This window comes from Paenibacillus sp. FSL H3-0329 (assembly GCF_037963285.1).
Lineage (GTDB): Bacteria > Bacillota > Bacilli > Paenibacillales > Paenibacillaceae > Paenibacillus_AQ > Paenibacillus_AQ odorifer.
This window is the reverse complement of the sequence record NZ_CP150150.1, coordinates 57,672-173,014: the sequence shown is the minus strand read 5'-3', so window position 1 is coordinate 173,014 and position 115,343 is coordinate 57,672. Positions and strand designations below refer to the sequence as shown.

Genomic DNA, 115,343 nt, shown 5'->3' with positions numbered 1-115,343 from the left:
CATGTAAGGATATCATAACGATTACCTAGTCACCAATGCCTGTTTCGAGAAATTAAAGTAATGATCAGCGTTATTGTAACAGATGTTCTCAATCATACTGCCCAGTAACTCCATATCACCCGGGGCTTCTCCAGCCTCTACCCAAGAGCCTACCAGATCACACAGGATTCTTCTAAAGTACTCATGTCTGGTATACGATAAAAAGCTTCTGGAGTCTGTTAGCATCCCAACAAATTGGCTAAGTACGCCTAGATTAGCAAGTGTCTTCATCTGTTCCAGCATGCCGTCTTTATTATCGTTGTACCACCATGCGGTTCCGAATTGAATCTTCCCTGGAATACCGCCGCCCTGGAAGCTGCCCATTAAACTGGCAATAACATGATTATCATTAGGGTTCAGTGAGTACAAAATGGTCTTAGGCAATGCATTCTCACGATCCAGCGCATCGAGCAGACCCGCCAAAGGCTTAGCAATCACGCCGTCATTGATGGAATCATAACCCGTGTCAGGTCCGAGACGTCCGAACATTACGCTGTTGTTATTCCGTAGCGCATGAATATGGAATTGCATCGCCCAACCCAGCTCGTTATACAATTTGCCGAGGAATACTAGCGTGAATCCTTTATATTTCTTTTCTTCACTCTCACTTACAGTGCCTTCATGAAGTGCTTTAGCAAATATAGCTGTAGCTTCCTCCAAGGTAGTAGGCTCAAACATTACCGCATCCAAAGCATGGTCAGATACACGGCCGCTTCTGGCATGGAAGAATCTAACTCTGCTCTCCAATGCTGCAAGAAACTGTCCGTAATTCTCAACAGTCATTCCCGAAACTTCGCTTAGCTGGGCTACCCACGGCTGGAAGGTAGGACGGTTGATTTCAAGCGCTTTATCTGGCCGGAATCCCGGCACAACGCTAGCATTGAACCCACTCACATTACTGATTTTCTCATGATATTCCAGATTATCTACAGGATCATCGGTAGTACAAACCGTAGTCACCTTCGATTTAATGATCAAATCTCTTGCTCCGAATCCTTCACTTTGTAGCTGTCTATTCACTTCATCCCAAATTTTTGGTGCGTTAGCTTCATTCAGCAACTCATATACACCGAAGAAACGTTGCAGCTCCAGATGCGTCCAATGGTATAGCGGATTCCCGATAATCATCGGAACCGTTCTAGCCCAGGCCATAAATTTATCATAATCACTGGCATCGCCAGTAATGAATTTCTCTTCTATACCGTTAGCGCGCATCACTCTCCATTTATAATGGTCGCCATACAGCCAAGCTTCGGTAATATTGTTGAACGTTTTGTTCTCATAAATTTCTTTTGGACTGAGGTGGCAATGATAATCGATAATGGGCATGTCTTTTGCATGATTATGAAACAGCTTAATTGCGGTCTCGCTCGACAATAGAAAGTTCTCATCCATGAATTTTTTACTCATGAGGTTTGCTGCTCTCCTTTAAGTTCGAATGGGAGTTACACAAAGTTTAACGTGAACATTAATTCAATCAGTTGATTTCCTAATAAATATTTTAAACTTTATATTATTGCTTGTAATAGGTATTAATATAAATTGTTCACGTTAACATTATATCTTCATTTTAAACGTATTTTTAAAATGCGCAAGTCTTTTTATAAGGACATTGTTACAGTTATTTTAACTTCCGAGCGGTAATAAATAAACAACATATTTAATTTCCGGACACGGCCCCACCATTATAAAAAAAGCAGGCAACCTTTTAGAAAAAGGATAACCTGCTTATATGTCATCGGACTACGATTTCTCGCAAAATTAACTATCCAGTGTTTCGCTCCAGTCATGCACCATCGTGCCCTCTAGGTACTTCTCGGCATCCATTGCTGCCATACAGCCAGATCCGGCCGCAGAAATTGCCTGACGATAACGGGTATCCTGCACGTCGCCACAAGCGAATACGCCCGGGATGTTCGTTTCTGTCGTTCCAGGGTTGACCACAATGTAGCCGTTGGTATCGGTCGTAATTTGTCCCCCTAAAAATCCGGTGTTCGGCGTGTGCCCGATCGCGACAAACACTCCGTCCGCTTCGATGAGTTCATCAATTCCCGTCTCATTGTTGCGAACCGTCAGCCCTTTAACGCCAGACTCGTCGGTTGTAACCTCAAGCGGTGTACGGTTAAGAGCCCACGATACCTTACTGTTATCCCGTGCGCGAGCCTGCATAATCTTCGAAGCTCTAAGCTCATCACGACGGTGAACCAATGTTACATTGGAAGCGAATCGGGTTAAAAAGCTGGCTTCCTCCATCGCTGAATCTCCACCACCGACGACAATAATCTTTTTGCCACGGAAGAAGAATCCGTCACAAGTAGCACAAGTGCTGACCCCACGGCCCACATTCTCCTGCTCCCCGGGGATTCCTAAATATCTGGCAGATGCGCCGGTTGAGATGATCACTGACTCCGCCTCTAATACTCCCAATCCATCTACAGTCACTTTAAATGGATGCTGTGAAAAATCAACTGAATCCACCCAGCCATTCTTAAATTCAGCCCCAAAACGTTCAGCCTGCTTGCGCATGTTGTCCATTAAATCCGGGCCTAGAATTCCTTCAGGAAAGCCTGGGAAGTTCTCGACTTCTGTTGTCGTTGTCAGTTGTCCACCTGGTTGCATACCTTCAATCACAAGTGGGTTTAGGTTGGCACGTGCCAAATAAATTGCAGCAGTAAGCCCGGCTGGGCCTGTTCCGATTACAATCGTTTTGTACATAACAGTGGCCTCCTCACAATAGGGTTTATTTAGAAGAAACGGGCCCTTTTTTGGCAAGCATAGACGCCTTCGGTGTCCCTAGAAGGACATTAACGTTTACGCAAGACATATAAAAAGGGCTCCGTTTCTACGAAATACTACATGATCGTTTTAGATATTCTCGGTAAATGGCGGAAGACTGTCGCTCACACTTCCCTCGAAACTACATTCCTCATCTATGCGCCGAGCATAACGACTGACCATAGATACAGAAACATTGTAACGCTGAGCTACTTCACGGTAGGTGACCGGCAGGTTATGCGTTTTAGCAATTAGATATTCTAAGGCAGCACACCAGCCATTCGCATGACGGATAAACGGAATATCCGGATAAAGGCTGCTCAGAAATTGCTTCCAAAGTAATTCAGCATTTTTTTTATGGATTGCATCATATCTTCGATCCATCATACTAAGGGTCTGATCGATAACTTTCTGCCAATCCTCTCTCCATTCCGGCAGTCCCTTCAGACGCGGGGAAGAGGTTTCTTTGACTTCCTGAAGCACATTCTCTTCAGGAACACTTCCAATCAGCCGCTGCAGACTAAGAAGTGCCGCTTCTTGCAGCTTTTCTTCCTGCAAGGGCTGCTGCTTCAGAAGTCCTTGCAGAATTTCGGACATCTCTTCATCTTCAATCCACCGCAGAGCTTCTGTAACCTGAAGCTTCGTATTGGCATCCCCGTAGCGGAGCGCCCAGAAGAAGGAAGAGCGAAGCAGCGGATTGTTCCGTACCTCTTCGGTAAAGCTGCCCTTGTTGTCCTTCCACAGCTTCAGCTGCTCCTGAAAAGGAAGCTGATAGTTGTAGCTGACCAGCGACAGCGTTTTGCCTTCCCCCTGCGCCTGCTGCAGCTGAGCTAGAAAAAATCTCGGCACAGCCGATTCCGGATCGAGCTTAGCCGCCTTCTGCCAGCAGCGCTGGGCTTCTGTATACAGGCCACTATTGCTGGCAGCAGCCGCACAATAATGATAGAGACTGGCGTCGCCACCGACCTCTTCATCCTTCAACAGACGTCTAAAATGGCCATAGGCGGTTCTATGGCGTCCCAGAATCCCCATGGTGGTGGCCATTTTGAACAGATGCTCCTGATGAAACGGAATAGTGGTCTCCAGAAGGCGTAACAATCCATCCAGTTGCCCGCGGTCGCCTTCATACTGAAGGAAGATCGCTAAGTTACAGAGTGCATGCAGATTCCCGGAGTCCTGCTCCAGCACCCGCATAATACATTCCTTAGCTTTGGTAAAACGACCCATGTAAAAATACGCTAGGGCTAGGTTGTTATGTGCCGCCAGGAAGTCAGGCGTATTGCTCACAATCTCTTCAAGCAAAGTGACGGCTTGTGTAAACTTGCCCTCCTCCAACAGTGCTCGGGCTCGCTCATGCTCTATTACACCTTCCCGGCTTCTAATCCGGATAAGTGGAGCAGGACGGTCCAGCTCATATTGCAGCAGCTCCATCAATTCTTCCGATTCGGCCAGAAATTCACCGTTCACATCTTCTTCGAGATAAGTGACGAGTGAGCGTTCTGCCTCCTCATAGCTTTCCATATTGGCGAAGTTGTTAGCCATATAGAAATAACATTCCGTCATTGCCGGATCAATATTCTCCAGTACATGGGTTAAAATGTCATTGGACGCTTCATAATTACCCATTTCTGATAATACGCCAGCCACGTTGCAATGATTGACCGGATTCTCCGGCTCGTACTCTACAGCTTTGCGAAAATTCTTTAATGCCTTATCATATTGAAAGCGATCCAAGGACCGAACGGCTCTTTCAAAGAAAAAATTGGCATTCAGAGTTACAGGAATCACATTATCATTCCCCAGTTCATACTCTGAAGTTCTCTCAATCATGGAAGCAAGGCACCTCCCTTATAAGAAGCTTCCTTATACTAACGAAAAATAGGAGGGCGGCGCCCTATGGGGTATGCCGGAGCTCCATCCTTAATCGCTATTCCGTTCCCTTATTGGGCGCGGGTATCTCCACACAGTATACCACATGTGACAGCGAGAATCTCAAGTTGAGAAAGACTCTACCACTCTGCTTACAACATCTTTTTTGACAAAAAATAAAAAAGACGGGGAATTAAATTCCCGCGTCTCTAAATAGCTTATCGATTGAACCACCCTCAAGGATGATGTGCGTAGCCTGGGCAAGCATCGGTGCAACAGATAATACCGTAAACCGACTTGAATGGTCATCAGGCAGTGCAATAGAATCTGTCGTAACCACTTCCTGAATAGAAGGATGGTCAAGCCGCTGTAGCGCGGGCCCTGAGAATAATCCGTGCGTCGCGCAGACAATACTGTCCTTCGCACCTCTCTCCTTCAGACCTTCCACCACATTCACAATGGTCGTCCCAGTATCGATCAGATCCTCAATAATGATTGGTGTCCGTCCCTCGACATCACCAATCACATGAGTGATTACCGATTCATTATGGGCTGGACGCTTCTTGATCATAATGGCAAAAGGTGAATCCAGCTTATTCGCCAGCTTCTCAGCCATAGACGCACGCCCTGCATCCGGGGAAACAATGACCAGATCAGACATTGCCTTGGCTTTCAAATGGCTGCTGATCAAATCGAGTGCAGTCAGATGATCGACCGGAATGTTGAAAAAGCCTTGAATCGCCGCTGCGTGCAAATCGATGGTGATTACGCGGGTTGCTCCAGCGGTCGTCAGCACATCAGCCACCATCTTAGCCGAAATCGGCTCACGAGGTGCGGACTTCCGCTCCTGCCGAGCATATCCATAATACGGCACAATAATGTTCACTGTACGAGCTGAAGCCCGTTTGGCAGCATCTATCATCACCAGCAGCTCCACGAACATCTCATTAATGGGATGCGAAAGGGATTGCACCAAAAATACGTCGCAGTTCCGGATGCTTTCTTCGTAATGCACGTAAATCTCGCCGCTCATGAAGCGGGTCAGCTTTATCTGCCCCAATTCAACACCAAGTCGCTCCGCAATATCAGCCGCTAACTTTGGATTCGACGAACCGGAAAAAATACGTAATTGTTGATGATGCATAATACCCTCCTGCGGATTATAAATTATTATAGTTTGAACTGAACAGTGGTACGGCGGCGTCCCTCAAATACAGCCAGCTCACGAAAACCAGTGTGCCAAAGCATGCTACGCGCCTCTTGCAGCCCGTCCCCCAGCTTGGCAGGATCATGTGCATCGGAGCCTAATGTCAGCGGTATGCCGAGCCTTAGGGCCTCCTGTAGCAGATGCTCTGCCGGGAACATCTCAGCGCAAGGCTTCGTAAGTCCGGAAGCATTCAGCTCCATGGCGATTCCACTATCCGCTATAACCTTTAAGGTCTCTAGCTCCAGCGCCTTCACCTCAGCCTTGCCCTCCGGTGTTTGTGGACCATAACCGAACCGTTTAATAACATCCATATGTCCTATAATATCATATAATCCCGATAACGCCGACTTCTTTACCGCATCGTAATAAAGACGATACACCTCTAGCGCATCTCTGCCTTCCCAACCATGAACCTGGCGGTGATCCGTAATATCCCACTCCCCAAGAAAATGCACAGAACCTATAAGATAATCCCATGGATACGGCGACAAAATCTCGCGGATTTGCTCTTCGTATCCTTCGATATAATCGGCTTCCAGCCCCACCCGCAGGTCTATGACTCCACGGTAACGCTCCTTTAGGGTCAGACATTCCTCCACATAACGAGGCAGCTCAGCCATTGGCATAGCCATTTCAGGATAATAGCTGGCGGGATCTACGTGGATGAGCGGCAAGTGGTCGGACAACCCCAGCTGCTGAAGTCCAAGCTCTATCCCGCGCTGCACATACTCCTCAAGCTTACCCACGGCATGGCCACAGCGTTCATGATGCGTGTGGTAATCAATATGCATCACTCAGTCCCCCTTAGTACTGATCCCGGCGTGGGCGTTCGTGACGGGTACTCAACTCTTCCATAATCTCATCCAGTGGAAGCTTACGTTCTTGCAGCAATACCAACAGATGATAGATCAGATCACTGACCTCAAGACGCAGCTCGGCGTTATCTTTATTTTTGGCGGCAATAATGGTCTCGGAAGCTTCCTCGCCTACCTTTTTGAGGATCTTATCCACGCCTTTATCAAACAAATAAGTGGTATACGCGCCTTCCGGGCGTTCCACTTCCCGCTCAGCAATCACACGCTCCAGCTCACCAAGAACAGCAAAACGCTCACCATCTGTCAAACTAGACACTGGTTTCGAAGCATCTGTTGTTGGGTTATTCAAAGGAATCTCACGGAAAAAGCATGACGTAGCTCCAGTATGGCAAGCTGGTCCTTCAGGCACAACCTTCACGAGTAGTGTGTCGCTATCACAATCATAGGATATGGAGGTAATAGCTTGTGTGTTGCCTGAGGTTCCGCCTTTATGCCAAAGTTCGCTGCGTGAGCGGCTCCAAAACCAAGTCTGACCACTCTCCAGTGATAGCTGTAACGATTCGGAGTTCATATAAGCAACCATCAGTACCTCTAAACTGCTAGCATCCTGAACAACCGTAGGCACCAGACCGGCTTCATTCCAGCGAATGCCTGCCAGAGCTTCTTTTTGGCTTATTGTTGTATTCTTTTGTGTTTCGCTCATCGGATTTCTACCCCTTTTTGCTTCAAATCTGCCTTTAAATCATTAATTGCAATCTCTTTATAGTGAAAAATGGTCGCCGCAAGTCCCGCATCGGCTTTCCCTTCCGTAAATACATCGTAAAAATGCTCCTTCTTCCCAGCGCCGCCAGAAGCAATCACAGGAATACTGAGCAAATCGCATACTGCCGAGGTTAGCTTCAGATCGAAGCCGTCTTTTGTGCCATCTGCATCCATACTAGTGAGCAAAATCTCGCCTGCGCCCAGCTTTTCAGCTTCTTTAGCCCAAGCCAGAGCACGGATGCCGGTGGGCTTACGCCCGCCATGAGTGTACACTTCCCATTCACCAAAAGCCTCATTATATTTAGCATCTATCGCTACTACAATACACTGGGAGCCAAATCGGCGAGCACCCTCCAAAATTAACTGAGGATTAGTGATGGCTGCCGTATTAATGCCGATTTTGTCTGCGCCTGCACGAAGAATCCTTTTCATATCATCAGTTGTAGAGATCCCTCCACCCACTGTAAAAGGAATGGCAATCTCACCGGCGGTCTGCCGCACAACCTCGATCATCGTTGCTCTACCTTCTACGGAAGCCGATATATCTAGAAACACAAGCTCGTCTGCGCCCTCGCGGTCATACAGTGCCGCTAGCTCTACCGGATCTCCAGCATCACGCAGATTCACAAAGTTAACGCCTTTGACTACCCGTCCATCCTTAACGTCAAGACAAGGGATGATACGTTTTGCTAACATTATGAAATCCCCCTTTCTTTAAAAAGCGTTTCAAACGCCTAAAGTGTGTCGGTCCCCCTAAAGCTCTCTTAGCCCAGGGGGAGCCCAAGGGCCGCTGCCCTTTGGAAACCTTGATTGTTGGCATGGCGGATCATAGCCCACCCGGCTGAATCATAGCCCACACTACTGAACATGTGCTATGATCGCTAACCCCTTCGGGGCCGCTTCCTAGATCCATAACACCTTCATGTTCCGCGGTTTTGGCCCTTATGTGGTCGGAAGGGCTCGCGCCACCTGCAAGCCCACGAGTATTTAGTCGCACAACGTGCAGTTATTTTATCAGCCTTTTTGCAAGCCACTCTTTTAACTGCATTTCGTACAACTAAATCTGAGGATGAGCTTATAAATCAACTCATCTCTGAGTTATAGCTGCACGAAATACAACTAAATTAGCTAATCAGCTCTAAATGTGAAAAATAGCTGTATAAAGTACACTTAAATCATCATCCGAGGAAAAATACCCTTCCCGCCGCCTAATTACGCCTATTGTAGCAGATTGTGCAGCGGGTTTTAGCCGATAACCAGCTTAGTTCAACATTCTATTGCACTCAGTGCAATAGAATCGAACTCATACCCTCTAGTTGAGCAGTGTGTTGCATTTCGTGCAATAGTTTCCTGTAGAATCCACGAAAAGGAGATTTTTAACCAGTTTTGATTGTACAAAGTGAAACACATTAGCTAGTTGGGTTTGTTGCTTTATTGGTCAGCTGGTTTGTTTTAGCTCTTTTGTTGCTTTGTTGTTTAGCCCTTTTGCTGGTTTACTAGTTTGTTCGTTTAACTTTTGCTAGTTTGCTTCTCTGGGCGTTCATTTAATTATTATTAGTTACTCATTTACTGTTACGTCTATTTCTTTTATCCACTGCTCATTGGATTGCTCAACTGTTGTCTTTTTGTTCATTCGCTCGTTTATCGATCAGTTTTTGTGATTTAGTGATTTGTGTTCACTACGTTACTGTTAAGTCTATTTCTTTAACCCACTGTTGGTTCTGTCTGTTTCATTGATCCACTATTCCATGGCTAGCTCATGTCGTCTTTTTGTTCATCCGCTCATCAATTAGCGCGTTCGCCCAACGCTACTTCTGCCCAAGCGCTCGCAAAGCTTCAGAAAGATCAATATTGCCCGTGTATAACGCCTTGCCAACAATAGCTCCACCTACACCACTGCCGCTGTGCACGTTCAGACGCAACAGATCATCAAGACTGGTGACTCCGCCGGAGGCGATCACTGTTTTACCGCTGGCTTGCGCCATGGACAGGATACCGTCCACGTTCGGCCCCTGCATCATCCCGTCACGGGAGATGTCGGTGTAAATGAACGTCTCGGCTCCTTTTGCCGCCAATTCTTTGGCAAGAGCTTCAGCACGAACTTCGGAAGTGTTCAGCCAGCCGTGTGTAGCAACATAACCGTTGCGCGCATCAATGCCAATCGCTACTTTATCGCCGTATTTTGCCAATACCTCTTCGGTAAAAGCATGATCGTTAATCGCAGCAGTACCGATAATGACGCGGCTAACGCCAAGTCCGAGCAATTTCTCTACGTCCGCAAGATTGCGAAGACCGCCGCCCACCTGCACAGGAACGTTAGCATTAGCAGCAATAGCACCGATGATCGCATCGTTCACAGGATGACCTGCTTTCGCACCATCTAAGTCCACCAAATGAATGAACTTTCCACCTTGCTCTTCCCATGATTTTGCCACCTTTAGTGGACTATCATTGTATATCGTTTCCTGATTGTAATCCCCCTGCTGCAGCCTGACGCACTTTCCATCCCGGATATCAATCGCCGGATATACAATAAAAGAAGACATTTGGCGCTCCCCACTTTCGTTACATTATATTTATAGCGTGGCTTACGCCCGCTCTCTCTTAATCTTCAAGTATAAACGCCTTCGTCGTCCTTATAAGGACGGTAAGCGTTTAAGCGAGAAATATAAGGATAAAGTGTATTGTGAAACTTATACTTTCTTATATTTCAAAAAATTACCCAACAGCTTGATTCCCAGCTCTCCGCTTTTTTCCGGATGGAACTGCATACCGAACACATTATCTTGCCCGACAATAGCCGTGACTGGGTAACCGTAATCTGTGACAGCCAGCAGATCACTCTCTTTTGCTACAAGCGCGTGATAAGAGTGGACAAAATACACATGCCCCTCCTCAAGGCCAACAAAAAGCGGATTCTCCGGCTGTCTAAAGCTGAGCTTGTTCCACCCCATATGCGGCACCTTATAGCCATCTCTAGGAGTGAACCGCACCACTGAACCCGAGAGAATATCTAGCCCCTCATGGCTGCCATGCTCTTCACCGGTGCTAAACAACAGCTGCATGCCAAGACAGATCCCAAGCAGAGGCTGCTCTCCAGCGGCTACCTGTTTGACGACAAGATCCAAACCATTCTCCCGCAAATGCCCCATCGCATCGCCAAATGCACCGACACCTGGCAGAATGACACTATCAGCAGCGAGAATTTGCTCGGCATCACCCGTCACTACACACTCATAACCGAGACGTTCTACCGCCTTGCTCACACTGTGCAGGTTGCCCATGCCATAATCGACGATTGCAACAGTCATCCTACAGCACTCCCTTCGTAGAAGGCACACCCTTCACACGTGGATCAATCAAAGTTGCCTCATCCAGCGCCCGTCCAAGCGCTTTGAATACAGCCTCAATCATGTGATGAGTGTTAGAACCGTAGTGTACGATAACATGCAACGTAATCCGTGCTTCGAGCGCGAACTTCCACAGGAACTCCTGAACAAGCTCCGTCGAAAAGCTGCCTACCTGCTGTGAAGGATAGGTTGCACGATATTCAAAGTGCGGGCGATTGCTGATATCGATCACAACCTGCGCCAAAGCCTCATCCATCGGTACAAAAACACTCGCATAACGTTTGATTCCTTTTTTATCACCCAGTGCTTCGTGCAGCGCCTGCCCTAGGCAGATCCCAATGTCTTCAACCGTGTGGTGGTCATCAATCTCGATGTCTCCACGCGCCTGTACAGACAGGTCAAATTGTCCGTGCTTCGTGAACAGATCCAACATATGATTCAGAAAAGGAACATCCGTCTCCAGCTCTGAAACTCCACTTCCATCTACATTAAGAGACAACTTTATATCCGTCTCGTTTGTTTTGCGGCTTAATCCAGCTTGGCGCAAGGCCTGTTCGTTATTGTTCTCCATATCCGTCTCCACCTTTTCCTTCGTTCTTGAGTCGAATCTCAATGGCTCGTGCGTGGCCTTCTAACCCTTCGCGGCGTGCCAGCTCTATAATGGTCTTCCCATCACGCAAGAGTGCTTCCTTACTGTAATAGATCAGACTTGATTTTTTAATAAAATCATCCACATCCACTGGTGACGAGAAACGTGCGGTCCCATTGGTTGGGATAATATGATTTGGCCCGGCAAAATAATCACCCACGGGCTCAGAGCTATACGCTCCCAGGAAGATGGCTCCAGCATTCTCAATGCTGCCTACGAGGCCCATAGGATCTTCGACAACAATCTCCAGATGTTCTGGTGCCAGTCTATTCACTACGGAGATCCCTTCCTCCATAGATTCCACAACAATGATCGCGCCGTAATTCTCTACGGAAGAACGGGCGATCGCCTGACGCGGCAGTTCTTGCAGCTGACGCTCCACTTCGGCCGCCACGCTATCCGCCAGGCTCTGCGATGGCGTGACCAGAATCGCCGAGGCCATCTCGTCATGCTCGGCCTGCGAGAGCAGATCCGCTGCGACATAGGCCGGCTCAGCGGTCTCATCTGCCAGCACGACAATTTCGCTGGGACCCGCGATACTGTCGATATCCACGGCGCCATATACCTCGCGTTTAGCCAGCGCAACGTATATGTTGCCGGGCCCACATATTTTATCTACCGGCGCTATGCTCTCCGTACCAAAAGCCAAAGCAGCTACCGCCTGTGCTCCGCCCACACGGTAGATTTCATTCACACCTGCTTCTGCGGCAGCAACCAGGATATAAGGGTCAATCCCTTCTTTGCCGCCGGTGGATGGCGGAGTCACCATGACGATCTCCGGCACACCCGCGATCTGTGCTGGGATCACGTTCATCAGCACCGAGGAGGGATAAGCTGCTTTGCCACCAGGTACATATACCCCTACCCGCTTCAGCGGACGAATAATCTGCCCCAAGATCGTGCCATCCGGCTGCAAGTCCATCCATGAATTCCGTTTCTGTCTGGCATGGAACGCCCGGATATTGGCTGCAGCCGCTTGAATAGCGGATACGAAAGATTGCTCTACTCGGCCATATGCTGCCTGAAGCTCTTCCGGGGTTACCCGCAGCTGATTCGGCGTAAGTACGACCCGGTCAAATTGCTCCGTATAGCGAAGAAGCGCCGTGTCTCCTTCTTTTTTAATGGCGGCCACAATTTCCTTTACCGCCTGATTTTGCTCTGGCGTACCATACTCCACTTCCCGCTCTAGCTTAAAGTCCTTGCTCGACACAACCTTCATCGCTGGTTCCTCCCTTTACCCCTAACATCTGTTGCCGCCTACCGCAAATTAGGTTGCCCTATAACTGCCTGTAGTCGGTCACACAGTTGCTGTATCTCTTCATTTTTCATCCGATAGCTCACACGATTCGCCACCAGGCGGCTTGTAATTTCGAATATACTCTTCATTTCGATTAATCCGTTGTCCCGCAGCGTTTGCCCGGTCTCTACCATATCCACGATACGATCGGCCAGACCAATCAGTGGTGCAAGCTCGATGGATCCATTCAGCTTCACGACCTCGACCTGTTGGCCCTGCTCCCTAAAATACCTTGAAGCTACATTCGGATATTTCGTCGCTACACGCTGCTGAATCCCCGGCTGCCAGTTCGGCAATCCGATGATAGACATCCGGCAGCGGGCAATGCCAAGATCAAGCAGCTCGTATACATCACGATCTTCCTCCAGCAAAACATCCTTGCCCACGATCCCAATATCCGCCACGCCATATTCTACATATGTAGGTACATCTACTGGTTTCGCCAATATAAACTCCATCCCTGCCTCAGGCAGCGGAATAACAAGCTTGCGTGATGCCTCACCGTCCGGTGGAATCGGAAGACCTGCCTGGCGGAACAGCTCAGCAGCCTTTTCGTAAATCCGGCCTTTTGGCATAGCCACCTTCAATATCTGTGCCATTGTTAAGTTGCCTCCTTTTCCATCTCCATGCAAAATTTATGTTAATCGCTTTTTGTACTAGCGATATCCTCAGCCATGCTCACTTACAAAAGATACGAATGTATAGATTTCACCGTACCGTACACCCTCTGCTTCAACCGTGTCCGTATCCAAACGCTTCACCGTTTCAAGCTCTTCTGGACCTGCAGCAAGTCTAGTAACGACTGCATGACCCTCTGACCGCAGGCGTGTTGCCTCTTCCAAGCCTTCTTTTCTGCGAATCGCATCATATTGGATCAAAATAGGCAGCTCTTCCTCTTCGACCACTCCAGTTACACCATCCAGGATGCGATTCGTTTTTAAGGAAAATCCTGTGGATGGGATCGGACGCCCAAACTGTTGCAGCAGATTGTCGTATCTACCACCGCTGCATACCGGAAATCCTAATTCCGCTGCATAACCTTCAAAAGTCATGCCTGTATAATAGGAAAAGTCCCCGATCATCGTCAGATCAATCAGTACATGCTGTGATACGCCGTAAGAGACCAGCACCTCCCACACCTTGCACAAATGATCAATCGAATGACGCGCGAGCGGATGATTGCTCAGCTCTAGCGCCTGTCCACAAATCTCCTTGCCTCCGCGCAGACGCAGCAGACCATCCAGTTCGTTCTTCTGCGCTTCTGTAAGATCCAGCCGCCGTAAAGTCTCCCGGAAAGAAACATAGTCACGGCCCAGCAAATGACTTTTCAGCTCCTCTTGAGCCTCAGGCAGTTCAGGAAGTGCCTCTTGAAATAACCCATTCAGAAAGCCTACATGCCCCATAGCGATCTTAAAAGACTTCACACCCGCGGCTTGCAGCGAAGAAATAGCAAGCGCCACTACCTCCGCATCGGCCTCTGGTGAATCATCACCTACCAGCTCTACACCTGTCTGGAAGAACTCCGCTTCCCGCCCCGCTTCTTCCTCAATAGCACGGAATACATTCGCGTGATATGACAGACGCAATGGCAGTGGCTCATCCTTCAATAGAGAGGCAACAACACGGGCAACCGGGGCAGTCATTTCTGATCGAAGCACCAAAGCCTGACCACGATTGTTAAGTAATTTATAGAGCTTCTGGTCGGACGTAGAGCTAGCCACGCCAACTGTATCGTAATATTCCAACGTTGGAGTCATCATTTGCTGATATCCCCAGCGACTCATGCAATGCAGTACATCGTTCTCAATTTTGCGTAATTTCGTTACGGCCCGGGGCAGATAGTCCCGAACGCCAGACGGCTTCTCAAATCCCTTTGGTTTGGACATCTTCATTGTTCACCTCGTCAGTTATCATTAGATACTGTTTATGTTTACTTTACTATGGTAAAGTGGTAGCAAATTAAAGTATTTTCAATATCGTATCATGTTCACTGCTTTTTCGTCAATCAAACCCTTAGTCGAGCGTTTGGCATTTTCTTTATTTTTGCCTCCCCGCTTATCGAATACTATAATGAGCTAATACGATTGTACTTCATAATTTTGTAATTGGTGTTCTAAAAATATACTTTCAACTAGAAAGAAGGGCTAACGCTTGACTAAATCCTATATGATTGGCGTTGATATTGGTACTACAAGTACAAAGGCAGTTCTCTTCGAGGAGAATGGAGCCATAGTTGCACAAGCGAATATGGGTTATCCCTTGCATCAACCCTCCCCTTCTATAGCGGAGCAGGACCCAGAACAAATCCTACGTGCAGTCTTTCATACCATCTCTAATGTCATGCGGCAAAGCGCCGTAACTCCAGATAAGATCCTATTCGTCTCTTTCAGTTCAGCCATGCACAGTGTCATTGCAATTGATCAGCTAGGTAAACCACTTACTGCCTGCATCACTTGGGCTGACAACCGTAGTGCCGGGTCTGCACTTCGCCTGAAGAACGAGTTTAACGGACATGAGTTGTATTTGCGCACAGGAACGCCTATTCATCCTATGTCACCGATTACCAAGCTAATGTGGCTTCGGGATGAGCAGCCTGAGTTGTTCCAACAAGCCTATAAATTCATTTCTATAAAAGAATACATATTCGCTCGGCTGTTCGGCGAATACATCATCGATCATTCCATTGCCTCTTCTACAGGCATGCTCAACCTTGAACTTTTGGAGTGGGATAAAGAGGCCCTGGAGATAGCCCATATTTCACCAGATCAACTCTCACGGCTTGTTCCTACCACAGAGATCATGCAAGGCCTGCTTCCCGGTCTAGCAGAGGAGCTGTTACTGCTCCCGACGACACCTTTTGTCGTAGGAGCCAGTGATGGCGTCTTGTCCAACCTTGGCGTAGGCGCGATTAAACCCGGTGTAGTGGCTGCTACGATTGGAACAAGCGGAGCGATTCGCACCGTAGTGGAACACCCGCTTACCGACCCTAAAGGACGGACCTTCTGTTATAACTTAACCCCAAAACATTGGGTGATCGGAGGACCCGTTAATAACGGCGGTATGTTGTTCCGCTGGGTACGGGATGAGTTCGCTGCTTCTGAAGTCGAAACCGCCAAACGTCTTGGCATTGACCCTTACGAGGTTCTAACTCGCATCGCGGAACAAGTTCCGGCAGGTAGCGGTGGTCTTCTGTTCCATCCTTACTTAACTGGTGAACGGGCACCGCTGTGGAATCCTGATGCTCGTGGCTCCTTCTTCGGCCTTTCTATGAATCACCATAAGGAGCATATGATTCGCTCGGTACTAGAAGGCGTAATTTTCAATATGTATATGGTTCTGCTGGCTATGGAAGAGCAAATCGGGCGTCCTAGCAAAATTCTGGCTACAGGCGGCTTCGCCCGCTCCTCAGTCTGGCGGCAGATGATGTCTGATATTTTTGATCAAGAAGTCATCATTCCGGAGAGTATCGAAAGCTCCTGCCTCGGAGCAGTAGTGCTTGGTCTTTACGCTACGGGCCGTGTGGACTCCTTCGAGGTTGTATTCGACATGATCGGTTCAACTTACCAGCATGATCCGATTGATGAACATACCAAAGTGTACAAGCAGCTGCTGCCGATTTATATTTCCGTCTACCGTAGTCTGGAAAGCCAGTATCAAGCTATTGCGGAGTTTCAGCGGGAACAAGCTGGAGAATAGACACAAAATAAAAAGCGCCGGTCAACCCGCATATACGGAAGACCGGTGCTTTTATATTACCTAGCAGTAGACTATGCGCTTTTGGAACCTGTTTTTGCTTTCTTTTGTGCGCCTGATCCGAAAATAATCCAAGAAGCAGGCACATACCGGAAGACGAGAGCCACTGCCAGCCATGAAACCAGCAGCGCAACAAGCCATCCTCCAACAATCGCTGCGATGTACGCAAGAGAACCCCCGTGAAACGGTAATTTTCTATAGAAATACAGCAGCATAGGGTGTAATAGATAAATCCCGAAGGAGCATGCTCCCACCGATACCAAAAGTCTTGTCAGTAAGCTTCGACCCGCTCCATAGAGCAAGAAGGAGATTTGCAACAGCACCACACAAGAGAGCAGCGCATGTAGATTAGAGAAACCCTCATACCATAAGCTGTTGATGACAGTTTTTTTCGTGTAGTTGTTAAACCATAGCTCAACATGAACAACCCCTGCTACAATCCATAACAACCACAACGTAATCCAAACCGGACCTTTACCGGCGCGCCAGCCTTCACGTGAAGGCACTAGCCATTTTTTCAAAGAAGAATAATACACCGCAATCCCAGCACCCAGCAGGAAATACGAGAAATAAGTGATCGCCAGACTCCCCTTGGATAACTGCCAATACCCATGATTGGTCATGTATTTATTCAGCAGCACAAAACCCCACTGTAGTAATAACCCGATCAGCGGCGCCCAAGCCGCCAGATGACGAACCTTTTGCAAGCACCACAAAATAAGCGGAAATAACACGTAAAACTGAATAATGATAATAATATAATACAGATGCGTATATGCCGTTCCTGTCCATAAATACTTCCATAGCTTAGAAGCCATCTCCCCCGGAGGTAAGCCCCAAGTATTCCCGGCATTCATTTTTAACGCAAAATACAGCAGTGAAAATACTACATAAGGCACAATAATATAAAGCAGCCTTCTAGAGTAGAACTTTCCTAGCGTTTTGCCACCCAGCGGACGGTCAATATAGTTATAGAAGAGCACGAACCCACTCAAAAATATGAATGAAGGTACGGCGAACTGGCTGAATTTATTAATAAATAAGAACGGATGAAACATGTTTGTGCCTAGTGTCTCCGCCAACGTTCGTGAAGTAGCATGAATAGCCAGCACTGCAAAAATAGCAATCGCCCGAAAAATATCCAGCTGCGGAATTCTTTCTTTTTGTCTCATAATCTTTCCTCCTGTTAAGCTCCGCATCGAAGTGATGCCTTTTTAATCAAGTATTATGAAGGCTACCTTCCCACGTTTAAGCGTGTGCGTGTATGAGACCTTCTTTTAACGTTATTTCTCCTGCTGCACGAATCCCTTTGCCCGTTCCTCAGGGATATAACCTGACTTTTCCTGCGGACTGGACTCCAAAGAGCGAGGCACGCTTCCAAAAATAATCCATGATCCCGGAACTCGCCGGAAAGCAAACTGCACAATAAGCCAGCTCCCTCCCAGTGCGACCACAAGCCCTCCGTAGATGAACAAAACATATGTTAGCGACTCTAGGGGAATATGATATCTGAACCTGCGATATACCGCCAGCAATAGCGGATGAATCAAATATATCGCAAAGGAGAGTTCACCCAAACGAGTAAAAAAAGCAACAATCCCGCGAGGAGCCTTACGATAGATCAGAAATGTAGCATACAACAGAACCAATGCTGATAACATCGTATGGACATTCCATAATAGCTCGTACCACAACGAATCCGTCCACACCCCAATATGGCGGGCCACATACCATAGCTGCACATGGATAAAGGCAGCAATTAACCACCCGCTCACTAATAGGGCAGTCCATCCTTTTTGCTTGGCAGTTAGCTGCCTCCATGGCTTCATCAGCCACGTCTTCACCTTCTCAAAATGAATTGCGATATAAGCACCCATCATATAATAAGCCAGATAAGAGATCGCCAAGCTCCCTTTTTCAACAATGTGCAGTTCGTATTTATTCCAGAAAATAAACCCCCACTGAAGTGCCAATCCGAGTGGAATCGCCCATTTTATTAAAAAGCGGGAACTCTGGAGTAGCTTAAGCAGTACTGGAAAAAGCAAATAAAACTGAATGCTGATAAATACAAAATACAAATGCGCATATGCGGAACCTGAGAATAACGCTCTAATAAAGCTGTACAGGTTGCCACCGAGGTTCTGGGTCAATCGTCCGTTCACATATAAGGTTAGTGCGTAATAGCCCATAGAGGCTAGCAGATAAGGCAATAAAATATACTTTAATCGACGACGGTAGAAATTAATAATCAAGTTGCGTGTCACAGGGCGCCCATAATAATTATAAAACAATACAAAGCTGCTCAGAAAAATAAATGAGGGCGTACCGAATTTAAAGAAAATGTTGATCCAGTTCAGCCAGTAATAATAAGGTGAATGCAGTGCCTGCTCTCCAGCGGCAAAGGATGAGGAATGCACATGCAATACGCCTAAGATCGCTAATGCTCTGAAGATATCCAGCTGGGGCAGCCTTTCCTGTCTCGCAGTGTTCATATTATATTCCTCTTCTCTACTATGATGGTTGTTCATAGAGACGCTAAGCGGAATGTGGAAACTGAAAATACCAGGAAGCCTGCACCTGCTGATTTTACATTCTGATATTTGAAGCTGAATGCCTAGCGTGGGATTCGCCTTATCACTAACGCTAATTATATCGAATGTATCTGTTCTAAAAACTTAAGAAGAACTTAAAGTTTCCTTAATAATCTTCTCTAAGACGCAAGAAACCCTGCAGAACCTGCGCTAAAAAAACGCAATATGTAACTGCAGGGTTAAAAAAGCATCGTTTACACTTGTTCCGCATGTTCTTCCGTTGAAGAGGGGCGCAGCTCTCGCAGTGGATTGCCTCCGACAAAAGAGCCAGCTGCCACATTTTTGTGCACCACGGAGCCAGCAGCTATAACTGCCCAATCTCCAATGGTTACACCGGGAAGAATCGTTGTATTCGCGCCGATCAATACATTTTCACCGATCACCACTTCGCCCAGGCGATATTCCTTGATCAGATACTCATGCGCCAGAATCGTCGTGTTATAACCAATAATAGAATTCTCACCTACCGTTATTTTCTCCGGAAAAAACACATCCACCATTGCCATAAGACCAAAAGCCGTGTGTTTACCAACCTTCATCCCCAGCATCCGTCGATAGATCCAATTCTTTAACGGTAGAATCGGACAATAGCGGGCAATCTGAATAAAAATAAAGTTGCGGACACCCTTCCAAGGGCTGACCGTACGGTAAATATACCAAAGTGAGTTATGACCTTCTACTGGATAACGGGTTACGTTTCTCACGATTCATTCGTTCCTCGCTCCATAATTTCTATAATATCCTTCATGTTATGGATGATAAAGTCCGGATCATACCTGCGGAGCGTATCCTCGCCCTTCAAAGACCAAGATACTCCAACAGCGTATACACCGGCAGCTTTGGCTGATTGAATATCAACCGCACTGTCACCTATCATTAAGGTTTTACGAGGATCAACGCCAAGGTTTTTGACCGCTGTCAGAACGGGCTCCTGATGTGGCTTTGGTTCAGTAACATCGTTCACAGTCACAATCGTATCCATGTACTTAAGCAAATCGAACCTTTCCAGAGTCTTGATCGTTGTTGGACGGATCTTAGTAGTTACAATCCCAAGTTTGATCCCACGACGCGAGAGCTCCTCAATGGTCTCCTTTACAAGCGGGAAGGACCGCACTAACTCATCATGATGCTCATTATTATAAGAACGATAGGACTTTTCTAACGTACCATTTACATCCTCTAGTCCAGAGAATACTCTCATCTGTTGCTGAAGGGTTGTTCCCATATGCGGAATTATCTCTTCTCTGGTCAGTGGAGCCAGACCATTGTCCTTCAGCGCGTACATAAATGAACTAATGATTAGCTCATTCGTATCGACAATCGTTCCATCCAGATCAAAAAGAACGCATTCTATCATAAGTTTTACTGCTCCTTCTTATCTCCATCCGCTGGCTGTCCTTGCTCAGGTTGTGTTCCTTGACGAGTTTTCTGCGGTGTATTTACTGCGCTTTCTGGCACTACAGTATCTGCTTGGATCGGTTTAGTACATACGATAGGGTCAGAATAATGTGCTTTAGGCTCTCCGGTTACTCTGCGAATAACGATCAGCAATATAGCTGCCACAATAATCAGTAGAGAAAGCAGCTGAGAAATACGAATATTACCATAGGCAGGATCCAGATATCCTTGTTCAAAACCTAACCATTCCATCGGACTCCATAAGCCATTTATAAACGAAGCCAGTCCTGCACTTCCGTTAAAAGCTAAACTGTCAGTACGCACAGCCTCGATGAAGAACCGACCGATGGAATACCATATAAAGTAAGACATGAAGATTTCTCCAGCACGTACAAACTTCTGACGACGGAGAACCATCAATAACGCAATCCCTAGTAAGCTCCAAAGAGATTCATACAGGAAAGTCGGATGATGAAAAGCATCCCCTATGTACATTTGATTAACGATGAAGTCAGGTAAATGCAGTTTATCCCGTAAAAAAGATTCCTCAACTACGCTGCCGTATGCCTCTTGGTTGACAAAGTTTCCCCAGCGGCCAATCATTTGACCCGCCAGTAGTCCAGGTGCGCAAATATCAACAATACGCCAGAAAGGGTAACCCTTATAACGGAAATAAATAATTCCGCAAATAATCGCTCCTATTAATGCGCCGTAAATGGCGATGCCGCCATTCCAGATCTTAAAGACGTCTATCAGATTTTGCTTATAATCGTCCCATTTAAAAGCTACAAAATAAATCCGTGCCCCTATAATTGCCGAGGGTACACCCAGTAGCAGCATATCCATAAAGAATTCTTGCGGGATTCCGAACCGTTTGCCCTCGCGGATCGCAAGAAATAATCCCGCGAGTGCACCGACCCCTAGTATTAACCCGTACCAGTGTACAGGCAGTGATCCAATTGAGAATACAATAGGATCTATTGCTAATGGGAACATTGTCTCACACTCCTAATCGAGATCGTCCATATCCTCAGATATGGTCGCAGTTAACTTATTCGTAAACTGCAGGGCTGCATTAAAGCCCATTTGCTTCAGGCGATAGTTCATCGCAGCAACCTCAATAATAACGGCAAGATTACGTCCTGGACGTACAGGAATGGTTACAAGTGGAACATCGGTATCAATAATCCGCGTCGTTTCCTCATCAAGTCCAAGCCGGTCATACTGCTTGTCTTGCTGCCAAGCCTCTAATCTAACGACAAGTGTAATCCGTTTATGATTACGGATAGCACCCGCACCAAAAAGTGTCATTACGTTAATGATACCTACTCCGCGAATTTCCAACAAGTGACGGATCAACTCAGGGGCTGTACCATGCAGCTGGTTATCTGAAGTCTGGCGGATTTCCACGGCATCATCAGCGATCAGTCTATGTCCACGTTTTACAAGTTCAAGGGCTGTCTCACTCTTACCAATACCACTACTACCAGTAATCAGCATACCTACACCATATACATCACAGAGTACACCATGAATCGTTGCTGTAGGGGCTAATCTCCCTTCTAAGAAGCTCGTCAAACGGCTGGAGAAAATAGTCGTAGCCATCGAGCTACGAAGCACAGGAAGTCCCTTTTCATTACTTATATCAATTAACTCCTGTGGTACATCCAAACTACGGGTAATTACGATACAAGGGGTATTGTCATTACAGATTCCACGAAGCCTACTTTTACGTTCAGCTTCAGGCAGCATGGAGAAGAATGCGAGTTCTGTCTTACCTAATAGTTGAACACGTTCTTCCGGATAATATTCGAAATAACCAGCAATCTCTAGTCCAGGGCGATTCAGGTCATCGACCGTAATAGGTCGCTTTAGACCTTCCTGGCCGGAAATAACCTCTAATTGAAAATGTTGTACCAATTCAGATACTTTTACTTTCTTAGCCATGTAAATTCGTCCTTTCGTCACCTGCGGTATATGTCCGCTTACTGCGTCCGGTTGACAGCGATCTCATTACAATTCCGGAGGTAATTCTCCTGCTATCTTAATTGATAACGCTTGTGAATGCAATCTTAACGCCTATCCATTACGACCCTAATTAAATAATAAAGCCACCCTTTCGGGTGGCTTTATCAAGAGAGAAAAGATCCTGCGATCTTATCCCAACAGAATGTTAACTTCGGATTCTTTATCGAAGAAGTGAACTTTGTTCATATCGATAGCCAATTTTGGCTTGCTGCCTTCGCGAGTAGTGGAACGTCCATCTACACGAGCGATTACAGTAGATTTACCAAGGCCGCTCAAGTAAAGGAGCATTTCGTGACCAAGGTTTTCAGTTACATCAACCAATGAAGTAAAGATTGTGTTCGGGGAAGCTTCCAAGAATACTGGCTCTTCATGGATATCTTCTGGACGAACGCCCATAATTACTTCTTTGCCAATGTAGCCTTTGCTGCGGATGATTTGAGCTTTTCCGCCTGGTACTTCAACATCAAGGTTCTCAGCACGGAAACGGACAGAACCGTTTGCTTCGGACAAAGTACCATTGATAAAGTTCATTGTAGGGGATCCGATAAATCCAGCTACGAACAGGTTAGTTGGTTCATTGTACAACTCTTCAGGGGAAGCAGCTTGTTGAATGATACCATCATACATAACTACGATACGGTCACCCATTGTCATAGCTTCTGTTTGGTCATGCGTTACGTAGATACAAGTGGTTTCAAGGCGTTTAACCAGTTTAGTGATTTCAGCGCGCATTTGACCACGAAGTTTAGCATCCAAGTTGGAAAGAGGCTCATCCATCAAGAAGACTTGTGGATCACGTACGATAGCGCGTCCCAAAGCTACACGTTGGCGTTGACCACCGGAAAGTGCTTTTGGTTTACGATCTAGCAAATGCTCGATATCGAGAATTCTAGCAGCTTCACGTACTTTCTTGTCGATTTCATCTTTCTTCACTTTACGAAGTTTCAAACCGAAAGCCATGTTTTGGTATACGCTCATATGCGGATACAGGGCGTAGGATTGGAATACCATCGCGATATCGCGGTCTTTAGGTGCAACGTCGTTGACTACACGATCGCCAATGTACATTTTACCTTCGGAGATTTCTTCCAGACCAGCGATCATACGCAAAGTTGTGGATTTACCGCAACCGGATGGTCCAACCAATACTAGAAATTCCTTATCTTTAATATCAAGATTGATATCCATTACTGTTGCTTTATCTGAACCCGGGTATTTTTTGAAAATATGCTCTAAACGTACGCCTGCCATTGTATTTCCCCCTCGAGTTAATTATTGATTAATTGAAAAATTCTTTTTTCCTTGTACATTTATATTACCCTAGACGGGACACGGTGGCTATTTGTAACGTTCACAAAAAACCTATTTCCTTTTCGTCACTTTATACAAAAGCATAGTAAGCTTCACAATAGCAGCGTCCCCAAAGCTACGCACATCCGCGCCAGTCTCCTGTTTGATCTTGTCCAGACGGTATAAAAGCGTGTTGCGATGAATATATAGCTTCTTGGCTGTTTCACTTACATTACAATCCATCTCAAAAAACGTCTCCAGGGTCATCAGCATCTCTTTATCCGATAATACGGAAGAATAGTCGCCAATCTGTCCAAGTAACTGTTTACGCCGTGCGTCAGGAATGCTGTTAACCAATCGTTCCAAATGCAGCTCCCAAGGTAAATGAATATACTCACCCACTTGGAAAATACGACCGAGTACAATAGTCTCCCTCAGCAAGGCCACGGATCCCGTCAATCCCTTAACAGGAACTATAGCCGGAGCTACAGCCAAATGGAATACACCTACCCATTCGCTGGCTATCAGTTCGTGTAAGCCCATGCTGGTCTGAGCCAGAATTTCATCTACACTCTCTTCTTCCTCATCCTTATCATCTCCGCCCGTGAGTAGTTCCTTCCGGGCCAATATTAACCATTCTTTTTCTTGAAGAGGTATAAGCAGAATTTCATTCTCAAAATAGCTGCGCAGCAGCTTCATTAAGGAACGATAAGTGATCTGCGGGCTATGTGCATTCTCACTGCTAAGTAGGAATGGAACCATATCTCCGAATAAACGTCCCTTTAGAGCCATCTCATCGGGTATCTCAGAGTCATTTTTCTCTTGCTCCAGTTCGGTGTTCAACCAGGTTCCCAGCTGCCGAGCCTCCGCTTCCCCTTCTTCTCTAACCCCAGTAGCTTTTAGTGCAATTGCAAAGTTTCGAACCGCATAATTCACTAATTGAATTTCCAAAGAGTTAAGTCCATCCAATTCCACCCAGACAGCGGTTACACGTCCATCAGTCTCATATAATGGTGCCCAAAGATGACCCTCATGGATTACCGGCTGTTCCTGTGCTTCCAATCCCATGCTAAAAAGAGAAGCTGAATGTTGCCTCCCTAACTGCTTGATTCCGGTTTTCTTTCCGGTGAGCTGCTCTAACTTTTTCCGCAATGTTTCGCTATCCATAGTCACCATACTCCACCACTTTTGCTCTTTTCGCCTATTTTAGCATATTCTCTAATATTATGTTAATCACTACAGCAGCGCGCTACTATAATACGACATAAAAACACAAAAAAAGCCACCACCCTAAGGTGATGACTTTCTGTTTGGGATGAGCCATGAAGGACTCGAACCTTCGACACCCTGATTAAAAGTCAGGTGCTCTACCAACTGAGCTAATGGCTCATAAATGGTGGGGGATGATGGATTCGAACCACCGAACACGTACGTGAGCAGATTTACAGTCTGATGCGTTTGGCCACTTCGCTAATCCCCCAAAAAAGGTGGCTCGGGACGGAATCGAACCGCCGACACGAGGATTTTCAGTCCTCTGCTCTACCGACTGAGCTACCGAGCCATAAGATTACATGACAATTAAGCGGAAAAGTCTTACACTTCCCACTCATTTTGTGGAAAAAATGGCGGAACCGACGGGATTCGAACCCGCGGTCTCCTGCGTGACAGGCAGGCATGTTAGGCCAACTACACCACGGTTCCGCATTAATTAAAAATGGTGCCGGCGAGAGGACTTGAACCCCCAACCTACTGATTACAAGTCAGTTGCTCTACCAGTTGAGCTACACCGGCACGGTGTAAAAGCAATTCTAAAAAGATGAAAATGGTGGAGGCTGAGGGGATCGAACCCCCGACCCTCTGCTTGTAAGGCAGATGCTCTCCCAGCTGAGCTAAGCCTCCAGGTATTATGGTAGCGGCGAAGGGGATCGAACCCCCGACCTCACGGGTATGAACCGTACGCTCTAGCCAGCTGAGCTACACCGCCACAATAATTAGTATTGCTATGGATTGAAAATGGCGGAGAGAGTGGGATTCGAACCCACGCACCGCTTACGCAGTCTAACCCCTTAGCAGAGGGTCCCCTTATAGCCACTTGGGTATCTCTCCAAACGATATCAGTACCACAGCAATCCAAACAGGAATTTGACTCCCTGAAAACTGAATCCGAAACAAATCTGCATTCTAAGTATAGGATAAGCCCTCGACCGATTAGTATTGGTCAGCTCCATGCATTGCTGCACTTCCACCTCCAACCTATCTACCTCGTCGTCTTCAAGGGGTCTTACTAATTGGGAAATCTCATCTTGAGGGGGGCTTCACGCTTAGATGCTTTCAGCGCTTATCCCGTCCGTACGTAGCTACCCAGCCATGCTCCTGGCGGAACAACTGGTGCACCAGCGGTACGTCCATCCCGGTCCTCTCGTACTAAGGACAGCTCCTCTCAAATTTCCTGCGCCCACGACAGATAGGGACCGAACTGTCTCACGACGTTCTGAACCCAGCTCGCGTACCGCTTTAATGGGCGAACAGCCCAACCCTTGGGACCTACTTCAGCCCCAGGATGCGATGAGCCGACATCGAGGTGCCAAACCTCCCCGTCGATGTGGACTCTTGGGGGAGATAAGCCTGTTATCCCCAGGGTAGCTTTTATCCGTTGAGCGATGGCCCTTCCATGCGGTACCACCGGATCACTAAGTCCGACTTTCGTCCCTGCTCGACTTGTAGGTCTCGCAGTCAAGCTCCCTTATGCCTTTGCACTCTGCGAATGATTTCCAACCATTCTGAGGGAACCTTGGAACGCCTCCGTTACTCTTTAGGAGGCGACCGCCCCAGTCAAACTGCCCGCCTGACACGGTCCCCGTACCCGATAAGGGTACTAGGTTAGAACCTAGATACGATCAGGGTGGTATCCCAACGGCGCCTCCACCGAAGCTTGCGCTCCGATTTCTACGGCTCCCACCTATCCTGTACAGATCGTACCCAAATTCAATATCAAGCTGCAGTAAAGCTCCATGGGGTCTTTCCGTCTTGTCGCGGGTAACCTGCATCTTCACAGGTATTAAAATTTCACCGGATCTCTCGTTGAGACAGCGCCCAAGTCGTTACGCCATTCGTGCGGGTCAGAATTTACCTGACAAGGAATTTCGCTACCTTAGGACCGTTATAGTTACGGCCGCCGTTTACTGGGGCTTCGGTTCATAGCTTCGGGTTACCCCTAACCACTCCCCTTAACCTTCCAGCACCGGGCAGGCGTCAGCCCGTATACTTCGCCTTGCGGCTTCGCACAGACCTGTGTTTTTGCTAAACAGTCGCTTGGGCCTTTTCACTGCGGCCCCCTCGTGCTATTCACACTACCGGGGCACCCCTTCTCCCGAAGTTACGGGGTCATTTTGCCGAGTTCCTTAACGAGAGTTCTTCCGCGCGCCTTAGAATTCTCTTCTCGCCTACCTGTGTCGGTTTGCGGTACGGGCACCTTCTCCTGGCTAGAGGCTTTTCTTGGCAGTGTGAGATCATGACCTTCGCTACTATAATTTTCGCTCCCCATCACAGCCCAGCCTTATCGATGTGCGGATTTGCCTACACATCAGCCTCACTGCTTAGACGGACATCCATCAGTCCGCGTCACTACCCTCCTGCGTCACCCCATCGCTCATAGCGGATTACGGTGGTACAGTAATTTCAAACTGTTGTCCTTCGACTACGCCTTTCGGCCTCGCCTTAGGTCCCGACTTACCCTGAGCGGACGAGCCTTCCTCAGGAAACCTTGGGCTTTCGGCGGATCAGATTCTCACTGATCTTTTCGTTACTCATACCGGCATTCTCACTTGTGTAGTGTCCAGCGCTCTTTTCAGTACACCTTCAACCCCTACACAACGCTCCCCTACCCCAGATACATACGTATCTAGCCATAGCTTCGGTGGTGTGTTTAGCCCCGTTACATTTTCGGCGCAGAGTCACTCGACCAGTGAGCTATTACGCACTCTTTCAATGGTGGCTGCTTCTAAGCCAACATCCTGGTTGTCTGTGCAACTCCACATCCTTTCCCACTTAACACACACTTGGGGACCTTAGCTGATGGTCTGGGCTGTTTCCCTTTTGACAATGGATCTTAGCACTCACTGTCTGACTCCCGGCAATAAGTATATGGCATTCGGAGTTTGACTGAGCTTGGTAATCCTTGCGGACCCCGCACCCAATCAGTGCTCTACCTCCACTACTCTTATACCGAGGCTAGCCCTAAAGCTATTTCGGGGAGAACCAGCTATCTCCGAGTTCGATTGGAATTTCTCCGCTACCCCCACCTCATCCCCGCACTTTTCAACGTACGTGGGTTCGGGCCTCCAGTGCGTGTTACCGCACCTTCACCCTGGACAGGGGTAGATCACACGGTTTCGGGTCTACGTCCACATACTCATTCGCCCTATTCAGACTCGCTTTCGCTGCGGCTCCACCTTCTCGGCTTAACCTTGCATGTTAAACGTAACTCGCCGGTTCATTCTACAAAAGGCACGCCATCACCCATAGATCGGGCTCTGACTTTTTGTAAGCACACGGTTTCAGGTTCTATTTCACTCCCCTTCCGGGGTGCTTTTCACCTTTCCCTCACGGTACTGTTTCACTATCGGTCGCCAGGTAGTATTTAGCCTTAGCAGATGGTCCTGCTGGATTCATACGGGGTTTCACGTGCCCCGCACTACTCGGGATCCGTCTCGGAGAGAACACAGTTTAGGTTACAGGGCTTTTACCTCTATCGCGGGCCTTTCCAGACCTCTTCACCTACCATATTCCTTTGTAACTCCATGTGAGACGTCCCACAACCCCAAGAGGCAAGCCCCTTGGTTTAGGCTGTTCCGCGTTCGCTCGCCGCTACTGACGGAATCACTATTGTTTTCTCTTCCTCAGGGTACTTAGATGTTTCAGTTCCCCTGGTCTGCCTCTACACACCCTATGTATTCAGGTATGAGTAACTGCGAATTACCACAGCTGGGTTTCCCCATTCGGACACCCCCGGATCAAAGCTTGCTTACAGCTCCCCGAGGCAGTTTCGTTGTTCGCCACGTCCTTCGTCGGCTCCTGGCGCCTAGGCATCCTCCGTGTGCTCTTATTAGCTTAACCTTGATTTTTCCGCAGGAAAATATCATACGATGACATTCTCTTTTGGAATCATCTCACTAATAACATTTACTTGTTTGCACAAGTTGCTAAAAGATGTTCTAAAACGCAAATTCGTTTCGGTATCCAGTTTTCAAGGATCAAGTTAAAAAAGTTATTCATTTAAAAATTTATGGTGGAGCCAAGCGGGATCGAACCGCTGACCTCCTGCTTGCAAGGCAGGCGCTCTCCCAGCTGAGCTATGGCCCCATAAAATTACTCTATAATGTTATATGGTGGGCCTTGGTGGACTCGAACCACCGACCTCACCCTTATCAGAGGTGCGCTCTAACCAACTGAGCTAAAAGCCCATATAACATATATAACATTGTGAATCAACCAATGAATTGGTTGTCCGCTTGGCAACGTCCTACTCTCCCAGGACCCTTCGGTCCAAGTACCATCGGCGCTGGAGGGCTTAACGGTCGTGTTCGGGATGGGTACGTGTGGAACCCCTCCGCTATCGCCACCAAACGCATGCGAAAGAGACTTGCTCTTTCAAAACTGAACACGAGTGAGTGTTCGAACCCGAAGGTTCTATTATGGAAGCTTAGCTTCCGATTTGAATGTCCTCATTGCAGAGAACGATTCTCCATAGAAAGGAGGTGATCCAGCCGCACCTTCCGATACGGCTACCTTGTTACGACTTCACCCCAATCATCTACCCCACCTTCGGCGGCTGGCTCCCTTGCGGGTTACCCCACCGACTTCGGGTGTTGTAAACTCTCGTGGTGTGACGGGCGGTGTGTACAAGACCCGGGAACGTATTCACCGCGGCATGCTGATCCGCGATTACTAGCAATTCCGACTTCATGCAGGCGAGTTGCAGCCTGCAATCCGAACTGAGACCGGCTTTGATGGGATTGGCTCCACCTCGCGGCTTCGCTTCCCGTTGTACCGGCCATTGTAGTACGTGTGTAGCCCAGGTCATAAGGGGCATGATGATTTGACGTCATCCCCACCTTCCTCCGGTTTGTCACCGGCAGTCACTCTAGAGTGCCCAGCATTACCTGCTGGCAACTAAAGTTAAGGGTTGCGCTCGTTGCGGGACTTAACCCAACATCTCACGACACGAGCTGACGACAACCATGCACCACCTGTCTCCTCTGTCCCGAAGGCCGCTGCTATCTCTAGCAGATTCAGAGGGATGTCAAGACCTGGTAAGGTTCTTCGCGTTGCTTCGAATTAAACCACATACTCCACTGCTTGTGCGGGTCCCCGTCAATTCCTTTGAGTTTCAGTCTTGCGACCGTACTCCCCAGGCGGAGTGCTTACTGTGTTAACTTCGGCACCAAGGGTATCGAAACCCCTAACACCTAGCACTCATCGTTTACGGCGTGGACTACCAGGGTATCTAATCCTGTTTGCTCCCCACGCTTTCGCGCCTCAGCGTCAGTTACAGCCCAGAAAGTCGCCTTCGCCACTGGTGTTCCTCCACATATCTACGCATTTCACCGCTACACGTGGAATTCCACTTTCCTCTTCTGTACTCAAGCCACCCAGTTTCCAGTGCGACCTCAGGTTGAGCCCAAGGTTTAAACACCAGACTTAAATAGCCGCCTGCGCGCGCTTTACGCCCAATAATTCCGGACAACGCTTGCCCCCTACGTATTACCGCGGCTGCTGGCACGTAGTTAGCCGGGGCTTTCTTCTCAGGTACCGTCACTCCGGTAGCAGTTACTCTACCGGACGTTCTTCCCTGGCAACAGAGCTTTACGATCCGAAAACCTTCATCACTCACGCGGCGTTGCTCCGTCAGGCTTTCGCCCATTGCGGAAGATTCCCTACTGCTGCCTCCCGTAGGAGTCTGGGCCGTGTCTCAGTCCCAGTGTGGCCGTTCACCCTCTCAGGTCGGCTACGCATCGTCGCCTTGGTGGGCCGTTACCCCACCAACTAGCTAATGCGCCGCAGGCCCATCCCTCAGTGACAGATTGCTCCGTCTTTCATTCTTCTCTCAGGAGAAAAAAGAAATTATCCGGTATTAGCTACCGTTTCCGGTAGTTATCCCAGTCTGAAGGGCAGGTTGCCTACGTGTTACTCACCCGTCCGCCGCTAAGTTACTTTGAAAGCAAGCTTTCAAAGTAACTCCGCTCGACTTGCATGTATTAGGCACGCCGCCAGCGTTCGTCCTGAGCCAGGATCAAACTCTCCAATTAGTATTGAAAAGAGCGATATGCTCATTTTGAAACATCTGACGAGAAAATTAATTCTCTAATTTTGGATATCACTTACGTGATTTCCCACTCACTCGTTGTTCAGTTTTCAAAGATCAATGTCTCATCTTTCGTCGTCGTTGCTTGTCAGCAGCGACCTTTATAATATATCACAGCGCCTTTGTTTTCGTCAAGCATTTTTTTAATTTATTTTTTTGCTTGACCGTTTCAGCAAGTTGTTAATCAACAGCTTGTCCAAACGGGCGAGACTTAATGTATCATATTTTTCAAAGCCACGTCAAGCATTAAAATAAAATTATTCTTAATCCGAGCAACATAACCACGCCAGGAAGCCCAAGAACCGTTACTGCGCCTATAGTTGCAGGGTTCAAAGGGATATACACCTGCGTGAGCAAACCTGAGAAGTTCACTACATATATCCCGAGTGCAGCCAATACCAAATGAACCCCAAATAAACTTAGCCACCCAAAACCCAGCTTTTTTCTAAATACAACTAAACCTAATAAGATAACAGATAATATCAATACGCCCATAGCTATCATTCTAAGCATGTAGATCCCCCTTATACATTTATTTATAAGCCCTTATATTTGACTACTGTTCAACCCCAAGCTTTTTGCATGTTTGAGATGTATCTGATATTTACGTTCTGCAGCCTCCAGAATATATATCGCGTAATCTATCTGATCCTGTCCCAATGCCTCGTCGAACATCAGATACGCCCTCTCCCATTCTGAATGCGCCTTACGGACCTCTAAGAGGGTTTCCCATCCCTCACTTTCCTTTTTGCCTTGTTCCTTATCCACTCCCCGCCACAGCTCTCTCCACCATCCCATTTCAATTCCTCCTCAGAATAATTTTGATGCAAAATACACATCTCGTTATTCTCATTCATATCGGGATAGGGACAAACTTAGAACAAAAAAAAGGAAACCCGAGGGCTTCCTTTTTGAAAAATACCACTATAGAGCTGCTAGAATAGCTCGCGACGGCCTTCCAACGCTTTGGACAAGGTAACTTCATCAGCGTATTCAAGATCGCCACCTACAGGCAAGCCATGAGCTATCCTGGTGATTTTAATCTCAAACGGCCGAACAAGACGAGAAATGTACATCGCCGTTGCTTCTCCCTCGATGTTGGGGTTGGTCGCCATAATAAGCTCGCTTACTCTTTCATCACTCAGACGGGTCAATAATTCTTTCAAGCGAATATCATCAGGGCCGATACCTTCCATAGGTGAAATTGCACCCTGAAGAACATGGTAATATCCATTAAACTCCTTGGTTCGTTCTATAGCCACCAAATCCTTAGAGTCTTGTATCACACATATCACTGAAGGATCTCTAGTTTTGTCCTGACATATCTTACATGGGTCCGTATCCGTAATATTACAGCAGACCGAGCAATAGTGAAGATTGCGTTTGACGCTTACTAGCGCTTTTGCAAAATCAATGACTTCATCCTCTTTCATGTTAAGCACATGAAAAGCTAACCGGGCGGCTGTCTTCGGTCCAATCCCGGGCAAACGCGTAAAAGCATCGATCAGCTTAGCTAGCGGTTCGGGATAATACAAATTAATAATTCTCCTTTAGACTGAAGTGGAGTGGGCTATTAGAACAAGCCTGGGATCTTCATTCCACCAGTGAATTTACCCATGTCATTGTTAGCAAGCTCTTCAGCTTGAGTCAATGCATCATTTACAGCAGTGATTACAAGATCTTGCAGCATTTCAACATCTTCCGGATCAACGGCTTCCGGTTTAATTTGAATAGACAGCAATTTTTTGTGGCCGTTTACTTGAACAGTAACTACGCCGCCACCTGATGAACCCTCAATAACCTTGCCTCCGAGTTCCTCTTGAGCTTTGAGCATTTGCTCCTGCATTTTCTTAACTTGCTTCATCATTTGGTTCATATTATTCATACTTCGTCTCTCCTTTGGAATGCGCAATTAGCGCTAGTATGTTTATATTACTCTTTTATGACAACAAGGTCTTCTCCAAAAAGCTGGATAGCCTCATCAATCCAAGGTTCAGGTTTAGCTTCTGCAGTATCGTGTTCATGCTCCAGCTGCAGTTCTTCTTTGCCAGTCTGTCCCACAGACTTCTGGGCAGCTTCATTCCAGTCACGAAGCATCATGGTTACAAGTCTATAAGGTTTGCCTAGACGCGCTGCAAGCACACTCTCAATAACCTGTCTGTTTGCCGGCTTCTCAGTAGTATCGCGGTGAATCGTGTTCTTGAATGCAACAAGCACCGCATCCTCCATAATCGATACTGGCTCACCGTCTACAAACCATGCATGAACCGTTACCTTTTCCTCTTTTACTCCCTGCAGGACAAGGCTCCACTGTTTATAGATTGCTGCAAAATCGGGACTATCTTTACCAGCAATAAACTTATCTACGTTAGGAGGCATTTTTGAGGCTGAAGAAACCCGCGGTGTTGGAACCGCATGCGATTTCGGTGCAGGAGCACCATCACGCCCTCCTCCGGAAATACCACCGGATTGCATAGCCTGTTCCAGCTTCTTCTCCAGTGCTGCGATCTGTCTTTTGAGAAGATCCAGTTCACCAGAGTCAACACTCGAATTATTCGCGCCTACTCCGGCATTTGTTTCACCTAACGGAGCAAATGCGGCGCTCTGACTTACCTCTTGCTGCAAGCTGCAAAGCTTCATCAGCGCCACTTCAAACAGTGTCTGAGGATGTGTTGCGTATTTCATTTCACCTAGGTATTTATTGATTGTATCTACAATCTGAAATAGACGCTCCCGAGAAAATGCGGTGGCCATATCTTTAAATTCAGCAGGATTCAGCACCCGCTCTGTTAATTGATCGGCCTCGGGCACCATCTTAATCATCAATAAATCTCGGAAATAATACATGAGATTCTCTAAGCATTTATCTGCACTTTTACCTTCATGCATAAGCTGCTCAACGAGCTCCAGAAGAAGACCCATATCACCTTCCAATATGGCAGTGGCAAGACGTGCAAATTGCTCGGAGGGAATTCCTCCTGTCATTCCTAACACTTGTTCGTACGTAACATTACCATCTGTAAAGGATGAAATCTGATCCAGCAAGCTCAATGCATCACGCATACCACCATCAGATAGACGGGCAATATACTGCAATGCGTTGTTATCCGCTGTAATCCCTTCCTTCTCACAAATAGCAGTCAGATGGGCGGTCTGTTCTTCTAACGCCACTCTACGGAAGTCAAAACGCTGACAACGGGAAATTATTGTCGCTGGCAATTTGTGAGGTTCCGTTGTCGCAAGAATAAACATCGCATGTGACGGAGGTTCCTCCAACGTCTTTAATAGAGCATTAAAAGCTTCTGTAGTCAGCATATGCACTTCATCAATGATATACACTTTACGGCGTACCTCGGTAGGTGCATACTTCACCTTTTCACGCAGATCACGGATCTCCTCTACGCCCCGGTTTGATGCCGCATCTATTTCCTGCACATCCATTACATTACCCGCAGCGATTCGCAGGCAGGATGGACATTCGTTACAAGGTTCCGGACCTGGCCCACGTTCACAGTTAACCGCTTTAGCTAAGACTTTAGCAGCACTTGTCTTACCAGTTCCCCGCGGACCGCTGAACAGATAGGCATGCGAAACCCGCTGTTCACGAATTGCGTTCTGCAGCGTTTGGATAATGTGCTGTTGTCCAACCATGTCTTGAAACGACTGCGGCCGCCAAGCACGGTACAGCGCGATATGTTCCACTATGCATTACCCTCTCTTAAGCTGCCGCTTTCCCGGCATTTGTCGCAAATTTATTATACTATATTCATCGGCTATTGACCAAAAACAAAAAGCATCTTTGCTTGTGGCAAAGATGCTATGATAAACAGAATTATAAACCGTGCACCTGTTATTGATGGCTACGATCCAAGCGGCAACCCTACATGACTGCTCGAGTTAGGCCACCCTCCGGCACAAGAGTAATCTTACTTATGGCTGCTTCCTTCCGGACCTGACCAGGTTCATAAGCACTCATTGCGGAGGACCCAACTGTCAACACAGCCCGTAGGAACCAAGGCCTCACATCGATAGCACCTCTAACAGGAATTCAACCTCGCTACAGCGGATTGCGAGTTACAGGGCACCGCTACCTCCCCGTCTAGCACGGCGAAGATAAGTATAGCTCACGCTCGGACAAAAATCAACTCCAAGACATAAAATGAGCCCCTCAGCTATACAGCTGGGGGCTCAATCTAACCGTTAAGCCGCAAAGCGACTGTTCAAATTAGATACCATATTTCTTCTTAAATTTATCTACGCGACCGCCGGCATCCAGGAACTTCTGCTTGCCAGTGAAGAACGGATGGCAGTTGGAGCAAATTTCGACACGAAGCTCTTGTTTAACAGAGCCAGCTTCGAAAGTGTTGCCACATGCGCAGGTTACCTTAGTTACATTATACTTTGGTTGAATTGCTTCTTGCATTTTGAATTTCACCTCTCATGCCCTAAGCCTCATGCGGACCCAGAGTTATATGATTACACTGTGGTATTTTAGCACGAAATATCGAATTGGGCAATATGTTTCATTTTTACATTTTAGCCGCTTAAATATTGATTCCCCGCCGCTTAGCCCGCGCCATATCTGCTGGTGGCACATGTGTATAAGAGCCTATAACTACATCCGGCAGTTCATCGCGGAAAATATCAAGCATCGTCTTCATCCCAAGGATTTCACCCTGGGCAGGAGGAATCAACTCTAAATAGCTCTCCGGGTCAATGTTTAGATTACGCATCTGAATAAGCCTCAGATCAGTACGTCTTACAAACTCCAGCATCGCTTCAATCTCTTCTTCGCGATCAGTCACTCCAGGGAAGATTAGATAATTGATCGATGTGTAAACCCCCTGCGAAGCAGCGTATTTCAAAGATTTCTCTACATTGGCCAATGTATAACCGCGTGGTTTGTAATAAGCATTATAATGGTCATCAAGGGCACTGATTGTGCTGACACGCATCAAATCGAGCCCAGCATCAACGATTCCTCGCATATGATCGCTTAATCCCGCATTGGTGTTGATATTGATATAGCCCATATCAGTAATCGAGCGCACTTCACGAATAGCTTCTATAATAAGTTTTGCCTGCGTGGAAGGTTCCCCTTCACAGCCTTGTCCAAAGCTGATAATCGATTCAGGCGTCTTTAAATGCTCCAACATAACTTGTGAAATTTCGTTGACCGTAGGCCGGAAATTCATCCGAGTCTGCGGAGATACAAAGCCGCTATCATCAGGTTGCTCAGAAATACAGCCAAAACATCCAGCATTACATGAATAAGAGACGGGTACACCGCCCTCCCAACGCCCTAAAAAGGTATTGGAGGAAGTCAGGCATTCATAGCCAAGCGCACAGTTAGAAAGATGCTCATAGAGACGGTTATCAGGATATTTGGCTGTCATCTCACCAACGCTGACTTCAAGATCTTCTTTGTCACAATTAAGTGGATTCCATTTCTCTGGATTATCGGTAGGGTCTGCCGCAACATAGAACCCGCCATCCTTCCACACTACAGCCGAATACCCAAACAGAGGAAGCTTATAAGACTTATCTGTCTTCACATAACCAGGAAGACATAGACGAGTATAGCCTTGCGGCAGCAGCGCTCCGACAGCCTGCGAGCCTTCCGGCAAAGACATCATTTCACCCGTCTCAGGATTCATACCCACAGCACGTGTACTAGGCAAGCCCACGAGCGTAGCACCTTCTGGTAATGGAATTAATTCTTCCTCCAGCATTTCAACAATCATATCCCCGCTACGAGCTAGCCCGTACAGTTCGGGATGATCATATACGTTTCCTTGCCCGTCGGCATATACCAAATACATGTTAGTCTCCTCTTATTATCAATTCTCAAGTTGTAGGTACTGAAGGTGTCTTCGCCCGCGTGGTACGACGAGCAGCTGTACCACTGTTGGAGGTGCCCCCGTTACTTGCAGTCCCGTTTGGTGTTGTTTTTGCCCCGGCAACGTCAAAGGATGCCAAGAACTCAGCATTAGTCTTCGTATCACGCAGCTTTTTGATGAATCCCTCCACAAAATCGTAGGATTCGTTCATATTTTTGCGAATCGCCCAAATCGTATCCAGTTCTTCTTTGCTCAAGAGCACTTCTTCGCGACGTGTACCTGAACGACGAATATCGATAGCTGGGAATATCCGGCGTTCCGCCAATTTGCGGTCCAAATGAAGCTCCATATTACCGGTACCCTTAAATTCTTCATATATAATATCATCCATACGCGAGCCAGTATCTATTAATGCTGTTGCCAAAATAGTTAATGAGCCGCCTTCTTCCACATTCCGTGCAGAACCAAAAAACCGCTTCGGCCGGTGAAAAGCCGCCGGGTCAATCCCCCCGCTTAGTGTACGTCCAGATGGTGGAACCACCAGATTATAAGCACGCGCCAGACGCGTAATGCTATCCAAAAGAATAACTACATCCTTCTTGTGCTCAACTAAACGAAGTGCCCTTTGCAACACAAGCTCAGCCACTTTAATATGATTCTCTGGAAGCTCATCAAACGTCGATGCAACCACTTCGCCTTTTACAGAACGCTGCATATCGGTTACTTCTTCAGGACGTTCATCAATCAGCAATACAAAGAGCTCAATCTCAGGATTATTAGTGGAAATACTATTGGCAATTTCTTTTAAGAGGAGCGTTTTTCCTGCTTTTGGAGGTGCTACAATCAAACCCCGCTGCCCCAAACCTACAGGAGCGAGCAAATCCATTATTCGGGTAGACAAATGAGTAGGGGATGTTTCAAGCGGTAGCTTGTCTTGCGGATAAAGTGGTGTTAATGCTGGAAAATGAAGACGCTCCGCTGCACTAGCAGGGTTCTCGCCATTAACGGCATTGACTTGAAGCAGGCCAAAATATCGTTCATTTTCTTTTGGTGTCCGACATTTACCAGACACAAGATCTCCGCTTCTGAGATCAAACTTACGAATTTGTGAAGCTGAGATGTAAATATCTTCAGCGCTGGGCAAATAGTTAATCGGCCTAAGAAATCCATAGCCCTCAGGCAAAATTTCTAGTACGCCTTCCATAAACATGAGACCGCTCTGCTCTGCCTGTGCCCGAAGGATCGCAAAGATCAGTTCCCGTTTCTTCAGCTGTCCGTAATAAGGAATCTGGTATTTCTTGGCCAGCTTATATAACTCGGTCAGCTTCATTTCTTCCAGATCGGAAATTTGAAGATCCATGTAATAACCACCTATTCAATTTTTAAATGAGTTCTTCCTAGTCTATCTACTAGGCAAAAATATGATTCTATTAAAATGCTCATTAGGTTAGTATTACCCCAAATGGAAGGAAATATGCGGTTTGGCCGCAAATTAATACTCCTTCCAAGCGGGATATCCTAATATTATTCATTCTCACGCCAAACATGAGCACCAAGTTGCCGAAGGTTGCTCACTAAATTATCATAACCACGATCAATATACTCTACGCCGGTCACTTCAGTAATACCATCCTCTACTGTTAACCCGGCAATGACAAGGGCTGCACCCGCACGCAGATCAGCTGCCTTTACTTTTGCAGCATTAAGTTTACTGCCCTCAATAATTGCAGATCGGCCCTCAACACGAATCTTTGCGCCCATTCTTACCAACTCTGGCACATGCTTGAAGCGGTTGCTGTAAACGAAATCGCTAAGCACACTAACCCCTTCTGCCTGTGTCAGCATACTTGTCATAGGAGATTGTAAATCTGTAGGAAATCCAGGATAGGTCAGTGCTTTAACATCTGCATGTTCATAATTAGCTCTACCTATAACTCGGATACTTTCATCAAGCTCTTCAATATCCACGCCCATCTCTAAAAGCTTGGCTGTTAAGGCTTCCAAGTGCTTAGGAATAACATTATCTATCAACACATTACCACGCGTAGCCGCAGCGGCAATCATATAAGTTCCTGCTTGAATCCGATCGGGAATAATGGAATGACGGCAACCGTGCATTTCCGAGACCCCTTCGATCCGGATGGTTTCTGTACCAGCGCCTTTAATAACAGCGCCCATAGAGTTCAATAGGGTAGCTACATCTATAATCTCAGGCTCTTTAGCCGCATTTTCAATAATTGTAGAGCCTTTGGCTCGTGAAGCCGCCAGCATGATGTTTATAGTGGCACCTACGCTTGATACGTCCAGATAAATCTTCGCACCGCGTAGCTCTTTTGCATATAAATGGATAGAACCATGTTCGTTGGTAACTGTTGCTCCTAAAGCCTCGAAACCCTTGATATGTTGATCAATTGGACGAGGTTCAAAATTACAGCCACCAGGAAGACCTATTGTCGCTTCTTTGAATCTTCCAAGCAGAGCTCCCATCATATAATACGAAGCTCTAAGTTTCTTAACCGGCCCATTGGGCATTGGAATAGATACAATACGTGAAGGGTCAATTCTCATCTGATTGCCTGACCAGGATACATTAGCGCCAAGCTCTTGCAAGATTTCGGAGTAAACGGCTACATCACTAAGGGACGGTAAATTATCCAGAACAACTTCAGATTCGGCCAAAATTGCCGCAGGAATAAGCGCAATGGCACTATTCTTTGCTCCACTGATGGTTACAACGCCCTCTAGCGGACGTCCACCGCCAATCATTAATTTTTCCATAGATTTATCAATTTCCCCCTACGTGTATTGCAGCTGGGTGGGCAATACGTGCTGTGGACTTTTAGTGATGAAAATGGAAAGACACCGGCTAAGCGGTGTGCTTTCCTCATCAAACTATTCAACTGGACAGAGTAATAGCCCTATCCTTTAACAAATTGCTTGTCCACCTGAGGCGGAAGCTACAATGATTAGGCTTTGTTGTTGGATCCAAATTCGCGAATTTTACCAATAACGGTTTCTTTGATTGCATCGCGACCTGGTGCGATGAATGTACGTGGATCGTAAGCATCAGGTTTAGCAGCTAGAACTTCGCGAACCACTTTTGCGAACACGATTTGGTTCTCAGTGTTCACGTTGATTTTGGAAGTACCCAGGGAGATGGCTTTCTTGATGTCATGTTCAGGAATACCTGTACCACCATGAAGAACCATTGGGATGTTAGTAGCGTCACGGATTTCTTCCATTTCTTTGAATCCGAGGTTAGGCTCGCCATGGTAAGGTCCATGAACGGAACCAAGTGCAGGAGCCAGGGTGTCGATACCTGTTTCTTTCACAATACGTACGCACTCATCAAGCTTAGCATACATGATGCCGCCGATAACGTCGTCTTCTTGTCCACCAACAGTACCTACTTCAGCTTCTACAGAAACGCCTTTAGCGTGAGCATATTCAACGACTTTTTTAGTCATATCGATGTTCTCATCGATTGGGTGATGGGAACCGTCGATCATTACGGATGTAAATCCAGCATCAATTGCTGCTTTACATTTATCAAAGCTAGATCCATGGTCAAGGTGGATAGCTACAGGAACAGTGATATTCATGTCAATAATTAGACCTTCAACCATTTTAACAACAGTAGTGAAGCCGCCCATGTGGCGTGCTGCGCCTTCAGATACACCAAGGATTACTGGTGATTTTTCTTGTTCAGCGGCACCAAGAATAGCTTGAGTCCACTCCAAGTTGTTAATGTTGTACTGACCTACTGCATATTTTCCTTCAAGTGCTTTGTTCAACATGTCTGTCATAGATACTAATGGCATGGTTTCATCCTCCTAAGAATGTTGGTTGGCTATGTTTTTAAACCGACATCACATACAGGCTTATTATAGCACATCCTGTGTCAAATACTAAATAGGGTAAACAAAAAAATGTCCCGGTGGGACGATTTTTATCCAGCCCATATAGCAATTAGACTCATCCTCTTCGGAGTCACCACGCGAAATAGGACCGATACAGAAATCACCGTTCTAACTGCATTGATCCACAGACTTGTTATGAAGATGCATGTTTACCGCTACGCGCATTTCGTCTATGTCGAACGGCTTTGTAAAATGCATTAACGCCCCTAGCTTGGTCGCCTCCTTAATCATGTCCAGTTCACCATATGCCGTCATCATAATGACCTTAATGGACGGATTGATCTCCTTTAGATGCTTCAGGATCTCGAGTCCATCCATTCCCGGTATTTTCATATCGAGTAAGACCAAATCGGGTGACTCGCTGCGAACAATGTCTAATGCCAATTTTCCGTTAGCCGCTTGAAATGTTGTATATCCCTCACTATTGAACACTTCCATAAGAAGAATCCGGATCCCGTTCTGATCATCGACAATTAATACTTTCTTCTTTTCCATACGATACCCTCCCAGAAATTAAGGCAGATTGACTATACCGCGCTCTCCACAGCGACCGGCCCCTTTAGAAACTACTCCATACGAAACCTATTATTCGTGCTTTACTGTCCAAATCCTGCTAATTGGATAAAATGGGTAAATAAAGAGTCTAAAATGAAATAAATGTCAGTTACAATATTTCTATTAAAGGGTAATACAAAAAGAGAGCCTTCGGATGAAGGCTCTCTTAGACTATTTAAGAACCGATGGGTTCTTTCTGTCTGTGTATAAATTATTGCTGCTCGGAATGCGTCAAAGAGGCTTTGACAAATTCACGGAATAGCGGTTGCGGACGGTTCGGACGTGAAGTGAATTCCGGGTGGAATTGAACCGAGAGGAACCACGGATGCTCTGGAAGCTCTACGATCTCAACTAGACGGCCATCCGGAGAAGTTCCGGAGATAACCAGTCCCGCTTTTTCAATTTCATCACGGTAAGTATTGTTGAACTCATACCGGTGACGATGACGCTCATATACCAGTTCATCATCATAGCAAGACATTGCCAGAGAGTCCGGAATAATCTTACAAGGATACAACCCAAGACGCATAGTGCCACCCATATCTTCAATATCTTTTTGCTCAGGAAGCAAATCAATCAATGGATATTGTGTATTTGGATCGATTTCGGAGCTGTTTGCACCTTGTAGTCCAAGAACAGAACGGCCATATTCAATTACAGAAACCTGCATTCCAAGGCAAATACCAAAGAAAGGTATCAATTGCTCACGGGCATAACGAATAGCGGAGATTTTACCTTCGATTCCCCGATCACCGAAACCACCAGGAACAAGAATACCGCCAATGCCACGCAGCATTTCGTCCACGTTCTCATCCGTAATTTCCTCTGCGTTCACCCAGCGGATCTTAACCTCTGCATTCGCAGCAAAACCTGCGTGTGAAAGTGATTCAACAACGCTCAAATAAGCATCATGCAGTGCTACGTACTTACCTACAATTGCTATTTCTACTGTCTTCTCTAATTTCTGAATCCGGCTAAGCATACTTTCCCATTCGCGCATATCTGGCGCAGGTGTTGTAAGCTTCAAATGATTAACAACAATCTCGTCCAATCCTTCATCACGAAGGTTCAATGGAACTTCATATAACGTCGAAGCATCGCGGCATTCCACAACAGCATTAGCATCAATATCGCAAAAGAGTGCGATTTTGGCTTTCATATCTGCGGAAAGCTCATATTCCGTACGGCACACGATGACATTCGGTTGAATACCGATACTGCGCAGCTCTTTAACGCTATGCTGTGTCGGCTTCGTCTTCACTTCTCCAGCAGCCTTGATATAAGGAATCAAGGTTACGTGGATATACATCACATTTTCCCGGCCAATATCACTCTTGATTTGACGAATCGCTTCCAGGAACGGAAGACTTTCAATATCCCCTACAGTACCGCCGATCTCTGTGATAACAACATCAGAGTTAGTCTCGCGGCCCGCGCGGAACACGCGTTCTTTGATCTCATTCGTAATATGCGGGATAACTTGTACAGTTCCACCCAAGTACTCTCCACGACGTTCCTTGCTGATTACGGATGAATAGATCTTACCTGTCGTCACATTGCTGTTCTTCGACAGATTGATATCAATAAACCGTTCATAGTGCCCAAGGTCAAGGTCAGTCTCTGCACCGTCATCCGTTACGAAGACTTCTCCGTGCTGGTAAGGGCTCATTGTTCCAGGGTCTACGTTAAGATACGGATCAAATTTCTGAATCGTTACCTTTAGACCTCTGTTCTTGAGCAGCCTGCCCAGCGAAGCGGCGGTAATGCCTTTACCCAGGGAAGACACAACGCCACCCGTTACAAAAATATACTTTGTCACTGTAAAACCCTCCTAAATAAAGTCCAAACATAAAAGCGGCACATGGTGTTTATCGTAACCCGTTTTACTATCATCAAAACAGGGGAAATCAAAAGTTTAATTCACCGGGGAAAACATAAAACGTCATCCCGCAAATTCCATTAATCTACAGCTACTTTGCATCTAAAAAAACAAAAAAGTGACACCCGTAGAACCGGGGCACTTTTTATTTTAGAAAACACGTTTATTAACTTACATGATAAGCCCATGCAATAGTTTACTCTGACGATCCCCCACTGTCAAGGGAGGAATTATGCCACAGACAAGACTCTTCTGATTATTGATCTTACTTGTCATCCTCGGAATCTTCATCGTCGCTATCTTCTGCATCGTCTTCGTCCGTATCGTCTTCGTCTATGTCATCTTCATCGATCACGACATCTTCGTCGACTTCTTCTTCGCTGTCGTCGTCAGAATAGAGGTCGTCGCGATCTTCATCGATAGCGTCGAAATCCTCTTCTTCAGCTGTGTAGTTTTCTTCTTCATCAGCAAAATCGTCATCTTCCAAATCATCGTCTTCATCGTTGATGATGCGCACTCGTTTAGTGTTACCAACCGGATCATCGGAGCGCTCTAGAGGATACCAGCGTTTCAGTCCCCAAAGGTTGGTTCCGACACAGGCAAAACGCCCGTCAATGTTAATCTCGGTATATAACTGGGCAATAGTATCTTGGCTTTCTTGATCGGTCATACCGCGTAACTTGGCTACCTCGACCATCAGATCACGGTAATAATACGGTGTATTGGCTGCTTTAAGCACCAGAAAGGCAAGATCCACCATTGGCATTTCTTTAACTTTCTCAGGGTCTAGCTTTAAATTGAGTGGCGTACTCACTAAAGGACACTTCCTCTCACGCATTGTTCACATTACGGTTTATTTCAATAATATCCATTAACAAAACTAAGTAAAACCTATTTAACAACAAAATGCAAGTCAAATGCAAGAACCTCCCAACAGAAAAAGCCTCCTGCTTATTATCCATACAGGAAACCTGTCTTCATCAAGAAGAGTTGATATGTAATTGTAGCAAGGGTCGCCGCACCCAAAGTTTTCAGAAATGGGATTTAAAAAGGCGGAGGAAGACCTCCGCGCATGACTGTATCCACGCCAAGGATCGGCTCCTTACGGGATGTTACAAAGAGAGTTTTAATCTCTTCTGTTTATTTTATGTAAAGCGCCGTCTTTTGACACGCTGGGCAGCCCATTTCCTTAAAAAAGGGCAAGTTCCCATTCGGACCCCTCCCTCCGCTCATACAATATGGCAGCAGGGCACCGAGGGGGGACAGCGAAACCTATGGACTATTACAAATTTTGGAACATGCTTCTTGAAGAAATATCGGTTGCCCCAAAAAATGGTGAGCGGCGTATTCTTACCTTCAACGATCCCCGCCAGTATGCCGGAGCTTTCTCCCAATGGAAGGCTCTAAAAGCAAAGCAGCCCGAGCTGCGTCAAGTACAGGTATCTCCGCTGATTCGGGCCTTCTTCGTGCCCGCTGCCGCCGGAAAGCTGATGAGCCGATTTGCAGACCTTCTAAACGTCGAAGACGATCTGCAGATTCAAATTCATTCCATAGCTAATGAAAAAAGCGGAATCGCCGCGCTCCCTTGGGGGGTGAAAGCGATTCATGCTCCTCAGGCATGGTCTAAATCAACCGGAGTTCACGTCAAAATCGGCGTCATTGACACCGGCGCGGATTACCGTCATCCCGATCTGAAGCATTCATTAGCCTCTGGAGTCAACCTACTACACCGCGGGATGCTGCCGCTGGATGATAACGGGCACGGAACTCATATCGCCGGAACCTTAGCGGCAGCAGGGGGAAATCGCGGAATGATGGGAGTGGCGCCGCGAGCGCTGCTATATCCAGTCAAGGCCTTTGATCATAGTGGATCAGCCTATGTGTCCGATATTGTGCTAGGTATTGATTGGTGTGTGCAGAACCGAATCGACGTCATTAATATGAGCTTTGGAATGAAGACTAGAAGCAAGGCGCTCCACAATGTGGTTATAAAAGCATATCGGGCCGGAATCGCCGTCATTGCCTCCTCTGGGAATGACGGCAAACGTGGCGGGGACTATCCCGCACGTTATCCCGAGACGATAGCCGTGGGCGCCATCGATAAAAGACACCGGGTTGCCGGCTTCAGCAATCGCGGTTCATATATCGATGTATACGCGCCCGGCGAAGGCGTGCCCTCCTGCTGGCTGAAGGAGGGCTACAAAGAAATGAGCGGCACCTCCATGGCGACCTCGCATGTCACGGGAGCCGCCGCATTGCTGCTCGCACTGCGACCGGGCCTCACGCCAAGGGAGCTGAAGCTGCTCTTGCGCCGCACCGCGTCCCCGGTGCGGCTACGCAAGGGGCAACGCCGCGCATCCCTAGGCGGCGGCTCTGCCGATGCCCTGCGACTGCTGAGAGCAGGAGTAAGGGCGAAGCGTTCGGTCTCCGCGAACGTGTAGACCCCGCCCGGGCACCGGGTGGGTCACTCTGACGTGAGCGCAGCTGATGCCGGTGCGAAGAACGGCAGCAAAGAAAAATCCGCCCCCCGGAAACCGGAAGGCGGATTTTTTGTCGTTTGCTGTTGATTTACATGCGATCCGGTGCAGAAACTCCGACAAGACGCAGTACATTGGCAATAGTAGTACGTGTTGCACCAAGCAGTGCAAGACGCGCCACGGTTTGAGCAGCATCCTCAGTAATTACACGTTCAGCTTTGTAATAACTGTGGAACATCGCAGCCAGCTCATATACATAACGGATGAGGCGATGTGGAGCATAACCTTCAGCCGCAACAGCGATTTCTGCCGGGAGCTCGCCAATTTTTCGCAGCAGGTCATATTCATGCACTGCTGTCAGCTTGGAGAAGTCAATTTCAGCGTAATCAGGGATAGAAATCCCTTGCTCCTCTGCCTGACGGAAAATACTGCAAATACGGGCATGCGCATATTGAACATAGAATACAGGATTTTCATTAGAAGTAGAGATCGCCAAATCCATATCGAAATCAAGATGAGAATCCATGCTGCGCATGGTGAAGAAATAACGAATCGCATCGATTCCTACTTCCTCCATCAAATCTTCCATCGTAACCGCTTTGCCGGTACGTTTGGACATTTTGACCTTTTCACCATTCTGGAACAGGCTGACCATCTGAGCAATCAGAACCACTAGCTTCTCAGGATCATTGCCAAGGGCTGACATTGCCGCCTTCATCCGCGGAATATAACCATGGTGATCAGCGCCCCAAATGTTAATCATTTTATCGTAACCGCGGCCATACTTATCGCTGTGATAAGCAATATCCGGGGTAAGGTAGGTATATGTGCCATCATTTTTGATCAAGACTCGGTCTTTATCATCGCCGTATTTTGTCGTTTGCAGCCAGGTTGCCCCATCTTGCTCGTACACTTCTCCACGATCACGGAGCTCGTCCAGCGAGCGCAGTACTTCTCCGTTCTCATACAGCGAGGTTTCACTGAACCAGATATCGAAGTTTACACGGAAAAGACCTAGATCACGTTTGATTTTATCCAACTCTTTATTAAGTCCATAGGTCCGGAAAAAAGCAGCGCGCTCACTAGGGCTCATCTCGAGCAAGGTATCGCCCTTTTCTGCCACAAGCTCCTTCGCAAAACCCTTAATATCCTCACCATGGTAACCATCTTCCGGCATTTCTGCCTCTTGACCCAGCTCCTGCAGGTATCTGGTTTCAATGGATTTACAAAGATTAGCCACTTGGTTACCGGCATCATTAATATAATATTCCCGGGTCACCTCATAACCTGCATAATCAAGCACATTACACAGCGCATCACCGACAGCAGCACCACGGGCATGCCCTAAATGTAGGCTACCTGTTGGATTGGCACTGACGAACTCCATTTCAACCTTCTGACCTTGACCCAGATTAATACGGCCATAGTCATCCCCCTGCTCAGCAACAAGGCTGATGATTGGGTACAAGTAGTTCTTAGACAGGGTAAAGTTAATAAAGCCTGGTCCTGCAATTTCCGCTTTCTCAATAGAAGCTCTGCTCGTATCCAAATGCTCAATAATAGCTTCAGCAATCTGGCGTGGATTACGTTTAGCAATTTTGGTCAGCTGCATAGCAGCGTTCGTAGCCAAATCACCGTGCGCCTTATCTCTTGGTACTTCTAGTACAATATCCGGAACCTCTTCCGGTGCAACCAGCCCAGCATTCACAATCGCATCGGCGATGGCTTCTTTTACCCGTTCATTTACAAGCTCTAACGGATTCTTACTATGTGTCATAATTTCGGTTCCTCCTGTATATGCAAACTAATAGCGAACTTTCCTGTCAATTCCTCGTAAACGTACAAATCATATTCCCAGGCAACCGTTAAAGAGCGCCCTTCGCGCACAACTTCCAGCTTGTTCGTTTCCGTAGAAAGATTGAACTGCGTATATGGCGAGCGGTAGAATCCTGGCAGACGCCGTCCAGCTTCAAAGCTCTGCTCTGACTGAATCCCGCCATGGCGGATTAGCTTCAGTTGATTACCTGCAATCTTTATCGTTGTACGAACAGAAACTTCCTCCCCGCGAGGACCCTGCTCTAATTCTTCATATTGAATATATAGATGCGGTCCTTTGGATGTTACTTCTCCATTCGCTTCCATAACATTTCGCTGACCATCTTGAAGGCTCACGAGCGTAATAGAGACATCATATTTGTCAGACTGTATTTCAGGCATCACACGTTCCTCCATTCTGCAAGCCTCTGCATTCTGCATAAGAAAAACGTCTAATGGCAAAGCTTAAACATTTTTATATTAATCAAAGGCCTATTTCGCTTTCCCATTGTACACTATAATCCAGTTCAAAGAAGCATTTCAATACAGAATCAAGCATATCTTCATAAGCACATAAAATATTACCATATTGATGATTAAAAGCACACTTTGAACGTCCATTCTCTATGTATATCATTTACTTCGATAATATTTGCACTTACCAAGCACCTATCGGACATAAATGACCCTATACGCAGTATGATTCCATATTTGGTGCGATAACGGACTTCATAGTCGCTATTAGCCTAAAAAACAACCCATGTGAACCTCTTTCTAGAGAATAGTGTTACTGGAGTCCGAAACTCTATCCCAAAGGCCGAAAATTTGCAAATAACGTCATCTGGGTCCGTAACCCTCCGAGGATGAGGGATCTGATTAGGGCACTGATAAGGGTACTATTGAAGCAAGCAAAGATACCAACGACAAAAATACAGAGCAGCGATTCTCCAAGTATCCGGAGAATCGCTGCTCTGCTGTCTATTTGCGATTTTCACAATACATCGGAACTTATATTCTTGCACTGTAAAGAATTATTGGGTCATCACTTTCAAAGAAAACCTGCGTTCCCATGAAGCTCCGCCGTCTTTGGTCACATACAAGGAAGAGTAATCAAGCTCACGGATGGCGAGCCAGCCCTCTTTATTACTAGTGAAGGAGATTACCCCCTCATAACCAGCGAGCGCCGGAAGATTAGTCCATTGCTTACCGCCGTTATAAGAGCGTCCAACCGCCACTTTCTCTGCTGCTGGGGAAAACCCCACTAAAAAGGAGGTGCTGTTTCCCACAAGCTGCAGGTTCCCAGGTTTGCCAGCAGCTGGCCCTTTATTGAATTCAGCCTTGCCACTTCCTGGCGCAGGTCCGCCGCCCGCAGTTTCCTGAGCGATCACACGATTCCAACTTTTCCCCCTGTTCGCACTTTCATACAGCGAGTAGGAGGTCTGACTCATCCCCGTACCGCCATAGAGCACTACAGCGACCTGATCTCCCTTAGCGGAGATTTGTCCAAACTCGGGCTCGGCAAAAGCCGCCTTAAGTGAAAGGCTCCAAGTTGCCCCTCCATCTGTGGTCTTCATTACCCGATACCCGCTTCCCGGCACGATTACAACCGCCCAGCCGGTATTCCGGTCACTAAAATAAGCACCTCTTGTATTGGGTGGGGTGGAAATCTTACTCCAGCTCAGCCCCCCGTCTTTGGTGTGATACGTTGCGGCTCTCTCATAAGCAAAACCTTTCTTACTATCGATAAAATTTATTCTTTCAAAGCTGACGGCTTTGTTCGAAAGTCTCTTCCACTCCGAGCCACCGTTAGAGGTACCGATTAAATATTGAGCCTGCCCCTCCTCTACAGAAGCAAGAGCAAAGCCATGTACATTATCGGGAAAATCGAATTGTTTGAAGCTCCATTGGCCTTGATAGATCTCTTGAAAATGGCAGCCTCCGTCAGAGGTACCAATCATAAATCCATTACCTGCTGCCCGTCCGGTATTCCCTTTCAAAAACTGAACATCAGAAAAGCTAAGCGGTGTGGATATATCACCTGAGTGCTTGTTTTGCAGGGCCTGTAGCAAGCCGTGATCTCCTGTGCCGCAAGTCGCTGGTGCTGGTGCAGCCGCAGCATGTACAGAACTTACTGGTGCACTCCAGCCTGATACCATAATAAGCGTCGCCGAGAGGGCGGTTATTGTCGTCTTATGAATCTTTTTCGTCCATTTCATGATGACACCTCCTAATATGTATATACCCTTACTTACAATCCCTACTCTGTTATACCTCCAGAGATGATGGCCTATCTACCTTAAACAATCACAAAATAGAAACAATTTGTTACCCTCCATATCCCTAATGAATATCCTTCCAGATCCTTCCCCATAATATGAGAGAAAGGAGTCTGGTGCCATGACACGCGAATCAACGAATCCACCGAAACGAAAAAGCCGCTTCCGGCGTTTATTTCGGCTGCTGGCAGCCTTGATCATATTATTTGTATTAACCACCGGAGCTCTGCTCGGTTATCTATATCAAAAAGATCTTCCACCGATTAGCGATGATGTGCGCTCCAAGCTGTTTGACTCCCGGGGCAATATTCTTGCCACCTTTACCTCAGACGGCCGCAGCCGCGAACCCGTCAAATTAAGTCAAATTTCTCCCCTGCTCATTGAAGCTACACTAGCAGTCGAGGATCGTAAATTTTATGAACATTCCGGATTTGATCTGAAGGGGATGGCGCGAGCTGTTCTAGTCAATCTGGAAGAGGGAAACCGGTCGCAGGGTGCTAGTACGCTAACTCAGCAGCTCGCACGTAACCTCTACCTATCCCATGAAAAAACATGGACGCGCAAGGCTAAAGAAGCTGTCTATACGATGCAGCTGGAGATGAAATACAGCAAAGATGAAATCCTGAACATGTATTTAAATAATATCTACTATGGCCACGGTGCTTACGGCATTGAAGCAGCCTCACGGATGTATTTTGGTAAATCTGCAGCGGATTTAGACCTGGCAGAGAGTACCATGCTGGCTGGAATTCCAAAGGGACCTACCTATTATTCACCTTACAACCACATGGACAATGCTAAAAAGCGCCAGAGAATCATCCTGACCGTCATGGCCAATTTAGGCAATATCACTCAGGAAGAAGCGGGACAAGCCGTCCAGGAGAACTTAAACTTCAAGCCGCAAGGACAAAAGGATACGCTTGTAGCTGCGCCTTATTTCCGGGATTATATCCGCAATTTGGCCATAGAGTCTCTCCACATCAGTAATGATGAGCTGGAGCAAGGCGGATTAAATGTCTATACCACCCTTGACCCTGACATGCAGCATGCCGCAGAAAATGCCGTTGACAAAGAGATGGATCAAACTAGTGATCTGGAGACTGCACTTGTATCCATCGATCCTCGCACCGGTTACATCAAAGCAATGGTCGGCGGAAAAAATTATCGTACCAACCAGTACAATCATGCTTTGGCCACCACACGCCAGCCGGGTTCTTCCTTTAAGCCGATTATGTATTTGGCCGCACTCTCATCCAAAGAGATGACAGGACTTTCGGTCTTTAATAGTCAGCCAACGATGTTTCATTATGATAACAACCGCAAAACGTATCAGCCCCGAAACTTTGGGGATAAGTATCTGGGTGAAATTAATATGCGGCAAGCTATCGCAGCATCCGACAATATCTATGCTGTTAATACAATTATGAAGATCGGCGCGGATAAAGTAAGCGAAATGGCTGCGAAGATGGGCATTGACAGTCCACTTCAAAGCGTACCTTCACTGGCACTGGGCACTTCACCGATCAGTCCGCTTGAAATGGCTGCAGCTTTCGCTGTAATTGGAAACAGCGGTCAGAAAATGCCGACCACAGCCATTCTAAAAATAACCGATTCAAATGGCATGGTCCTGTATGAAGCACCTCAACCCAAAGGAGTAACCGTCGTAGAACCTGCAGCTGCCTATGTACTGACTCGTTTAATGGAAGGGGTATTCGAGACTGGGGGGACGGGCAATCGGGTGGCTTCCATAATCAAACGTCCGGTAGCCGGCAAGACCGGCACTACGGATACAGATGGCTGGATGGTAGGATTCACCCCGGAGCTATCAACGGCAGTCTGGGTTGGATACGACAAGGGGCGCGACATCGCAACTACCGACGGACGGCGTGCAGCTCCCATTTTCGCCCAATTTACTGAAAAGGCGCTGGAAAATGTTCCCCCAAAAATTTTTCCCATTCCAGATGGAGTGGTCAGCGTATACGTCAATCCGCAATCCGGTAAACTTGCTACAGCAGCATGTCCCGACAAAGAACTGGAAACCTTTATTAGTGGAACTGAGCCCACCGAATACTGCGAATTGCATGGAACTGGCGCCGCTCCTGCTGTCGATGACACACAAAGCAAGGTAAATCCTGCTGAAGAGAATCGTTCCCTATGGAAGAACATTAAACGCTGGTGGTTGAATTAGCCTCTTCATTTATATTGAAGGGGTTTTTCTTTTTTTTATAATTTATATATTGTAGTAACAACAGGATTTCTAAATTCAAATATCACTTATCGCATAAGGGATGTAACCGTTTTATTTATTATGCTTACCCCATTCTCTTAACTCACAATTACTGCTATAATAGTTATTAGAAACCAAAATATAATGATGTAAATGAGGGACATGGGATGAAGGATACAGGCATGATCCGGAGTTTAGACAGTCTTGGGAGAATTGTGGTTCCCGCAGAAATCCGTATGACGCGTAATATCGACATTGGTGATCCTATCGAATTTTTTGTTTTAGACGAAAAAATCATCGTCCTTAGGAAGTACACCTCGACAGAGTGTACATTTTGCAGAAGCCACGACCATGTCACCTACTATAAAGAGCAGTTTATTTGTAGCAGCTGTCTAAAAGAAATTGTCGATCCTGAACGCATGTCTCAATTGCCAGAGTCACGTGAGGATTTTGTTGTTGAGGCACCAGAGCACAACACCAGCATCCGAAAGTCGAAGACAGAGGAAATGTGCCAACGTCTGGAACAAGCTATTGAAGATCATCCCTATGCCAACCAAAAAGAACTTGCAGAAATCCTCGGGATTAGCCAAGCCAGAGTGAGTCAGCTCAAACGCAAGCTTAGCAGCACAAGCAAATCATAAATTAAAAAAGCTTCGACGCTCCTATTTCCGGAGGTCGAAGCTTTTTCTATATCGGATAACCCTTCTGGAGGCTCCTATACTATTCAGTCAGTGCAGCTTTAAGCTCATCTGAGGATGCATTCCACCATGTTTCATTATGAGAGATCAAAAGGGATTTGAGGGCCGATTTCTCAACGGCTCCAAGCCCTGCCACATCGATCTTGCGTTTGAGAGCTGCATCCAGCTTATTGACATGCTCAGCAAGAATTTTCCATCCGCGGCGCGCTTCTGTATCAATCCACATTTCACAGGCTGTGATTCCACCATAAAATTGAGCTTCCAATGTACGGTCTACCGCTACCCATACCACCCAAACCTGTCTTCCATTCGGTACGTCTTCACGATTCATGGAAAATTTAATTCCTTTTTCCACCTTACTCTTGGCATGCATGGCACCGATATCAATAACCGCCACATCACCATCAATAATGACAGGTGAAACGTTGTTGAGATCTATAGAGCCTGCTCCAAAGCCTTTATGTTTACTTTTAGCGTTCACAATATTTAAGGCAATCTGTTTCTTGCCCTCCGGTTGTATGTTGTCCACGAGTGCACACCCTTCCTCTTACGAATAATTTAATTTTAGCTAATAATGCGGCGATTGCAAACATATACATCCCGTAGATGCTTGTCACGGGAGGAATCACACTATGAAGTCACTGTCATTAAAGTACATCATCTTTGCGACCCTGGCCATCCTCGCGCTGCTGGGAGGAGGAATATGGGCCTTTTCAGGGGATAGCTCTACGGCTTCTGTTACTAGCTTCGCTTCAAAAGAGGCCAAGTCCTCCAGCGGCACAGCGCCTGCAGCCGTACCACAGCAGGTATTGCCTGAGAGCGCGCCCGTCCCGGCAGAGGAGGCTTTAAGCCAGCGGGTAGTCGAGTATCACATTGATGTCCAGCTTGTTCCTGACACAGAAACCTTAAAAGCTTCTGAGACAGTAACCTGGACACACCCCGGAGTAAAGCCAGTAAGTGATTTATATTTTCACATGTATCCAAATGCATTTGCCTCATCAGATACCACCTTTATGAAGGAATCCGGGGGGACGCTCAGAGGCGACAGCATGCCTGAGAACGGCTTCGGAAATATGACGCTGACCGATCTGCGCACGACAGAAGGAACTTCGCTAATGCAAAGAGTGCAATATGTCCAACCTGATGACGGCAATATCAACGATAAGACGCTCCTAAAGGTACATCTTCCTCAGCCTGTTAATGGTGGGGAAAGCGTAACACTTAAGCTTCAGTATGAAGTCCAGCTGCCCAAAATCTTTGCTCGCATGGGTGCTTCAGGTAACTTCGTTATGGCTGGGCAATGGTTCCCTAAGCTTAGTGTATACGAGCCGAGGGGCACACGCGGAGTTAAGGAAGAAGGCTGGGACCTGCATCAGTATCACGGAACCTCTGAGTTTTACAGTGATTTTGGCATCTTTAATGTAACGATTGCCGTCCCTTCCAACTATACGGTGGCTGCGACCGGATTTCCTGTAAAAAATGCCAAGCTCAAACAAGATCAGAAAATATATCAGTTCTACGCCGATGATGTCCACGATTTCGCTTGGGCCGCTTCCCCTGATTTTACAGTAGCTGAGGAAGCCTTCTCTACGCCGGAGGTGCCTGGAGTACGAATTAAGGTGTATCTCGACCCACTACACAAAGATTTAAAAGAGCGTTACCTTCAGGCTGCCAAGGCTGCCCTGACCTACTTCAGCAAATGGTATGGTCCTTATCCCTACTCTACGCTGTCTATTGTCGTCCCACCTAAGGAGGGCAACGGTGCTGGAGGAATGGAATACCCTACCCTTATTACAGCCTTTGGGGCCGCGGATTCTTCTCCAGATACCTCACTTGAAAGAACCGTCATTCATGAAATCGGCCATCAATACTTCTACGGTATGGTAGCCAGTAATGAATTCGAGGAGGCCTGGCTGGATGAAAGCTTCACTTCCTATGCCGAAGACAGACTTATGGAGCAAGAATACGGTATCAAGTCTAATTTGCCTTTACAGGCCAGCCTGGTAACTATACCTGAGCCGTTAAATCTGGAAACGTGGAAATATGCAGGGGCGGATTCCTATAGCCGAAATGTTTATATCCGCGGCAAGCTTGTACTTAAAGATATCGAACGCCAGGTAGGTACCAAAGCAATGAACAACATCATGTCCTCCTACGCTCGTAAGTTCCGTTTCGAGCATCCTGCTACGTCAGATTTTCAGAAAGTCGTTGAGAAGGTAACCAAAAAATCATGGCAGACCTATTTCGATGATTACATTTATGGTGATGGAGCGCCTGACTTCTCAGTAGATACGATTACTTTTAAAAAAAATAACAGCGGCGATGCTCCAAGCTACGAATCATTAGTGAAGATTTCAAACAAAGGGAGCCATTACGTTGATGTTCCCGTGAAATTCACATTCGCCGACAGCTCTTCGGTGCAGCGGGTCTGGAACGGTGAAGGAGCAGAGACTACGTTGCAATTGTTAAGCGATAAGCCTCTTCTCTCTGCTGAGATTGACCCTGAACATTCCATCTTATTGGAGAGCAAACATCTAAACAACTTTAGGCTGGCGGAAATAGAGCCCAAGACGCTCTCTCGCTGGACATTAAGTGTAACTAAACTAATTGAAACCGTGCTCGGAACTCTTGTCTGGTGAGGTGAATGATTGTGAGAACATCGATAACCCGCGGCTGGCAAAGCATGAAGGAGCAATTTTATATTTTAATTCTGCTCTTCATCTACCGACTGCTCTGGGGCTACTTTATGTATGGTTTCATCCGATCTGCTATTATTCCAATTCTACTGCGCTATCCGGATAAAGACGCCGGAGGCAGCGGTATGGGCAGACTGTTGTATTATATCGAGGGACAGTTCAGCTTGAATACGGACCCTGCGATACGCACTTGGTTATGGATGCTTCTGGCGCTTGTTGTCTTGCGACTTCTGCTTTCCCCTTTCATAAGGGCAGGATTGCTGCATGAGCTCCACCAGGAGCGAAAGGGCGAGCGTGGACTGTTCTTTTTCCCTGGCATGAAGATCTATGGACTACCTGTCTTAGTCTTTAGCCTAATCGAATGGGTGCTGACCCTGCTGCCGCTGTACTGGCTTGCTCCAAAAATGTACGGGCTGTTCTTATCCTCTTTGTTTAACTACGCTTTGTTACTTCATTTAGTACCATACGTATTGGCATGGCTTATATATATTTTTATCGTGCGCCTGTTTCTTCTATATATGCAGTTTGGTTACACCGGCGGTACAGGAATGTTCTCCTCCCTGTTCATCTGCTTGCGGTCACTGATTCCTGCTATAGGTGTTTCCATTGTACTTGGTGCGGGAGGCCTGCTCTTACTGCTAGTGTGCGGACTGACGGGTCTGTTCTGTCCCGGCCTACCGGCACTTATAATACGGCAAATCTCACCACTACCTTCTACGCTCTTAAAAATGTGGGGAATCTCTGCACAATATCATCTATGGCGTAGCAAAGCATTTCCACAATAAATCAACCTTATTTGACATAATAAAAAGGTCCCAATTCCTGTATTTGAACTGTGACCCGTAAGATGGAAACTTTGAAAAAAGTGACCCTCTTACGGGTCATTTTGTGTTTTAATCGAAATATCGAAATAACGGAGGAAGCCTTCATGAATAACAAAACAAGAGGAAGCTCAAGGATATTCAACGAAAATGAGATCAAACAACTAGAGAACAATCCAAATGTAGAGAACGTGACGGAAAAGAGTATTACCTATTCACCAACGTTTAAGTTGGCTGCGGTTAAGGCCTATAAGGAAGGCCAAGCCCCAATGGAGATCTTCCTTAGCGCAGGATTTAACCTAGATATTATCGGTCGCAAGAAGCCTAAGCATTGCCTAACCCGTTGGCGTAATACATATAATGCTCTGGGAGAGGCTGGACTACTAGAGGAACAACGAGGAAAAGGATCCCCGGGCAGACGACCGACAGGGGAACTTTCTACCGAGGAAAAGTTAAAACGTGCAGAAGCACGAATCAAGCTTCTGGAGATGGAGAACGACTTCTTAAAAAAGCTGGAGGCGCTCGAAAAGCAGAAGATGCAGAGGAAACGTTGACCCCCTCCGAGCGCTACGAAATTATTAACCAAACGATACGTAAGCACGGTCTGCAGCGAATGACGCGTTATTTGTGTAAGCTAGCTTGTGTGAGCTTAAGCGGATATTACCGTTGGCAAGTCGCTGAGGAAGCAAGACAGTTGCGAGAGAAGGCAGACGAACGAGACGCTTTCCTTATCAAGAAACACTATGACGCTTTGAATGGTAAAGCTGGAGCATTGGTCGTGAAGATGTGGCTGGAACGGGAGAATGGTATCATCATGAATCATAAAAAGATTCGAAGATTAATGCGAAAATATAAGCTTGTTGCTACGATCCGGCAAGCAAATCCCTATCGCAAGATGGCAAAAGCCACACAAGAGCACCAAACATGTCCCAACCTACTCAAGCGCCAGTTTGACCAAGGAGAGCCTGAGAAAGTGCTGCTGACGGATATTACCTATATGCATTATGGTAATGGACAATGTGCTTATTTATCCGTGGTGAAAGACGGGGCTACGAGACAAATTTTAGCTCACTACCTCTCTTCTTCATTGGCTATGCCAATTGTAGAACGAACACTGGAGAAACTACTTGAACGACTGGATGGCAATATTCATCCAGAAGCCCTTTTGCATTCGGATCAAGGAATGCACTATACTCACCCTAGATTCCGCCTTCTCGTACGCGAAGCTGGGTTTACACAGTCCATGTCACGGAAAGGGAACTGCTGGGATAACGCCGCCATGGAGAGCTTTTTTGGCCATCTGAAGGATGATTTGGAGTACAAGACATGTATGACTCTCTTGGAATTACGAACAAAGGTTGATGACTATATCGCCTACTATAACTCCGAGCGATATCAATGGACATTAAAAAAGATGACTCCCGATGAATTCAGGAGTCACCTATTAATTGCTTCTTAAAGGTCTTCTTTTTTCAACTTTCCACAAATACGGTCACAGTTCAATTCAGGAGCTGGGACTTTTTCTCATTACGGATAACTTAAGAGTATTTGCAAAATCGTAAAAGCTCTGTTACAATAAGTCCTGTGCTATTAGTAACAATTTTGTAATCAATTGAAACGATTCCTACATAACTAAATGTATTTATCGTAAGTGTAACTGTCGAAACGTCATTCTCTGGTGCTTAACACGCCTAATTCCTTTGCACCGGGAAGTGGGGGAACCATATTTTGGGTGAATTGATCTCGCTTTACAGGGATCATAGGGAATCTTCTACCGAACCCTTAAGCTAACCTCGCAGGCCTTGGAAGGAGTGCATCTTTTGAAAAGACATAATTTAAGAAAAAAATGCGTCGCTGCGGCGCTAGGACTTGTAATGGCATTATCTATTGGTGGAGGAAGCGCCTTTGCCGACTCTAAAATGGACTCTGTAATCTCAAAGACTATTGGAGTTGCCTATAAAACCGGAGGTACAAGCACTGCCGGATTTGATTGCTCTGGATTTACAAAGTATGTATTCAAGAATGTGGGTCTTACTTTACCTCGTACATCAAAAGCTCAATATAGCGTTGGAACTGCTGTATCCAAAAGCAATCTGCGTTCTGGTGATCTAGTGTTCTTTAACACACTTGGCAATGGAGTATCCCATGTCGGCATTTATGTTGGAAACGGAAAATTCGCACAATCGTCCTCTTCGCGTGGAGTGACCATCACTTCACTCAGTCAGGCCTACTGGGCCAATCGTTATGTTGGCGCTAAAAGAGTAATGAGTACTTCAGCTTATCAAGCTGTAGCCTTCGATTGAAACCTTCCTCACAACTATAACCTCACAATTACAACTATATGAACCTGAATCTGATTATGCCCGTAATCAAATTCGGGTTTTTCTTTATTCCATAATATATTTTTACACTATTAGAGCCCAATTGAAACACGTTTATTTGATAAAAATTGCAATTATATTAAAAATTAGGTCATTATTAACGCTTACATATGCCTTTCTACCGTAAAAATGCCAATTTTTCTGCATTAATATGTTAAAAACGATTGCCAAGCGGCTTTCTGTTTGTTACAATTAGCGCAGTGAGATTTTAGTAACATTTTTGTAATCATTAAGTTGTTATTTACAAAGGTTTTGTCATGTATTGATTACAAGCTAATCCTAATCAACAGTATGAGCCGAGTTTCCTAACTATTAGGAAAACGGGGGAACCAACTTTGGGTGAATTGACCTCCATTATATAGAGGGGTCATAGGGGACCTTCAACCGAACCCTTAAGCTAACCTCGTAGGCATTTGGAAGGGGTATACACTTTTGAAGAAGAAGTTAGCAGCAGCAGTACTAAGCTTTTCCATCATCCTCACCATCGGAGCAGGAAGCGCTTTCGCAGATTCCAAAATGGATAAAGTGATTGACAAGGCCATCGGTACTAAATACGTATCCGGCGGTATATCCACTAACGGATTTGATTGCTCCGGATTTACAATGTATGTGTTTGATAAGATTGGCATTAACCTTCCACACCAATCAGGTTCCCAATATCAAATGGGCACAGCAATCTCCCGTGATGATATAAGAGCCGGAGACCTTGTATTCTTCAATACAAGTGGCAAAGGTGTCTCCCATGTCGGCATTTATGTCGGTGAAGGTAAGTTCGCACACGCTTCTACCTCACGCGGTGTTACGATTAGCTCTCTGAGTGATAGCTACTACGTGAAACGCTACGTTGGTGCCAAGCGCATTATGAGCACAGACGCTTACCAATCGGTTGCTGCTGAATCGGAAGACAATGATGATGTGCAATAAATAACGTACATAGGCTCTTTTCCAAGGTACTCTTGGAGGAGAGCTTGTTTTTTTGTCTTATTACTTATTTACCCCTCTCATAATTTGTAAAACATTCCCCTCATATAAAGTTTCTGAGTCGAACCTCCCCCATTTTGTATATAATTAGTAATATAGCAATGTCCTCGTGAAAGGAGATCGTTGACCTTATGATAAACCCCTCGGTAACTTTTCATGTTGTTCCTATGGAGGCAATTCACGGAGAAGCTATTTGTAAGTGGAGCTATACGCCCCCATATAATATTTATGGCTGGATGCCGTGGGAGCAGATGCAGGCTCTTGGCATCGAGTTTGGTGATCCGCAGCTCCGGGAGGAACAATATATCTCCATATTAAATGAAAATAAGGTTTTGTGCGGATTCGCACAGTTGTTCCCGATGGAAGGAGTCGTCCGTTTAGGAGTTGGGATGCGCCCCGATCTATGCGGCCATGGTTTAGGCAAACTATTCGTAGATGCCATCGTCCAGACAGCCTTGAGTCGTTATCCTGATCGTGAGATAGATCTGGAAGTCCTGACCTGGAACCAACGCGCCATTCGAACTTATCAAAAATGTGGATTTACGATTACAGATACGTATGAACGCCGCACACCTACAGGAGACAAACCTTTTTATTGCATGGTCTATGACAAATGATATTAAATACCAGATATTTCATAAGAATGATTGTATTCTCGTTCATTTTTTTGTCACAAACCCTATGATAACGCTTCACCATAAGCTATAATGTAGGGAGCAGCTTACATAGAAGGGACGAATTGGGATGCAGAAATGGATCATGAGCGGTTTGTTTTTTGCCGCCTGTGCCTTTGCGGTAGTACTCATGTTTACACTTCCGGGTAAAGAAGAGGTAGCAGAAGAAAATAAGCCCACGATGCCGGTAGTTCAACTGGACGCCGCAAAGGCAGAAGCAACCGTGAAAGCCAGCTGTATCACCTGTCACGGCGATCAGCTTCAAGGTGGAGTTGGACCAAGTCTTCAGAATGAAGGCGGTCAGCATGACGCTGAGGAAATCTACAGCATCGTCACCAAAGGACGTGGCCAAATGCCTTCCTTTAAGGAGAAGCTAGCTCCTGAAGAGATCGCCAACGTCGCACTCTGGCTCTCAGAGAAAAAGTAACCAGCCAAGCAACCAAAAACGCCCGTGTATGAGATAGGTGACTATCTGTGCACGGGCGTTTATTTTATGATTTTGGCTAAACTAATGATTTTTTTCAAAGGCTTCATTAAATTCATGCGCCTCTCGAAGATCTAGAGCTGTAATCCCATCTTCTTCATTAGATTTCAGGCGCAGGGTAACTGTTTTATAATCAATCGTAATATGTGGATGGTGATCGAAGGCTTCTGAAATCGTGGCTACTTCATCAACGAACGCAATGCCCTTCATATATTGGCTGAACATATATTTTCGCACCATAACATTATCTTCCAGTTTCCAGCCCTCCAGCTTGGTGATCTCCTCACGCAGTTCCTCTTCCGTAAATAACAATTCGTTTCCTCCCTTACAAAAAATTGCAGTAAAGTGCGTAGTTCCCTTTACTTGTCTTAGGCGTTAAACAAAACATCCCTTAGCTTCTGAGGTCCAAGGGATGTGCCAGGATAAAGGCGATATTTTCGATTAAATGTATTCACAAATCCCAGCGATTATAACTCGGCTTTATCAATTTTAACACGGGCTACTAACTACGGGCAAATTACGTCCAGACGTCTCCTCTGCCTAAATCAAAACTACTGAAGCCAAATCCTCTTCGCCAACTAGAATATTAATGCGGTGCGTGTCCTTATCGTAAATAATTACGCCGCTCCCCACTTCAATCATAGGTTCATTACCCAGCGCGAAGAAAAGATCCTCAGCCAATGCTTCCCATACCTCCAGCTTTGATTCTTGGGGTAGTTCCTGCCACTCGTCCGGATCCATCTCAAAAAATAAATATCCATCGGAAATTCGTCCGACGGCTTCGGTCAAATCGGTTAGAATTTCACCGTAATCTCTACCATGCTTTACACCCACGTATATCACTCCGTTTTCTTCACAGATGAATAATTACTTACCTTATCCATTATAGCCGAAAAAATGACTTCACAAAAAACCGAATGATGTCGATAAATAAGAATATACGTTAATTCGGTTTCGCACAGAGTGCCCTGCCGCTGTTTCAAGGATGATATACGCGGCATTGTCGGAACACATCTTAAATCTCACGGACGAGGTGCAAAATGGAAATTTCAACAATAATTGGTTTAATTTTTGGTTTGGTTGCTGTAATCTGGGGCATGATCCTCAAGCACGCTCCACTTCATGCTTTGGCCACACCCGCTGCTTACGTTATTATCTTGGTGGGTACGGCAGCTTCTATTTTCATGGCCTTTCCTTTCAACGAGGTCAAAAAGATTCCAAGTCTGTTCAAAATGATTTTTATCAAAAAGAAATTAATCAGTAAACCCGAATTAATCACTATGTTCATGGAATGGGCTTCTATCACACGGCGTGAAGGTCTGTTGGCTCTAGAATCAAAGGTCGATGAAATAGAAGATAACTTCCTCAGAAACGGCATGCGGATGATTATTGATGGAAATGATCAGGATTTTGTCCGCGATGTCCTCATGGAGGATATCCACGCCACAGAGGATAGACATAAAGCAGGAGCCCTCATTTTCTCACAGGCAGGTATGTATGCTCCTACCCTCGGGGTGCTCGGGGCGGTTATCGGTCTCATCGCCGCTCTGGCTGATATGAGTGATATGAACAAACTGGCTGCGGCAATCGGGGCTGCCTTCATCGCCACATTGCTTGGTATCTTTACAGGTTACGTATTATGGCATCCTATTGCTAATAAGCTGAAACGTCTCTCCAAACAAGAAATCGAAGTTCGAATGATGATGGTCGAAGGTCTTTTGTCCATACAGTCCGGTGTATCTACTATTGCCATCAATCAGAAGCTTGCTGTATTCCTAACACCTTCGCAACGCGTTAAGTTAAATGAGAAGGACGGTGGATCAGGTGAGCAAAAAGACTAGACACGAAGAGCATGAAGAACATGCCGATGAATCGTGGCTGTTACCTTACTCCGACCTCATGACTCTTCTGGTGGCTCTGTTCATCGTTATGTATTCTATGAGTGCAACGGATGCCAAGAAATTTGAAGAGATGAGTCAGGCCTTCAGTTCCGCTCTTAATGGCGGTACAGGTATTCTTGAAGAGCGGGCAGCAATGCCTAGTAAGACTCAAGAAGATCTAGGGAAAAATGATAAGATGGGTAGCTCTACTTCCAAGAAAGCTGAAGAAGCAGAAATGGCAAAGCTACGACAAAAGGAACAAGAGGATTTAGAGAAGCTTAAGAAACAATTCGATCAATATATTAAGAGCAACGGTCTAACGGATCTGCTCAGTACGAAGCTTAATCAATCTCAGCTAATGATTACGATCAGTGATAACGCATTGTTCGCTTCTGGCCAAGCCATTGTTAAGGATGATTCGCGGCAATTAGCTAAATCCATCTCAACGATGCTGCAGCAATTCCCGGATTATGATGTAGTAGTGCAAGGGCACACCGACGATATTCCGATTTCTAATAGCAACTATTCATCCAACTGGGATCTGAGTGCGGATCGGGCACTTCAGTTCATGAAGATTTTGCTGCAGAACACAAATCTAAATCCACGCAAATTTAGTGCGATTGGATACGGCGAGTATCATCCTATTTCCGATAATGACACAGCTACCGGTCGAAGCAAGAATCGCCGGGTAGAGGTTTCCATTATTCGAAAATATCAAGAAACCAAAGAGTTTACAGGGATTGTTCCCTCTGCTGAATAAGTGATTTCGTAAGGTAATAAAAAGAGCTGTCCAAAGGTCTTAGACCCCGGACAGCTCTTTTTTTGTTGCAGTACTACATTCTATATGGAACTGTATTATTGTAATGACACTCCTACAGTAACTCGTAGTTCAGCGTAGCTCCAAGCTCTTTCTTCTCATCAGCAGACAGTTCCCGCCATTCTCCCGTTTGCAATGCCCCCAGGCGAATATTCATAATCCGAATGCGTTGCAGCTTTCGAACCTCATAGCCAAAAGCGCTACACATACGACGAATCTGGCGATTTTTGCCCTCTGTCAAAATAATACGGAAGACACGCTCCGTAATACGCGTGACCTCACAGGGCAGCGTCTTCTCACCTAATATTTTCACACCGCTGGACATGCCGGTAATAAACGAAGGCGTAATGGGTCTGTCCACGGTAACCACATATTCTTTTTCATGCCGGCCTTCCGCCCGCAAAATTTTATTAACGATGTCGCCATCATTGGTAAGCAGGATTAATCCTTCCGAATCCTTATCGAGACGACCAATCGGGAATATACGCTCATGATGACCTACAAAATCGACAATATTCCCCTTGATATGCTGTTCTGTGGTTGATGTAATCCCTACCGGCTTGTTTAGAGCAATGTAGACCGTCTGGCTTGAGGTTTCAAGCGCTATACCATCTATTCGCACATCATCGCCCGGAACAGCCTGACTGCCCAGCACAGCAGGCTCTCCGTTGATCGTAACTCTGCCGGCATCCACAAGCTTGTCTGCTTCTCGGCGTGAACAGTACCCTGTCTCACTGATGAATTTATTAATTCTCACGTTGTTCTTCACTCCGTTCATCCTTAATGTTAAGCCAAGGTGTACCCCCTCCAGCTGCAGGCAGCTTAATCATAACGGTTGTCCCCCGGCCAACTTCACTTTGTATTTCCAAATGACCCTTATGAGCCTGAATAATACGCTGGCTAATCATTAACCCAAGACCAGTCCCCGATTCCTTATTCGTGAAGAACGGTTCACCCAGCTTAGGCAGCACGTCCTCTGGAATCCCTTCACCCTGATCTTTGATTACTATAAAGACGCAATCCACAGAGTTCCACAGTTCCATTGAAATGACGCCACCCTCAGGCATAGCCTCAATTGCATTTTTAACAATATTAATGAATACCTGCTTCAGCTGGTTCTCTTCACAATGTACAGTAGCAGGTTGTTCAGAGAATTTCGTACTAAATTGAATATCATGTAGATGAGCGAGACTATCCAATAGAGAAACTACATCACCTAATATGTAGCGAAGATCTTTTTCCTGAAAATGAACGGCTTGCGGCTTAGCCAGGATTAAGAATTCACTGACGATAAGATTAATCCGCTCCAGCTCGGATAACATCAGCTCTACATGAAGCGGAACCAAGAGCTCCTTCTCCTGTTGAAGCTGTAGAAATCCTTTTAATGTGGTAAGAGGGTTACGAATCTCATGAGCTACTCCTGCGGCCAATTGGCCGACTGTAGTTAGTTTCTCAGAGCGTCTAAGCAGCTCCTCCATTCGATTGCGTTCCGTCATATCACGAGAAACGTGAATAAAGGAATGGGGATAACCCTCTTCATCTCGAATTATCGAGGTACTAACGCTAACCTCAACTAATGATCCGTCCCGTTTAAGTCTCACTGTCTCAATCGGCGGCAGAACTGCACCATTTCTTAACGCGTCCAGCCGCTCTTCCTCTTGCTTAAGCGCTGTCGCGGGTACAAGATATGGCATATTGCCGATCACTTCTGTTGCACTCCATCCATACAGCTCCTCAAAGGCCCTGTTAGTGCTAGTGATTCGTCCCTCCATATCCAACGTATGAATCGCATCAGACGTCCCGTTAATTACGGATTCCAAATGCTCCTTAACCGCCCGGTTCTCTTCCAGCGTCTGCTTAAGACGATTGGTGCGTTGCATAAGATGAGAAGTCATAGCGTTAATCCGCAAGGCTAATTGACCTAACTCATCACGAGAGGTTACCTTTAATGGAGGTTCGAACTTACCTCGCGCTACATCATTGACTTTGGCAAGTATAGCCTGAATTGGACGAGTAACAAAACCTGAAAGTATGTAACTACATAGCAAAAATAATGCCAGCAACAACAGAGACGTAGTCAAATAATTGGCTAATTGTTCATGAACTACGGATGAAATCACAGAATAATCCAAAACTACACCGATTACGTAGGGCTCCATTTTAGGATTCTGAATAGGGATGAAGCTTTTAAGCACTCTTTTCCCATGTACCCTCGTCTCCAGTGTAACTGGCTTCTGCTTCTGCTGAGCTAATAGAATGGCCGCTTTATCTTGCTCCACATTACCATAAGTATAGGTACCGAACTTAATTGGGCGGTTGCCAAGTTTCTTTTTAAATGCATCGCTTCCATCGCCCGCCATACTCGCTAAACCAAATGTTGTTGGATTAAATCCTGTAAGCTCTAAAATCCCTGGATTAACTTCTTTGGTTCGCTCTACAATTTGATCGGGATTGGTGATTTTGACATATTCACTAGCCGCAGTATTGAGAATAACAGGATTAATGATGTAATTGCTTGCTTCATCATGATAATAACCCCACTTCTCAATGAAATCGGGATTGTAGGTTGAATATTCAAATGGGCCTGACCAAAAATGATCCAATGCCTGACCTTGTCCCACAGTGACTTCCTGATTATCAAATAACTCCAAAAGGGCAAGGTACCAGTACCCCCAACCTTGAGTGGACATTCCAATATCAATAGGATTTGATGCCTTTGTCACCACGATATCATTATCAGTCTTTACCAGAATTGAAATATTAGACACGCCCAACTTGGAAGTTAGGGCCTTAAGTTGAGCATTGGTTATATTCTTATAATCCGGACCCAATTCCTTAGAGGCAAAGATGGCAGCCATTCTTAAGTTATGCGCAATTTGATATTCTACATAGTTAGAGCTATAGTTACTTTGTTCTACAGAAACAGCCATTTGCATAGCGGTGATCTGCATATTATTTACGTTTTCATTTCTTAGATTATTCTGAGCGGCATAAAGGTTAAATGTCAGGTTTAATGCTAAAATTAGCAGTACCGCTCCAAAAATAATAGCAGATAGTTTTGTCTTTATGGACAAACTGTTATTCACCTCTTATCCACTGGTAAATCCTTGCGGAGCCTATAATAAACATCATACCTTTTGCCCCCTCATTTGAAAAGGACATTTAAAACAAGCCTATTAATTCACGAAATATTGAAATTCAAAAGGTGTTTCTCTACAATATATAAGAAACCATCCACATCTTATGCACATATAAACAAATTATTAAAGTCCGATGTGTACAAAAATGTGTATAAGTAGGCTGTTATCCACAGAGTTATACACATTTTGTTAAGAACGAATATTTGTTCGTTGTACAATGGTTACAGAAGAAGGGAAGATGATCTTGAATATTAAAGCCAATGAATCGCCAGAAGATATACAAGCGGTTCATGAATATTGGATGAGGCAGGCGATCGCAGAAGCACGTAAAGCTGAGGCATTAGGTGAGGTTCCTATTGGCGCTGTCATTGTTCGACATGGTGAAATTATAGGACGTGGATACAATTTACGAGAAACGACAATGGATTCGACAGCCCATGCAGAGATGGTAGCCATTCGTGAGGCCAGCAATGTCATGAATTCTTGGCGTCTGCTGGATTGCCAGCTGTACGTCACCCTAGAACCTTGTCCGATGTGTGCAGGAGCAATAGTGCAGTCCAGAGTGCCTCTCACGGTATATGGAACGCCTGACCCTAAAGCTGGATGTGCCGGGACCCTCATGAACTTGCTTGAAGAACCGCGATTTAATCATAGAACTGAGGTAATACAGGGTGTTTTACAAGAAGAATGTGCAGATCTACTCACCTCCTTCTTTCGCCGTTTACGTAAAAAGCCAATAAAACAAAAGGAGGACTCCTAAATGACCCTTACTCTATATCATACCTCTCAAGGCATCTATATTTCTCCACTTGAGCTTAAGGATGCACAGAGCCTGCTGGAGCTTCGTTTAAATAACCGGGTAACCCATGAACCGTTTGAGCCAAAACGTGATGAGCACTTCTTTACCCTGGAGAGTCAACAACAGATCATCAATCAGCGTATTGAGGACGGCCTACAGGACAGAGCTTATATGTTCGGCATTTATCTGCTGGATGGACAGCTAATCGGTCAGATCACATTGTCCAACGTCTCACGAGGTATAGCACAATATGCTGATTTAGGATATTTAATGGATCATCGGATGCAAGGACAAGGTTATATGACAGCAGCAGTCGGATTAGTCCTTGGCTATGCGTTCCGGGCCTTAGGTCTACATAGAGTTCAAGCAGCTATTTTATTGCATAATGAAGCTTCCCGAAGAGTCCTGGAGAAGAGTGGGTTCAAACCTGAAGGGATCGCCCGTCAGTATCTTAAAATAAATGGACAGTGGCAGGATCACCAAACCTACGCAATCTTAACCGAAGATGTGCTGACTGAGGAACGGAAATAAGATTCTGCATTGTCGCAGGAATGAGTGCTACTTTTTTTCCTAAAAAAAGACCCGCATGGGCGTATAATATACGCATCATGCGGGTCTTAATCTTGTAACTGGGATTAGTAAGTTCCCATACCACCGAATTCTTCTCCAAGTTGATCCATTGTAATTACATCATCACCTTGAGGGATACCAATCTTGAATACCGGCTTCTCGTTGATCTTACTGTATTGGCCCGTTCCATTTACTGAGAAGGCTACTTTTGTGCCATCTTCCGGATCATTTACTTTAACATCCATCAATAAATCCTGATACACAGCGTATCCATCTTTATTGATCGCAGTATTATAGTGGAACTGGTTGATGGTAAGGTACTTATCAAGATCAGCTAAGCCCTTATCCAATTCAGTTCTAGCTTCACCTGATGTCAGTTCTTCTTTAGCCTTAGCTAGATCTGCATCTTTAATCTGCAGCATATCCTTGTATTCTTCCTTGCTTACGATATCAATGATTTTAGGCAGGGCATTATTCACCAAGATAGTGATTGCTTCTTTAACATTATCGTTAGTCACTTGGAACTGAACGACTTGTTTAGCTTCCACGCCTTCTGGTAAATTAGCATCTTTGGGATCAATCTCGTTAAAATATTTTTCTTCGTCATATTCAGCTAGGACAGCGTCCACCACTTCATTAGACAGCTTCTGCATTTTCTGAGTATCCATCGTACTTGGGTTAAATTCTGCACCCTCCTGCTCTGCCAACGCCTTCAGATCAACCTCTACAAACTTATTGAGGATCGTCTCAGGAATCGGTACGAAAGGAATAGATGGAATCTTAACATACAACTTCTCGGCAGTCATTACCATAGGAACATTAAAGCTCATGCTCATATCGCCCTTCAGATTCAGAACCATAGTTAGTTCTGTCTGCATTGGCTCTGCTTGATATACCCCATCAACGGTAATATCAGCATTCTTAAGCATACTAAGTACCTGTGTAGTCATTGCAGCAGATTCAGCGTCAGAAGTCTCGATCGTAAGATCGTTGATCGTGAATTTACTCTTCATCTCATAAGATGACATTGTAGTCGCTTTAGTAGCGGCTGATTTTAAGGCCTCTTTTGGCGCCTCCTGTTTACTTGCACATCCCGGCAGAATTACTGCTGCTGTAAGCAGCAATGCAGCGGCCGACAAACCCCACTTTTTGTTCATTATTGTTCTCCTCTCCCATTGTAAAAGAAATCTCTCCCCCTCCTATGATAAACCATTTGTAAAAATCAAGAAACACTTCTTTAAAATTCTTAACGTTTTTATTTGTTAACCTTGTGGATTATGGTGGTCAACATGGTTCGCTTGTTTCACCTTTTTAGAACCTGAAAGCGGTTCTGGACCTGAAGGTGTATGGTCTTTTCTCCGCTCACCACTTGTTGGCTCTGCCCCAGGAACAGGGATACTTTTTGGTTTCGACATTTTCATTCCTCCTAAGGATTGGTCAAGTTCTGAAGAGCCTGAGCACATTCATGAATTTGCCGTGAGTATTGCTGTGCCAGCTGCTGTACGGCATCACTACGCTCATCAATATGGAGACCGCTCTGTTCCACATCCAGCAGATCCACTGCCACTTCTCTGCTATCTACATACTTGCAGCGAAAATCCAATGAATAGCCTTGATGACCTGCCGCATTAAAATGAATCAGCAAGCTATTCGGATCCCCATTATCCGCCAGCACACTGAAACTATCCCCATCATCCATCAACGCCGGCAAACGCTCCTGCCAGGCTGAGACAAGCTTATGCTGATCAACTTCTAATGATCTATCCATGATTATGATCATCCTCCTTCTCTAATACATTGCGGAGAAATGAAGCTTTTTATTCTCAATAGAACTAGGTCTACCAAACAAAACAAAAAAACCGTCCCCCAGAGGGAACGGTTTCTATCTAATTATTCTTTAAGTTCATAAAGGAATGGCGGAGAGGATGGGATTCGAACCCATGTGGGCTTGCACCCTAACGGTTTTCAAGACCGCCCCGTTATGACCGCTTCGGTACCTCTCCAAATGCATTTAAATTTCACATGCATTAGGATTGTACCATACAATGCAAAGAAAAAGCAACTATATCTTTAAATAGTTTTTGGTTGTATCGATTTTACATTGCGCATATAAGGTTGTAGGCATTCTGGAATCAGAACACTGCCATCCTCTTGCTGATAATTCTCAAGAATTGCAGCAACTGTACGTCCAACCGCCAAAGCAGAGCCGTTCAGCGTATGAACAAATTCAGGCTTCGATTTTGGATCCTTACGGAAACGAATATTTGCCCGGCGTGCTTGGAAGTCTTCTGTATTTGAGCAAGAGGAGATCTCACGGTACATCCCACTCTCAGGCAACCACACTTCCAAATCGTACGTCTTAGCCGATGTAAAGCCCATATCAGCCGTACATAACCCAAGTACACGATAAGGCAGTCCTAACAGCTGCAGCACACTTTCAGCGTCTGCTGTCATTTTTTCTAATTCCTCATAAGAGGATTCAGGGGTGGTGAGCTTCACCAACTCTACCTTGTTGAATTGATGCTGGCGAATCAAACCGCGAGTATCACGGCCCGCCGAGCCCGCCTCAGAACGGAAACAAGAGCTGTAAGCTACATGGTATTTAGGCAGGTCAGCTGCCGTCAAAATCTCTTCGCGATAGTAGTTCGTTACCGGTACTTCAGCTGTAGGAATCAAATAGTATTCGGTATCCCGCAGCTTGAACAGATCCTCTTCGAATTTAGGCAGTTGTCCTGTACCATACAAGCTATCTTTGTTCACAATGTAAGGCGGCAGCATTTCCTCATAGTTATGCTCACCACTGTGAAGATCCATCATAAAGTTAATCAGCGCCCGTTCTAGACGTGCTCCGAGTCCTTTATAGAAAACAAACCGGGATCCTGTAACCTTTGCTGCAGCTTCGAAATCAATAATATCAAGCTGCTGCGCAAGCTCCCAATGTGATTTCGGAGTGAATCCGAACTCTTTGGGCTCCGACCAGCGGCGTAATTCAACGTTATCATCCTCAGACTTCCCTACTGGAACTGAATCATGAGGAATATTAGGGATATTCATAGTAAGATCAGCAATCTGAGCTTCCAGTTCACGTACTTCATCATCAAGCTCTTTAATTCGGTCAGATACTGTACGCATTTCTGTAATTAGATCATCTGCTGGCTCGCCGTTCTTTTTCTTTTTCGCTACTTCACCCGAAACTGTATTACGACGGTTCTTAAGACCTTCGGTTTCTTGCAGTAATTCACGTCGACGCAAATCAAGTTGTGGAAAATCAGCAATTAAGTCCAGCGATTTGCCCCGTTTTTCTAAAGCCTCTTCCACTCTTGCGTAATCACTACGTAGTATTTTTACATCTAACACAATGTTTCCCTCCTGAAAACAGCCTAAACTCTTTCAAAATGCTGATTACAGCTTTGAAAGAGTCAGGATGTTCTTTATATGCAATTTTGTTGTTGGACTTCCCTATTCGCCTCTACCATATCGGCAAAATATTGGTGCAGTCTGAAATCATCGGTCAGTTCTGGATGAAAAGAAGACACCAGCAAGTTCCCTTCGCGCGCGGTTACAATCTCATCATTATAGACTGTAAGCACATCAACTCCCGGTCCTACCTCGTTGATAAGCGGTGCACGTATAAATACAGCACGAACCGGCTCATCAATGCCTTTAACCTCCAGATCACATTCAAAGCTTTCCCGTTGGCGGCCGAATGCATTCCGGGCTACGGTAATATCCATCAGCTCCAAATGCCCGGGTTCACCACCGGCAATTTTTTTGGCCAGCACGATCATACCCGCACATGTGCCAAAAATAGGCTTGCCCTGATCAGAAAAATCACGGATGGCTTCTATGAAACCATATTTCCGCATTAGCTTTCCAATCGTTGTACTTTCTCCGCCGGGGATAATCAGGCCTTCAACTTCTTCTAGCTGCTCCACACGCTTGATAGGCACGCCTTCTGCACCGGTCTTCTCTATACTAACAATATGCTCCGTAACAGCGCCTTGAAGCGCCAATACTCCTATCTTCATCCTACAACCTTCTCTCTATTAACAACCACGCTCCGACATACGTTCAGCCGGGGTGAGAGTTGCAATATCAATCCCCTTCATTGGTGCACCAAGGTTCTTGGATACTTCAGCAATCAGTTTGTAATCAGTATAGTGTGTAGTGGCTTCAACAATCGCACGCGCAAATTTCTCAGGATTGTCCGATTTAAAAATACCCGAACCTACGAATACACCATCAGCACCCAAATGCATCATAAGAGCAGCATCGGCAGGAGTAGCTACACCCCCAGCGGCAAAGTTAACAACCGGCAGTTTGCCAAGCTCATGCACTTCGAGCAACAGCTCATAGGAAACTCCCAGGTTCTTTGCTTCATTATATAGCTCGTCCTTGGACAAATTCGTTACTTTACGGATTTGACTGTTGATAAAGCGCATGTGACGCACGGCCTCAACAATGTTGCCTGTTCCTGGTTCACCTTTTGTACGGATCATGGAGGCTCCTTCGTTAATACGTCTCAATGCTTCTCCCAGATCCTTCGCTCCACATACAAAAGGAACGGTGAACTCATGTTTATCAATATGGAATACTTCATCAGCAGGAGTAAGAACTTCACTCTCATCCAAGTAATCAACACCCAAAGATTCTAGAACTTTCGCTTCTACATAATGGCCGATACGAGCCTTAGCCATAACAGGGATACTTACCACTTTGAGAACCTCTTCTACAATTGTAGGATCGGCCATCCGTGCTACACCGCCAGCTGCACGAATGTCAGAAGGTACGCGTTCCAGAGCCATAACAGCAACTGCACCAGCAGCCTCAGCAATTTTTGCTTGCTCTGCATTCATGACGTCCATAATGACGCCGCCTTTTTGCATTTCTGCCATGCCTCTTTTAACTCGCGATGTACCTGTTTCCATGTCCTAACCCCCCGAATGATCTATCTTAATCTAACTTGTAATTTTACCCCAATGAAGGGAAATCTACAACCCATTTACTCGGATTTACTGCTGATTTCGACACCGAACTGCATTAGAACAAGTTCTTGATCCCTGAAAATAAATCACCGAAGAAATCGCCAATCGCTCTAAGGAACAACTTGAACCAGCCAGCTTTCTCAGCTTCCTCTACAGTGATCAGATTAACTGTTTTCTCCTGTGCTGCTTGCATGCCTTCAGCCTTGTAGGAATAGGTAACTTTACCTACTTTAGAGGATTGGGCTATAGGAGCAACCAAAGTTGCAGGGTCATTTGTTACAACAGTTGTAGTAACTTCAGGAGAAACAGTTCCCTTAGGAACAATGAAAGAAACTCCTTCATCAGTAACTATAGAAACATCTTTATTCTTGCCTTTCAGTACCGGAACTGTTTCCGTGCCAGCAATAACAGCCTTCGGAGCTACAACCTGTTTGATTTCAAAGTTGTTAAACCCGTAGTCGAGCACTTTTTTAGTTTCTGTGAATCGATGTGCCTCTGAATTAGCACCCATAACAACACTGATTAGACGCATTCCATCACGCACAGCAGTACCTGTAAAGCAGTTACCTGCATTTGTGGTATGGCCAGTCTTCAGTCCATCTAGACCTGGATAAGCATATGCCTTAAAGTTGGGGATACTTTTGTTAGCTTCCAGCATCCAGTTGTAGTTAATGATCGGCGCTGTATCCCGATCACGGAATTTATAAGACTGAATCGTTGTAAATTCAGTGAAGTCCGGGTGGTCAGTAACTATAAATTTAGCAAGAGTAGCTGCATCTCTAGCTGACATTACAGTCTCTTTATCAAGATCAGGACGGAATTTCTTCGGCATGTCTGCCCGATCAAGTCCAGTTGAGTTAATAAAATAGGTATTTTTCATGCCCATCTTCTGTGCAGTCTGATTCATTAGTTCTACGAATTGTTCTTCTGAACCCGATACCAATTCTGCCAAAGCAACCGTGGCATCATTCGCCGATCCTACAGCCATCGCTATGTATAGCTCTTTAACCGTATGTTCATCTCCAGCTGCCAGAAAAATTCGTGATCCGACCTGTTTGGAAGCATTCTCTTGAATGATAACTTTTTGATCCCAAGAGATGTCTCCTTTTTTCACGGCATCAGATACAAGATATTCAGTCATCATCTTGGTCATACTCGCAGGTGGGAGTGGTGTATCTGGATTTAGAGCCATAAGTACTTGGCCTGTAGTTGGTTCTATTAGAATAGCAGAACTCAATTCCAAGTTAAGAGATTCCACAGAAGGGATCTTAACTGCGTTGGTCTTGGGTGTAGTTGCAGTAGTAGTTGCGGCACCTTCGGTTGTAACCGGAGTTTTGCCCGCTTCAGCCAATGCTGGAATTACAGGGTTCATTAACATATTTAAAAGCAGACCTACAGTCGCTGTCTTAATTACAATTTGCTTACCATTAAATTTTCGTTTGTGCTTCAATGATTACGACTCTCCTTTAAATCTCATATCAATAGCTTGTTCTATTCTAACACAGGGGTACCCGCAAAAAAAGACAGACAGGACGAAATAGTCCTGTCTGTCCAAAAAATAATACGGTTAGTCCATTATACGGAATAATTTGGTGCTTCTTTTGTAATTTGCACATCATGTGGGTGGCTTTCACGAAGTCCAGCACTTGTGATGCGAATGAAAGAAGTATCGTTACGCAGTTCTTCCAATGACTTCGTACCGCAATAGCCCATACCTGAGCGCAATCCGCCGATCAATTGATGAACAGTGTCAGAAAGAGGCCCTTTAAAAGCAATACGTCCCTCAATTCCTTCAGGAACGAGCTTTTTATCATCATCTTGGAAATAACGGTCTTTACTGCCTTGTTTCATGGCACTCATACTGCCCATACCACGATATACTTTAAATTTACGGCCTTGATAAAGCTCAGATTCCCCTGGGCTTTCTTCTGTACCCGCAAACATACTTCCCATCATTACAGCATGAGCACCAGCTGCGATAGCCTTTGTGATCTCCCCAGAATACTTAATACCGCCATCAGCGATAATAGGAATTCCATACTCACGAGCAACTGTCGCACAATCATAAATGGCTGTAACCTGAGGTACGCCGATACCAGCAATAACGCGTGTTGTGCAGATCGATCCTGGTCCAATACCTACTTTAACTACAGATGCACCAGCTTCAATAAGTTCACGGGTTGCTTCGCCTGTAGCTACGTTACCAGCAACAATCGTAAGATCAGGATACAACTCACGAATTTGGCGAACCGCTTCAATAATATTAATGTGGTGACCATGTGCAGAATCGACGACGATCAGATCCACACCAGCTTTTACTAATGCTGCAGTACGTTCGAACGTGTCTTTAGAGATACCAACAGCTGCTCCAACAAGTAGTCGGCCATGTGCATCTTTGGCTCCGTTAGGGAATTGAATAGCTTTCTCAATATCCTTAATGGTGATGAGGCCTTTAAGAATATTATTCTCATCTACAAGGGGAAGCTTCTCGATCTTATGACGTTGCAGGATACCTTCTGCTTCCTGAAGGGTTGTACCCACAGCAGCTGTTACAAGATTCTCATGTGTCATAACTTCTTTAATTTGAATATTGAAATCATGAATAAAGCGTAAGTCTCTATTAGTTAGAATACCGACAAGTTTATTGTCACTGTCTACAATCGGCACTCCGGAAATGCGATATTTACCCATTAAAAGCTCTGCATCCGATACCATGTGTTCTGCTGTAAGTGAGAATGGATTCGTAATAACTCCGCTCTCGGAACGCTTCACACGATCTACTTCTTCCGCTTGCTGCTCCACAGGCATATTCTTGTGTATAATCCCGATGCCACCCTCACGAGCAATTGCAATGGCCATGGCTGCTTCTGTGACTGTGTCCATCCCTGCACTCATAAGTGGAATATTCAACTTCACATTCTTACTTAGAACTGTGGTCAAATCCACTTCTTTAGGCAGTACCTCAGATTTACGCGGAACCAGCAGCACATCATCAAAAGTTAGACCTTCTTTACCAAACTTATCTTTCCACACCTGGGTCATTCCTCCTCGGTTGTTTTAAATTATACCCGCCTACAAACTTTATGAAAGAAGAACCTTTGACTCCAGTCCATTCACGACAGACAATTCTGTACATCTGGGGGCTGAACAAGTGTAGATCTTCAATTAAGGTTTGAGATGCTTATCCAAAAATATATTATTGCCATCTTAGCAAAGGGCATTTGGACTGTCAAGAACATTACATCATCAGAGTAGGTATTCAAAAAACGGCCCCCGAGTAAGCGAATTATTGGACGTTAGTCCGTGCTCAGTGGACATATAGTGTATAAAAAATCCACAATGCATTTCTGCTCATCTTATTACCCACGCTTATCTCCATCATAGTATTTCAAAATATAGCCTAATGAATTCTCTATTTACATAACAAAAAGACCACTGTCGATTACTCAACAGTGGTCTTGTGTGCTTGGCAACGTCCTACTCTCCCAGGACCCTTCGGTCCAAGTACCATCGGCGCTGGAGGGCTTAACGGTCGTGTTCGGGATGGGTACGCGTGGAACCCCTCCGCTATCGCCACCAAACATGCGTCTGTGAAACAGACGCTGCCGCGTGAAATTCGGTTCATCACCAGAAGTGACAATAAATTTCTAAGCGTATTTCAGGCTTGATGCCTGAAAACTGAATCCGAAACGAATCTGCATTCTACGTATAGGATAAGCCCTCGACCGATTAGTATTGGTCAGCTCCATGCATTGCTGCACTTCCACCTCCAACCTATCTACCTCGTCGTCTTCAAGGGGTCTTACTAATTGGGAAATCTCATCTTGAGGGGGGCTTCACGCTTAGATGCTTTCAGCGCTTATCCCGTCCGTACGTAGCTACCCAGCCATGCTCCTGGCGGAACAACTGGTGCACCAGCGGTACGTCCATCCCGGTCCTCTCGTACTAAGGACAGCTCCTCTCAAATTTCCTGCGCCCACGACAGATAGGGACCGAACTGTCTCACGACGTTCTGAACCCAGCTCGCGTACCGCTTTAATGGGCGAACAGCCCAACCCTTGGGACCTACTTCAGCCCCAGGATGCGATGAGCCGACATCGAGGTGCCAAACCTCCCCGTCGATGTGGACTCTTGGGGGAGATAAGCCTGTTATCCCCAGGGTAGCTTTTATCCGTTGAGCGATGGCCCTTCCATGCGGTACCACCGGATCACTAAGTCCGACTTTCGTCCCTGCTCGACTTGTAGGTCTCGCAGTCAAGCTCCCTTATGCCTTTGCACTCTGCGAATGATTTCCAACCATTCTGAGGGAACCTTGGAACGCCTCCGTTACTCTTTAGGAGGCGACCGCCCCAGTCAAACTGCCCGCCTGACACGGTCCCCGTACCCGATAAGGGTACTAGGTTAGAACCTAGATACGATCAGGGTGGTATCCCAACGGCGCCTCCACCGAAGCTTGCGCTCCGATTTCTACGGCTCCCACCTATCCTGTACAGATCGTACCCAAATTCAATATCAAGCTGCAGTAAAGCTCCATGGGGTCTTTCCGTCTTGTCGCGGGTAACCTGCATCTTCACAGGTATTAAAATTTCACCGGATCTCTCGTTGAGACAGCGCCCAAGTCGTTACGCCATTCGTGCGGGTCAGAATTTACCTGACAAGGAATTTCGCTACCTTAGGACCGTTATAGTTACGGCCGCCGTTTACTGGGGCTTCGGTTCATAGCTTCGGGTTACCCCTAACCACTCCCCTTAACCTTCCAGCACCGGGCAGGCGTCAGCCCGTATACTTCGCCTTGCGGCTTCGCACAGACCTGTGTTTTTGCTAAACAGTCGCTTGGGCCTTTTCACTGCGGCCCCCTCGTGCTATTCACACTACCGGGGCACCCCTTCTCCCGAAGTTACGGGGTCATTTTGCCGAGTTCCTTAACGAGAGTTCTTCCGCGCGCCTTAGAATTCTCTTCTCGCCTACCTGTGTCGGTTTGCGGTACGGGCACCTTCTCCTGGCTAGAGGCTTTTCTTGGCAGTGTGAGATCATGACCTTCGCTACTATAATTTTCGCTCCCCATCACAGCCCAGCCTTAATGATGTGCGGATTTGCCTACACATCAGCCTCACTGCTTAGACGGACATCCATCAGTCCGCGTCACTACCCTCCTGCGTCACCCCATCGCTCATAGCGGATTACGGTGGTACAGTAATTTCAAACTGTTGTCCTTCGACTACGCCTTTCGGCCTCGCCTTAGGTCCCGACTTACCCTGAGCGGACGAGCCTTCCTCAGGAAACCTTGGGCTTTCGGCGGATCAGATTCTCACTGATCTTTTCGTTACTCATACCGGCATTCTCACTTGTGTAGTGTCCAGCGCTCTTTTCAGTACACCTTCAACCCCTACACAACGCTCCCCTACCCCAGATACATACGTATCTAGCCATAGCTTCGGTGGTGTGTTTAGCCCCGTTACATTTTCGGCGCAGAGTCACTCGACCAGTGAGCTATTACGCACTCTTTCAATGGTGGCTGCTTCTAAGCCAACATCCTGGTTGTCTGTGCAACTCCACATCCTTTCCCACTTAACACACACTTGGGGACCTTAGCTGATGGTCTGGGCTGTTTCCCTTTTGACAATGGATCTTAGCACTCACTGTCTGACTCCCGGCAATAAGTATATGGCATTCGGAGTTTGACTGAGCTTGGTAATCCTTGCGGACCCCGCACCCAATCAGTGCTCTACCTCCACTACTCTTATACCGAGGCTAGCCCTAAAGCTATTTCGGGGAGAACCAGCTATCTCCGAGTTCGATTGGAATTTCTCCGCTACCCCCACCTCATCCCCGCACTTTTCAACGTACGTGGGTTCGGGCCTCCAGTGCGTGTTACCGCACCTTCACCCTGGACAGGGGTAGATCACACGGTTTCGGGTCTACGTCCACATACTCATTCGCCCTATTCAGACTCGCTTTCGCTGCGGCTCCACCTTCTCGGCTTAACCTTGCATGTTAAACGTAACTCGCCGGTTCATTCTACAAAAGGCACGCCATCACCCATAGATCGGGCTCTGACTTTTTGTAAGCACACGGTTTCAGGTTCTATTTCACTCCCCTTCCGGGGTGCTTTTCACCTTTCCCTCACGGTACTGTTTCACTATCGGTCGCCAGGTAGTATTTAGCCTTAGCAGATGGTCCTGCTGGATTCATACGGGGTTTCACGTGCCCCGCACTACTCGGGATCCGTCTCGGAGAGAACACAGTTTAGGTTACAGGGCTTTTACCTCTATCGCGGGCCTTTCCAGACCTCTTCACCTACCATATTCCTTTGTAACTCCATGTGAGACGTCCCACAACCCCAAGAGGCAAGCCCCTTGGTTTAGGCTGTTCCGCGTTCGCTCGCCGCTACTGACGGAATCACTATTGTTTTCTCTTCCTCAGGGTACTTAGATGTTTCAGTTCCCCTGGTCTGCCTCTACACACCCTATGTATTCAGGTATGAGTAACTGCGAATTACCACAGCTGGGTTTCCCCATTCGGACACCCCCGGATCAAAGCTTGCTTACAGCTCCCCGAGGCAGTTTCGTTGTTCGCCACGTCCTTCGTCGGCTCCTGGCGCCTAGGCATCCTCCGTGTGCTCTTATTAGCTTAACCTTGATTTTTCCGCAGGAAAATATCATACGATGACATTCTCTTTTGGAATCATCTCACTAATAACATTTACTTGTTTACACAAGTTGCTAAAAGATGTTCTAAAACGCAAATTCGTTTCGGTATCCAGTTTTCAAGGATCAAGTCTTACTGAGAGCTTAAACTCTCAAAACTGAGCAACGAGTGAGTAACAGGCCTAAACCTGAGTTTTGGAAGCTAAGCTTCCGATTTGAATGTTCTCATTGCAGAGAACGATTCTCCATAGAAAGGAGGTGATCCAGCCGCACCTTCCGATACGGCTACCTTGTTACGACTTCACCCCAATCATCTACCCCACCTTCGGCGGCTGGCTCCCTTGCGGGTTACCCCACCGACTTCGGGTGTTGTAAACTCTCGTGGTGTGACGGGCGGTGTGTACAAGACCCGGGAACGTATTCACCGCGGCATGCTGATCCGCGATTACTAGCAATTCCGACTTCATGCAGGCGAGTTGCAGCCTGCAATCCGAACTGAGACCGGCTTTGATGGGATTGGCTCCACCTCGCGGCTTCGCTTCCCGTTGTACCGGCCATTGTAGTACGTGTGTAGCCCAGGTCATAAGGGGCATGATGATTTGACGTCATCCCCACCTTCCTCCGGTTTGTCACCGGCAGTCACTCTAGAGTGCCCAGCATTACCTGCTGGCAACTAAAGTTAAGGGTTGCGCTCGTTGCGGGACTTAACCCAACATCTCACGACACGAGCTGACGACAACCATGCACCACCTGTCTCCTCTGTCCCGAAGGCCGCTGCTATCTCTAGCAGATTCAGAGGGATGTCAAGACCTGGTAAGGTTCTTCGCGTTGCTTCGAATTAAACCACATACTCCACTGCTTGTGCGGGTCCCCGTCAATTCCTTTGAGTTTCAGTCTTGCGACCGTACTCCCCAGGCGGAGTGCTTACTGTGTTAACTTCGGCACCAAGGGTATCGAAACCCCTAACACCTAGCACTCATCGTTTACGGCGTGGACTACCAGGGTATCTAATCCTGTTTGCTCCCCACGCTTTCGCGCCTCAGCGTCAGTTACAGCCCAGAAAGTCGCCTTCGCCACTGGTGTTCCTCCACATATCTACGCATTTCACCGCTACACGTGGAATTCCACTTTCCTCTTCTGTACTCAAGCCACCCAGTTTCCAGTGCGACCTCAGGTTGAGCCCAAGGTTTAAACACCAGACTTAAATAGCCGCCTGCGCGCGCTTTACGCCCAATAATTCCGGACAACGCTTGCCCCCTACGTATTACCGCGGCTGCTGGCACGTAGTTAGCCGGGGCTTTCTTCTCAGGTACCGTCACTCCGGTAGCAGTTACTCTACCGGACGTTCTTCCCTGGCAACAGAGCTTTACGATCCGAAAACCTTCATCACTCACGCGGCGTTGCTCCGTCAGGCTTTCGCCCATTGCGGAAGATTCCCTACTGCTGCCTCCCGTAGGAGTCTGGGCCGTGTCTCAGTCCCAGTGTGGCCGTTCACCCTCTCAGGTCGGCTACGCATCGTCGCCTTGGTGGGCCGTTACCCCACCAACTAGCTAATGCGCCGCAGGCCCATCCCTCAGTGACAGATTGCTCCGTCTTTCATTCTTCTCTCAGGAGAAAAAAGAAATTATCCGGTATTAGCTACCGTTTCCGGTAGTTATCCCAGTCTGAAGGGCAGGTTGCCTACGTGTTACTCACCCGTCCGCCGCTAAGTTATTTTGAAAGCAAGCTTTCAAAATAACTCCGCTCGACTTGCATGTATTAGGCACGCCGCCAGCGTTCGTCCTGAGCCAGGATCAAACTCTCCAATTAGTATTGAAAAGAGCGATATGCTCATTTTGAAACATCTGACGAGAAAATTAATTCTCTAATTTCGGATTTCACTTACGTGATTTCCTACTCACTCGTTGTTCAGTTTTCAAAGATCAAGTTCTCGTTGGCGCCGTTTAATGTCTCAGCAGCAACTCTTATACTATATCATGTTCGGCTATTTAATGTCAAGCTCTTTTTTAACTTCTTTTTCGAGCTCGGCATGTGTATTTCTTGGCCGGACTTAGAATATATCATGTATAGAGATTCATTGCAAGAGTTTTTTTGAAACTAATATTAAATCTCTACATTCTATAGGAGCAATGAAGTGAAAGCACCGCTTCTAATCAACAATAGCCAAGAGAACTGTCCTTAGACAGCTCCCTTAAGCCCTGTGTTGTATAGATACTATTCAGTACGGTTACGCATATGTGGAAACAGCAATACATCGCGAATCGATGCAGAATTGGTAAGCAGCATGATCAGACGGTCTACGCCGATTCCCAGTCCGCCAGTAGGTGGCATACCATATTCCAGGGCGCGGATGAAATCATCGTCCATCTCATGAGCTTCGTCATTACCTTGCTCTTTCTCCTGGATCTGTGCCTCAAAGCGTTGACGTTGGTCAATCGGATCATTCAATTCACTAAATGCATTAGCGTGCTCACGACCCACAATAAACAGCTCAAAACGATCGGTAAAGCGTGGATCCTCATCGTTTTTCTTCGCAAGTGGTGAAATTTCAACAGGGTGTCCCATTACAAAGGTTGGCTGAATTAGAGTTTCCTCTACAAATTGCTCGAAGAAAGCGTTAAGGATATGACCGAACGTCATATGTTTCTCAACAGGCACACGATGTTCTTTTGCCAAAGCTTGTGCTTCGTCATCTGTCATGTGAACACTGAAATCAACACCGGTTACTTCTTTAACAGCATCAACCATAGTTACACGACGCCATCCTGGAGACAGATTTACCTCTTTGCCTTGGTAATCCAGCAGTTGTGTACCTAATACCTCTTGGGCAATATGTGCAATCATATTCTCCGTGAGATTCATGATGTCCTTGTAGTCAGCATATGCTTCGTACAACTCAATCATAGTAAACTCTGGATTATGACGAGTCGACATTCCCTCGTTACGGTATACACGGCCGATTTCGTACACTTTTTCCAAACCGCCAACAATAAGGCGTTTCAAGTGAAGCTCGATAGCAATCCGCATATACAGCTGCATTTCAAGTGTGTTGTGGTAAGTAATAAACGGACGCGCAGCTGCTCCGCCGGCGATCGTATGAAGTGTAGGTGTTTCAACTTCAAGATAACCAAGTGAATCCAAATAGCGACGCATCGATTGAATAATTCTTGAACGGGCAATAAAGGTCTGTTGAACTTCCGGATTAATAATCAAATCAACATAGCGCTGGCGATAACGCAGTTCTACATCTTTAAGACCATGATATTTCTCAGGAAGTGGCAGCAGGGATTTGGACAAGACTTCGAGATTATGCACTTTGATGGAGGTCTCGCCTGTTTTGGTTTTGAATACTGTTCCACGAACGCCAATAATATCTCCCAGATCGAGAACATTAAACGCCGCGTATTGAGTTTCAGGAATGCTGTCTTGACGAACATAAAGCTGAATTCTTCCACTAAGGTCCTGGATATGCGCAAAGCTGGCTTTACCCATAACGCGTTTTGCCATAATACGTCCAGCAATGCTCACTTCAACAGAAAGCTCGTCCAATTCCTCTTTGGAAAGTCCATCATACTTAGCTACGATATCGCCAGCGTTAGCTGTGCGCTCGTATTTTTTGCCAAAAGGATCAATACCAAGTCCTCTTAGCTCGTCCAGTTTGGCACGGCGGATCTGCAAAAGCTCACTAAGTTCGTTCTCTGCATTGTCCACATTGTTCATTTCCTCGGTCATGCGATTCATCCCCTTATAACTCAGTAATATCATATACACAAGAAGAAACGGCTCCGTCTCCATAGTTAGAGGACAGTCCCGTTCCAGCTCAAAATATAAGCAGTTTGTTTTACCTATCGTTTCTGGATGATTTGAAAAAAGCTTCCCTAAGGAAGCTTTCCCAAACATGTTCCCTTATCTACCTATGTACAGTGAAATGACTAATACATACGGCAGCACATCTATTTACAGACATTAAGGTCTGTATATTACTTCATTCTGATATCGAGAATTTTATATTGAATAACTCCTGCAGGTGTAGAAACATCAACAACCGTACCTATTTTTTTCCCGATAATAGCTTTGCCTACCGGACTTTCATTGGAAATCTTGTTATTCAGTGGATCAGACTCTGCTGTACCTACGATCGTATACTCCATAGTGTCCCCATATTCCAAATCCTCGACACTTACAGTAACACCAATACTTACTACGTCAGTAACGATCTCGTCGCTATTGATGATACGCGCGTTGCGAAGCATCTTCTCCAAAGTTAGAACGCGTCCTTCGATAAAAGCTTGCTCATTCTTCGCGTCTTCATACTCCGAGTTCTCACTGATATCTCCGTAGCCAATCGCTACCTTAATCCGTTCAGCAACCTCACGGCGTTTTACGGATTTGAGGGTCTCCAGCTCATCTTCCAGACGTTTTAGCCCGTCCGGCGTAAGGATGACTTCTTTATCGCTCATCTCAACCGATTCTCCTGTCGTATACAATTATTGAAAACACCATACTATATGCTAATCTAGAAGGATAAGAACCCTCCCTGCTGCATTGCTCTTACTGTAACGGCGATTTTATACTGTGAAATTATATTGGAACCGCTACAAAATGTCAATGACACCACATATAAAGTCAGATGTGTTCAAATATCAGCAGAAAAAAGGTGATTATACAGCAGAAGAAGACATTTCAATGCCCTTGCTCTCTTCTTCATGCTTTAATTGAACGACAAAATCATTCAATATCCTCACCATTCCATCGCGTTTTGTTTCTGTCATGAGAACATCCTTCACTCTAGCGGCAGCCTTCAAGCCTTTTAAGTACCAGGCCATATGCTTACGCATCTCACGGACAGCTACAGCTTCTCCCTTAAGAGCTACCAGTCGATCCATATGAAGAATAGCAACCTTAATCTTCTCATCCAAGCCAGGTTCAGGCATAAGCTCGCCGGTGCTCAAATATTGAATCGTACGATACAACATCCAAGGATTGCCGAGTGCTCCACGCCCGATCATTACGCCATCGCAGCCAGTCTGATCCAACATAGCCCGAGCATCTTCAGGTGTATTAACATCCCCGTTGCCAATAACAGGAATAGAAACTGCTTCTTTTGCCATCTTGATATAGTTCCAGTCCGCATGGCCTGTGTAAAGCTGCTCCCGGGTACGACCGTGTACGCTGACAGCCTTACCCCCGGCACGTTCAACCGCACGCGCATTATCTTCGACAAAAATATGCTCGCTATCCCAGCCAATCCGCATTTTCACGGTTACGGGTTTATCGACAACATCGACAACCGCAGAGACCATTTCATAGATTTTGTCGGGATTCAAAAGCCAGCGGGCTCCCGCATCACATTTAGTTACTTTAGGCACTGGGCATCCCATATTGATATCGATAATATCAGCATTGGTTTCTTTATCAACCACTTTTGCTGCTTGCACCAGTGATTCTCTATCCCCGCCAAAAATCTGCAAACTAAGCGGTTTCTCCCGTTCATCTACAAACAACATTTCGCGAGTACGTGTATTTCCGTGAATAATGGCCTTATCGCTTACCATTTCCGCACAGACCAGACCTGTACCAAATTCCTTAGCGATCAGACGAAAAGCCGGATTGCACACGCCAGCCATAGGTGCCAGAACAACCTGATTTTTCATCTCGATATCGCCAATCTTCAGCATTCGTATCACTTCCTGCCTTTTAATTCTTAAAAATTATGAGTTGGGATCCACAAGCTCTTCTGTTGTAACCCCTAGGACATTCGCAATTTTATCTAAAATTTGATCTTCTAATCGTCTGTTACCCCTCTCGACTGCACCAAGCACAGCCAAGGAAATTCCGGCAAGATCCGCAAGATCCTGTTGAGTATACCCTTTTAGCTTACGGAATGCCCTGACCCTCCGTCCCAAACGCTTGTTGTCCACAACCGAATTCCTTCCTTCCCGTCTATGTCTTGAAGCGCTGCTGTAATCAGCTTGCGAAGTCCGGAAGATTGTTCATTCTGTGGAACGATGTCACTGAGCGGAAACAATACAAAAGCACGCTCTAACATGCGTGGATGCGGTAACGTTAAATGTGGTGTATCGAGCACCTGACCCTCAACCCACAACAAATCCAAATCTACCGTTCTCGGTCCATAGCGGATATCCCGGATACGACCCAACTGCGTTTCAATCCCCAACATCACTTCCAGCAAGGACTCGGGCGCAAGTGTCGTTCGCAAAGCTGCTGCCATATTGAGAAACTGCGGCTGATCTAAATAACCTACTGGCTCTGTCTCGTAAACTTTGGAGCAGCGGACCACAGATATTTCATCATGAGCGTCCAGTCTGTTCAAAGCCTCTGACAGTGTACCCTCGCGGTCACCCAAATTAGCCCCTAAAGCAATATAAGCCTCTGATTCTTCAGAGGTGGAATGTATATTCATGGACCTTGTTCTCACTTTCTAGTTCTGCGCAGCTCTACAGTCACTCCCTGAAAATGAATGTCGAAAGGCGGATGGGGTTTAGTTACCTTAACCGTTACTGCATTGATAACAGTATAAGTGTCCAGTACGGAGGATGCAATATATTCTGCCAAAGCTTCGATCAACTTAAAAGACTTTATTTCGACAATGTTTTTGACTAATTCATGAACTTCAGCATAATTCACGGTTTGACTCAAATCATCATTCAAGCCCGCACCCTGCAAATCAAGCTCCAGCTCTAAATCAATGTAAAAACGTTGTCCCAGCTTACGTTCTTCCTCAAATACACCGTGGTATCCGTAATATTCCATGCGATGCATTGTCATTTTATCCATGATTAATCCGCCCTTTTTCGTAAAATATAGCTATTCACGCACCAATGGAGGTGCAGCATACAACATCGCATCACACATCTTAACCGTTCGTTTAATCAGAGATACATCATGTACACGTACGATCTGGCAACCCTGAGCTATCCCAAAAGCTACTGTAGCTGCGGTGCCTTCCACAACATCATCAGACGGCAAATCAAGTACCGTGCGGATGAATTTTTTGCGGGAAGTCGCCAGTAACAACGGATAACCTAACTCAGTCAACCCGTCTAAAAGCGTCATTGCCTGCAGGTTTTCATTATAATCCTTAGCAAAGCCGATACCTGGATCCAATATGATATTGGCCGGCTTAACGCCTGCGGCTACCGCAAGATCAATACTTTCCTTAAGGTCAGCCGACATATCCGCACTCAGATTCGTATAATTACGGTCCTGCCGGTTATGCATCAAAATAATAGGACAGTCAGCAGCAGCGGCCACTGCCGCCATTTCCGGATCGGCCTTACAACCCCATATGTCATTAATGATATGGGCACCCGCAGCTATAGCTTGGCGGGCTACTTCAGCTTTATAGGTATCGATAGATAACGGAAGGTGAGGTGCCGCCTTATGAATACTCTCGATCACAGGCAATACACGGGCTAACTCCTCTTCAAGTCCCACCGGTTGATGACCAGGACGAGTAGATTCACCGCCGATATCAATAATATCAGCACCCTCTGCAGCCATACGCAGCGCATGCTCAACTGCTTTGTCCGGATGATCCCAAAGTCCTCCATCCGAAAAAGAATCCGGGGTCACATTAAGGATGCCCATAATCAATGTTCGATTTCCTAACTCCAAGTCTGTATTTCCACAACGGTATGTCCGCTTAAAGAGGACTGGTCTCATTTCGAAATCGCCGTCCTATCTCTATATAATGAAATCAAGCCAGCAGTAATTGTTCCACACTGGCCAGTACCTATAGTAAATCTTGCATCTCCGTGCCACACCCCAGTAACAGGAACGATTTCTTGTACGGAATTGGTAAGAAACACTTCATCAGCAGCTTTTAACTGCTCCCAGTGATATGTTCCTTCTTCAACACTAAGGCCTGCACTAAGAGCCAGCTCCATTACCATTTCCCGGGTAATTCCCGGAAGTATCCCTGTTGTAAGATCTGGGGTATAGAGCCTGTTGTTTTTTACAAAAAAGATGTTGCTGACAATGCCCTCGGCAATAAATTCTTCTGCCGTCAGCATTAGTCCTTCAGCACCATTTGCCGCAGAAGCATACCCTCTAAGCTCTCGCTTAGCCAGAATGTTATTCATATAATGCAGCGACTTGAATCGCACTGTTCCCTCAGGAGTATTACGCCGCAAGGACAACAGCTGCAGCTCTTTGCCTTCACTATAGAGTTTATCTGGTACTTTCGGCAGCGCTTTGATGTACAACAAATGATTAGGCTTTTGATAATCACCAGCAGGTAATCCGAGAACATCCTCACCGGCTGTTACGGTATAGCGTATATAAGCTTCTTTTAATTCATTTTTGTCCATAACGCGCTTAATCCAGTCAAGTAGATGTGCCGCTTCTGCTTCAAATGGAATGCCCAGTGCCTTGCAACCCTCTGCCATACGCTTCAAATGACGCTCCAGCAAAAAGGGAACTCCCCCATAGGTCCTAAAGGTTTCGAACAAGCCCATGCCGTACAAAAAGCCGTGATCCAAGGCAGAAACCACGGTTTCTCGGGCGTCAATGACACCATTGTTAAATCCTATATATTTCATGCCGTTTCTCCGGCTCTCCGTTTCAAGAAATTACGCAGCATCGTATGACCATGATCCGTAATAATAGATTCCGGGTGGAACTGCACACCTTCAATAGGGTATTCTTTATGGCGCAATGCCATAATCTCCCCTTCTTCAGTCTCAGCCGTAATCTCCAAGCAATCTGGGAGACTCTCCCGCTCTACAATCAGTGAATGATATCGGGTAGCTGTAAATGGAGACTCCAGACCTTCAAAAACTGAGGTCCCGTTATGGTAAATAGGCGATGTCTTCCCATGCATCAAACGCTCAGCACGGATGACATTGCCACCAAATGCTTGTCCAATCGCTTGATGTCCAAGGCATACGCCGAAGATCGGAATGATCCCCTTGAAATGATGCAACAATTCCAGACTAATTCCCGCTTCATTTGGCGTACATGGGCCTGGTGAAATTAGAATATGGTCAGGTGCCAGCTTTTCAATCTCTTCGATGGTAATTTCATCATTGCGGTGCACTTTAACCTCTTCCCCAAGCTCACCTAAATACTGTACGAGGTTATACGTAAAGGAATCATAATTATCGATGACCAAGATCACAGTGCTACTCCCCCTTCGGCTCCGCTGGTAGCTGGCAATTCCTGCTGCAGTTCACTACAGAGTACTGCCTTCACTACCGCTTTGGCTTTATTATGGCATTCACGGTATTCACGGTAGGGATCGGAATCGATCACTATGCCGGCACCTGTCTGAATATATCCGACCCCGTCTTTTACAGCCAGCGTTCTTATAATAATATTTAATTCCATATTGCCGTTATAGTCAATAAAACCCATCGATCCTGTATAGGGTCCACGTCGAACCGGCTCCAATTCTTCAATAATCTCCATTGTCCTTACCTTGGGAGCCCCTGTAATAGTCCCCCCGGGGAATAAAGCTGCGATAACCGCATACGCGTCTTTATCCGGCGCAATCTGGCCCTCTACCTGCGAAACGAGATGCATCACATGAGAGTAGCGCTCCACCGTCATCAGCTCCGGCACGCTGACGGAACCGTATGCAGCGACACGCCCGATGTCGTTGCGTTCCAGATCGACAAGCATGATATGCTCGGCGATCTCTTTTTCGCTCCCGCGAAGCTCCGCCTCCATGGCGGCATCCTCCGCGGGAGTGAGTCCCCGGCGCCGGGTGCCGGCGATTGGCCGGGCGCTCACTTTGTCCCCGTGCAGCTTGACGAGCAGCTCCGGTGAAGCGCTGGACAGCGCGAAGCCGGGCGACCGCAAGAGCCCCATGTACGGGGACGGGTTGAGCTTGCGCAGCCACTCGTAAACATCCTCCGGCGGGGACTTCAGCTGCGCCTCCTGGCGCAGCGAGAGGTTCACTTGGAAGACATCACCTTGGCGGATGTATTCCTGAACGTCCAGCACTGCCTGCTGAAACTTCTCAGGCGAAAAAGCGGAAGCCATGCCCGGCCACTCTCCTGATGAAACTGTAAGGGCCTCAATGCTGCCCACAGCCTCATCATCCAATCCTGCGGCTGAAGATATCAGCTGCCACTGCTCTACCATTTGTCCAGCCTGTTCTATACTGCCAAGATAAAGATTTTGCAGCTCTTCCATCCCACAGTCTGCTGGAACTGGAACGTGAACAGCACAATAAAGCACATGCTCTTCGTGATCATAGATCCATATCTCGTCAAACCTCATAAAAAGAAAATCAGGAAAACCAGGATCATCTTGGGCAAGAGACGGCAATCGTTCCAAAGAACGAACCACATCATAACCAAGGAAACCAATACATCCACCAGAAAAAGGAGGAACATCTTCATCCTTTAGCTTAGGTGACGTAAAATCCGACATCCATTGCTGCAGTAGCTCCAGCGGTTGTCCATGTAGTGTTGTTGCCTCAGGTATCCTCTCCTCGTCCACTGATGCTAATTCCAAAGATTCAGTAGGGAAGCTAAATACTTCCGCATTATCCTCCTTGCCCTTCAATATCGAAACAGGGTTCAAGCCCAAGTACGTATAACGGCCACCCTTACCACTTTCTAAAACTACAGAATACTGGGAAGCTAACTCCCAGGCTTTCTCCCAGGACGCGGGTAATTCGTTTGTGCACCGGGGAGATTTTATAATCAAGGGAAACATGCTCCAGTCTTCAGCAGCCCATTGTTCCCACTCGTTCCAGGTTGTTATGATTTCCAAAGCCATCCTCCTAAAAGTTTTGTCTAGCATCATCTTACAGTTTAATCTTCGAGACAAAACTCGCTTCGTAAGCATATGCTTAGTTTTATGAAGCCATTACTTCGTAGACATCACTTCGCAATAAAACTTGCTTCGTAAGCATTTGCTTAGTTTTGTCCATTCATCAGTAGTATATTGCCTGTCAGTATACTGTACTTAAGGCATTATTGAAAAGCCCTCAGCGATAGGAAATTATTATGATTTTTGCGTTTTCTGCAAAAACCAGAGCTTTTTTCAACAATAATAAAATCACCACGTCTACCCCGGCATATATGCACAGTACCTAATTCCTTTTAAATCAACGAAAAGAGTCTCCATCACCACCAAAAAAGTGGTATGAAGACTCTTATAGATTTACGTTATTGCAAACAATTACGCTTCGAAATTGTAAAGTGGTGTGCTCAGGTAACGTTCGCCGTTACTTGGGATAATGACTACTACTTTTTTGCCAGGGCCTAAATCTTTAGCTACTTTAAGTGCGGCAAATACAGCAGCACCTGAAGAAATACCAGACAAGACGCCTTCTTCTTTAGCTACACGACGTGCAGTTTCGAAAGCTTCATCATTCTCAACGTGGATGATTTCATCATAGATATCTTGGTTCAGAATCTCAGGGATGAAGTTAGCTCCGATACCCTGGATTTTGTGAGGGCCTGGTTTGCCTCCAGCCAAGATTGGGGAAGCAGCAGGCTCCACAGCATAAATCTTAATATCAGGATATTGGCTTTTCAGCACTTCACCCGCACCAGTGATCGTTCCGCCTGTTCCGATACCTGCAATAAAAGCATCCAAAGGACCGCCGATGGATTCAATAGCGTCAATGATTTCAGGTCCAGTAGTCTCACGGTGAATCTTCACGTTCGCTTTATTCTTGAATTGCTCGGATGGGAAATAGCTTGGGTTCTCTTTCAGAATTTCGTCTGCTTTCTTAACCGCACCATTCATACCTTCCGATCCTGGAGTCAGCACCAATTCCGCTCCATATGCGCGAAGGAGATTACGGCGCTCCAAGCTCATTGTTTCCGGCATTACGATAACTGCCTTATAACCTTTAGCAGCAGCTACAAGTGCCAGGCCGATACCAGTGTTACCACTAGTAGCTTCTACAATCGTACCTCCTGGTTTCAGTAGACCTTCACGCTCAGCTTCTTCCACGATGCTGATTGCAATCCGGTCTTTTACGCTTGATCCCGGGTTCTGATATTCCAATTTCAAATAAATATCTGCGGAGCCTTCCTGTGCCAGACGATTCAAACGAACGAGCGGAGTACCTCCGATCAATTCTGTTACGTTGTTAACGACTTTAGCCATGAGCAAAAACCTCCTTAGAATGATAAATGCGATATAAGAACGTAAATTGTGACTTTATGCTTCTGTGTGTGGAGTTTAAATTGTTGACCACCGTCAGTTATTTCCGACTAAAACGGTAGGGTTTACGTTAATATCATATTATCAATCTTGCAGGCTGTTGTCAATATTTATTGACACCTCATATTTATTGCGTAAATTGCTTTCCACCTGCTGCAAGGGAGGGGCTTGCTCCAAAGCCAGCTCTTGACGTACAAGCGCCCGAATTTCTTTCTGATCTGGCATTTCTGGAGAGTGAATACTCTCCAAGCGAATAATGGCGAAGTATTCCCCTGTCTCGATCGGACCGGCTATATCACCCACATCCAATCCAGCCGCAGTCTTTAACATCCCCTCTGGCCAAAAAGGGTCGTCTTCCTCTACTTTGCCTAAACTGCCTCCATGCTGCCGACTCTCTTCATCAATAGACACTTCCCTAGCCAAATCAGCGAAATCCTCACCCTGTTCCAAGCGATCCATTACCTGCTGACCTTCCTCATAGGATGAAACCTTGATCATAGAAAGCTGCATTTCCTTTTTTGGAACGAAGCGCTCGGCATTTTGCTCTAAATAAGCATCTATATCGGCATCACTGATTGTAATGCCCACCGTGGCTATCGCTTGTAAGGACAGACGATAAGCTGTCTCTGCGAACACTTCCTGACGAGATAATCCCAGCTGAGATTGCATTTGAGCATAATATTGCGCTTCTGATTCGTATCCAACTATAGTGCGTGCCAGTTCCTGCTTAACCTCATCGTCTGTCACGGTAATTCCTAAAGCCTTAGCTTCCATGTCCACGACAATATGGTTAAGCATACTGATTAACACTTCTTCTCCATGCTTTTTTTTGAGCTCATCCATCCACTGCTGATCCGTTATCGGTTGTCCGCCTGCAGTCGCTACATCCGGTGATTCATTGTCTGTTGTATCTCCTTTAAGAAGAGCCATGGCGCGTAAACTCCAGAATAATAGACCCCCGAGCATTAAAGTTGCAACAGCTAGAATAATAACCGTATTGCGAAGTGCGCGTTCCTGTCTCGTCATCATCCCAATGCCCTACGAATTCGCTTGTTCTAAAATGACCTGTAAATCGTCCTTATTGAAAACATAAGCCTCATTGCAAAAATGGCATACGACTTCAGCCTGTTCATCTTCTGCAATTAATCTCTCCAGTTCATCCCGCCCTAAGCTAACCAATGTCTGCTCTACCCGCTCACGCGAACACTGACAAGCAAAGTTAATATCCAGTTCATCCATAACCACTGCATCCGGCAACAGGTAGCGCAGCATTTCTTCTGGCTCCAGCCCCTGATCGAGAAGCGCTGTTACAGAAGGCATCGCCCCTACAGCTATTTCAATCTCTGTGATCTCCGCATCAGTCAGACCAGGAAGAAGCTGAACAATAAACCCTCCAGCCACAATTACCGACTCATCGGTATCTACCAGTACACCTAGGCCAACCGCAGCTGGAGTTTGCTCAGAAACCGCAAAATAATAAGTAAAATCATCGCCAAGCTCCCCGGAGATAATAGGTATACTACCTCGGTATGGCTCTTTCATGCCTAAATCTTTTATAACATCAATGAACCCTTCAGTTCCCACCGCTCCAGCTACATCCAGTTTCCCCATACTATTGCTCGGTAAATGAATGTGTGGATTATGCACATAACCACGCACTTCTCCCAATGCATTGGATTCTGCAACGATTTGTCCGATCGGTCCATTCCCTTTAACCATAATACTCAGCTTCTCACTACCCTTGAGCATAGCGCCCATCATGGCTGCAGCGGTAACTGTACGTCCCATTGCGGCTGTAGCCGTTGGATACGTATCGTGTCTGCGTCTCAGTTCTTCAACCAATTCAGTTGTGCGGACAGCAAACGCTCTCACTTTACCATTTAAAGCCGTGCCGCGGATTAGTCGATCCTTCTTTTTTTCCATTGGGTGCATAGCCCTCCTATCTCTTCGCCTTTTTAGGCTTCTTTATCTTTATTGGTTACGATCGTAAATAATTCTTAATCCTTCTAGCGTTAACATAGGATTTACTTCATCGATACAGTCCGTTTCACCCGCAATTAGCGAGGCGAGGCCTCCGGTCGAAATAACCTTCAGTTCGGGAGCGTTCATCTCGACTTTAATTCGTTTAACGATGCCCTCAACCTGACCCGCATAGCCAAAAATAATTCCGGCCTGCATCGCATGCACCGTATTACGTCCGATGACCTTTTTAGGCTTCTCCAATTCAATTCGCGGCAGCTTAGATGCCCGCTGGTATAATGCCTCTGTTGAAATGCCTAGACCAGGAACTATCGCGCCACCAAGATAATTAGCACCTGCATCAATGCAATCAAAAGTCGTAGCCGTACCAAAATCAACAACCACAAGTGGACATTTGTATTGTTCAATCGCAGCAACTGCATTAACAATCCGGTCTGCGCCAATTTCACGCGGATTCTCATAACGTAAGTTAAGCCCCGTCTTAATCCCTGGTCCAACAATCAATGGGTCTTTCCCTATATATTTAATACACATATCCTCAATAGTCTTAACCAGTGGTGGAACAACCGAAGATATAATTACACCTTCAACGTCTTTGACAGATATACCTGACATGTGAAAAAGATTGTGTATCATTACTCCATATTCATCCACGGTCGATTGGCGCGCAGTGCTTAGCCGAAAATGATGCAGCAATTCGCGTTTTCTATATACACCGAGAACAATATTGGTATTACCGATATCGACAGCAAGCATCATGACAAAGGCCCTTCCTTCTTAGCATTAAGGTCTAGACTAATATCCAGACTGGAGAAGGAGTACGTAAGGCGCCCGACAGAAATCACATCCACACCCGTTTCAGCAATCCCGCGTACGGTTTCTAACGATACATTTCCAGAAGCCTCTGTCTTAACATGCGGAGCTTGGGATTTAATCCTAGCCACGGCTTGCTTCATCATATCGTTAGACATGTTATCGAGCATTATAATGTCGGCACCTGCTGCCAGCGCCTCTTCGACTTGCTCTAAATTTTCGGTCTCCACTTCGATGCTCATCGTATGCGGGATGTTCTTCCGAGCACGACCTACAGCCTGCCGAATACCACCCGCGCCTTTGATATGATTATCCTTGATCATAACTGCATCATATAAGCCAAAACGGTGATTAAAGCCTCCACCAATACGAACAGCATATTTCTCCAGCATCCGGTGACCTGGTGTTGTCTTACGTGTATCCACTAAGCGAGTCGGTAATCCCTCCAGCACCTGCACGAAAGAAGCTGTACGTGATGCCACACCCGAAAGACGCTGCATCAAGTTAAGCGCAAGCCGCTCACCTGTTAGAATCGCATGTGTGCTGCCCTCAACCTCAATAATTACAGTCCCTTTGGTTACAGCTTGACCTTCCTCGACAAGGGCTGTAAAACTAAGCGCCGGATCCACAATTTCAAAGACCAGCTCTGCAATTGGGATGCCACAAATTATCCCGTCTTCCTTGGCATGAATAATCCCTTTGGACTCATGGCCCACTGGAATCGTCATCTGCGTGGTTACATCTCCGGAACCAACATCTTCCCGCAACCAAGCCTTGATGGATTGTACTAGCTCTTCATTGTAACCATTAAACATCATCGCTTAATTCCTCCACTATTCCCAGTTCGCGAATTTGAAGCAGGTGCTTACGCCACTGATCATCATCCCGCTGCGGATAATCCTCACGGTAATGCGCCCCACGGCTCTCCTCCCGTGCCAGAGCAGACTCTGTCACAAGCAAACAGCAGGTCAGCATATTAGCAAATTCATATTCCTCACGTTTGGACAAAGCTGATCCAAAGATTGGCAGCTGTCGTTTTAATTCATCTAATCCTTTAAGTAACATCTCTTCGTTACGACGTAGTCCGGCATATCGAACCATTACCTTCTGTAGCTTCAAACGACGTTCCACAATAGCTTGAGTTGGCGAATCTACACGGCCCTCGTTACTGATAACCGATAAAACATCACGGTCCAGCGGGGAAAGCTCATGAATCCGATCAATAATACGCTGTCCAAATACAATGGCCTCAGATAAAGAATTACTAGCTAAACGGTTAGCGCCATGCAGGCCTGTGGAGGAAACCTCTCCGCAAGCAAACAGACGCGGGACGGTACTCTCTCCATTCAGATCGGTCTTAATCCCCCCCATCATATAATGCGCAGCAGGAGCCACTGGAATCCAATCACTTGTAATATCCAGTCCATAGCCCATACATGTCTCATATATTGTGGGAAACCGATGCTTCACCATCTCTGGAGATTCATGTGTAATATCCAAATAAACGAACGTTGATTTAGTAAGTTCCATTTCACTTACAATAGCTCGCGCTACAATATCCCGCGGGGCTAGTTCAAGCAGGTTATGATAACGCTCCATGAACCGCTCTCCATTAATATTGCGCAAGACTGCTCCTTCCCCACGCACAGCTTCGGAGATTAAAAATCTAGGAGCTCCTGGGTAACTAAGTGCTGTAGGATGAAATTGAATAAATTCCATATCTCGTATATGAGCACCAGCGCGATAGGCGATCGCTACACCATCTCCTGTAGCTACCTCAGGGTTGGTAGTGTATCGATATAATTGTCCTGCTCCACCAGAGCACAAAATGGTCGCATCCCCTTGCAGGAACAACCGTCCACCACCGGGCCGCTGCAATAATGCGCCTACACATTCGCCACCTTCAGTGATGAGATCGATAACATAATGATCATCCCAGACCTCAATATTCTCATGTTCCGCTACCTGTTCCGCCAATGCACGAACAATCTCATAACCGGTAGCATCCCCATTAGCATGCAAAATACGGCGGTGGCTGTGCGCTCCTTCCTGAGTCAAAGCCAGTACCCCATCTTCCTTATCAAACAGAGTTCCTAAGCGAATTAACTCATGAACGCCTTCCGGCCCTTCATTAACAAGTGCATCGACAGCTGTTGAGGAGCAAAGACCTGCTCCGGCCATTAAGGTATCCTGCCGGTGGTAAGCAGGGGAATCATCCTCAGCTATAACAGCTGCGATCCCCCCCTGTGCATAGCGAGTATTACTTTCCATTACTGATTTCTTTGTGATCATTATGACACGCCGATCTTCACTGGCTTTAATAGCCGTGAATAATCCGGCAATCCCTGAACCAATAACAATACAATCTGTCTTTACCGTAGGAATATCCCGAAGATCAAAATCAACCAAATATTGTGGAATCATGACCGCTTTTCACCTGTTTCAACGAAAGAGTAGCGCATGCTACCGGACTTGTAGCATGCGCTCTAGGGATGTTCTGGCTTTGTCGGCGACAGCAGGCGGTACATAGATTTGTGGCTTCATCGTCTCCAGGCATTTCACCAGTTTTTTTAGATTATTAACTTTCATATTAGGACAAACAAGAAATTTGGTAGCAAAATGGAATTCTTTATCTGGACTATCCTTACGAAGCTGATATCCGGTACCATCTTCCGTTCCAACGATAAATTGCTTACGATCCGATTTCCGGCAATACTCCAGAATTGATGTAGTGCTGCCTACATAGTCACCCATGGCCACTACTTCAGGACGACACTCTGGATGAACTACAAATTCCGCATCTGGATATTTTGCTCTCATTTCTACTACATCTTTGACGGTCAACATGTCGTGAGTGTTGCAATAGCCTTCCCAAATAATCAGCTTCTTGCCCGTCTGATCTTGTACATATTGACCAAGATTCTTATCTGGGACCCAAATAATCTCTTCAGCATCAAGGGATTCGATTACTTTCACAGCATTAGCTGAGGTACAACAAATATCGGTTTCTGCTTTAATCTCGGCAGACGAGTTGATATAAGTGACTACTTTAGCATTTGGATGTTGAGCTTTAAGCTTACGCAAACCGTCTACATTGACCATATCTGCCATTGGACAGCCTGCACGTTCATCAGGAATAAGGACGGTTTTGTTCGGGGCTAGAATTTTTGCACTTTCCCCCATGAAATGAACACCGCAGAATACAATAACTTCCGCATCTGTCTCTGCAGCCTTCTGAGCGAGTAAAAAAGAGTCGCCCCGGAAATCGGCAACCTCCTGAATTTCATCACGCTGATAATAATGAGCTAAAATGATTGCGTTTCGTTCCTTTTTAAGCTGTTCAAGACGTATACGAAGTTCTCGATTCTGTTCCTGCTTGCGCTCAAGCGCCAGAGCTTCCACCGATTGTTCTCCCCCTTAAATCCTCGCGGCTTTTCGCCGACATGATGTTATCAAATGGCATGCGCCATCATGGTGAAAAAATGAACATGCTGATATAAATAGTAAGTAATATTAATCACTAATGTACACAACGTTCCAGCCCCTGTCAATGTAACTGGACAGGCTTTAAGGCATAGAATCCCTTAAAAATTAAAATAAAAAATCCGGAGAACAGTTACGTTCTCCGGATAAATTTACATCATATGAATGGTGGACCCAATTAGGTAAGGCTAGTGCCCCCACCTTTGTTGTCATCATCGGAACCGTCATTACCCTCAGAATCAGGGTTATTCGGGATATCCTTTGATAAGTCAGGAAGTGTGGACTGTTCGTCCTCAGGCTTGCCTTGAATGCGAACTCGCACATCACCGATATTGTCGATGACAGGCTCGCCAACTTCATGGGCAACACCTTCGCCACCCTCTGGTTTACCATCCTCGGAAAGGAATCCTTGTTCAATCAGTTGTGTGATCTGATCAAGCTCAAGTGTTTCTTTCTCAAGTAATGTATTGGCAATCAAGTGCATTTCTTTGGAGTGTTTGATCAACAGATCTTTACAACGTTCGTAACTCGAAGTAATAAAGTTCTGCATTTCCTGATCAATCTCATAAGCAATGGAGTCACTGTAATTCTGTTCATGCCCAATATCACGACCTAAGAATACTTGACCTTGAGAAGATCCGAACTGCATAGGTCCAAGCTTATCGCTCATACCGTACTCCATAATCATGGCACGCACGATGCGCGTAGCCTGTTGGAAGTCACTGTATGCACCCGTACCGATCTCACCAATAAACAATTCTTCGGCAACACGTCCACCAAGTAATCCAGTAACCTTATCTAAAAGCTCCTGCTTGGTAACGATCATCCGATCTTCCTTCGGAAGCATAATAACGTATCCGCCTGCACGTCCGCGTGGGATAATAGTAACTTTATGCACCATATCGGCGTGCTCAAGGAAGTAACCAGCAATAGTATGGCCTGCTTCATGATAAGCTACAATACGTTTCTCGCGGTCACTGATCACACGGCTGCGTTTCTCAGTACCTACGATAACACGGTCAATAGCTTCATCCACTTCAATCATGGAAATATCTTTACGGTTACGGCGTGCAGCTAGCAAAGCTGCCTCATTCAGCAGATTCTCCAAATCAGCACCTGTGAATCCGGTTGTGCGTTTAGCAACAACATCCAGTCTTACATCTTTCGTAAGCGGTTTGTTACGAGCGTGCACCTTAAGTACAGCTTCACGGCCTTTCACATCAGGACGGTCAACCGTAATTTGACGGTCAAAACGTCCTGGACGAAGCAATGCCGGATCAAGTATATCAGCGCGGTTAGTCGCCGCTACAATAATAATGCCTTCGTTACCACCGAATCCATCCATCTCAACCAGCAATTGGTTAAGCGTCTGCTCACGCTCGTCATGTCCGCCACCAAGACCGGCACCACGCTGACGACCCACAGCATCAATTTCATCAATGAAGATAATACATGGAGCATTCTTCTTAGCATTCTCGAACAAATCACGTACCCGAGAAGCACCGACACCCACGAACATTTCCACAAAGTCAGAACCGGAAATACTAAAGAAAGGAACGCCAGCTTCACCTGCTACCGCACGGGCAAGCAATGTTTTACCTGTTCCCGGAGGACCTACAAGCAATACGCCCTTAGGAATACGTGCGCCGACAGCTGCAAATTTGCGTGGATCTTTCAGGAACTCAACGACTTCGACAAGCTCTTGCTTCTCTTCGTCCGCCCCTGCAACATCCTCAAAGCTGATTTTCTTCTTCTCTTCATTATATAACCGAGCCTTGCTCTTGCCGAAATTCATGACTTTACCGCCGCCACCTTGCGCCTGATTAAACAGGAAGAAGAACAAGATGAACATAATTACCAGTGGGATAATTGAAGAAAGGAATGTCAGCCAAATGCTGGTACCTTCCATTTTCTTCTGAGTTAATTCAATCCCATTAACATCACTGGCTTGAATCAGTTCATTGATAGCGGCATCTGTAGGAGGAATATATGTGGAGAAGCTTTTCGATTTAGTATCGGCAGGCAGCTCTCTATACTCGCCTGTGACCAGAAAGGCATTACCCTCAAACTGAACCGTCAAATCCTTCACATTGTTGTTCTTGATCTCCTGCCGTAACTCGTCGTATCTAGGGAAATCGGCGGCTTCATTTCCATTGCTCACAAACTGGACAATACCCACCACGACTAAAAATAAAATCAAATAAAAACCAGAATTCCGGATGAACCGATTCATCCCCTACCTCCTCTCACAACACTCAAGTTATTGTACCATAGCCTCTTGGGACACCTCAAATAAAGGAAGTTGTGGGTATCCGATCCGTATGATCGAGGCAGTCCTTAGTTCAATTGGAATAAATCTCAGGTTTCAGTACTCCAACATATGGGAGGTTCCGATACCGCTCGGCATAATCCAATCCGTAGCCTACTACAAATTCGTCAGGTAACACGAAGCCTGTGTAGCTGGCTTCAAGATTAACAGTGCGGCCTGATGGTTTATCAAACAAGGTAACCACAGAGATAGTAGCAGCATTCCGGTTGCGGAGCAACTCAATTAAATAGCTGAGTGTAAGACCACTGTCAATAATATCTTCAACGATCAAGATATCGCGGCCTTCTACCGATACATCCAAATCCTTAATAATTTTGACTACTCCAGAGGACTTGGTGGATGCTCCATAGCTGGACACTGCCATGAAATCCATCTCAACAGGTACTGTAATGGCTTTAACCAAATCTGCCATAAATATAAACGCACCTTTTAGTACACAAATGACTAAAGGGGTACGACCTGCGTATTCTTCGCTCAGTGTTCGACCGAGCTCCTTAATTTTCTGCTGAAGTTCCTCTTCGGTGATCAATACTTCTTGAATATCGTTTTGCAACTTGCGAAACCTCCTAAGTTATACTATGAAAGACTTACTTCGACCATTACGTTTCTTCGCGGTCATCCAGCTCTGCCAGAGACAATAGAAGTACGGAGGTCGTGTGCCGCCCTACTGCGGCATGCATCGAGCGTCTTACGCCCGGAATCCAGACGATATTGCCCAAACCATCACAAACGAGGGGAATCAATGACCGTTCGGAAGCAGGTATTTTATCATCAATATAAATATCTTTTACCTTTTTGCTTCCGTTTAATCCCATGATCCTTATGGTATCTCCAGGCAATCGGGATCGTATCGTCAGTGGAAAGACCAGTTCATCACGGTCAAACCAAGCCGACATCTTCCCATAATCCTCCCCCTGTACAAAAAAGTTTTCTCTCTCCAGTACCGCCATCGACATCACCTTACCTATTTCCTCCAATTTAAGCTTAGAGTCCGGTAAAAACAGACGATATGTATAGCTTGCCTGTGGCGTCGTGGGCTTGGACGAGAACAAGATACTATCATATTGCCGCACACAAGTCAGGCCTCCACCCAAATCCAAGCTCCAGGTGGTGGGATAGCTCTGCAGCGTTCCCCGACGTACAGTTTCGATCTTGGGGAAATCAAGGGCAGATAAATCCGCCGACAGATAATTTAATATTAGTTTAATCAAACGCCGTTGTAAAGCGGAGGGTATGGCAGCAAATGAAGCTCTGTTAAAGGTGTATTTCCCATCCCCTTCCGAAACTAGCTCTTCAAAGCATTTTGCCGCAGACGTCTCCATATACTCATCTTCAGCTCCCGCAATTTCCGCAAGCTGTACGAGGGATTGCTTCACTCTGCCATTATACTTTTCCAGAAAAGGAAGAACTTCCAAACGAATGGCATTCCGCTTGTATTTCGTCAGCAGATTGGTGGCATCCTCAGCATAAGTGAAACCTTCATTTTGGCATAACCCTAAAAGTGCTGTTTTGTTAATACGTAGGAATGGGCGAATGAGTTCCACCTTTTTTTCTGTTCTTTTCCACTTGATACCCGACAGTCCAGATAAGCCACTTCCGCGTAATAGACGCATAACTACAGTTTCTGCCTGATCATCAGCATGATGAGCCAGAGCAACAGAACGCGCCCCATATCGGTGTGCCGTATCAATCAGAAATTCGTACCGCTTCTCACGTGCAGTACCCTCAGGACCAAGTCCACTCTCTTTAGCCAAGGAGGGAATATCGAATTCCGCAAACTCAAAGGGCAGTCCCAGTTCTTCAGCCATACCACGTACGAGCTCTGCCTCTTCCTTCGACTCCGGCCTAAATCCATGATTCACATGAGCACATATTAAGGTAAGCGGAATAAATTTTAAAGATATTTCATGTAAAACATGCAAAAGAGCCACAGAATCCGGGCCGCCGGAAACTGCGACTACAATGGTGTCATGGGGCGCCCACAGCTCATGCTCGGCTGCTGACTCCAATACAGACTCCACCAGTCCATTCATTTGCTCCATATGCGCCCCCCTCTCTCTCCAACTATATGTATGAGTTCAAAAACGGAATACCCAATAAATCGTAAAGGCGAGCAAAAACAAAGACAATGCGAATGCATTTTTTAACCACCGGGGGGTGTCCATACTATCCGGGCGCTTTCTGCGCGAGTTATAAATATGGTTTCGCCAAACCTCAGTAGCATCCGCAGAGCCTGAGAACCCCCCTTTTAACGCCATACAAATCCAGGAGGATAGTTTCTTATTGGGTAAATTTCTAGCCAGCTTAAATAATTCGTCCACACTTCTCGTCTGCGGCAGCTGTAAGGCTGCCTTTTTGAGCCCTTCTTCATTGAGCAAACGAAGACACAGCACAGCAAATGCGAAAAGATCGTAACCCTCATCGCTGATTCGACTGCCCGCATTCCAGAAACCACGATCATGCCATTCGGTAAACTGCTTCACACTACGACCAATAGGGCTTGTGCCCCCAAAGTCGATCAGTTCCACTTCACCGTATTTCGATACCATGACGTTCTCGGGCTTCAAATCACCGAACACAAATCCACATTCATGCAGTGTGCGCAGCTTTTCAAGCAGACCAAGACCTACCAGGCCTAACCAATCGGGACCGTTTTTCGATAAAAAATGATGCAGCGGTTTGCCTTCAACATACCTCATCACATAGAAGGGGATATTATCCCCATTCGCAAAATCATCCGCTTCCAGAAAATAAGAAGACAATGGATTCTCACGACGAGCCCGATGTTCATTCCGCTTTCGTCGCGATTGCAGCGAGGTCAGTACATTGATCTCCGATTGAAGTTCAAGTGTATCGTATCCGATTTTTAGCGCGTACCTTTCCCGTCTGCCTTCTCTTTGCACAAGATATACGGTTCCGTTCGCGCCCCTTCCCAGCATCCGCTCAACGACATAACGGTTACCCCGCCATTTGCCGTTAATTAAGGTACCAGTAGGATAGGACGGATTAGACGACATACCCACCAATCATCCCTTCTCTTTCGTCGTGGTCATCGCTTAGTCGGCGTCCACGATGTTCATCCAGTGTATCATAACGATAATGTTCAAGCACCTTGAAAATAGCTGGGCCAGTCGGTGTTGCGCCTCTCATGTGTAATTTAGAGAATAGCGTACGAATACCTGACATGTCATGCGTCCAATCTAGATCAAGCTTGGCATCTTCACTGCTGTTATTTCCGGGAAAATGAAACACAGCGATCTCACTCTTGCCTTCCCGTGCTTCTAAACTGAGTGCCAAATCGCGGATTGCATCTTCCACAGCACCCAGTTTAGGCTTCATACTGGCACTGGCATCGATAAGAAGTGCAATGCGCAGCGGCGTTGTTTCTGTCAGTTCATCTACAACTGTAACAACCTGTGAACGTTGAACAGGAGGCAGCTGATCCAGTGAGCCTTCGCCTAGTATCTTTTTTACCTCTTTATTAACCGCCTGCTGGATCGTCTGAACCACGGTCTTGCGTGTCATCATCTGAATCGTCTGCGCCAGTTGTGGTGTTCCGACTATTCGGCTAAGGCCTCCCCCGGCCTTGGCAATGTCGGCAATCTCCCGGCTGCCGATTTCACCGATCGTACCATAATCAACTACACCGACCACATTTACGGTGATTCCCTCCTGCAGGGCATGCGCCGCTGCCAACACCGGACTTTCTCCTACATTCGAACAACCGTCAGTAATGAGCATAATTTGCTTCATAACCCTCAACTCCCCCTTTGTTTGAACCTCTGTTTCTAGCATATCCAGAAATGAGAGATTTCAAACGGTCGATGTTAAGTGAGGAGTCTAGATCAAAACAGAGGGGGTTAGTGAATAGGGGAACTACGAGAAATGTTTGGGCTTTCGATCGCTGTTGTCCTCAGATTCCTTGATTAGAACCGCCTCTCGCGGTTGGAATCCGAGGACAAAGGCGAACGCTCCGCTTCTACAGCTCCAAACTTTCTCTCCGTTCCATACCTTCACTAGTAAACAGTTTAGATCTACAGATTCCGTCCCAAGTCAGCCGACCATTGAAACGAGAATAGTAGAAGCCGGCGAGTTACATGTCACGGACTCGCCTCGAATACCTCCATCAGCACGACGGCTTCGCGCGTGCTTAAACCTATATTCAGCACGACACCTTACGCGTGCTACAAGCTTACAAGCAACACGACGCTTCGCGCGTGCCCCAAGCAGCACGATATCTTACGCGTGCCTTAAACTATACAAGCAGTACGACGCTTCGCGCGCACCCAACATTAAAACCTACTAAACCTAAACCTAAAATAACTAACTTACCGTACGCGGGCGCTCCATACGGCCGATGCCCGGCATATGCAGGCTGGACCATTCCGGATGGAAATGATCAAGACGGCTGACGACAATAGTCATGTCATCAAGGATCTCATTGCCCTGGTAACGGATCACTTTCTCCAACAGGCTGTCCGCTAAATCCTGAGGATCATCACCCTCAAGCTCTTGGATCATCCGTTTCATCCATATCTCCTTATTAACGGCATATCCAGGCGCATCATAAATACCATCGGTCATCATAATTAAAATATCGCCGGGGCGAAGCTGCATACTGATTAAATCCACATCAATATCTTTAATGATTCCTATCGGCAGATTACTAGAGGTTATTGGAATGACCTCACTCCCCCTCCGGATAAAGCTTGGTGCAGAAGCAATCTTCATAAACGTTGTCTGCGCAGAATATTGATCGATTAAAGCCATGTCGACAGTAGCATAGAATTCATCAGGGGAGCGTAATAAAAGAATTGAGTTGACCGACTTTACAGCCAGCTTCTCATCCATTCCGGATTGCAGCAGCTTTTCTAACATGCCGAGTGCGGCACTGCTCTCCATCCTTGCCCGTTCACCATTCCCCATTCCATCACTGATGGAAACTGCAAAGGTGCCATTTCCAAGCTCTACGGTGCTGAAGCTATCGCCAGATAGCATATCTCCACCTTTAGAAACAACTGCCACACCCGTATTTACCTCAAAGGCTTTGGCTGAACCAAAGGTAACCATCGAGAGTCCTTCCCGGGGATGAACCGCCGTCTCACTCATGACAGCAATATTCTCATCCAGAATGTCGGAGAGGAGTGGGGCAATCATTTTACGGCATTCATCAAAACCGCGATTATAAGCGTGCACTACTTCTATTTCTACGCGTCCGGGGTCCAGACTTAAAATTTCAATGCCATGAATAGACAGTCCCAATTTCTCAAGAGCCTCGCGGATTTGCGCTTCCTGCCGATACATGGCCTGCCCCTCACGCTTAATTTCCTTGGCCAAGTCTTCCATAACCTGTGACACGCCGGACAGCTGCTCGGCAACAAATTGCCGACTATCGTATATTTGTCTTTTCCACCGCATATCATGTTGGTAGAGATCATATTGTCCCTTCATGACCTCAAGCACTTCACCGGTTTTGCCACAAATACGGCTCCATTCCGGTGGCAGCTGAGCAGCCGTAATATCAGGGCATTCCTCAACAGTTGTCATCATATCTGTCATGTATCTATATGTCTGATAGAATTTTGCATCCCAGCAGTGAGTACGGCGAATGCAGCCAGCGCAGGCTCCTTCTGTGACCGTATTCATAAAATCTTCCATTTCACGATCCGATTTGCCCACTTCTCCGGCACGTGGAATCTGACCAAAGCTACTGGAGAGCTGTTGGAATACCTGTGAGAATTGAGTGACCCGTTCTGCAGTCAGATCCCTGACCCTGCGGGCATATTCATGTTGAGATCGGCTATGATCTGACGTGCCCGGTACATATTTTGCAATCGCTGATATCATCGCCTTAGGTGTTATTAGAAACAGCACTACTGCTGCGCAGGTCTCCCATGTTGAGGCCATCATATCACCCGGACCCGTAAAATAGACGGAAAGGATCGTTGATCCTAGCAGCATACCAATAGATACCGCACCCTTTCGCCCACCTTGCATCATTCCCGCTAGCATTCCGGAAAAAGCAAGCAGACTCATCTGATAGATAGCACTGATATCGGCCAGACTAAGGATCAACCCCGTCACCACCCCAACAGCTGCACCGAGGGGAGCGCCCCCTGCCATGGCAAAGAGCAGAATTAAATAACGAGACAATATATGCTCTAATGACAAACCATTAAGGGTCCATCCCACAAGGCCTGTCATTACGGAGGCTAACAGAATAATAAGGCATAAAACCTCCTCGTTCCTCAGCGATCTGCTCTTTTGTTTGTAAGTTAGTAGAGGAAGTGCCTGAATGAACACAAGAGTAAGTACAAACCCAAGTAAAGCATCCAGAGTTGTCATCATAAAGGGGTACCAGGAAAGAGAAGGTCCGAGAACAATCTTGAACAGGCCAACCATAAACGAGGATACGAATACCATAAGGGGTGCATAGGACAAATCTATTCGTTCGAAACTTTCAAGCCCTCTATAAACAAGAAAGAAGATAATCAGTTCAGCCGTAGTAACCAAGGCACCCGGAAACGGAGTGAAGAGACTTCCAGCTATAATAGCACCCGCTACAGGTAAAATAGAGTCTCGACGCATAAACACAATGACGGCAAAATATGCGACAGCAAAAGGGGACAGCTCGTCCAGGATCATAGCTCTACCTAGCAGAAACCCCATAAAACTTAACAGAAGCATCCACTTCTTCGCTGTTATAAGCTGAATATAACGCTGCTTCTGACCCCAAGCTATAATACGCGTGCCTAAGGCTTGTCTCTGCTTCTTATCTTCGCTTCCCACTCTTGTCCACTCTGGCAAATTCACCACATTGCTTTTACTCATTACCCTACACCACCCGTTTAAGAATTTATGGTTCTCATTATATAGCGGGTCATTTGAGAAAGTTTGTCAGAAATGGAGGGACAGTCATAAGAAATTTCCGACAAAAAAGCCTTTGTTCATTATTCCTAAAAAAATAGAGCGATCCCTTGCGGCGCAGTAGTTTGCTTCTCCTCAAGCTTGATTCCAGTGCAGTTTTAGGCGCAAGCCTGGCGGTCATTCGCCAGCGATTGCCCTAGAGTTATGTGAAAATGACATGGATGCTGTCGGCAAGTTTATATGACACGACAAAAAAACCGCAAGGGCGAAATGCCCTTGCGGTTATTTATGATGTACAGGTATTGGATTATACGCGTTTGGCTCCACGGCCTCCGCGCTTTCCTTCTGTGTTCTTCTTAATCGAAGATATCCGTTCTTCGCTGTCTTTCAGGAATCGCGACATTTTATCCTCGAATGAAGGTTTACCGGCTGCAGGCTTAAATGGACGCCCACCCCGTTCACGATTGAATCCACCGCCGCCTCCACCACTGCCGCCACCGCCGCCGAAACGGTCTCCGCCGCTAGGACGTTCTGGTCTTGGAGCTCTAGGCGGACGTACTTCCGATGCTGGCTTGTCAACAGCCTGCTTAATGGAAAGTCCGATCTTGCCGTCCTTATCGACGTTGATCACCTTGACGGTTACTACATCACTAATCTTCAGATGATCGTTAACATCCTTGACGTAATTATCGGCGATTTCCGAGATGTGAACGAGACCTGTGACACCTCCTGACAGATCCACAAATGCTCCGAAATGCGTGATGCCTGTCACTTTGCCTTCTAACTTGGTGCCCACTTCAATTGCCATAGAATAAAATGATCCTCCCTTAAAAATATACAGACGAATATTAAGGTCATCCTGTCTGCGGTGATTTGATTATACAGTAAAGAGCAAAGCAAGGCAACAGAGTAAAAGCCTCTTTTAGCCAGTATTATTGCTCTGATTGCTCTGTTCGAATAGGAGTTTCCCCTTGAGGATAGATATTGTACCATTTACGCGCTAATTGGCCAATATACTCATCATCATTAAGTCTGGACACTTCATATTTCAGTTGATTCAAAGATGACGTGACACTCTCGCTAGTCTTTTGTTTCTTGGCGAGTTGCTCGCCCTTGTCCGCAATAACTGCACTTTGATTGAAGTAAGTATAACCCGCCCAGCCAAAAAATACTGCCACAAAGAGAATCCACATGAATCTTCTTCTCTTCGCGCCTGCGGCCGAATTTTTGCTAGGATTACTTTTCTCTTCCGCAGTGAATCTGTTCATGCAGCGTACCCCCTAATTCAAAGGTCAGCGTTTCCGCCATTTGGTAATCCATCCAGTGATCTTCACGATCCAGGCGCTATGCTTAAGCCGTGATAACCATGGAGAAATCCACCTTACAGGTAATACCCAAATTGGCTTCGTTAGACGCAGCAGAAGCTTAAGGATGAATAATAGAATACGACCTAGCAGCACTAGCAACCCTATAATAAGGCGCCAAAGCCAGCGAAGAGGTTTACCTATCATAATCTCCATAAGTCTCCATAGCAATCTGCACATATACTGAACCGATTGAATTAACATTAACACAAAACGCCGCACCGTAACACTGAAGATCAAAAAATAGATCCATATTCCTAGAAATAAACCTAAAAAGACATAAAATCGCAATTGCCCCTGATTTCCGGCATAGAGCATTCTAAAAACAAACAAAGCAGCACAAAGCCAATACAGCAGGTCAAGCATGGCATTCAGCCATTTGGGAAAATTGAACTTGAGCGACAGCACCCGGTAGCTGTCATAGGCCAGTCCCATTGTCACCCCGGCCAATATCATGTAGAACAGCGTCAGCCACTGAACTGCAGGATTCATTTAAATAGCTTACCGAGTAGACCTTTATTTTTGCCCTGCGATCCGGGATCTAGATAAATCAGGGAATGTACATTGCCCTCCAAGGACAACAGTCCATTCTCCAGACTTAAATTTTTGATATGTAAATGATTCCCGCGAATGGTGAGATGGCCGAGTTCTGTACGAAGCAAAAATTCCTCGCTATCAAAGCTCTCCACATTTTGCACGCCCGTCAACTCTAGCTGTTTACGACTGCGCATGTGCAGATCATGCTGTTTATTTACCTTTCCTGGCTCGATCATAGCATGTACCCCTCCTTCTTACCTCTAATCTATGGCAGTAGAAGAAGTTATAGAACATTCCAATCCACTAAAATAAGAGAGACAAAAAGAAAAAAAGAAGGTGCAACTTTACATATTGTAGAGTTGCACCTTCTTTTTTACTATTCATTATGTTACTCCTACCAGTCCAATCCGCTGCTTTTGGCAACAGGCTCTTCCCGAAGTAGAGTATACATACCAGCGGCTTCGTCCTTGCGCGTCGTTTCGACTAGCTTTTCGACTTTGACCGTTACAAGCTTTTGTCCAAATTGCACAGTAATCTCGTCACCGATCTTAACTGCACTACTTGGTTTAGATTCCCGCCCGTTAATCAGCACCCGGCCTTGTTCGGACACATCCTTGGCCACTGTCCGGCGCTTGATTAATCGGGACACTTTCAGGAATTTGTCAAGACGCATTAGTTAACGGCTTCTTTAAGCTTGTTACCAGCTTTGAATGCCGGTACAGTTGATTCTGGAATTTCAATCGTTGTGCCCGTTTGCGGGTTGCGACCAGTACGTCCTGCACGTTTGCGAGTTTCGAATGTACCGAAACCGATCAGTTGGACTTTATCGCCTTTTGCCAAAGCTTCTGTGATCTCACCCAAGAATCCGTTCAATACTGCTTCTACATCTTTTTTTGCCAATCCGTTTTTCTCGGAAATGTTGTTTACCAAATCTGTCTTGTTCATAATTTAAAGTTCCTCCTAGGATACGAAAAAATAAATGAAACGAGATTCACCGCCATATTATGGGGCAAGTCGTCATTTCGTCTTTATGATATTCTTGATGTCATCTTAAAATCCTGCCACGAATCGTCGTTTTTTAAAAAAAGAAACAGTTATTTCTCAGAAATCGTCGCAGAATCTATTCTATAGCACTATTAAACTACTCGCCATAATCTAAATCAGAGATGAATGCTACTTTCACAGCATTGCCTCATCTTAAGGTCCGTATACCGTACATAGTCTGAGAAAATCACTATACTTTTCGTTCCTCAGTCTTTGCCTCCTGCCACAACTCTTCCATCTCTTCCAAGCTGCTATCCTCTACACTCACACCCTTGGCTCGCAGACTTTGCTCGATATACTGAAACCGACGCACAAATTTGCGGTTGGTCCGGGTTAAAGCTTCTTCCGGATCTGCACCAATAAATCGGGCAACATTGGTAACAGCAAATAATAGATCGCCCAGCTCCAGGATTTGATCCTCCGCGGCTGCGTCAGTATCGATGGCTTCTTGCAGCTCTTCTATTTCTTCACGAACCTTAGCTAAGCAATCCGTAGCGTTGTCCCAATCAAAGCCCACCTTGGATGCTTTTTTCTGAAGCTTGTACGCCTTCATAAGAGCAGGCAAATCACGCGGAACTCCACTGAGTACGGATAGTTCCTCGGGCTTTACGCCTTTCCGCCGCTTCTCCTCTGCCTTCATGCCCTCCCAATTGATCAGAGCTTCTTCAGCGTCATTCGCATTCTTGTCACCAAATACATGAGGATGGCGGAAGATAAGCTTATCATTCAGTCCTTCTATGACGTCAAATACGTTAAACGTGCCAAGCTCCTCTTCCATTTGGGAGTGCAGCATGATCTGCAGCAAAAGATCGCCCAGCTCCTCTTTCATATGGTCTGGGTCATCCTCATCAATCGTCTCAAGCACTTCATAGGTTTCTTCGATTAGATTTTTACGTAAAGATTCATGAGTCTGCTCCCGATCCCACGGACAACCGTCCGGACTGCGCAAAATATCGACAATCTCATGCAAGCGAGCGAAAGTACGACTTCTTAGCTTCTCATCACGATTCGCAGGTACATAGACCAGAGACAAATTGCCATAACCCTCAAGCCGGTCCAATTCGTATAGAGGAACAGTCACAATGCTTTCTTCGTTCTCCACGCCAAGGGCATGACCCACCACCACTTCATATTCCGGCGGATATAGCTCCATCAGACATAACTTTGTCTCCGAAGCTGTAAAGCTGTCATAAACCTGGCCAATCAGAGTATGCAATTCAGGTTGAAGCTGAGCGCTGCGAATGCCTGAAGCATCTAATAACTGGAACCCTTCAATAGGGTCAAACCCCAGTCGTACAAACGCCTCGTCCAGAAAACTCTCCCCGCCTAATATTTGCAGTTCTATTCCTTCTTCCGGGCAACGCTGACGCAGCTGTGAAACAGCTGACTCTGCAACCATGGGATGCCCCGGAACCGCATAGACAATATCTGTACCGTCTGCGGCAGAGCGAGCCTCTTCAATCAATTTTGAAGTAATTGCCGCATAGACCTCAGGAAACGAAGATAATGTTTCATACAGTCCATCAAAGGATTGCGTGGCGATTTCAAGCTCGGTGAGAGCAGCCATGACTGGATGCTCTTGGGTACGAACGTATACAACGGATGCTGCCTTCAGTTTTTTTATAATTCCTAGTGTCAGGCGATCGGGATTACCTGACCCGAGACCAACAACTGTTAATGTTGCACTCATATGTGTTCCTCCTTTTAAGCGAGTTAATTATGGAAATAACCACAGCTTTTTGAACTTGTCCGCCAGAGACGGGCCGATGCCCGGAAGCTGGCGAAGTTCGCTTTCGCTGAGCAGCCGCAGCACCACCGCGCCTACGGCAAAGATAACGCAGCCTGCGAGCACCCCAAGCAGGCTCTGCGCCAAGCTGGCGGTGCGTCCGCCGCCGATGCCAGCGGCCGTAGCCGCGGCGCCAGTGCCCCAGCTGGCAGCTGCGGCGGCAAGAGCCAGGCCCGCTGTGAGCAGCGCGGGCCGTGCCAGGGCATCTGCGAGGCGAAGCCGCAGATGGCCCTGGCGGTACAGCAGCAGCACGTTAAGCGCTGCTGCGAACGAATGCGCAGCCACGCCAGCGATGGCCGCGCCGGTAATGCCCTGCTGCGGAACCAGCAGCAGGTTCAGGGCCGCCTTGAGCAGCGCGGCGGCCAAAAGGTGCAGGGCCGGGGCGCGCACGTAGCCGAGGCCCTGCAGGAGCGCAGCAGAGATGATGCTGACTGTACCGCCAACAGCGGTAAAAGCCAGCCAAGTCATTGTGCTGCTGCCAGCGGTATCCCCGTAAAGAGCCATATTAATCGGCTCAGCAAGCACTGCAAGGCCCGCTGAGGCCGCTAGACCTAACAGCCAGAACCAACGCAGCGACAAGCTGCAGCGGGTCTCAATCAGCTTCATATCTCCCTTGTACTTCGCTTCCGCCAAAGCGGGAATGAACACAACAGACAGTGAGGTGGCAATCATCGTTATAATCTGCACAAGCGGCAAACCCCGATTGTACACACCAAACTGGGCCATCGCAGCTACTTCACTTCCGTCAGACGACAGCAGTCGAGGCACAGTGAATACATCTACAAGACCGATAAGAGGCATAGCCAGTGCACCTAGCATTACGGGAATTCCATAAGCCAGCAGTGTACCTGCTTTAATGCCCATGAACCCTTGCTTGGAACCTAGTCCATGTCCTGCATCCAGCGCTCTTACACGCTGACTTTCGACAGCAGCAGCTACTTCAGCAGCAGCTTCCTGTTTTACCCTCCGGCGGTGACGTCTCAAGTACAGCAGCATAATTACAAGCCCTGCGGCTCCCCCTCCGGCAGAACCAAGCAGCGCGCCAGCAGCGATGCTCTCAGCTCCTGCTCCCTGCGAAGTGAGATATAAAAGAAGAACAATCATCACTGTAACCCGTACAGACTGCTCTACAATCTGTGACACGGCAGTAGGAACCATATTATGCAGCCCCTGAAAATACCCGCGTATGGCCGACATGACAGGGACAACTGCCAAACCCCAGGCGCTTGTCCGCAAGGCAGGCGTTACATGTGAGTTACCTACCCATTCGGCAATGATGGGTGCACCTGCATAGGTGATGGCGCCGATAATCAAGCCGCTGATGCCTGTAATTAGCGCGGATAATAGTAGAATCCGCCGGCCTTCTTCATCGCGTCTCCCAGCCGAAGCTTCGGCGACAAATTTGGAGATCGCCGCAGGCAGACCTAGCATAGCTACCGTTAACAGCATTGTATACAAGGGATACACTGTGTTGTATATACCAAATACAGCATCTCCGCCTAGATTTTGCAGCGGAATTTTTTGGAGTGTGCCAATAAGCTTTGAGATAATGGCCGCGGCACTGAGGATAAATGCGCCTTGTAGCAATCGTGATGTTTGTGTATTGGATTTCATATAATACCTGCTTCTACAACTTTGATGGGATGAATTTCTATATTATAACTTATGTATGCCCACAAGTAGAAACGGTTTGTGTAAACAACAAAACCCCGTTTGCCCTTTGTATATCTTACCAAAAGGAAACCGGGGTCTAAATTAAGATTACTGCTCCATTTGTTTGCCCAGGAAAGCGGCAGCCGTTTCGGCCATTTTTATTTCCATTTGCGCCATCTTCGCCGAATCATCCTTGCTCACCATCACTACACAACCAATAGGATCTCCACCGGAAATGATCGGTGAGGCTACATATGAGGACACCAAATCCGGATGATCTTTAGCGATTTCATAACTGCCTTCATTGGTTTCTAACACAGTCTTACGGCTGTCCATGACTTTCTCCAACAGCACTCCCACCTGTTTCTCCAAATAATCTTTTTTGGAGCCGCCTGCAAGGGCAATGAAGGTGTCACGATCAGCAATCATCGTAATGTGCCCAGTACCTTCGAACAATGACTCCGCGTACTCTTTTGCAAAGTCACCCAACTCACCAATCGGAGAATATTTCTTGAGAATGACTTCACCGTCCCGATCGACGAATATTTCCAGTGGGTCTCCTTCTCTAATACGAAGAGTACGTCTAATTTCTTTGGGAATAACCACGCGTCCGAGGTCATCAATACGGCGAACAATTCCAGTAGCTTTCATTTCACATGTGCCCCGCTTTCTTAAGAAGTATGGTCTTACTACTGTCCATTATGGGAAAGGATAATCCCAGTGATTTATCGTAATATCTGACCATAGTATTCATCTCTTCCCAGATCCTTATACATAAGCTGACATGTATTAATATCTGCATCAAGATAAAGGTAGTTCTACAACCGTTTCTGCGAAATAAAAAGCCATCTTCACTTTAAGTGAAGATGGCTTTTCTAAGGTAAGCTTGTCCATATTTACCGATGTTTATTCAGCGGCATCTGTAGCACTTGGGGATGCGCTTGGAGCTGTAGTGGCTTCTGTTCCACTATTTGTTCCGGTTTCATCTGCGGCAGCAGAGCTTTTTGGCAGATTGATGTTCTCAATAATGCCTTCCAGATCCTTTTCCATGAACGTTTCTAGGTTCTTGGATACAATTGAGCTCTTAATGCCTTCTTTTTGCTCATCCGTTAACTGGTCGAAAGTCTTGTCTGTACGGGACTCCACCTTGATGATGTGGTAACCGTAAGAAGTTTCTACAGGATCACTGATGGTATTTAGAGGCAAGGTCTGTGCAGCCTTCTTAAATTCATCCACATAAGTGCCTACAGCTTTATCTTTATATTCTCCGCCTGCCTCTTTAGAGCCAGTATCGTCAGAATATTCCTTAGCGATGGCTGCGAAATCAGCACCGCCATCCAGCTTCGCCTTAACTTCTTTCGCTATTTTAAGCGCTTCTTCGCTGGTACGCTCTTTGTTGTCTGCATCTGTCAGACCAATTAGCACATGACGCAGTGTGGCAACCGTAAAGTCACCTTTAGTCGCTTCGAATTCTTTGACAACTTGATCATCAGTCACTTTAAGCAGCATATCCTGATAAACTGACAGCACACGCTCCATATAAGTACGAATATCTTTCTCTGTAACGTCAGCATCTTTCAGTGTCT

At 46.3% G+C, this 115,343-nt stretch carries 98 protein-coding genes, 11 tRNA genes, 6 rRNA genes, 1 other RNA gene and 2 riboswitches (1 of these 118 only partly in view); of the genes, 15 read left to right on the top strand and 101 right to left on the bottom strand.

Annotated features, from left to right (window positions below):
- Nucleotides 1-21: 21 nt before the first annotated feature.
- The 13 genes from uxaC to NSQ66_RS00780 all read right to left on the bottom strand — a co-directional run bounded on the left by uxaC (nt 22) and on the right by NSQ66_RS00780 (nt 14,649).
- Nucleotides 22-1,449: a glucuronate isomerase gene (gene uxaC / locus NSQ66_RS00840; protein WP_076141448.1), complete on the bottom strand. Its 1,428-nt coding sequence runs from the start codon at nt 1,447-1,449 to the stop codon at nt 22-24.
- A 351-nt stretch (nt 1,450-1,800) separates the two neighbouring features.
- Nucleotides 1,801-2,754, bottom strand: coding sequence for a thioredoxin-disulfide reductase (gene trxB, locus NSQ66_RS00835; protein WP_076141449.1), 954 nt, complete (start codon nt 2,752-2,754; stop codon nt 1,801-1,803).
- Nucleotides 2,755-2,904: 150 nt separating this feature from the next.
- Complete coding sequence (locus NSQ66_RS00830) at nt 2,905-4,644, bottom strand: tetratricopeptide repeat protein (RefSeq protein ID WP_076101065.1); 1,740 nt, start codon at nt 4,642-4,644, stop codon at nt 2,905-2,907.
- Between the two features lie 232 nt (nt 4,645-4,876).
- The gene (locus tag NSQ66_RS00825) at nt 4,877-5,827 is read right to left on the bottom strand and encodes a ribose-phosphate pyrophosphokinase (protein ID WP_036687083.1); all 951 of its coding nucleotides are present in this window, start codon (nt 5,825-5,827) and stop codon (nt 4,877-4,879) included.
- A gap of 26 nt (nt 5,828-5,853) precedes the next feature.
- Entirely contained in the window at nt 5,854-6,681 is an 828-nt protein-coding gene (gene hisJ / locus NSQ66_RS00820) for a histidinol-phosphatase HisJ (protein WP_076101063.1), read from the bottom strand.
- Nucleotides 6,682-6,694: 13 nt separating this feature from the next.
- The gene (gene hisIE / locus NSQ66_RS00815) at nt 6,695-7,408 is read right to left on the bottom strand and encodes a bifunctional phosphoribosyl-AMP cyclohydrolase/phosphoribosyl-ATP diphosphatase HisIE (protein WP_036687080.1); all 714 of its coding nucleotides are present in this window, start codon (nt 7,406-7,408) and stop codon (nt 6,695-6,697) included.
- The gene (gene hisF / locus NSQ66_RS00810) at nt 7,405-8,163 is read right to left on the bottom strand and encodes an imidazole glycerol phosphate synthase subunit HisF (RefSeq protein ID WP_076101059.1); all 759 of its coding nucleotides are present in this window, start codon (nt 8,161-8,163) and stop codon (nt 7,405-7,407) included. Before hisF ends, hisIE begins: the two co-directional genes overlap by 4 nt.
- A gap of 1,112 nt (nt 8,164-9,275) precedes the next feature.
- Nucleotides 9,276-10,013, bottom strand: a complete 738-nt coding sequence (hisA, locus tag NSQ66_RS00805) for a 1-(5-phosphoribosyl)-5-[(5-phosphoribosylamino)methylideneamino]imidazole-4-carboxamide isomerase (RefSeq protein WP_036687075.1) — start codon at nt 10,011-10,013, stop codon at nt 9,276-9,278.
- A 147-nt stretch (nt 10,014-10,160) separates the two neighbouring features.
- Complete coding sequence (gene hisH / locus NSQ66_RS00800) at nt 10,161-10,778, bottom strand: imidazole glycerol phosphate synthase subunit HisH (protein WP_036687074.1); 618 nt, start codon at nt 10,776-10,778, stop codon at nt 10,161-10,163.
- Between the two features lies 1 nt (nt 10,779).
- Nucleotides 10,780-11,388, bottom strand: a complete 609-nt coding sequence (gene hisB / locus NSQ66_RS00795) for an imidazoleglycerol-phosphate dehydratase HisB (RefSeq protein WP_036687073.1) — start codon at nt 11,386-11,388, stop codon at nt 10,780-10,782.
- Complete coding sequence (gene hisD / locus NSQ66_RS00790; protein WP_036687064.1) at nt 11,375-12,685, bottom strand: histidinol dehydrogenase; 1,311 nt, start codon at nt 12,683-12,685, stop codon at nt 11,375-11,377. Before hisD ends, hisB begins: the two co-directional genes overlap by 14 nt.
- A 38-nt stretch (nt 12,686-12,723) precedes the next feature.
- Nucleotides 12,724-13,362 (bottom strand): ATP phosphoribosyltransferase, encoded by a 639-nt coding sequence (gene hisG / locus NSQ66_RS00785; protein WP_036687062.1) that lies wholly within the window; start codon nt 13,360-13,362, stop codon nt 12,724-12,726.
- A 69-nt stretch (nt 13,363-13,431) separates the two neighbouring features.
- Nucleotides 13,432-14,649 (bottom strand): ATP phosphoribosyltransferase regulatory subunit, encoded by a 1,218-nt coding sequence (locus tag NSQ66_RS00780; RefSeq protein ID WP_036687060.1) that lies wholly within the window; start codon nt 14,647-14,649, stop codon nt 13,432-13,434.
- 280 nt (nt 14,650-14,929) lie between these two features.
- Between NSQ66_RS00780 and gntK the strand changes: the two genes are divergently transcribed.
- Nucleotides 14,930-16,459 carry a gluconokinase gene (gntK, locus tag NSQ66_RS00775; protein WP_036687132.1) on the top strand — a complete coding sequence of 510 codons (1,530 nt, stop codon included), beginning with the start codon at nt 14,930-14,932 and terminating at the stop codon, nt 16,457-16,459.
- A 71-nt stretch (nt 16,460-16,530) separates the two neighbouring features.
- On the opposite strand, the gene NSQ66_RS00770 is transcribed toward gntK, so the two are convergent.
- From NSQ66_RS00770 to rpoE, 35 genes are all read right to left on the bottom strand, one after another.
- Complete coding sequence (locus tag NSQ66_RS00770) at nt 16,531-17,688, bottom strand: acyltransferase (RefSeq protein WP_036687058.1); 1,158 nt, start codon at nt 17,686-17,688, stop codon at nt 16,531-16,533.
- Nucleotides 17,689-17,799: 111 nt separating this feature from the next.
- Nucleotides 17,800-19,008: an acyltransferase gene (locus NSQ66_RS00765; RefSeq protein ID WP_036687056.1), complete on the bottom strand. Its 1,209-nt coding sequence runs from the start codon at nt 19,006-19,008 to the stop codon at nt 17,800-17,802.
- A gap of 293 nt (nt 19,009-19,301) precedes the next feature.
- Nucleotides 19,302-19,811 carry an acyltransferase gene (locus NSQ66_RS00760; protein ID WP_170914218.1) on the bottom strand — a complete coding sequence of 170 codons (510 nt, stop codon included), beginning with the start codon at nt 19,809-19,811 and terminating at the stop codon, nt 19,302-19,304.
- On the bottom strand, nt 19,808-20,464 hold the full coding sequence (gene ppaX, locus NSQ66_RS00755; protein ID WP_076141450.1) for a pyrophosphatase PpaX: 657 nt from the start codon (nt 20,462-20,464) through the stop codon (nt 19,808-19,810). The genes NSQ66_RS00760 and ppaX overlap by 4 nt, the downstream gene beginning before the upstream one ends.
- A gap of 5 nt (nt 20,465-20,469) precedes the next feature.
- On the bottom strand, nt 20,470-21,501 hold the full coding sequence (gene lgt, locus NSQ66_RS00750; protein WP_036687048.1) for a prolipoprotein diacylglyceryl transferase: 1,032 nt from the start codon (nt 21,499-21,501) through the stop codon (nt 20,470-20,472).
- 12 nt (nt 21,502-21,513) lie between these two features.
- Nucleotides 21,514-22,452 carry an HPr(Ser) kinase/phosphatase gene (gene hprK, locus NSQ66_RS00745; protein WP_036687047.1) on the bottom strand — a complete coding sequence of 313 codons (939 nt, stop codon included), beginning with the start codon at nt 22,450-22,452 and terminating at the stop codon, nt 21,514-21,516.
- A gap of 210 nt (nt 22,453-22,662) precedes the next feature.
- On the bottom strand, nt 22,663-23,784 hold the full coding sequence (ugpC, locus tag NSQ66_RS00740; protein WP_036687044.1) for a sn-glycerol-3-phosphate ABC transporter ATP-binding protein UgpC: 1,122 nt from the start codon (nt 23,782-23,784) through the stop codon (nt 22,663-22,665).
- A gap of 111 nt (nt 23,785-23,895) precedes the next feature.
- Nucleotides 23,896-24,990: a helix-turn-helix domain-containing protein gene (locus tag NSQ66_RS00735; protein WP_038568087.1), complete on the bottom strand. Its 1,095-nt coding sequence runs from the start codon at nt 24,988-24,990 to the stop codon at nt 23,896-23,898.
- Between the two features lie 149 nt (nt 24,991-25,139).
- Nucleotides 25,140-25,212: transfer RNA gene (locus tag NSQ66_RS00730), tRNA-Lys, on the bottom strand.
- 5 nt (nt 25,213-25,217) lie between these two features.
- Nucleotides 25,218-25,303, bottom strand: a tRNA-Tyr gene (locus tag NSQ66_RS00725).
- Between the two features lie 8 nt (nt 25,304-25,311).
- Nucleotides 25,312-25,384 (bottom strand) — tRNA-Phe (locus tag NSQ66_RS00720).
- A gap of 62 nt (nt 25,385-25,446) precedes the next feature.
- Nucleotides 25,447-25,524, bottom strand: a tRNA-Asp gene (locus tag NSQ66_RS00715).
- Between the two features lie 14 nt (nt 25,525-25,538).
- Nucleotides 25,539-25,614 (bottom strand) — tRNA-Thr (locus tag NSQ66_RS00710).
- 32 nt (nt 25,615-25,646) lie between these two features.
- Nucleotides 25,647-25,722, bottom strand: a tRNA-Val gene (locus NSQ66_RS00705).
- An 8-nt stretch (nt 25,723-25,730) separates the two neighbouring features.
- Nucleotides 25,731-25,807, bottom strand: a tRNA-Met gene (locus tag NSQ66_RS00700).
- 30 nt (nt 25,808-25,837) lie between these two features.
- Nucleotides 25,838-25,929 (bottom strand) — tRNA-Ser (locus NSQ66_RS00695).
- Nucleotides 25,930-26,011: 82 nt separating this feature from the next.
- A 23S ribosomal RNA gene (locus tag NSQ66_RS00690) occupies nt 26,012-28,938 on the bottom strand.
- A 170-nt stretch (nt 28,939-29,108) separates the two neighbouring features.
- Nucleotides 29,109-29,184, bottom strand: a tRNA-Ala gene (locus NSQ66_RS00685).
- A 24-nt stretch (nt 29,185-29,208) separates the two neighbouring features.
- A tRNA-Ile gene (locus NSQ66_RS00680) sits at nt 29,209-29,285 on the bottom strand.
- Between the two features lie 46 nt (nt 29,286-29,331).
- A 5S ribosomal RNA gene (gene rrf, locus NSQ66_RS00675) occupies nt 29,332-29,448 on the bottom strand.
- A 124-nt stretch (nt 29,449-29,572) separates the two neighbouring features.
- A 16S ribosomal RNA gene (locus tag NSQ66_RS00670) occupies nt 29,573-31,130 on the bottom strand.
- Together the 16S, 23S and 5S rRNA genes with 10 tRNA genes alongside form the textbook arrangement of a ribosomal RNA operon.
- 302 nt (nt 31,131-31,432) lie before the next feature.
- Nucleotides 31,433-31,699 (bottom strand): pro-sigmaK processing inhibitor BofA family protein, encoded by a 267-nt coding sequence (locus NSQ66_RS00665; RefSeq protein ID WP_038568084.1) that lies wholly within the window; start codon nt 31,697-31,699, stop codon nt 31,433-31,435.
- 33 nt (nt 31,700-31,732) lie between these two features.
- Complete coding sequence (locus NSQ66_RS00660; RefSeq protein ID WP_036679920.1) at nt 31,733-31,984, bottom strand: DUF2508 family protein; 252 nt, start codon at nt 31,982-31,984, stop codon at nt 31,733-31,735.
- Nucleotides 31,985-32,121: 137 nt separating this feature from the next.
- The gene (recR, locus tag NSQ66_RS00655) at nt 32,122-32,721 is read right to left on the bottom strand and encodes a recombination mediator RecR (RefSeq protein ID WP_036679922.1); all 600 of its coding nucleotides are present in this window, start codon (nt 32,719-32,721) and stop codon (nt 32,122-32,124) included.
- A 38-nt stretch (nt 32,722-32,759) separates the two neighbouring features.
- Entirely contained in the window at nt 32,760-33,071 is a 312-nt protein-coding gene (locus NSQ66_RS00650; RefSeq protein ID WP_036679924.1) for a YbaB/EbfC family nucleoid-associated protein, read from the bottom strand.
- Between the two features lie 47 nt (nt 33,072-33,118).
- Nucleotides 33,119-34,888, bottom strand: a complete 1,770-nt coding sequence (gene dnaX, locus NSQ66_RS00645; protein WP_036679925.1) for a DNA polymerase III subunit gamma/tau — start codon at nt 34,886-34,888, stop codon at nt 33,119-33,121.
- Nucleotides 34,889-35,025: 137 nt separating this feature from the next.
- Nucleotides 35,026-35,294, bottom strand: an RNA gene (gene ffs / locus NSQ66_RS00640) — signal recognition particle sRNA large type.
- A gap of 117 nt (nt 35,295-35,411) precedes the next feature.
- On the bottom strand, nt 35,412-35,609 hold the full coding sequence (gene rpmE, locus NSQ66_RS00635) for a 50S ribosomal protein L31 (RefSeq protein ID WP_036679927.1): 198 nt from the start codon (nt 35,607-35,609) through the stop codon (nt 35,412-35,414).
- Nucleotides 35,610-35,730: 121 nt separating this feature from the next.
- Nucleotides 35,731-37,008, bottom strand: a complete 1,278-nt coding sequence (locus tag NSQ66_RS00630) for a radical SAM protein (RefSeq protein WP_036679929.1) — start codon at nt 37,006-37,008, stop codon at nt 35,731-35,733.
- 25 nt (nt 37,009-37,033) lie between these two features.
- Entirely contained in the window at nt 37,034-38,386 is a 1,353-nt protein-coding gene (gene rho / locus NSQ66_RS00625) for a transcription termination factor Rho (RefSeq protein ID WP_036679930.1), read from the bottom strand.
- 164 nt (nt 38,387-38,550) lie between these two features.
- Nucleotides 38,551-39,804, bottom strand: coding sequence for a UDP-N-acetylglucosamine 1-carboxyvinyltransferase (locus NSQ66_RS00620; RefSeq protein WP_036679932.1), 1,254 nt, complete (start codon nt 39,802-39,804; stop codon nt 38,551-38,553).
- A gap of 188 nt (nt 39,805-39,992) precedes the next feature.
- The gene (gene fba / locus NSQ66_RS00615; RefSeq protein WP_036679934.1) at nt 39,993-40,847 is read right to left on the bottom strand and encodes a class II fructose-1,6-bisphosphate aldolase; all 855 of its coding nucleotides are present in this window, start codon (nt 40,845-40,847) and stop codon (nt 39,993-39,995) included.
- A gap of 207 nt (nt 40,848-41,054) precedes the next feature.
- The gene (locus NSQ66_RS00610) at nt 41,055-41,441 is read right to left on the bottom strand and encodes a response regulator (RefSeq protein WP_036679935.1); all 387 of its coding nucleotides are present in this window, start codon (nt 41,439-41,441) and stop codon (nt 41,055-41,057) included.
- A 271-nt stretch (nt 41,442-41,712) separates the two neighbouring features.
- Nucleotides 41,713-43,320, bottom strand: a complete 1,608-nt coding sequence (locus NSQ66_RS00605; protein WP_036679937.1) for a CTP synthase — start codon at nt 43,318-43,320, stop codon at nt 41,713-41,715.
- A 325-nt stretch (nt 43,321-43,645) separates the two neighbouring features.
- Entirely contained in the window at nt 43,646-44,194 is a 549-nt protein-coding gene (rpoE, locus tag NSQ66_RS00600) for a DNA-directed RNA polymerase subunit delta (protein ID WP_038568074.1), read from the bottom strand.
- A 460-nt stretch (nt 44,195-44,654) separates the two neighbouring features.
- On the opposite strand from rpoE, the gene NSQ66_RS00595 reads away from it, so the two are divergent.
- Complete coding sequence (locus NSQ66_RS00595; RefSeq protein ID WP_076100078.1) at nt 44,655-45,821, top strand: S8 family peptidase; 1,167 nt, start codon at nt 44,655-44,657, stop codon at nt 45,819-45,821.
- Between the two features lie 127 nt (nt 45,822-45,948).
- Here NSQ66_RS00595 and argS read toward each other — a convergent pair whose 3' ends face one another.
- The 3 genes from argS to NSQ66_RS00580 all read right to left on the bottom strand — a co-directional run bounded on the left by argS (nt 45,949) and on the right by NSQ66_RS00580 (nt 49,888).
- Nucleotides 45,949-47,634 carry an arginine--tRNA ligase gene (gene argS, locus NSQ66_RS00590; RefSeq protein ID WP_036679944.1) on the bottom strand — a complete coding sequence of 562 codons (1,686 nt, stop codon included), beginning with the start codon at nt 47,632-47,634 and terminating at the stop codon, nt 45,949-45,951.
- Entirely contained in the window at nt 47,631-48,074 is a 444-nt protein-coding gene (locus NSQ66_RS00585) for a DUF1934 domain-containing protein (RefSeq protein WP_036679946.1), read from the bottom strand. Before NSQ66_RS00585 ends, argS begins: the two co-directional genes overlap by 4 nt.
- Before the next feature lie 629 nt (nt 48,075-48,703).
- Nucleotides 48,704-49,888 carry a sialidase family protein gene (locus NSQ66_RS00580; RefSeq protein WP_052096708.1) on the bottom strand — a complete coding sequence of 395 codons (1,185 nt, stop codon included), beginning with the start codon at nt 49,886-49,888 and terminating at the stop codon, nt 48,704-48,706.
- A 181-nt stretch (nt 49,889-50,069) separates the two neighbouring features.
- Here NSQ66_RS00580 and NSQ66_RS00575 point away from each other — a divergent pair, with 181 nt between their 5' ends.
- Nucleotides 50,070-52,136, top strand: a complete 2,067-nt coding sequence (locus tag NSQ66_RS00575) for a PBP1A family penicillin-binding protein (RefSeq protein ID WP_038568066.1) — start codon at nt 50,070-50,072, stop codon at nt 52,134-52,136.
- Nucleotides 52,137-52,342: 206 nt separating this feature from the next.
- Complete coding sequence (locus NSQ66_RS00570; RefSeq protein WP_038568063.1) at nt 52,343-52,816, top strand: AbrB/MazE/SpoVT family DNA-binding domain-containing protein; 474 nt, start codon at nt 52,343-52,345, stop codon at nt 52,814-52,816.
- A 79-nt stretch (nt 52,817-52,895) separates the two neighbouring features.
- On the opposite strand, the gene NSQ66_RS00565 is transcribed toward NSQ66_RS00570, so the two are convergent.
- A complete protein-coding gene (locus tag NSQ66_RS00565; protein WP_038568060.1) occupies nt 52,896-53,402 on the bottom strand; it encodes a YwhD family protein in 507 nt (168 codons plus the stop codon).
- 103 nt (nt 53,403-53,505) lie between these two features.
- On the opposite strand from NSQ66_RS00565, the gene NSQ66_RS00560 reads away from it, so the two are divergent.
- From NSQ66_RS00560 to NSQ66_RS00530, 7 genes are all read left to right on the top strand, one after another.
- Nucleotides 53,506-55,512, top strand: coding sequence for a M1 family metallopeptidase (locus tag NSQ66_RS00560; RefSeq protein ID WP_076142515.1), 2,007 nt, complete (start codon nt 53,506-53,508; stop codon nt 55,510-55,512).
- Between the two features lie 11 nt (nt 55,513-55,523).
- Complete coding sequence (locus NSQ66_RS00555) at nt 55,524-56,354, top strand: hypothetical protein (protein WP_038573983.1); 831 nt, start codon at nt 55,524-55,526, stop codon at nt 56,352-56,354.
- A 143-nt stretch (nt 56,355-56,497) separates the two neighbouring features.
- Nucleotides 56,498-57,849, top strand: a protein-coding gene (locus NSQ66_RS00550; RefSeq protein ID WP_141118633.1) for an IS3 family transposase whose coding sequence is annotated in 2 segments (ribosomal slippage) — nt 56,498-56,885 and nt 56,885-57,849 — 1,353 coding nt in all. Because the reading frame shifts where the segments join, the coding sequence is not laid out codon by codon here.
- Nucleotides 57,850-58,068: 219 nt separating this feature from the next.
- Nucleotides 58,069-58,207, top strand: a riboswitch (cyclic di-AMP (ydaO/yuaA leader).
- Nucleotides 58,208-58,264: 57 nt separating this feature from the next.
- Nucleotides 58,265-58,693 carry a C40 family peptidase gene (locus tag NSQ66_RS00545; RefSeq protein WP_052097401.1) on the top strand — a complete coding sequence of 143 codons (429 nt, stop codon included), beginning with the start codon at nt 58,265-58,267 and terminating at the stop codon, nt 58,691-58,693.
- Between the two features lie 362 nt (nt 58,694-59,055).
- Nucleotides 59,056-59,198, top strand: a riboswitch (cyclic di-AMP (ydaO/yuaA leader).
- A gap of 44 nt (nt 59,199-59,242) precedes the next feature.
- Entirely contained in the window at nt 59,243-59,695 is a 453-nt protein-coding gene (locus NSQ66_RS00540; RefSeq protein ID WP_232061490.1) for a C40 family peptidase, read from the top strand.
- A 188-nt stretch (nt 59,696-59,883) separates the two neighbouring features.
- The gene (locus tag NSQ66_RS00535) at nt 59,884-60,369 is read left to right on the top strand and encodes a GNAT family N-acetyltransferase (RefSeq protein WP_076142534.1); all 486 of its coding nucleotides are present in this window, start codon (nt 59,884-59,886) and stop codon (nt 60,367-60,369) included.
- A gap of 127 nt (nt 60,370-60,496) precedes the next feature.
- Nucleotides 60,497-60,853 (top strand): cytochrome c, encoded by a 357-nt coding sequence (locus NSQ66_RS00530; RefSeq protein WP_036679962.1) that lies wholly within the window; start codon nt 60,497-60,499, stop codon nt 60,851-60,853.
- A gap of 81 nt (nt 60,854-60,934) precedes the next feature.
- On the opposite strand, the gene NSQ66_RS00525 is transcribed toward NSQ66_RS00530, so the two are convergent.
- Together NSQ66_RS00525 and NSQ66_RS00520 are read right to left on the bottom strand one after the other, a co-directional pair.
- Nucleotides 60,935-61,222, bottom strand: coding sequence for a 4a-hydroxytetrahydrobiopterin dehydratase (locus NSQ66_RS00525; protein ID WP_036679964.1), 288 nt, complete (start codon nt 61,220-61,222; stop codon nt 60,935-60,937).
- Nucleotides 61,223-61,450: 228 nt separating this feature from the next.
- Nucleotides 61,451-61,744 carry a hypothetical protein gene (locus NSQ66_RS00520; RefSeq protein WP_036679966.1) on the bottom strand — a complete coding sequence of 98 codons (294 nt, stop codon included), beginning with the start codon at nt 61,742-61,744 and terminating at the stop codon, nt 61,451-61,453.
- A 206-nt stretch (nt 61,745-61,950) separates the two neighbouring features.
- Between NSQ66_RS00520 and motA the strand changes: the two genes are divergently transcribed.
- Together motA and motB are read left to right on the top strand one after the other, a co-directional pair.
- Nucleotides 61,951-62,751 (top strand): flagellar motor stator protein MotA, encoded by an 801-nt coding sequence (gene motA, locus NSQ66_RS00515; protein ID WP_036679967.1) that lies wholly within the window; start codon nt 61,951-61,953, stop codon nt 62,749-62,751.
- On the top strand, nt 62,735-63,550 hold the full coding sequence (motB, locus tag NSQ66_RS00510; protein ID WP_036679969.1) for a flagellar motor protein MotB: 816 nt from the start codon (nt 62,735-62,737) through the stop codon (nt 63,548-63,550). The genes motA and motB overlap by 17 nt, the downstream gene beginning before the upstream one ends.
- A 112-nt stretch (nt 63,551-63,662) precedes the next feature.
- Here the strand turns inward: motB and rluF are convergent, their stop codons facing one another.
- Together rluF and NSQ66_RS00500 are read right to left on the bottom strand one after the other, a co-directional pair.
- Nucleotides 63,663-64,364, bottom strand: coding sequence for a 23S rRNA pseudouridine(2604) synthase RluF (gene rluF, locus NSQ66_RS00505; protein WP_036679985.1), 702 nt, complete (start codon nt 64,362-64,364; stop codon nt 63,663-63,665).
- A complete protein-coding gene (locus NSQ66_RS00500; RefSeq protein WP_036679971.1) occupies nt 64,354-66,681 on the bottom strand; it encodes a sensor histidine kinase in 2,328 nt (775 codons plus the stop codon). The genes rluF and NSQ66_RS00500 overlap by 11 nt, the downstream gene beginning before the upstream one ends.
- Before the next feature lie 310 nt (nt 66,682-66,991).
- Between NSQ66_RS00500 and tadA the strand changes: the two genes are divergently transcribed.
- The gene (gene tadA, locus NSQ66_RS00495; RefSeq protein ID WP_256721116.1) at nt 66,992-67,507 is read left to right on the top strand and encodes a tRNA adenosine(34) deaminase TadA; all 516 of its coding nucleotides are present in this window, start codon (nt 66,992-66,994) and stop codon (nt 67,505-67,507) included.
- Complete coding sequence (locus tag NSQ66_RS00490) at nt 67,508-68,077, top strand: GNAT family protein (protein WP_076142537.1); 570 nt, start codon at nt 67,508-67,510, stop codon at nt 68,075-68,077. It begins immediately after the preceding gene.
- Nucleotides 68,078-68,181: 104 nt separating this feature from the next.
- Here the strand turns inward: NSQ66_RS00490 and NSQ66_RS00485 are convergent, their stop codons facing one another.
- The 45 genes from NSQ66_RS00485 to NSQ66_RS00265 form a co-directional block, all read right to left on the bottom strand.
- The gene (locus NSQ66_RS00485) at nt 68,182-69,273 is read right to left on the bottom strand and encodes a hypothetical protein (RefSeq protein WP_076138622.1); all 1,092 of its coding nucleotides are present in this window, start codon (nt 69,271-69,273) and stop codon (nt 68,182-68,184) included.
- A gap of 105 nt (nt 69,274-69,378) precedes the next feature.
- Nucleotides 69,379-69,531, bottom strand: a complete 153-nt coding sequence (locus tag NSQ66_RS00480) for a small acid-soluble spore protein P (protein ID WP_076138623.1) — start codon at nt 69,529-69,531, stop codon at nt 69,379-69,381.
- 11 nt (nt 69,532-69,542) lie between these two features.
- Nucleotides 69,543-69,884, bottom strand: a complete 342-nt coding sequence (locus tag NSQ66_RS00475; protein WP_036679977.1) for a hypothetical protein — start codon at nt 69,882-69,884, stop codon at nt 69,543-69,545.
- A 146-nt stretch (nt 69,885-70,030) separates the two neighbouring features.
- A tRNA-Ser gene (locus NSQ66_RS00470) sits at nt 70,031-70,119 on the bottom strand.
- 67 nt (nt 70,120-70,186) lie between these two features.
- Complete coding sequence (gene serS / locus NSQ66_RS00465) at nt 70,187-71,473, bottom strand: serine--tRNA ligase (RefSeq protein ID WP_038568043.1); 1,287 nt, start codon at nt 71,471-71,473, stop codon at nt 70,187-70,189.
- 74 nt (nt 71,474-71,547) lie between these two features.
- Nucleotides 71,548-72,144: a pyridoxal 5'-phosphate synthase glutaminase subunit PdxT gene (gene pdxT, locus NSQ66_RS00460; protein WP_036679979.1), complete on the bottom strand. Its 597-nt coding sequence runs from the start codon at nt 72,142-72,144 to the stop codon at nt 71,548-71,550.
- An 18-nt stretch (nt 72,145-72,162) separates the two neighbouring features.
- Nucleotides 72,163-73,044, bottom strand: coding sequence for a pyridoxal 5'-phosphate synthase lyase subunit PdxS (pdxS, locus tag NSQ66_RS00455; RefSeq protein ID WP_076142539.1), 882 nt, complete (start codon nt 73,042-73,044; stop codon nt 72,163-72,165).
- A 112-nt stretch (nt 73,045-73,156) separates the two neighbouring features.
- Nucleotides 73,157-74,551: a D-alanyl-D-alanine carboxypeptidase family protein gene (locus tag NSQ66_RS00450; protein WP_076142541.1), complete on the bottom strand. Its 1,395-nt coding sequence runs from the start codon at nt 74,549-74,551 to the stop codon at nt 73,157-73,159.
- Between the two features lie 125 nt (nt 74,552-74,676).
- On the bottom strand, nt 74,677-76,134 hold the full coding sequence (gene guaB / locus NSQ66_RS00445; protein ID WP_036679982.1) for an IMP dehydrogenase: 1,458 nt from the start codon (nt 76,132-76,134) through the stop codon (nt 74,677-74,679).
- Between the two features lie 431 nt (nt 76,135-76,565).
- Nucleotides 76,566-76,682 (bottom strand): 5S ribosomal RNA (gene rrf, locus NSQ66_RS00440).
- A 128-nt stretch (nt 76,683-76,810) separates the two neighbouring features.
- Nucleotides 76,811-79,737 (bottom strand): 23S ribosomal RNA (locus tag NSQ66_RS00435).
- Nucleotides 79,738-79,999: 262 nt separating this feature from the next.
- A 16S ribosomal RNA gene (locus NSQ66_RS00430) occupies nt 80,000-81,557 on the bottom strand.
- Between the two features lie 405 nt (nt 81,558-81,962).
- On the bottom strand, nt 81,963-83,480 hold the full coding sequence (gene lysS / locus NSQ66_RS00425) for a lysine--tRNA ligase (protein WP_038573979.1): 1,518 nt from the start codon (nt 83,478-83,480) through the stop codon (nt 81,963-81,965).
- Nucleotides 83,481-83,728: 248 nt separating this feature from the next.
- Nucleotides 83,729-84,208 carry a transcription elongation factor GreA gene (gene greA / locus NSQ66_RS00420; RefSeq protein ID WP_036678719.1) on the bottom strand — a complete coding sequence of 160 codons (480 nt, stop codon included), beginning with the start codon at nt 84,206-84,208 and terminating at the stop codon, nt 83,729-83,731.
- A gap of 201 nt (nt 84,209-84,409) precedes the next feature.
- Nucleotides 84,410-85,426 carry a tRNA dihydrouridine synthase DusB gene (gene dusB, locus NSQ66_RS00415; protein WP_036678722.1) on the bottom strand — a complete coding sequence of 339 codons (1,017 nt, stop codon included), beginning with the start codon at nt 85,424-85,426 and terminating at the stop codon, nt 84,410-84,412.
- A 33-nt stretch (nt 85,427-85,459) separates the two neighbouring features.
- Nucleotides 85,460-85,669 carry a helix-turn-helix transcriptional regulator gene (locus tag NSQ66_RS00410; protein ID WP_076099929.1) on the bottom strand — a complete coding sequence of 70 codons (210 nt, stop codon included), beginning with the start codon at nt 85,667-85,669 and terminating at the stop codon, nt 85,460-85,462.
- Nucleotides 85,621-86,172, bottom strand: a complete 552-nt coding sequence (folK, locus tag NSQ66_RS00405; protein WP_036678725.1) for a 2-amino-4-hydroxy-6-hydroxymethyldihydropteridine diphosphokinase — start codon at nt 86,170-86,172, stop codon at nt 85,621-85,623. Before folK ends, NSQ66_RS00410 begins: the two co-directional genes overlap by 49 nt.
- Nucleotides 86,173-86,183: 11 nt before the next feature.
- Nucleotides 86,184-86,546 carry a dihydroneopterin aldolase gene (gene folB, locus NSQ66_RS00400; RefSeq protein WP_036678726.1) on the bottom strand — a complete coding sequence of 121 codons (363 nt, stop codon included), beginning with the start codon at nt 86,544-86,546 and terminating at the stop codon, nt 86,184-86,186.
- Nucleotides 86,547-86,576: 30 nt separating this feature from the next.
- Nucleotides 86,577-87,434, bottom strand: a complete 858-nt coding sequence (folP, locus tag NSQ66_RS00395; RefSeq protein ID WP_076142181.1) for a dihydropteroate synthase — start codon at nt 87,432-87,434, stop codon at nt 86,577-86,579.
- A complete protein-coding gene (locus NSQ66_RS00390; RefSeq protein ID WP_076142182.1) occupies nt 87,431-88,312 on the bottom strand; it encodes an aminotransferase class IV in 882 nt (293 codons plus the stop codon). Before NSQ66_RS00390 ends, folP begins: the two co-directional genes overlap by 4 nt.
- Nucleotides 88,309-88,890 (bottom strand): aminodeoxychorismate/anthranilate synthase component II, encoded by a 582-nt coding sequence (pabA, locus tag NSQ66_RS00385; protein WP_036678733.1) that lies wholly within the window; start codon nt 88,888-88,890, stop codon nt 88,309-88,311. Before pabA ends, NSQ66_RS00390 begins: the two co-directional genes overlap by 4 nt.
- Nucleotides 88,887-90,500, bottom strand: coding sequence for an anthranilate synthase component I family protein (locus NSQ66_RS00380; protein WP_076142183.1), 1,614 nt, complete (start codon nt 90,498-90,500; stop codon nt 88,887-88,889). The genes pabA and NSQ66_RS00380 overlap by 4 nt, the downstream gene beginning before the upstream one ends.
- A 405-nt stretch (nt 90,501-90,905) precedes the next feature.
- The gene (gene cysK, locus NSQ66_RS00375) at nt 90,906-91,844 is read right to left on the bottom strand and encodes a cysteine synthase A (protein WP_036678737.1); all 939 of its coding nucleotides are present in this window, start codon (nt 91,842-91,844) and stop codon (nt 90,906-90,908) included.
- A gap of 141 nt (nt 91,845-91,985) precedes the next feature.
- Nucleotides 91,986-92,930, bottom strand: a complete 945-nt coding sequence (locus tag NSQ66_RS00370) for a peptidylprolyl isomerase (RefSeq protein ID WP_081386996.1) — start codon at nt 92,928-92,930, stop codon at nt 91,986-91,988.
- 9 nt (nt 92,931-92,939) lie between these two features.
- Complete coding sequence (gene hslO, locus NSQ66_RS00365; protein WP_339279515.1) at nt 92,940-93,824, bottom strand: Hsp33 family molecular chaperone HslO; 885 nt, start codon at nt 93,822-93,824, stop codon at nt 92,940-92,942.
- A 48-nt stretch (nt 93,825-93,872) separates the two neighbouring features.
- Nucleotides 93,873-94,640: a type III pantothenate kinase gene (locus tag NSQ66_RS00360; protein ID WP_036678745.1), complete on the bottom strand. Its 768-nt coding sequence runs from the start codon at nt 94,638-94,640 to the stop codon at nt 93,873-93,875.
- The gene (nadC, locus tag NSQ66_RS00355) at nt 94,637-95,512 is read right to left on the bottom strand and encodes a carboxylating nicotinate-nucleotide diphosphorylase (RefSeq protein ID WP_036678747.1); all 876 of its coding nucleotides are present in this window, start codon (nt 95,510-95,512) and stop codon (nt 94,637-94,639) included. The genes NSQ66_RS00360 and nadC overlap by 4 nt, the downstream gene beginning before the upstream one ends.
- Entirely contained in the window at nt 95,502-97,118 is a 1,617-nt protein-coding gene (nadB, locus tag NSQ66_RS00350; protein WP_076105842.1) for an L-aspartate oxidase, read from the bottom strand. Before nadB ends, nadC begins: the two co-directional genes overlap by 11 nt.
- Nucleotides 97,119-97,157: 39 nt before the next feature.
- Complete coding sequence (gene nadA / locus NSQ66_RS00345; RefSeq protein ID WP_036678753.1) at nt 97,158-98,096, bottom strand: quinolinate synthase NadA; 939 nt, start codon at nt 98,094-98,096, stop codon at nt 97,158-97,160.
- Nucleotides 98,097-98,355: 259 nt separating this feature from the next.
- Nucleotides 98,356-100,410, bottom strand: coding sequence for an ATP-dependent zinc metalloprotease FtsH (gene ftsH / locus NSQ66_RS00340; RefSeq protein WP_038568034.1), 2,055 nt, complete (start codon nt 100,408-100,410; stop codon nt 98,356-98,358).
- Nucleotides 100,411-100,519: 109 nt separating this feature from the next.
- Nucleotides 100,520-101,059: a hypoxanthine phosphoribosyltransferase gene (hpt, locus tag NSQ66_RS00335; RefSeq protein WP_036678757.1), complete on the bottom strand. Its 540-nt coding sequence runs from the start codon at nt 101,057-101,059 to the stop codon at nt 100,520-100,522.
- Nucleotides 101,060-101,105: 46 nt separating this feature from the next.
- Nucleotides 101,106-102,548, bottom strand: a complete 1,443-nt coding sequence (tilS, locus tag NSQ66_RS00330) for a tRNA lysidine(34) synthetase TilS (RefSeq protein WP_076142185.1) — start codon at nt 102,546-102,548, stop codon at nt 101,106-101,108.
- Nucleotides 102,549-102,584: 36 nt separating this feature from the next.
- The gene (locus tag NSQ66_RS00325; protein WP_094902328.1) at nt 102,585-103,529 is read right to left on the bottom strand and encodes a serine/threonine protein kinase; all 945 of its coding nucleotides are present in this window, start codon (nt 103,527-103,529) and stop codon (nt 102,585-102,587) included.
- Nucleotides 103,513-104,259: a VWA domain-containing protein gene (locus NSQ66_RS00320; RefSeq protein WP_036678762.1), complete on the bottom strand. Its 747-nt coding sequence runs from the start codon at nt 104,257-104,259 to the stop codon at nt 103,513-103,515. The genes NSQ66_RS00325 and NSQ66_RS00320 overlap by 17 nt, the downstream gene beginning before the upstream one ends.
- Before the next feature lie 570 nt (nt 104,260-104,829).
- On the bottom strand, nt 104,830-107,337 hold the full coding sequence (gene spoIIE, locus NSQ66_RS00315) for a stage II sporulation protein E (RefSeq protein ID WP_036678764.1): 2,508 nt from the start codon (nt 107,335-107,337) through the stop codon (nt 104,830-104,832).
- 343 nt (nt 107,338-107,680) lie between these two features.
- Entirely contained in the window at nt 107,681-108,181 is a 501-nt protein-coding gene (locus NSQ66_RS00310) for a S1 domain-containing RNA-binding protein (protein WP_036678766.1), read from the bottom strand.
- 124 nt (nt 108,182-108,305) lie between these two features.
- Nucleotides 108,306-108,641 (bottom strand): septum formation initiator family protein, encoded by a 336-nt coding sequence (locus tag NSQ66_RS00305; RefSeq protein ID WP_036678769.1) that lies wholly within the window; start codon nt 108,639-108,641, stop codon nt 108,306-108,308.
- Between the two features lie 24 nt (nt 108,642-108,665).
- Nucleotides 108,666-109,229 carry a spore cortex biosynthesis protein YabQ gene (yabQ, locus tag NSQ66_RS00300; RefSeq protein WP_036678771.1) on the bottom strand — a complete coding sequence of 188 codons (564 nt, stop codon included), beginning with the start codon at nt 109,227-109,229 and terminating at the stop codon, nt 108,666-108,668.
- Entirely contained in the window at nt 109,226-109,510 is a 285-nt protein-coding gene (yabP, locus tag NSQ66_RS00295; protein WP_036678773.1) for a sporulation protein YabP, read from the bottom strand. The genes yabQ and yabP overlap by 4 nt, the downstream gene beginning before the upstream one ends.
- A 158-nt stretch (nt 109,511-109,668) precedes the next feature.
- Nucleotides 109,669-109,947, bottom strand: coding sequence for an RNA-binding S4 domain-containing protein (locus NSQ66_RS00290; RefSeq protein ID WP_036678775.1), 279 nt, complete (start codon nt 109,945-109,947; stop codon nt 109,669-109,671).
- Nucleotides 109,947-110,219, bottom strand: coding sequence for an HU family DNA-binding protein (locus NSQ66_RS00285; RefSeq protein ID WP_036678778.1), 273 nt, complete (start codon nt 110,217-110,219; stop codon nt 109,947-109,949). Before NSQ66_RS00285 ends, NSQ66_RS00290 begins: the two co-directional genes overlap by 1 nt.
- Nucleotides 110,220-110,508: 289 nt before the next feature.
- Nucleotides 110,509-112,008: a nucleoside triphosphate pyrophosphohydrolase gene (gene mazG, locus NSQ66_RS00280; RefSeq protein WP_076099916.1), complete on the bottom strand. Its 1,500-nt coding sequence runs from the start codon at nt 112,006-112,008 to the stop codon at nt 110,509-110,511.
- 27 nt (nt 112,009-112,035) lie between these two features.
- Nucleotides 112,036-113,718 carry a polysaccharide biosynthesis protein gene (locus NSQ66_RS00275; RefSeq protein ID WP_339279513.1) on the bottom strand — a complete coding sequence of 561 codons (1,683 nt, stop codon included), beginning with the start codon at nt 113,716-113,718 and terminating at the stop codon, nt 112,036-112,038.
- Between the two features lie 147 nt (nt 113,719-113,865).
- Nucleotides 113,866-114,408 (bottom strand): stage V sporulation protein T, encoded by a 543-nt coding sequence (spoVT, locus tag NSQ66_RS00270; protein WP_036678783.1) that lies wholly within the window; start codon nt 114,406-114,408, stop codon nt 113,866-113,868.
- Nucleotides 114,409-114,663: 255 nt separating this feature from the next.
- Nucleotides 114,664-115,343 carry the 3' portion of a peptidylprolyl isomerase gene (locus NSQ66_RS00265; protein WP_076142188.1) on the bottom strand. It continues 361 nt past the right edge of the window, so the window shows 680 of its 1,041 coding nt (coding positions 362-1,041); its start codon lies off the right edge, out of view — the gene reads right to left on this strand; it ends in the stop codon at nt 114,664-114,666.

What these genes read in the sequence shown, in the direction of transcription:
- uxaC (WP_076141448.1), bottom strand. Translation starts at nt 1,449, where the DNA reads ATGAGTAAAAAATTCATGGATGAGAACTTTCTATTGTCGAGCGAGACC.
- trxB (WP_076141449.1), bottom strand. Translation starts at nt 2,754, where the DNA reads ATGTACAAAACGATTGTAATCGGAACAGGCCCAGCCGGGCTTACTGCT.
- NSQ66_RS00830 (WP_076101065.1), bottom strand. Translation starts at nt 4,644, where the DNA reads ATGATTGAGAGAACTTCAGAGTATGAACTGGGGAATGATAATGTGATT.
- NSQ66_RS00825 (WP_036687083.1), bottom strand. Translation starts at nt 5,827, where the DNA reads ATGCATCATCAACAATTACGTATTTTTTCCGGTTCGTCGAATCCAAAG.
- hisJ (WP_076101063.1), bottom strand. Translation starts at nt 6,681, where the DNA reads ATGCATATTGATTACCACACGCATCATGAACGCTGTGGCCATGCCGTG.
- hisIE (WP_036687080.1), bottom strand. Translation starts at nt 7,408, where the DNA reads ATGAGCGAAACACAAAAGAATACAACAATAAGCCAAAAAGAAGCTCTG.
- hisF (WP_076101059.1), bottom strand. Translation starts at nt 8,163, where the DNA reads ATGTTAGCAAAACGTATCATCCCTTGTCTTGACGTTAAGGATGGACGG.
- hisA (WP_036687075.1), bottom strand. Translation starts at nt 10,013, where the DNA reads ATGTCTTCTTTTATTGTATATCCGGCGATTGATATCCGGGATGGAAAG.
- hisH (WP_036687074.1), bottom strand. Translation starts at nt 10,778, where the DNA reads ATGACTGTTGCAATCGTCGATTATGGCATGGGCAACCTGCACAGTGTG.
- hisB (WP_036687073.1), bottom strand. Translation starts at nt 11,388, where the DNA reads ATGGAGAACAATAACGAACAGGCCTTGCGCCAAGCTGGATTAAGCCGC.
- hisD (WP_036687064.1), bottom strand. Translation starts at nt 12,685, where the DNA reads ATGAAGGTTGTGTCGAGCAAGGACTTTAAGCTAGAGCGGGAAGTGGAG.
- hisG (WP_036687062.1), bottom strand. Translation starts at nt 13,362, where the DNA reads ATGGCACAGATATTGAAGGTGGCTATGCCAAAAGGCCGGATTTACGAA.
- NSQ66_RS00780 (WP_036687060.1), bottom strand. Translation starts at nt 14,649, where the DNA reads ATGTCCAAACCAAAGGGATTTGAGAAGCCGTCTGGCGTTCGGGACTAT.
- gntK (WP_036687132.1), top strand. Translation starts at nt 14,930, where the DNA reads ATGATTGGCGTTGATATTGGTACTACAAGTACAAAGGCAGTTCTCTTC.
- NSQ66_RS00770 (WP_036687058.1), bottom strand. Translation starts at nt 17,688, where the DNA reads ATGAGACAAAAAGAAAGAATTCCGCAGCTGGATATTTTTCGGGCGATT.
- NSQ66_RS00765 (WP_036687056.1), bottom strand. Translation starts at nt 19,008, where the DNA reads ATGAACACTGCGAGACAGGAAAGGCTGCCCCAGCTGGATATCTTCAGA.
- ppaX (WP_076141450.1), bottom strand. Translation starts at nt 20,464, where the DNA reads ATGATAGAATGCGTTCTTTTTGATCTGGATGGAACGATTGTCGATACG.
- lgt (WP_036687048.1), bottom strand. Translation starts at nt 21,501, where the DNA reads ATGTTCCCATTAGCAATAGATCCTATTGTATTCTCAATTGGATCACTG.
- hprK (WP_036687047.1), bottom strand. Translation starts at nt 22,452, where the DNA reads ATGGCTAAGAAAGTAAAAGTATCTGAATTGGTACAACATTTTCAATTA.
- ugpC (WP_036687044.1), bottom strand. Translation starts at nt 23,784, where the DNA reads ATGGCAGGCGTACGTTTAGAGCATATTTTCAAAAAATACCCGGGTTCA.
- NSQ66_RS00735 (WP_038568087.1), bottom strand. Translation starts at nt 24,990, where the DNA reads ATGGATAGCGAAACATTGCGGAAAAAGTTAGAGCAGCTCACCGGAAAG.
- NSQ66_RS00665 (WP_038568084.1), bottom strand. Translation starts at nt 31,699, where the DNA reads ATGCTTAGAATGATAGCTATGGGCGTATTGATATTATCTGTTATCTTA.
- NSQ66_RS00660 (WP_036679920.1), bottom strand. Translation starts at nt 31,984, where the DNA reads ATGGGATGGTGGAGAGAGCTGTGGCGGGGAGTGGATAAGGAACAAGGC.
- NSQ66_RS00650 (WP_036679924.1), bottom strand. Translation starts at nt 33,071, where the DNA reads ATGAATAATATGAACCAAATGATGAAGCAAGTTAAGAAAATGCAGGAG.
- rpmE (WP_036679927.1), bottom strand. Translation starts at nt 35,609, where the DNA reads ATGCAAGAAGCAATTCAACCAAAGTATAATGTAACTAAGGTAACCTGC.
- NSQ66_RS00630 (WP_036679929.1), bottom strand. Translation starts at nt 37,008, where the DNA reads ATGTATTTGGTATATGCCGACGGGCAAGGAAACGTATATGATCATCCC.
- rho (WP_036679930.1), bottom strand. Translation starts at nt 38,386, where the DNA reads ATGGATCTTCAAATTTCCGATCTGGAAGAAATGAAGCTGACCGAGTTA.
- NSQ66_RS00620 (WP_036679932.1), bottom strand. Translation starts at nt 39,804, where the DNA reads ATGGAAAAATTAATGATTGGCGGTGGACGTCCGCTAGAGGGCGTTGTA.
- fba (WP_036679934.1), bottom strand. Translation starts at nt 40,847, where the DNA reads ATGCCATTAGTATCTATGACAGACATGTTGAACAAAGCACTTGAAGGA.
- NSQ66_RS00610 (WP_036679935.1), bottom strand. Translation starts at nt 41,441, where the DNA reads ATGGAAAAGAAGAAAGTATTAATTGTCGATGATCAGAACGGGATCCGG.
- NSQ66_RS00595 (WP_076100078.1), top strand. Translation starts at nt 44,655, where the DNA reads ATGGACTATTACAAATTTTGGAACATGCTTCTTGAAGAAATATCGGTT.
- argS (WP_036679944.1), bottom strand. Translation starts at nt 47,634, where the DNA reads ATGACACATAGTAAGAATCCGTTAGAGCTTGTAAATGAACGGGTAAAA.
- NSQ66_RS00585 (WP_036679946.1), bottom strand. Translation starts at nt 48,074, where the DNA reads ATGCCTGAAATACAGTCTGACAAATATGATGTCTCTATTACGCTCGTG.
- NSQ66_RS00580 (WP_052096708.1), bottom strand. Translation starts at nt 49,888, where the DNA reads ATGAAATGGACGAAAAAGATTCATAAGACGACAATAACCGCCCTCTCG.
- NSQ66_RS00575 (WP_038568066.1), top strand. Translation starts at nt 50,070, where the DNA reads ATGACACGCGAATCAACGAATCCACCGAAACGAAAAAGCCGCTTCCGG.
- NSQ66_RS00570 (WP_038568063.1), top strand. Translation starts at nt 52,343, where the DNA reads ATGAAGGATACAGGCATGATCCGGAGTTTAGACAGTCTTGGGAGAATT.
- NSQ66_RS00560 (WP_076142515.1), top strand. Translation starts at nt 53,506, where the DNA reads ATGAAGTCACTGTCATTAAAGTACATCATCTTTGCGACCCTGGCCATC.
- NSQ66_RS00545 (WP_052097401.1), top strand. Translation starts at nt 58,265, where the DNA reads ATGGCATTATCTATTGGTGGAGGAAGCGCCTTTGCCGACTCTAAAATG.
- NSQ66_RS00535 (WP_076142534.1), top strand. Translation starts at nt 59,884, where the DNA reads ATGATAAACCCCTCGGTAACTTTTCATGTTGTTCCTATGGAGGCAATT.
- NSQ66_RS00530 (WP_036679962.1), top strand. Translation starts at nt 60,497, where the DNA reads ATGCAGAAATGGATCATGAGCGGTTTGTTTTTTGCCGCCTGTGCCTTT.
- motA (WP_036679967.1), top strand. Translation starts at nt 61,951, where the DNA reads ATGGAAATTTCAACAATAATTGGTTTAATTTTTGGTTTGGTTGCTGTA.
- NSQ66_RS00490 (WP_076142537.1), top strand. Translation starts at nt 67,508, where the DNA reads ATGACCCTTACTCTATATCATACCTCTCAAGGCATCTATATTTCTCCA.
- NSQ66_RS00485 (WP_076138622.1), bottom strand. Translation starts at nt 69,273, where the DNA reads ATGAACAAAAAGTGGGGTTTGTCGGCCGCTGCATTGCTGCTTACAGCA.
- NSQ66_RS00480 (WP_076138623.1), bottom strand. Translation starts at nt 69,531, where the DNA reads ATGTCGAAACCAAAAAGTATCCCTGTTCCTGGGGCAGAGCCAACAAGT.
- NSQ66_RS00475 (WP_036679977.1), bottom strand. Translation starts at nt 69,884, where the DNA reads ATGGATAGATCATTAGAAGTTGATCAGCATAAGCTTGTCTCAGCCTGG.
- pdxT (WP_036679979.1), bottom strand. Translation starts at nt 72,144, where the DNA reads ATGAAGATAGGAGTATTGGCGCTTCAAGGCGCTGTTACGGAGCATATT.
- pdxS (WP_076142539.1), bottom strand. Translation starts at nt 73,044, where the DNA reads ATGGAAACAGGTACATCGCGAGTTAAAAGAGGCATGGCAGAAATGCAA.
- lysS (WP_038573979.1), bottom strand. Translation starts at nt 83,480, where the DNA reads ATGACCGAGGAAATGAACAATGTGGACAATGCAGAGAACGAACTTAGT.
- greA (WP_036678719.1), bottom strand. Translation starts at nt 84,208, where the DNA reads ATGAGCGATAAAGAAGTCATCCTTACGCCGGACGGGCTAAAACGTCTG.
- dusB (WP_036678722.1), bottom strand. Translation starts at nt 85,426, where the DNA reads ATGCTGAAGATTGGCGATATCGAGATGAAAAATCAGGTTGTTCTGGCA.
- folK (WP_036678725.1), bottom strand. Translation starts at nt 86,172, where the DNA reads ATGAATATACATTCCACCTCTGAAGAATCAGAGGCTTATATTGCTTTA.
- folB (WP_036678726.1), bottom strand. Translation starts at nt 86,546, where the DNA reads ATGGATAAAATGACAATGCATCGCATGGAATATTACGGATACCACGGT.
- folP (WP_076142181.1), bottom strand. Translation starts at nt 87,434, where the DNA reads ATGAGACCAGTCCTCTTTAAGCGGACATACCGTTGTGGAAATACAGAC.
- NSQ66_RS00390 (WP_076142182.1), bottom strand. Translation starts at nt 88,312, where the DNA reads ATGAAATATATAGGATTTAACAATGGTGTCATTGACGCCCGAGAAACC.
- NSQ66_RS00380 (WP_076142183.1), bottom strand. Translation starts at nt 90,500, where the DNA reads ATGGCTTTGGAAATCATAACAACCTGGAACGAGTGGGAACAATGGGCT.
- cysK (WP_036678737.1), bottom strand. Translation starts at nt 91,844, where the DNA reads ATGGCTAAAGTCGTTAACAACGTAACAGAATTGATCGGAGGTACTCCG.
- NSQ66_RS00370 (WP_081386996.1), bottom strand. Translation starts at nt 92,930, where the DNA reads ATGATGACGAGACAGGAACGCGCACTTCGCAATACGGTTATTATTCTA.
- hslO (WP_339279515.1), bottom strand. Translation starts at nt 93,824, where the DNA reads ATGGAAAAAAAGAAGGATCGACTAATCCGCGGCACGGCTTTAAATGGT.
- NSQ66_RS00360 (WP_036678745.1), bottom strand. Translation starts at nt 94,640, where the DNA reads ATGATGCTTGCTGTCGATATCGGTAATACCAATATTGTTCTCGGTGTA.
- nadC (WP_036678747.1), bottom strand. Translation starts at nt 95,512, where the DNA reads ATGATGTTTAATGGTTACAATGAAGAGCTAGTACAATCCATCAAGGCT.
- nadB (WP_076105842.1), bottom strand. Translation starts at nt 97,118, where the DNA reads ATGATTCCACAATATTTGGTTGATTTTGATCTTCGGGATATTCCTACG.
- ftsH (WP_038568034.1), bottom strand. Translation starts at nt 100,410, where the DNA reads ATGAATCGGTTCATCCGGAATTCTGGTTTTTATTTGATTTTATTTTTA.
- tilS (WP_076142185.1), bottom strand. Translation starts at nt 102,548, where the DNA reads ATGGAGCAAATGAATGGACTGGTGGAGTCTGTATTGGAGTCAGCAGCC.
- NSQ66_RS00320 (WP_036678762.1), bottom strand. Translation starts at nt 104,259, where the DNA reads ATGAAGCAAATTATGCTCATTACTGACGGTTGTTCGAATGTAGGAGAA.
- spoIIE (WP_036678764.1), bottom strand. Translation starts at nt 107,337, where the DNA reads ATGAGTAAAAGCAATGTGGTGAATTTGCCAGAGTGGACAAGAGTGGGA.
- NSQ66_RS00310 (WP_036678766.1), bottom strand. Translation starts at nt 108,181, where the DNA reads ATGGCAATTGAAGTGGGCACCAAGTTAGAAGGCAAAGTGACAGGCATC.
- NSQ66_RS00305 (WP_036678769.1), bottom strand. Translation starts at nt 108,641, where the DNA reads ATGAACAGATTCACTGCGGAAGAGAAAAGTAATCCTAGCAAAAATTCG.
- yabQ (WP_036678771.1), bottom strand. Translation starts at nt 109,229, where the DNA reads ATGAATCCTGCAGTTCAGTGGCTGACGCTGTTCTACATGATATTGGCC.
- yabP (WP_036678773.1), bottom strand. Translation starts at nt 109,510, where the DNA reads ATGATCGAGCCAGGAAAGGTAAATAAACAGCATGATCTGCACATGCGC.
- NSQ66_RS00290 (WP_036678775.1), bottom strand. Translation starts at nt 109,947, where the DNA reads ATGCGTCTTGACAAATTCCTGAAAGTGTCCCGATTAATCAAGCGCCGG.
- NSQ66_RS00285 (WP_036678778.1), bottom strand. Translation starts at nt 110,219, where the DNA reads ATGAACAAGACAGATTTGGTAAACAACATTTCCGAGAAAAACGGATTG.
- mazG (WP_076099916.1), bottom strand. Translation starts at nt 112,008, where the DNA reads ATGAGTGCAACATTAACAGTTGTTGGTCTCGGGTCAGGTAATCCCGAT.
- NSQ66_RS00275 (WP_339279513.1), bottom strand. Translation starts at nt 113,718, where the DNA reads ATGAAATCCAATACACAAACATCACGATTGCTACAAGGCGCATTTATC.
- spoVT (WP_036678783.1), bottom strand. Translation starts at nt 114,408, where the DNA reads ATGAAAGCTACTGGAATTGTTCGCCGTATTGATGACCTCGGACGCGTG.